The organism is Halomonas litopenaei (genome assembly GCF_003045775.1).
Classification (GTDB): domain Bacteria; phylum Pseudomonadota; class Gammaproteobacteria; order Pseudomonadales; family Halomonadaceae; genus Halomonas; species Halomonas litopenaei.
The window spans coordinates 401,874-517,216 of record NZ_PXNS01000005.1 but is presented as its reverse complement, the minus strand read 5'-3'; the positions used below and the strand labels follow the sequence as shown (position 1 = coordinate 517,216).

Genomic DNA, 115,343 nt, shown 5'->3' with positions numbered 1-115,343 from the left:
AGAGTCAGGAGGCCGACCGCGAACAGCGCGCCCAGGCGGACTTTCTGGCGGCCTGGAAGCCAGACGAGACGCTGCTGCGGGAGTGCACCGGACTCAAGGGCATCGTCAACCTGGGGGCCGGCGTCGACGCCCTGCTCGGCAACCCGGCCCTGCCTCGCGACGTTCCCATCGTCAAGTTGCGTGACGCCGGCATGGCCGAGCTGATCGCCGATTACGTGCGTTACGGTCTTTTCCACTTCCAGCGCGACTTCGACCGCTACGCTCGCCAGCAGCAGCAGTGCGAGTGGCGTGAGCACGAGGTGATCGACAAGCCGGACTGGCCGGTGGGCGTGCTCGGCCTCGGCGCCATCGGCGCCAAGGTGGCCCGGGCCATCGCCGCCGATGGCTTCCCGGTGCTCGGCTGGAGTCGCTCGCACAAGGACATCGACGGCATCGAATGTCTGAGCGGTGACGAAGGGCTCGACCGGCTCCTGTCGCGGGTGAAGACCCTGGTGCTGCTGCTGCCCGATACCTCCTCGACCCGCCACATCATCAACGCCGAGACACTCGGCAAGATGCGCGAGGGGGCCAGCCTGATCAACCCCGGGCGCGGCACCCTGATCGACGAGGACGCCCTGCTCGCAGCGCTGGGCGACAAGAACCAGCGCCAGGAAGGTCGCCTCCGGGGCGCGCTGCTCGATGCCTTCCCGACAGAGCCGCTGCCGGAATCCAGCCCGCTGTGGCGCCACCCGCGGGTCATCGTCACCCCTCACATGGCAGGACCGACACCCTTGAGCGAAGCGCTCGATCAGGTCGCCGCAAGCCTCGACGCCCTGGACAAGGGCGAGGACATCGAGACCGTCGACCCCGACGCGGGCTACTGACCCAGGAGCCGGAAAGTGCCAGCGAGGGCCGGTAAGGAACGAGGCGGCGATCGCCTCGCGCTCCTGGCCCGCCCCCGGATCAAGCCCCAGATTGATTCACAAAAAAAAGGCGCCTCCTCGGAGGCGCCCTTGTCGGTGCTGAAAGCGACGTTTGAATTTCAGTGGATCAAGCGTCGTCGCCGATCTTGTCTTGGGTACGCAGTTCGAAATCGCTGGCGTCGTGACGCTCGTGGAGCTGCTCTTCGGGCTCACCGAAGGTGCGGTTGACCATGCGTCCACGCTGTACCGCCGGGCGCGCATCGATGGCCTTGGCCCAGCGCTGGACGTGCTCGTACTCGTGCACGGACAGGAACTCCGCCGCGTCGTATAGACGCCCCAGGGCGAGCTGGCCGTACCAGGCGAAGGTCGCCATGTCGGCGATGCTGTACTCGTCACCGGCCAGGTACTCGTGCTCGGCCAAATGACGGTCGAGCACGTCGAGCTGGCGCTTGGTCTCCATGGTGAAGCGGTTGATCGGATACTCGTACTTTTCCGGCGCGTAGGCGTAGAAGTGGCCAAAACCACCGCCCAGGTAGGGAGCCGAGCCCATTTGCCAGAACAGCCAGCTCATCGCTTCGGTACGCGCCTTGTGCTCGGTCGGCAGGAAGGCGCCGAACTTCTCGGCCAGGTAGAGCAGGATCGAACCCGACTCGAAGACCCGGGTCGGCGGCGTGGTGGTGTGGTCCACCAGGGCCGGAATCTTGGAGTTGGGGTTGATCTCGACGAAGCCGCTGGAGAACTGGTCGCCCTCGCCGATACGGATCAGCCAGGCGTCATACTCGGCCTGATCGTGGCCCTGCGCCAGCAGTTCCTCGAGCAGGATATTGACCTTGACCCCGTTGGGCGTGGCCAGGGAGTAGAGCTGTAGCGGATGCTTGCCCACCGGCAGCGCCTTGTCGTGGGTCGCACCGGCGATGGGACGGTTGATGCTGGCGAAATGGCCGCCACTCTCACCTTCCCACTTCCAGACCTTCGGCGGCTGATACTCGGCATCGTTGCTCATGATGTTCCTTCTCGTTGAGTGGGGCACCACCCGGCACCGCCGGGTTCATTGATGCAGTACAGATACACAAGCCTAGCGAAAAATAGCGTCAGACGAAGCACCTTGGAGCGACCTGGCGTATTGCGCCGCGGCCGGACTGGCGTCTCCCTGGACGGCGACGCCAGTCGATCGCCAGTCCTTACAGCTCCTGGCGAGTGGGGCGCAGGATCAGTTCGTTGACGTCGACGTCCCCCGGCTGCTCTACCGCAAAAGCGATCGCCCGCGCCACTGCATCGGCATCGATGGCCAGTGTGTAGAGCTCGTTGACCCCCTCGGCGGTCTCATCATCGCTGATCGTCCGAGTCAATTCGGTGTCGATCGCGCCAGGAGAGATATTGGTCGCGCGAATCTCGCCATTGGATTCCTGACGCAGGCCCTCGGTCAGCGCCTTGACCGCGAACTTGGTCGCGCAATAGACCGACGCGGCGGGGAACACCACATGCCCGGCGACCGAAGACAGATTGATCACGTGGCCTTCGTGCTGTTCGCGCATGGTCGGCAGCACCGCGGCGATACCGTAGAGCACGCCCTTGATGTTGACGTCGACCATCTGCTCCCACTCGTCGACCTTGAGCTTGTCCAACGGCGAAAGCGGCATCAGCCCGGCATTGTTGACCAGCACGTCGATGCGCCCGAATTCGTCGCGGGCGAGCTTGGCCAGGGCCTCGACCTGCTCACGGCTGGTCACGTCGGTGACACGGTAGACTGCCTGTCCACCGTCAGCCTTGATGTCGTCGCACAGTGCCTTGAGGCGGTCCTCGCGACGCGCGCCAAGCACCAGGCGTGCGCCGCCCTTGGCCAGGCGCTTGGCGGTGGCCTCACCCAGCCCACTGCTGGCACCGGTGATGATCACGACCTTGTCCTTGATACCGTCGGTATTGAGGTTGTTCACGTCCATGCTGTCCTCCTGTCGGGCCGCCAAGGCCCCTTGAAATGTTCCAGATCGATGACGTTGGCAAGACGGCGAACCGCTTGGCGGTCATCGAGAAAAAGATGTCATCGCGCCAGCGATCTTCAAGCGCTAGCGATCTTCGAGAAACGGGTAGTCGGTATAGCCTTTTTCATCGCCGCCGTAGAAGGTGTCGTAGTCCGGCTCATTGAGCTCTGCTCCGCGACGAAAGCGCTCCGGCAGGTCCGGATTGGCGATGAAGGGACGACCGAAGGTCACAAGATCGGTCTTGCCGGCGGCGATGCGCTCACGTGCTTCCTCCGCGGTGTAGGCGCCATTGGCGATATAGACACCGCTGAAGCGCTCGCGGATGGCGCTGATGATCGACTCGGGGCGACCGTTCTCGTGGTTGCCCTGGAAGGAATCTTCCACGACCTCGAGGTAGGCGATGCCGATCTCGTCGAGCGCGGCGGCGAAGGCCGGGAAGGTCTCCTCGGGCTTCTGGTCGTGGACATCGTTGAAGCTGCCGGTGGGACTGATGCGCACCCCGACACGGCCCTTGCCCCAGACGTCGACCACCGCACGCACCACTTCGAGAGGCAGTCGCAGGCGGTTTTCCAGGCTGCCACCGTAGGCATCGGTGCGCGCGTTGCTGTCGGACTTGATGAACTGATCGAGCAGGTAGCCGTTGGCGGCGTGCACCTCGACGCCATCGAAACCGGCTTCGCGGGCGTTGATCGCCGCCTGGCGGTACTGCTCGACGATGCCTGGAAGCTCGTCGGTGTCGAGCGCACGCGGGGTCGGCACTTCGACCATGCCGGACTCGGCGCTGATGAAGGTCTTGGCGCCTTCAGGCTTGATCGCCGAGGGCGCCACCGGGTCGGCTCCACCGGGCTGCAGCTCCGGATGCGAGATTCTTCCCACGTGCCATAGCTGGGCGTGCATACGACCGCCGGCGTCATGCACGGCGTCGGTGACACGGCGCCAGCCAGCGATCTGCTCCTGGCTATGGATGCCCGGGGTAAAGGCGTAACCCTTGCCCTGGGGCGAGATCTGGGTGGCCTCGCTCAGGATCAGGCCCGCGCCGGCCCGCTGACGGTAGTACTCGACATTCATCGCCTGGGGCACGTCCCCCGGTTGGGCCGCGCGAGAACGGGTCAGCGGCGACATCAGCACTCGGTTTGGCAGGGTGATGTCACCGAGGACCTGCGGGGTAAAGAGGGGATCTTGCTCGCTCATGGAAATCTCCTGTCGTGAAGCTGATACCACGAGGCGCTGCGGCCTCAGCGAGGATGCACGGCTGAACGGTGGCTGGCGCTTCGTTGGCTCGTCGCCAACGGCTGCCCAAGGTGTTCGACTAACGTCTTAGCGAATGTTCAGCCCTTACCGTACAATTCATGCATCACATATCAAGCACTTTTGTACAAAAATAGAGGGTTTTATAGACCAGTCTATTATTACTTAGGGCCAAGAAAACGGCAGGGGAATAGAGGACCCACCCTGCCACGCCTTCACCTCGATGCGTTAGCGTTTGATACAGGCCAGTAACGTATTCTCGAATTCGGTCAGTGGCTCACAGGTTCTGGCCATCTTGGAGCGCAGCAGAGCCCCCTGCCAGCCCGCCAGAATAAAGGCCGCCATGGCCTGGGGCGTGATGTCGTCACGCACGCTGCCGTCGGCCTGGCCTTCCTTGAGGCAGCTGGTGAAGTAGCCTTCCCAGCGCTTGAAGATGGCGTCCAGGGCATCGCGCAGGCAATCGCTCTGGGATGACATTTCCTGGCCGAGGGTACCGATCAGGCAACCCCGGGTGTGGCCGCACTCGGCCATCGCCTGGCGCACGTCTTCAAAATAGTGGCGCAGGCGCGCAACGGGGGCGTCGTGGGAATTCACCAGCAGCGCCTGGAAGCGCTCGTCGTAGTCTTCGGCGAACACCTCGACCACGGCAAGGCCGAAGGCCTCCTTGCTGGAGAAGTAGTGGTAGAAGGAACCCTTGGGCACGCCAGCAGCCTTGAGCACCGTATTGATGCCCGTCGCCGTATAGCCGTGCTCGGCAAAGGTGTTCATGCCGACCTGTATCAACAGGTCACGTGTAGGAGCCTTGGTTGTCATGCCCCAGACACTAGACCAGTCGTCTAGTCGTCGTCAAGTGGCTTTCTGCCAAGAGCCCAGCGGCCAGGTTTCCAGGGGGACTGGACTCACTCCTGGCCTGGGCCTGTACCCAGGCCAGAAGGGGCCGGACTGGCGGGCCTACAGCAATTCGTTGAGCTGGCGCAGCCACTCCGGGTGCGCGGGCCAGGCCGGCGCGGTCACGAACTTGCCGCAGGTGATGGCGTCGGTCACTTCGATGTCGACGAATTCGCCACCCGCCAGGCGTACCTCGGGGGCGCAGGCGGGATAGGCCGAGATACGATGTCCAGACAGTGACACCGCCGCCGCCAGAAGCTGGGCGCCGTGGCAGACAGCGGCCACCGGCTTCTCGCTGTCGACGAAGTGGCGCACCACTTCCAGCACGCGCTCGTCCAGGCGCAGGTACTCCGGCGCTCGCCCACCGGGGATGACCAGGGCGTCGTAGTCGGCCAGGGTGATGTCGGCGAAGGTCTCGTTGAGCGCGAACAGATGCCCGGCCTTTTCGGTGTAGGTCTGGTCGCCCTCGAAGTCATGGATGGCGGTCTTGACCTTGTCGCCTTCCTTCTTGTCGGGGCACACCGCATCGACACGATGCCCCATGGCCTGCAGCGCCTGGAAGGGCACCATGATTTCGTAGTCCTCGACAAAATCTCCCGCGAGCAGCAGCAAACGTGCCATGTGGCAAACTCCTTGGTCATTGAGGGGCGGCGCAGGGTCATGATGGCGACCATGCTGTAATGCAGCGTAACCACTGGACCGTGCTTCTGCCAGCCCGCCGGGGAACCTTCAGGGCGCACCGGCCTCCCAAGGTGACAGCTCGTTTCCATATGCCACTCAAGCAGCGGACGCTACTATGCCCAGCAACTCCATCGCCTACCGCTCGCCGTCTCTTCGCCCGCGCCTCGCGGCGGGGCTGCTATGGCTACTGTTCTTGCTGCCGTTTGCGGCACAAGCCGCATCGATGGCCAGCTTCGATGCCCGCTACCACCTGTCGGTGGATGGCTGGCCCGATGCCACCGTGCATCATCGGGTGTACCGCGAAGGCGATCACTGGCGCAGCGACATGCGCGCCCAGGTGGCCATCGCCGAAGGTCAGGAAACCGCGCGCTTCGCCGAGAACGGCGACGGCTTGCGTGCGCTGGGCTATTCCAGTGGCTATCGTCTGCTGGGCATCGGCAAGAGCTACCGACTGGACAACCGTCAGCTTCAGCGTCACCCCGACCGTCAGACCGCACTGGTGGATCTGTCACGTAGCGTCCAGCGAGAGCGCTGCGCCAGCGGCTGCGAGATTCACTATCTCGATCACAAGGGCGACATCGAGACCCTGGTCGCAAGCCCTCTGCCCACCGCCGCCATCGACGTGAACGGGCGCATGGTGGACGCCCTGCGGGTCCGCCTGGTCGAGCCCGGCAAGGACGACCGCCACATGGTCGTGGCCTTCCACCCGGACCTGCCCGGCCTGCTGCTGGGAGTGGACTACATCAAACGCGGCGAGCGGGTCAGTCGGCTGAGCCTGACCTCCTTGGCCACTTCCAACAACTGAAGCTGCTCCGTCTCTCCCTTCCTCGGGCGCCTTTTTGCGCGCTTGGTCAGGCGCTCGTTCAGCCGCCCTGCCTCACCACCATCCGGCCTTCCGCCCCGCCGAGGCCGGCGGCTCGTTGCCAGGATGCCTTGTCGGCGTCCGGGGTAAGGCGCCGATCTTGCCGACCACTGACGCTTTGGTCGTCTTTTCTCCCTTGTGAAACTTGCATAGAGTATTGCGCTTTTGGTCGCGCCGTTGACCACCGATTTGTCCTGCTCATCCTCGACGGACGGGCTCACGAGCGCAGCAATTCATCGATGCGGTGCCTGACCGACACGCACCGCCTCCATCGAGCAAGGAAGTTCGTTCATGTTCACCGGTCTGTTGATCGTGCTGCTGCCGCTGGTGCTGGGCTATCTGGTACCGGTACGCCGCGCAAGCGTCATGGCCTGGATCAATCGCGGCGTCAGCGCATCGATCTACCTGATCCTGCTGTTGATGGGGGTGAGCCTGGCGGGCCTGCCCGACCTGGGCACGCAGCTGTCGCGCATGGGCGGTCAGGCGCTGTTGCTGTTCGTGGTCATCTCGGCCTTCAACCTGGCCGCCCTGTGGTGGCTGTCGCGTCGACTGCGCCTGGACCTTGGCGAAAAACGCGTGATCGACGGCGCCCCGACCAGCAAGCTGGCGGCCATGGCGGGTTCGTTGTCACTGGTCGGGGTGGTGATCGCCGGACTGGTCATCGGGCTGATGCTGGTGGGACGCTGGGGAACGACGCCCTTCGAGCTGGCGGAACACCTGGCAGAATGGGTGCTCTACGTACTGCTGGCGCTGATCGGCTGCCAGCTGCGCAACTCCGGCATGCCGCTCAAACAGATCCTGCTCAATCGTCATGGCCTGTTCATCGCCGTGACCCTGGCGGCAAGCTCGCTGGCCGGGGGGCTGGCCGCGGCGCCGATGCTCGGGCTCGCCTGGAACGAGGGCCTGGCCATGGCCTCGGGCTTCGGCTGGTATTCGCTGTCCGGCATTCTGATCGGCGAACACCTGGGGCCGGCCCTGGGCGGCGTCGCCTTCTTCAACGACCTGACCCGGGAACTGCTGGCCTTCGTGCTGATTCCGCTGGTCATGCGACGCTACGCACCCCTGGCGATCGGTTATGGCGGTGCCACCTCGATGGACTTCACCCTGCCGGTGATCCAGCAGCACGGTGGCGTGCGCTGCGTGCCCATCGCCGTGGTCAGCGGCTTTATCCTGTCGCTGCTGTCACCACCACTCATTTTGTTTCTGGTCGCCCTATGATGCCGGGTCGCAACAACCACTCATTCAGCACTTTATGGTCGCCCTATGATGCCGGATCACGACAACCACTCATTCAGCGCTTTATGGAAGCACTATGATGCCGGGTCGCAACAACCACTCATTCAGCACTTTATGGCGGCCCTATGATGCCGGATCACGACAACCACTCATTCAGCGCTTTATGGAAGCACTCTGATGCCGGTTCGCAACAACCACTCATTCAGCGCTTTGTGGTCGCCCTATGATGCCGGATCACGACAACCCCTCATTCAGCGCTTTTCGGTAGCGCTGTGATGCTGGAATAAGATGCCCGGTTGCGCTGCCAAGCCGTGACGCCCGGTGGCCCAGCGCTTTATGCTGTCGAGTGCACGCAGCAAGGAAGACAAGCCCGTGGTGAATCCTGAGGACCGCCCCATCACCCTGAAGAATCTGGCCCAGCGACTTGGGGTCTCTACGGCCACCGTCTCCAACGCCTTCAATCGCCCCGATCAGTTGTCTCGCGCCCTGCGCGAGCACATCCTCGAGGAGGCCCGACGCCTGGGCTACCGCGGCCCCGACGCCAGGGCCCGCAGCCTGCGTACCGGGCAGTCCCGCATCGTCGCGGTGGTGCTGGCAGAGACCCTGACCTACAGCCTCAACGACGCGGTTTCAAGCGAGCTTCTGACCGGCATCACCGAGGTGCTCGACGCCCACGGGCACACCCTGCTGCTGCTGTCGGGACGTCAGCCCGAATCTCCCCGTCACGCCGACGCACTCTGTCACCCGGGCTCCGCCAGCATGGCCGACGGCTTTGTCGTCTATGGTCTGATGCCCGGGGATCGGCTGATCAACGAGCTGCCGGCCCAGCGTCCACTGGTCGGGGTGGATTTCCATATCGATGCCCGCCCCACCGTCCATATCGACAACGAACCGGCCTGCCACGCCATCGCCTGCCACGCACTGAAAAAACGTCCACGGCGGGTCGGCATCCTCAGCCTGCGCTTGATCGATGAATCCTATAATGGCCCGGTGAGTGCCGAGCATCGCTGTCTCGATGCCCATCGCACCATCACCCGCTCGCGCCTGGACGGTTTCCACCGCGCCCTGGACGAACACGACATCGACCCCACCAGCGTCCCGGTGTGGAACATCGACGAGAACACCCACGCGGTCTGCGCCACGGTGATCGAGGAGATCCTCGACCTGCCTGCAGAACAGCGCCCGGATCTGCTTTTGTGCATGTCCGACCGCATCGCCCTGACCGTCCTGACCCTGGCCGAACAGCGTGGCATCCGCGTCCCCGAGGACCTGCGCCTGACCGGCTTCGACGGTATCGAAGAAGGCCAGTACCGAGCCCCACGACTGACCACCGTGCGCCAGGACAGCATCGAGAAGGGGCGCGTCGCCGCGCGCATGGTGCTGGGTCTGGAACCCGCCGAGAACCGCCTATTGGGAACGCGACTGCTGATCGGGGAAAGCTGTCCCTGACGGTATGACCGCTACGGACTGAGGTGAACGCTCGACTCATCCGTCGGCGAAGGCTGCACAAAGGTTTCACCGTTATTGGCGCCTTTTTGGCGCCGACGATGGCATGCTGTGTTCATCTTTTTCGCCATTTCGGTCAAGGAATCGTCGCATGTCCGCGAAACGCCTGTTTCGCCCGGCCTTCTCACGTCTGGGTCTGAAGCTCTTCGTCATCATCCTGGTGGTCAATGTGGCCATCGCCGGGCTGGTGTTCGTGGCGATTTCGCGCAGCCTCGACCAGGGCTTCATCGAGTACCTCGACCGCTCCCAGACCCAGCGCGCCGAGACCCTGGCGGAAGGCCTCGGCGAGGCCTGGGCGCGACGCCAGAACTGGCAGTGGCTGCGCCAGTCGCCGCGCGCCTGGCACCACCTGGTACGCCGCCAGCTTTGGCCCGGCGACAACCTGCCGCCGATGAGCATCGAAGGCGACCTGGGCGACCCCAGGGACTTCGTGCTCCATGACGAAAGCGGCCTGCCGGTGATCGGCCTGCCCCCGGACAAGGACGACATGGCCGCCGAACTGCGCTGGCTGCCGGTGATGAGCGCGGGCCGCCAGGTCGGCACCCTGGGCTATCGCCCGCCGGAGCAGTTGATGGCACGCATGGACCGACTGTTTCTGGCCCAGCAGCAACGCAACCTGACCATCATCGTCATCGCCCTGGCGCTGACCTCGCTGCTGCTGGCCGCCGCCCTGTCCTGGTGGATGGGCCGACGCGCCCGCGGCATGGCGCTGGCCACCCGCCGGCTGACCGAGGGCGACTACAGCATCCGCCTGCCGGAGCGCGGTCGCGACGAGCTATCCAGCCTGTCCCACGACTTCAATGTGCTGGCGGAAACCCTGGAAGCCAGCCGCGAGGCGCGTACTCGCTGGGTTTCCGACATCGCCCATGAGCTGCGTACCCCACTGGCGGTGCTGCGCGGCGAGATAGAAGCGATGCAGGACGGCATTCGCGCCCTCGACCAGGACAACCTGCGTTCGCTGTCCCAGGAGGTCGGCCAGCTAGAGCGCCTGGTCGCCGACCTGCGCCTGCTGTCCCAGAGCGACGCCGGCGCGCTGGAAGTCCAGCTCGCACCGCTGGACCTGGGCGAGCAACTGGCCACCCGGCTGGACGAAGCCGAGGGCTGGCTTGCCGATCATGGCCTGACCCTTGAGCACGATATTCAGGGCCCGGCGTGGATTCGCGGCGACCTGCAGCGTCTGCGCCAGCTATGGAACAACCTGATCGACAATACCTGCGCCTACACCCAGGCGCCGGGGCGCCTGAAGGTATCGCTGCGGCGTGAGGCCGACGACTGGGTGCTGCGCTGGGAAGACAGCGCCCCCGGGGTACCGGTCAACGAACTGCCTCGGCTGACCGAACGCCTCTACCGGGTGGAAGGCTCGCGCAACCGTTCAAGCGGCGGCAGCGGCCTGGGGCTGTCCATCGCCACCGCCCTGGCCCGCGCCCACGACACCGACATGCGCCCCTCCCCTTCCGAGCTTGGCGGGTTATGCTGGACCCTGCGTTTTCCGGCCCTGCCGGACCATCAGCAGCACGAGGACGATGAATGAACGACACCGACGCCAGTCTCGACGACATCCTGATCGTCGAGGACGAACCCAAGATCGCCCGTCTGGTGGCGGACTACCTGGAGGGCAGCGGCTACGCCACCCACCATATCGACCACGGCGACCAGGTGGTCGGCTACCTCAGCGAGGCCGAGTCGCGCCCCAGCCTGGTGCTGCTGGACCTGATGCTGCCTGGCACCGACGGCCTGACCCTGTGCCGCGAGATCCGTCAGCGCTGGCCCGATATCGCGGTGGTGATGCTGACCGCCCGAGTCGAGGAGGTCGACCGCCTGCTGGGCCTCGAACTGGGTGCCGACGACTACATCTGCAAGCCGTTCAGCCCGCGCGAGGTGGTCGCCCGGGTCAAGGCCGTGCTGCGCCGCAGCCAGGCACACCAGCAGGACAGCGAAGCCAACCACGACCTGGTGCTGGACGAAAGCGGCTGGCGCGCCCTGGCCGACGGTCAGGACCTGGGCCTCACCGCGGTGGAATTCCAGTTGCTCAAGGTGATGATGCACTCACCGGGGCGAATCTTCGCCCGTGAGCAGTTGATGGACCACATGTACCGCGACCACCGCATCGTCTCCGAGCGCACCGTGGACAGCCACATCAAGAAGCTGCGCAAGAAGATCGCCGATATCTGGCCCGAGCGGGAAATCATCCGCTCCGTCTACGGCGTCGGTTACAAGTACCAGCCGGAAGAGTGATCCCCGGGGCTGCCTGTCATGGCAACCGTCCCCCGGCGGCTGGACATCGTCCGGCCGCTCTGCCTTTCTCTTTTTCTGCTTGATGCCCCGCGTCTTATGCATCGAAAAGGAGACACTGCCCTGCAACGCCCTGCTGCAGGCAGGACAGTTGCTGTGGGCCGCATGATGTCACACTATGTAGTACACTACGAATGGCAAGGACACGGCCGGTAAGGATCTTCAAGAACGCCTGGTTTGAACGCTTCGCCAGAAAACAGAAACTTGACGCCGCCGCGCTGCGCGACGCTATCCAGCGAGCGGAACGGGGCTTGATCGATGCTGACCTGGGCGGAGGCGTGATCAAGCAGCGGGTGGCTCGTCCCGGGCAAGGCAAGTCAGACGGCTACCGCACGATCATCCTCTACCGCCAGGCACACCGAGCCTTCTTCGTTTACGGCTTCGCCAAGAGCCAACAGAGCAATATCAGCGACGAGGAAAAGGTTGCGTTCAAACGGGCCGCCCAACACATCCTCGAGCTGTCAGAAGAGCACCTGGTCGAGTTGATTCATAAGGGGCATTTTTTGGAGGTGGAAGACGATGGCGAAGAAATACCGTAGCGAAGCGATGGCGGCGATCCATGAAACCATGGAAGCTCTGCACGAGGTAGGCGCCGTCGACAAGCAAACGATGCGCGACTTCGATGAGAGCTGCCTCACCACGGTAGAAATGATTTCCCCCGACGCCATCAGAGCGCTGCGCGAGCGCGAAAATCTTTCTCAGTCTGTCTTCGCTCGCTACCTCAACGTCAGCAAGAACCTGGTCTCAGACTGGGAGCGCGGCGTGAAGCGTCCTGGAGGGCCCGCGCTGAGGCTACTGGCAGTCATCCAGAAAAAAGGCATTCAGGCCATCGCTTGCTGAGCGCGCCTCTCCATTCCTGCCGGTGGAAGGGCCACTTGCGTGGAGAGGCGAATCGAGCACCGTACTCAGGGGGCCGCCATATATCACGTTGTGCCCTCTGTCACGCTGCCATGGCCGTAATCGAGAGCCCCTTCTATCTGTTTCACGTCGACTGACGGTAGGCCCGAAGATTCAGTCGCCAGCACCAAGCAAGCCGGTCGGCTAAGTGTCTCGACCGACTCACCGATAACGCAAGAGGCCGCCCAAGGGCGGCCTCTTGCGTATGGCACTTGCGGCCTATCTAGAACAGCGCGGGAATCCCGTACTGCCCCTCGAACATGCCCACCGCCAGCATGGCGAACAGACACACCGCCAGCACCGAGGCGGGGATGATCAGGCGGTCGGCCAGCGACAGCCGAGTGGCGCGTTCGCGATCACCGATCCAGCCGTTGTTGTCGAGCAGCATGGTCACCGCCCAGGCCAGCACCGGGTTGGTGACCGCCGCGGCGAACAGGCAAACGCCGGCGGCCTGGGCGTCGCGGCTTTCCTTGATCATTTGCACGCCGGCCTCAAGCATCGGCAGGAAGACTCCGACCAAAAGCGCCACGCACATCACCGGCGGCCACACCGCCACGTCCATGGGGAAGCCGAGGATGGCGATGGCGATGGTCAACAGCCCCAGCAAAATGGCGCCGGCGGGAATCGGCCGCTTGGCGATGGCCGCCGGGATCATGTAGGTGCCCCAGGACGAGGTGATATTGCCACCGCCGAGGGCGGTGCCGACCACCTGACGCAGCGAGCACATCGTCATGGTGTCGTCGACGTCCATCAACACCCGGTCGGTACCCTTGGGATAGTTCATCTCCTGGAAGATGCGATGACCGAGAAAGTCCGGTGACCACATGGCAACCGCCAGGATCGCGAACGGCAGCGAGGCGATGAAGTGCTGCATGTTCGGCAGCCCCAGCATCCAGCCCTGGCCGGTGCTGCCCCACCAGTAGCTCGGGCTGAGCGGCGGCAGGCCGGTCTCGGTGGTGAACTCGAGATCGAAGCCCGCACCCAGCGCCAGCGCCACCACCAGGCCGGTGACCGCGCAGGCGGGAATCGCCAGCCAGCGCTTGCCCAGCCGCGCCAGCACGGCGTACAGCAGGATATTGACCGCCAGCACCACCAGGGCGACGTAACCCATCTGGCCCTCGAGCCCCATGCCCCACGCCTTGAGGCTACCGATCTGGCTCATGGCGCCGGAAAAACCGAGGAAGATCAGCAGGCCACCGGCGGTGCCCTGGGAGGTCAGGTTGACCAGGCGCGAGCCGCCCTTGACCCAGGAAAGGCCGAGGCCAAAGGCGCAGATCCACAGCGCCAGGGCCAGCGGGTGGGCACCGGCAAGGGCCATGCTGGCGATCAGCGGAATCATCGGGCCGTGATTGCCGGCCAGGTTGGCACGCGGATTGAAGATACCCGAGCCCAGCACGCAGAACAGCAGGACCGGCAGCAGCATCTCCAGTCGCGAGACGGCGATGGCGAACTCGCGCCCCAGGGTGACATCGGGCCAGGCGGCGGACAGGCCATTGGCCCAGGACATCATCACCGCCGAGTACATGGCGATGATGCCGATGGTGCCGGCAATCGCCGGTACCAGGTCTTCGAGTTCGAAGTGGAAGTCCCGGCCGATCAGATTAAGACCATAGCGCCGGGGACGCATGATCTTGAGTTCATGCTCGAGGTAGTCGGAACGGCTGGCAAATTCGCTGGCATCGCGGTGCATCTCGCGATAGCTGGGGGCCTCGCCGGCCTCCCGGGTGGACGTCACGGTGTCTGTCATGAGGATCTCGATGTCTGAGGTGACGCTGCTGTCCGACGCCGAGCCAAGTCCCCCTGACCGTTCGTCGAATTGACAGCGCGCCTTGAAAAAAGATGACAGACCTTAACAATGCCCCCCGCGGGCCTCGTTGACGGCTATCAGGCTTTGGCCTCGCCAAGGGTTGTGACGCCAAAAATGCCTGACAAACTCCCCTCTCCCTTGATCCAGCGCAGGCGTCTCTTGCCTGGCATCCCAGGATCGACGAGAGTGAAGACCTCGGCGCAGCCACGGCGTCTTGCCAGGAAGACCGTCATGCCCCCCAGGATCGCTGCCACCTTTTCCCGCTACCTGCGCGACCCGCGGATGCCCCAGGTCGAGGCGCGCCGAGTCAGGGGCGGGCACCGGCTAAGCCACGCGCCCCACAGCCACGACACCCACTCGCTGGGCGCGATCGTCCAGGGCCACTCGAGCTTCCTCAACCGCCACCGTACCCTCGAGGTACGCCAGGGAGACGTGGTGCTGATCAACCCCGGCGATGTCCACGCCTGCAACGCCTTGAGCGAGCGAGACTGGGGCTATGACATGCTCTACCTGGACAGCGCCTGGCTGACCGAGCGCTGCGGCCTCGACGGCGATGACGGCGCGGTGTTCTCGGCACTGACGACGCAAGACGCCCACCTTCACCAAGCCATCCGCGTCGCCACCGGCGCCCTTGCCGATGGGGATGCCAGCCTGCTTGAGCGCGAGACCGTGCTTGAGCGGCTCGCCGAGCGCCTGACAGGCCTGCTCGACCTGCCGGCGCAAGGCGAGGCAGAACACGGCGCGCCTCCCGAGCGACTGGTGCGCGCCTGGGAGCGGCTTCACGACGACTGGCAGCAAGAGCTGCGCCTGGACGATCTTTGCGCCGCCGCCGAGTGCCGCGCCACCAGCCTGATTTCGGGCTTTCGACGTCACTATGCCACCACCCCCCATGCGGCACTGATCGACCTGCGCGTGCGTCATGCCAGGCAACGACTGCGACGGGGCGATCCCATCGCTGCGGTCGCCAACGACTGCGGTTTCGCCGACCAGGCGCACCTGCAACGCACCTTCAAGAAGCTGCTGGCCACCACTCCGGGGCACTATATCCAGGGCCAGATGCTGGGTCATATGCAGGGTCAGATGCCAGGCCCGTTGAAAGGTCAGATGCCAGGCCCGTTGAAGGGTCAGATTCAGCACCTTGAGCAGCGCGCCTGACCGTCGGACCGGTGCCCGCAAGCTGCCTCACAGCAGCATCAGCGCGCCGCTGCAAATCAGCAAGGCCGCCAGCAGGCGCTGGAGGCCCCGCCGTCTTGCCTCGCACGACAGCCAGCCCCGGGCGTGTCCACCGAGCCATGCCCAGCCGATGGCGCTCGCCAGACAGACGCTGCCCCAGACCAGAGTGAACAGCGCGATATCGACGCTTTCCCGTCCCGCCGTGAACAGTCCCAACCCTGCCAACGAGGCGATCCAGGCCTTGGGGTTGAGCCACTGCATCAGCGCGCCGCTGGCGGGACCCGGCGGTTCGCGCCGCTGGTCCGTGCCCCAGTCGCCTGCGTCCGTCAACAGTCGCCAGGCCAGCCAGGCCACAAAGCTCAGGCCCGCCAGGCGCACCAGCCACTGAAGCCCGGGCAGCGCCAGCCAGACACTCCCGAGCCCCGCGGCGAGCAGGCCCAGCAGCAGGGTGAAACCGCCGCTGGCACCCACCACCAGGGGCATCGCTCGGCGCCAGCCGTGACCCACTCCGGTGGACAGGATCAGCAGGTTGACCGGGCCCGGCGATATCGAGGCCACCAGCGAGAAGGCGAAGATCGCCAGCAGTTCTTCCAGAGAAAACGTCATCACACATGCCTCACAGGATGGCGTTTCAGGCTGACGCGATGACGCCCTTCGGTATTGAAGAAAATTTCACCGGCGCCGATTCCTCGGCCGCGGTTGCACTGCCCCGCCGAAAATTCGAACCCTGCGTTGCACAAACTCGTCTGCGCTTGCCGCTTCTCTGCACATTGGCTGCATCAGCCTTGCACGAGCCAGGGTCAAGATGGATCACGTCAACAAGGGCATCGCCCGCCATAACGCCACGTCCTGTGACGAGGCATCAACGCTGAAGGAAGTCGACCCATGAAAATGACATTTGCCCGCAAGGCCCTGCTGTCCGCCGCTGTCTCTGCCGCCCTGCTGCCGGTCGCCATGACCGCGACGGCCTCGCCCGACCGCCCCGAAGGCCCGCGCCACGAAGGGGGCGAGATGCGCGCCGAGCTGTTCGACCGCGCCGGCATCGACGCCGAGACCCGCGAAGCCCTGAAGCAGGCCGCCATGGAGCACCGTCAGGAGGTCAAGGAACTCAACGACGATTTCCGCGAGCAGCGCATGGAGATCCTCGGTGAAGACGGTGTCGCCGCCCTCGAACGTGCCCGCCACGAGCTGCGCGAGGAGCGCATCAACGCCCTGGTCGACAAGTGGGAGCTGTCCGACGACGAGCGCGACGCCTTCAACGCCGCTCGCGAATCTTTCAAGGAAGGCGCCGAAGCGCTGAAGGCCCAGGACTTCGAGAACCCCGAAGCCCGTCATGACGCCTGGCGCGAACTGATGTCCTCCACCCGTGACCAGCTGGCCGAGATCCTCGACGAGCGCCAGCTGCGTGAACTGAAGCACACCATGATGCCGGGCCACGGCGACCACCCCCGCGGTGGTCCGGGTGAGCACCGCGCTCATGGTCACGACAAGCATCACGCCCCCGAGGCCTGATATTGACGCCACCGGTTCGGCCATAGGCGCTGCTCCGGGGGACCAGAAAGCCCTGTACCAACACGCCATGTCCGAGCCTCGGGCATGGCGTTTTCGTGCGCCCCCTGCCCGCCGTTTCTCCCCCTCGGGTTGAAAGATGCTCCCCATCTCTGTATTTTATTGAACGTTCAATCAATAAAATAACCGCGCGCCCCTGGCCGCGGTGGGTCACCCAGACCCTTCGCAAGAGCCGCCAACAGGTGCCGAGCCACGACTCGGCCACTCCGCCATCATCATTTTGTTAATTGGTCGGTCAATTAACAAAATGGCGTAACGCTCACGGAAGCAGCATCAGGATGCCAGGATGGCATCGTGGAGAACGGCGATAGCCTCGCCGGGCAGGCTCTGTCTCACTTCATCCTCGAGGGAGCACGTGCATGTCACATCACGAGAGCGCCTCCCGCGATCGCCTCAACCCCGTCGTCTTTCACGGCGCGGTAGCCGGCATCGTGGTCTTTCTGTTCTTCACCATGACCTTCACCGAACGGGCCGGTGCCCTGTTCGACAGCGGTCTTGCCTGGGTCAACGACACCTTCGGCTGGTACTACATGCTGGCCGCCGTGGCCTATCTGGTGTTCGTGCTGGTCATCAGCCTGTCCCGGGTCGGCAACATTCGCCTCGGCCCGGACCACTCGCGCCCGGAGTTCTCGCTGCTGTCATGGGCCTCGATGCTGTTCGCCGCAGGCATCGGCATCGACCTTCTGTTCTTCTGCGTGGCCGAGCCGCTGTCGCACTATCTGACGCCCCCGGACATGGCCCCGGAAAGCGCCGCCGCCCTTAGGCAGGCGGTGCCCCAGACCTTCCTCCACTGGGGCCTGACCGGCTGGGGCATGTACGTGCTGATGGGCATGGCCCTGGCCTACTTCAGCTATCGCCATCGCCTGCCGCTGGCCATCCGCAGCGCCCTCTATCCGCTGTTGGGCAAGCGCATCTACGGCCCCATAGGCAATGCCGTCGATATCACCGCGGTGATCTCCACCGTGTTCGGCATCGCCACCAGCCTCGGTATCGGCGTCATCCAGCTCAACTACGGCCTGAGCTTCATGTTCGGCGTACCCGAAAGCCTGTCGACCCAGGTGGTGTTGATCGTGCTGGTGGTGATCCTGGCGACCATCTCGGTGGTCACCGGCGTCGAGAAGGGCATTCGCCGGCTGTCCGAGTTCAATATGCTGCTGGCCGCCGCCCTGCTGCTGTTCGTGCTGTTCCAGGGTGACACCCTGGCGCTGCTCAACGCCCTGGTCCTCAACGTCGGCGACTATCTCAGTGGCTTCGTCGGCAAGAGCTTCGACACCTACGCCTTCGCCGGCAGCGACGCCCAGCAGTGGAAAGGCTGGTGGACCATCTTCTTCTGGGGCTGGTGGATCGCCTGGACGCCCTTCGTCGGGCTGTTTCTGGCGCGCATCTCGCGCGGGCGCACCATTCGTCAGTTCGCCCTTGGCGCCCTGCTGATTCCGCTGGGCTTCATGATGGCGTGGATGTCGATCTTCGGTAACGCCGGCATCGACATGGTCGCCAATGACGGCCTGGCGGTGCTCGGCGAGCAGGCGCTGGCCACTCCCCAGACCACCATCTACACCTTCCTCGAGCAGTACCCCTACATCGGCGTCACCGCCTCGGTGGTCACCCTGCTCGGAGTGGTGTTCTTCGTTACCTCGGCGGACTCCGGCGCCCTGGTGCTGGCCAACTTCACCTCGATTCTGCGCGACGTCAACCACGACGCGCCGATCCGCCTGCGCATCTTCTGGGCGGCGGTGATCGGCCTGATTACCATCGCCCTGCTGATGGCCGGCGGCCTCGACGCCCTGCAAAGCGCGGTGGTGATCACCGCCCTGCCGTTCTCGCTGGTGATGTTCGCCATCATGGTGGGACTGGCCCGGGCCCTGCGCACCGAGAAGGAAAAGGCCGACGCGCGCAAGCTGGTCGCGGCCAGCGGCGAAGGCGGCAACTGGAAGGAACGCCTGGATCGGGCGCTGGACACCTCCAACCGCGCCGGTGCCGAGTCGACCATGGAGCACGCCCTGCGCCCGGGCCTGAAACAGTTCGTCGAGGAGCTCGAGCGTCGCGGCCAGTCGGCCACCCTGAGCGAAGAGCAGATCGAGGGCGAACCGCTGCCGCGGCTGACCCTGCAGGTGGACTTCGAGGCGATGCAGAGCTTTGTCTACCAGGTCCGCCCCCATCGCATGCGCACGCCGAGCTTCCTGCCGGCGGACGATGACTACTACCTGCGCCTGGACGTGCATCTGGCCGAAGGCGGCGTGGGTCAGAACCTCAATGGCTACACCCGGGGTCAGGTCATCGATGACGTGCTCGGCGAGTACGAGCGCCACCTGCAGTTCCTGGCCATCGCCCGCCAGGGCACGCCGACGCCGGCCATGCCGGGCTTTATCGGCGAGCCACCCCAGGGCACGACCCAGGAACCCTGAGCGTGACCCGGCAAGGTCGTCACCGACGACGCCGGAGCAAGTGACAGCGGCGGCCCCAGGGCCGCCGCTTGGGTATGTAACGCTGGTGGGCAGGCGGGCGTGACACCGCGATTGCCATGCATCGCCAGGGACGCGATCCTTGTCGACGTCATCAGCAGAGCGCCCAGGAGAGTCCCATGCCCGACGTCGACCAGATTCGCTACTACCACGCCCACCTCTACTACGACGATGCCGAAGGGCTTGCCCAGGCCAGGACCCTGGCCGAGCAATGCCAGGCGCGCTTTGCCGTTCAGGTGGGGCGTTTTCATCAACAACCGGTGGGGCCGCATCCGCGCTGGAGCTGCCAGCTATCCTTCGCGGCCGAGGCCTTCGGCGAGATCGTGCCCTGGCTCGCCATCCACCGAGGCGAGCTGGACATCTTCGTGCATCTGGGTACCGACGACGACCTCTTCGACCATACCCAGGGCGTCATCTGGCTGGGACACAGCCACGCACTCGACCTGTCCGTTTTTTCCACGAGCTGACCTTCACGAGGCCTGGGGCCGCTCTCCCCTGGCGAGCCGAGCCGCGATCTGATCCAGCACACCGTCAAGCTCGGCGACGCTTGTGATCAGGTAATGGGGACGACAGGCGCTCAGTCGCTCGGCTACGTGGCGCCGGCGCCGCTCGAGCGCATCCGGCGCGGTCGCTTGGTAACCCTCGAGATCCAGTCCCATGGCGTTGCCGGTATCGGTCACCGCCACCGACCACATGCCGGCGGCGCGCCCCTCCTCGATGCCGGGAGCGGTATCATCGACCTTGACGCAAGCCGCCACATCACCGATACCGAGCGCCACCACATTGGCCAGCGCCTGGGCCGGCCCGGGTCGCCCGCGCACCACCTCGTCACCGGCGACGGCGTGGTCCACCTCGAGCCCCGCCTGGCGCGCCGCACGGCGCACCGGCGCCAGCACCTCGGCGGGATAGCCGGAGCAGGAACCGATCTTTAGCCCTCTTCCACGCAGCCCCGCGAGACATTCCAGGGCGCCAGGAATCGGCGCGGAATGCTCGGCCACCTTGGCCACCTGCAACGGCATGAACCGCCGATAGAGCACGTCGACGTCCTCGTCGCTCGGCGAGTGGCCACAGGCCCGACGAAAACGCTCGGCGATGTCGGGCAGATCGCACAGGGCGCGGATATGGTCCCACTTGCTCATGCCCATGGGGCCGCGGGCTTCGTCGAGGCTTACGGCCACACCGATCTCGGCGAACACCTCGACAAACACCTGGGTCGGGGCGAAGGAGCCAAAGTCGACCAGGGTCCCGGCCCAGTCGAAGATGACGGCCTCCAGGGCCAGAGGAACGTGATGGTCGGTACTCATGCGGTCGGCTCCTTGCGGGTTCGAGATGCCATGGATGGTGCCGCGACACCAGCGTAGGCAAGGATGACAAGGACATCACATGCATATGACAGGGCGGCGACACCCGGTGTCGCCGCCCTGCTGTATCGGTCGCCGCTGCTCAGTCAACCTAGCCCTGCATATCGAGCACGACTCGGCCCTCGATCTTGCCATCGATCATGCGGCCGAAGATGTCGTTGATATTGGCCAGACGGTCGGTGGAGACGGTGGCCTTGACCTTGCCTTCACCGGCAAAGTCCAGCGCCTCCTGAAGGTCCTGGCGGGTACCGACGATGGAGCCACGCACGGTGATGCCGTTGAGCACGGTATCGAAGATCGGAAGCGGAAAGTCTCCCGGCGGCAGGCCGTTCAAGGCGATGGTGCCACCGCGCCGGACCATGCCCTGGGCCTGCTCGAAGGCCTTCGGCGAGACCGCCGTGACCAGGGCCCCATGGGCGCCGCCGATGTCCCGCTTGATCGCCGCCACCGGGTCCTCCTTCAAGGCGTTGACGGTGACCGTGGCGCCGAGCCGTCGTGCCAGCTCCAGCTTGTCGTCGGCCACGTCCACCGCCGCCACGTTCAGGCCCATGGCCACGGCGTACTGCACCGCCATATGGCCAAGACCACCGATGCCAGAGATCACCACCCACTGCCCCGGGCGGGTATCGGTCATCTTCAGGCCCTTGTAGACGGTGACGCCGGCGCAAAGTACCGGGGCGATCTCGACGAAGCCGACGTTGCTCGGCAGATGGCCGACGAAGCCGGCGTCGGCGATGGCGTACTCGGCGAAGCCACCGTTGACCGAGTAGCCGGTGTTCTGCTGGGACTCGCACAGGGTCTCCCAACCGCCCAGGCAGTGCTCGCAGTGGCCGCAGGCGCTGTACAGCCAGGGAATCCCCACCCGATCGCCTTCCTTGACGTGGCTGACGCCTTCACCCACCGCGGCAATCTCGCCGACGCCTTCGTGTCCGGGAATAAATGGCGGGTTGGGCTTGACCGGCCAGTCGCCGTGGGCGGCGTGCAGGTCGGTATGGCAGACCCCGGAGGCGGCGATCTTGACCAGAACCTCGCCCCTGGCGGGACGCGGCACCTCGACCTCCTCGAGGGTCAAGGGCTGACCGAACTGACGAACGACGGCGGCTTCCATGGTGCTTTGCATTGTTGTGCTCCTTGCCCTGATCCGGGCAAAAAGGGTCTCTGTCCGCCCGCTATCAAGGAAGGACGGTACAGAGGAGAAAGGTGTCCGGGGACACCCGGTGAACGGTCGCGGCGCTGAGAGTCAAACGGCGTCAGGCCGCTGGGGTGAAGCTTCCCGGGCCCGGTGGTACCGGGCCCGGATCGACTCCCTTTAGAAGAAACCGAGGGGATTGGTGTCGTAGCTCACCAGCAGGTTCTTGGTCTGCTGGTAATGCTCGAGTGCCATCTTGTGGGTCTCGCGACCGACGCCGGACTTCTTGTAGCCGCCGAAGGCGGCGTGGGCGGGATACTGGTGGTAGCAGTTGGTCCATACGCGACCGGCCTGGATGCCACGCCCCATGCGGAAGGCCACGTTGATGTCACGACTCCAGACGCCGGCGCCAAGGCCGAATTCGGTGTCGTTGGCAATCGCCAGGGCTTCTTCCTCATCCTTGAAGGTGGTCACCGCCACCACCGGGCCGAAGATCTCTTCCTGGAAGACGCGCATCTTGTTGTTGCCCTTGAGCAGCGTCGGTTCGATGTAGTAGCCGGTGTTCAGATCGGCATTGAGCTTGGCCTGGTTGCCACCGGTCAGGAACTCGGCGCCTTCCTCCCGGGCCACGTCCATGTAGGACATGATCTTGTCGAACTGCTCCTTGGAGGCCTGGGCGCCGACCTGGACCTCGGTGTCCAGTGGGTTGCCACGCTTGATGGTGGTGACCCGCTCCATCACCTTGGCCATGAACGGCTCGTAGATGCTCTCCTGGATCAGCGCCCGCGACGGGCAGGTGCATACCTCACCCTGGTTGAAGAAGGCCAGCACCAGCCCCTCGGCGGCCTTGTCGATGAACTCCGGCTCGGCGTTCATGATGTCGGCGAAGTAGATGTTGGGCGACTTGCCGCCAAGCTCCACGGTAGAAGGAATGATGTTGTCGGCAGCGCACTTGAGGATGTGCGAGCCCACCGGGGTGGAACCGGTAAAGGCGATCTTGGCGATGCGCTTGCTGGTGGCCAGGGCCTCCCCCGCCTCGGCGCCGAAGCCGTTGACCACGTTGACCACGCCGGGAGGCAGCAGGTCACCGATCACCTCCATCAGCTTGAGGATCGAGGCCGGGGTCTGCTCGGCGGGCTTGAGCACCACGCAGTTGCCGGCGGCCAGCGCCGGGGCCAGCTTCCAGGTGGCCATCAGCAGCGGAAAGTTCCAGGGGATGATCTGGCCGACCACGCCCAGCGGCTCGTGGAAGTGATAGGCCACGGTGTTGGCGTCGATATCGGCGGCGGTGCCTTCCTGGGCACGAATGCAGCCGGCGAAGTAGCGGAAGTGGTCCACCGCCAGCGGAATATCGGCGTTCAGGGTCTCGCGCACCGCCTTGCCGTTGTCCCAGCACTCGGCCACCGCCAGCGCCTCCAGGTTGGCCTCGATGCGCTCGGCGATCTTCAACAGGATATTGCTGCGCTCGCCAGCGGAGGTGCGCCCCCAGGCCGGCGCTGCCCCATGGGCGGCGTCCAGTGCCTTGTCGATATCCTCGGCGCTGGAGCGGGGGATCTGGCAGAACACCTGGCCGTTGACCGGGCTTACGTTGTCGAAGTACTGGCCCTTGACCGGGGCGACGAACTCGCCGCCGATATAGTTGCCGTAGCGCTCGTCGAAGCTGACCACGGCGTCGGGTTGTCCGGGGTTGGCGTAGATCATGGCGTGTCTCCTTGGAAAGGATGTTGTAGTTGTCTGCCACTCCAGTCTTGGTCAGGAACCTGGCTTGCGACATACTGCCCTGGCAGGAGAGCGCCTCCTCCTTCGGTAGGAGACCGACCAAGGACACAGACAACCGGGACGCCAGACATGCACAGCCTGATGGTGGCTGACGATCACCCGCTCTTTCGCGACGCCATTGCCGCGGTCATTCAATCGGGCCTGCCCGGCACCGAGCTGCGCGAGGCGGACTGTTTCGCCGCGTTGACCAGCGCCCTCGACGCCGACGACGACGTCGACCTGGTACTGCTGGACTTGAATCTGCCCGACGCCTCGGCCCTGGACGGACTGCGCGAACTGCGCCGGGCCTTTCCGGCGGTGCCGGTGGCGGTGCTGTCGGCCGAAAGCGAGCGCGCCACGGTGCTCGGCGCCCTGGATCTGGGCGCCATCGGCTACCTGCCGAAGTCCACGCCACGCCCGGACCTGCTGGCGGCGATCAAGCAGATCCTCGACGGCCAGATCTATCTGCCCGCCGAGATCATGCGCCGCCCGGCCGAGGCCTCGAGTGCCCCGCCTGTGACGCAGGGGGCGACACAGGGGATGACGGGTCCAGCCGATGCAGGCGCACTCGAGCAACTGACGGTCAAGCAGCTCGAGGTGCTGTCCCTGCTGATTCGCGGCGCCTCCAACAAGGTCATCGCCCGCGAGCTCGATATCGCAGAGACCACGGTCAAGACCCACGTCTCGGCGATCCTCAAGAAGCTTGGCGTCGGCAGCCGCGTCCAGGCGATCCTGGCAGCCGACGAGCCCACCCTGCTGGCCTGCCTGGCCAGGCGGCGGGCGCGCTAGAAGGCAGAACGTCTCGCTGACCAAGGCAAGACGGCTCAACCGGCGTCGAGCAGGTGTATCAGTGCCTGACGCAGGCGCAGGGGCTTCAGCGGCTTCAGTAGACAGGGGAAGCCAAGCTCACGACAACGCCGCTTGATCTCGGCGTCGTGGTTGGCAGTGATCAGTATCGGGGCCAGGTCTACATGAGAGCCGGCCAGGCGCTGCGCCAGCGCCAGGCCATCTTCTTCGTCGCTGGACAGGTGGTAGTCGATCATCACCACCGTTGGCGACGGCCTATCCATGCCCTGTGTCTCGTGGCGCTCGGCCAGGCTCTGTTCCAGTTCAACCACTCGCGACGCCAGGCGCGCCCGACATCCCCAGCCACCCAGCAGCGCGCTCATGCCCTCGAGGATGGCGGGATCGTTGTCCAGCACCCATACCTCGGTACTCTGCAGTTGACGCGTGCCGGCCTGCTGCAGGGTCGAGGCCGACGGGGCCACCGCACGCGCCGGGCGAGCGCAGGGCACGCTTACCGAGAACTGGGCGCCCTGGCCGGGTCGGCTATTGAGGGTAATGGGATGATCGAGCAGGCGGGCGATGCGATCGACGATGGCAAGCCCCAGTCCCAGCCCGCGCTCCTGCCCCGGGGCTGCGGCGTTGCCGCGGCGAAACTCCAGAAATATCTCGTCACGGCGAGCCTCGTCGATGCCCGGACCGGTATCCCCCACCAGGATCTCGAGCCAGTACTGCTGGCCTACCCGCCGCCTGCGACAGCCGAGCAGCACCCGCCCCGACTCGGTGTAGCGCACGGCGTTGGACATCAGGTTGCGAATCACCCGGGCCAGCAGCGCCAGGTCGGACTCGACCCAGGCAGAACTCGGCACATAGCGAAACGCCAGCCCGCGGGCGCCGGCCATCTGACGAAATTCCTCGGCGAGCGCATCCAGCAACTGCGAGACGGCGAAGGGGGCCACATCCGGGGTCAGCACTCCGGCATCCAGTCGCGAGATGTCGACCAGGGTCCCCAGCAGCAATTCCACGTCGCTGAGCGAGCGATCGATACGCTGCACCAGGCGGCCGGATTCTTCCGGCAGCTTTCGCTCTTCCAGGGCGCTGGCAAACAGCCGCGCGGCATTGAGCGGCTGCAGCAGGTCGTGGCTGACCGCCGCCAGGAAGCGGGTCTTGGAGGCATTGGCGGCCTCGGCGTCGCGCCGGGCTTCCTCCAGACGGGCATTGGTTTCGGCCAGTTCATCCAGGGTTCGGTGCAGGGTCTCGGTGCGCTCGCGCACCTGCTCGGCGAGCAGCACCGCGTGCTCGAAGGCACCATAGGGTGCCCCGCCCGCCCCGGCGGACTCGACCCGCTCGATCAGCGCCTGGCAGATCCGGCGTAACCGATGGTTTTCCTCCAGCAGTTCCTGTTCCAGTGCACTGCTGGCGCGATCCTGCCTTGGCTCACCGACCAGATCCAATCGCCACCCCCGTGAAGGTCTGGTTGATATGCATGCCGTGGTGCTGCTCACCGTAGGTGTTGAAGCCCACCACCGAGGCCTTGGAAAGTCGTTCGGAGGCGTCGCCGATCTGCGCGAGCGCCTCGAACTCCAGACGCCTGAGAAAGCAGTCACAGCCGATGATCAACTGCGGTTTCCCCAGCCGGCGCTGAAGGCCCCCCAGGGTATCGTCGAGGGCCTCGAGAATCGGCGTGCCGGCCATGGCGGTCAGCACGATGCCGGTCTCCACCGCGCAGTAGAAGCTGAGGCTACCGTCGGCGTTGGCACGCTGGATCGAGCGGACGTAGTAGGCATCGCCCAGCTTGACCGCCAACGGGTGGCGGGCAAACACGCCCTCATCGAGTTCGCTTGGCAAGACACCGACCAGCCGGGCGTACTCGTCCACCGCGGGCAGGGCATTGAGCTCCAGCACACGCCGGCCCGCAGGATCGGCGCGGGTGACCACTAGCTTGTCACGGCGTGCCGCCAGGTGATGGGTCGAGAACACCTCGAAGGGATGGTGGGTGGTGATCAGCACCACCACCGCCGCCGCGCTGTGAAAGCGCCCACCGGCAAACACATGGGTATGCGCCAGTCGGTTGTCGTCCCCAGCCGAGCCACCGAAGCTCGGGATACCTCCCAGGGCGGCGTCCAGAGTGGTCAGCACCTGCTCTTCGCTGGCCGACAGCCCATCGAGCAGGGTCAGCGCGAAGGCCTCGCCATCCAGATGCCCCCTGGCGGTGGCAAGAAGCGACTCCACCCGACGCTGGGCGTCGATCAGGGAGACGCTCTCGAGGTCCTCGAGCAGGGTGGTGGCCACGCCAAAATGACGGCGATCGAACCCGATGGCGACGATGGTCCCGCGCTCGTACCCCAGCGGGGTGATCTCACCCGCCGTGGTGCAACCCGCCAGCGGCAGCCCACCGAAGGTCGACTCCAGGGCCTGGGCCAGGGGGTCCAGCGCGTATTCGGCGCTGACGAAGAACAGCACGAAACCCAGGTCGGGATGATAGAGCTCGTGATGCAGCTCACGAGCCGCCTGTTCGGCCTTGGGGTGGCGGCTGGCCGCCACCTTGAGTCCCAGCGACGCAAGCTCTTGTTGTTCTGGTGTAGGGCGCTCCCGCGCGGTGATGTCGCCTTCCACGCGGGGCGCCGTGCTCGCACTGCCCATGGGCTGTCCTCAAGATCCGCGGCAACGCCGCATGACCTGAGTGTAGGCGCGAGCAGTGGCCAGACTCAATGCGAGCCGGGAGGGCCGCCTGTCAGCCTCAGCTGCGGCGCAGACGCAGGCTCAGGCGAGCGCCACGTCCGGGCGGCGCCTGAAGCCAGGGCGCCAGCAGGCGGGTAGACAGGGGGATGAAAAGGAACACCATCACCGGGGTCAGCATCAGGGTGCTGGCGAGTAACCGAGGAACCAGCGGCAAGGTCGCCAGGGTATCGCCCAGCAGCCACTGGAACATCAGCGACACCGGGAAGAACGCCAGCCAGATGGCGATCGCCTGCTTCCAGCGCGGCGGCACCCTGGGGCCGGGGCTGGTGAACCAGCTGTCGAGTCCCAGGGCACGCCGCTCCTGGGGGGCCTCGAACAGGCCGGCACCACGCTCGAGCCAGGCACGGCGCGAGGCGGAATGCTCCCAGCGTGCGAGGGTATCGGTGTCCTGAAAGCGAAAGATGATCTGATACTCGTCGTCGCCGGGGGGCGGCGCCAGGATGCCGGAGCCGAGATAGCCGGGAAAGTCCGCCGCCAGCTCGCGGCCTTCATCGAGCCACAGGGTGAAGTCGCGGTAGCGTCCACGCGCCACGCGGCGGGCCACCATGAGAGTCACGGGTTCGCTTGACATGGGATCTCCTCATCAATCGGACGTACCGCCTCGTGCCTGCTCACGCCAGCTAGCGCCGACTTTCGCCGGCCTTCACAAGAAAACGGTCGTCCTTGTCAGGCCCCGGGTGGGGGCCGCCTGGGCCCGGTAAGGCCCTGTCCCGGCTGAGGTGGGGTCGCCACCTGCTCCGGGTCCTGCCTAGCATGAGGCAAGAAGCGCGCCATTATGCCATGAGCTCGGAATTTTTCCGTCTTTTTACTGAGAATCCAGCAAAATACCAGTCGATCATTTCGCCAAAGGGTCAAGAACACAAAAAAATGGCCCGGCCTTATAGGCCGGGCCATTGAGCAACACCCTTCATCGTGCACCAGTGAGAGGCACCCAGGGCGCCACCTGCACCTTGCTGGCCGTCAACCGCCGGTGAGTGCCGAGCCCCCCATATCAGGCCCCCTCGCCCACCGGCATGGCGGCGGCCTCGCCGCGCTTGATGGCGGCGTAACCGAGCCCGGTCACCAGCGAGCCCGCGACGATCGCCAGCAGGTACCACAACACTGGAGTAATCGCATTTGGAATCAACAGCACGAATACGCCGCCGTGGGGGGCCATCAGCTTGGCACCCACCAGCATCGAGATGGCTCCGGTGATGGCGCCGCCCAGCATGCTGATGGGAATTACCCGCAGCGGGTCCTTGGCGGCGAAGGGAATCGCGCCCTCGCTGATGAAGCACAGCCCCAGCACGAAGGAGGCCTTGCCGGCCTCGCGCTCGGGGTCGGCAAACTTGCGCCCGGCGACGAAGGTGGCGATGCCCATGCCGATCGCCGGCACCATGCCGGCGGCCATGATCGCCGCCATGGGGGCGTAGGTCTCGGAGGCGAGCAGGCCCACCCCGAAGGTGTAGGCCGCCTTGTTGACCGGTCCCCCCAGGTCGAAGCACATCATCGCCCCAAGCAGAATCCCCAGCAGCACCGCATTGGTGGAGCCCATGCTCTCGAGGAAGGCGGTCAGTGCCTCGAGCACCCCGGCCACCGGCTCACCGACCACATAGATCATCACCAGACCGGTGACCAGACTCGCGACCAGCGGGATGATCAGGATCGGCTTGAGTGACTCGACGCTGGAAGGCAGCTTGACGTAGCGGGTCACCGCCTTGGCCACGTAGCCGGCCAGAAAGCCCGCCAGGATACCTCCGATAAAGCCGGCACCGATGTTCGACGCCAGCATGCCGCCGATCATGCCCGGGGCGATGCCGGGCCGATCGGCGATGGAATAGGCGATATAGCCAGCCAGCACCGGCACCATCAGGGCGAAGGCGGTGCCCCCACCGATCTCCATCAAGGCGGCAGGCAGGGTGCCCTCCTCCTTGAAGGCCTCGATGCCGAAGACGAAGGACAGCGCGATCAAGAGGCCCCCGGCCACCACCATGGGCAGCATGAAGGACACTCCGGTCAGCAGGTGCTTGTAGACGCCCTTCTCCTTGAAGCTCTTGGCGGACTCGGCCCTGGCACCGCCATCCGCGCTTTCCACCTGGGCCTCGACCAGCGCTGCCTCGATGGTCTGGCGCGACTTCTTCAAGGCGTTGCCGGTGGACGTGCGGTAGATCCGCTTGCCGGCAAAGCGGGTGGGATCGACCTCGATATCGCAGGCCAGGATGACCAGATCCGCCTGGGCGATCTCGTCGTCGGTCAACTGGTCCTGAGCGCCCACCGAGCCCTGGGTCTCGACGCGTACCTGATGGCCGAGCCCACGCCCGGCCTCGGCCAGTGCCTCGGCGGCCATGAAGGTGTGGGCGACCCCGGTGGGACAGGCGGTCACCGCGACGATGCGCGCCTCGTCGCTGACGTCTGCAGCCACGGGGCCATTCCCTGAAGCGCTGGCCGCCTCATCGTTGAGGGGGGTAAACACCTGGGCGTCGCGTGCCGCCCGCTCGAGAAAGTCCGACGGGTCGCTCAGGGCATCTTCCAGGCTGCCACGATACAGGCGCTTGCCGCTGAAGCGGTGGGCCCCGGCGATGGGTTCGCCCACCGCGATCACCAGCTCGGCCGCGGCCAGGGTCTGGTGGGACAGGGTCTCGACCGGTGCCAGGCTCGAGTGCACCTCGGTGGAGAGCTGCCAGCCCTTGGCCTCGGCGGCAGGGGTCAGGCGCTGGGCGGCCAGGTAGCTCGTGACGCTGCCGCCGGGGCAGGTCGTCAACAGGATCACGTTCATGCAAGTACTCCCCGGGCTTCGACGTCATTGAGGCGCCGCACCCTGGTGTCGGAAAGAAGGTCGGAGAAATCGGAGGCGTCGGCCCGGCCCACGCCGGTGTGGCGCACCGCCTCGGCGGACAGCGCCGTGGCAAACCTCAGCGCCTGTTCCACAGGCGCCTCGCACAGCACGCCGTGCAGCATGGCGGCAAACAGGGTGTCACCGGCACATACGGTATTGGCCACCCTGACCGCAGGAGGCAGCGACTGCCACAGGCCATGCGGACCCAGCCAGGTCACGCCGTCGGCACCGGCGGAAATCAGCACGTCGCCGACGCCGGCGGCGTAAAGCTCAAGGGCTGCACGCTGAACGTCGGCGTCTGTTGCAATGTCACGATCCGCCCATTCGGCCAGCTCCTCCAGGTTGGGCTTCACCGCGTCGGCCCCCGCCTTGACCGCGGCCTTGAGCGCCTCGCCGCTGGTGTCCACCCACACGGGTACGCCGTTGGCCTTGATCCGCGTGATCAGTTCGGCCAGCGCCGAAGCGCCGACTCCCGGTGGCTGGCTGCCGCCGATCATTACCGCGGCGGGGCGCAGCGCAGGCGTCGTCAGGCGCGCCTCGATGGTGGCGATCAGGCGCTGCCAGGCGTCGGCATCGACGCTGAGCCCCGGCGCATTGATATCGCTGACGCGACCGTCGGCCTCGCTCAGCTTGGTGTTGATGCGGGTGGCGCCGGGCAATCGCACAAAGGCGTCCTCGACCCCCATCTCGGCGAAGGCATCGATGAAGGGCGAGTCGTTGTCACTGCCCAGAAATCCGGTGACACAGACCGGGTGGCCCAGGGCGGAGAGCACCCGCGCCATGTTGACGCCCTTGCCGGCGGCGGTCAGCTCGACTGACTCGGCGCGGTGCAGCGCACCTGGCGTCAGCCGGTCCACGGCGACAGACAGGTCCAGCGCCGGGTTGGCCGAAACGGTCAGCACCGGTGGCTTGACGGCGTTGCCGGATATCTCGCTCATTGGCTCGCCTCCAGCTCTCTGCGCACGTCCCGGGCGGTGGGCGCGGCCAATGCCAGGGCGGCGAGTTCCCGGGCCCGGGTGGTGGAGACCGACGCCAGGCGTGCCTTGACCATGGGTACCTGGCGGGCGCTCACCGACAGCTCGTCGATGCCGAGGCCAACCAGCACAGGGATCGCCTGGCGGTCGCTGGCCAGCTCACCGCACACGCCGACCCACTTGCCATGGGCATGGGCCGCCTGGACGGTCATCTGGATCAGCCGCAGCACGGCCGGGTGCAGGCCGTCGGACTCCCCGGAAAGCTCAGGATGACCACGGTCGATGGCCAGGGTGTACTGGGTCAGGTCGTTGGTGCCGATGGAGAAGAAGTCGACCTCGGGCGCCAGGCTCGGCGCCAGCAGCGCGCAGGACGGCACCTCGATCATCACGCCCAGCTGCAGGCGGTCCCCGTCTCGGCTGACGCCGAGTTCGCGCAGCACCTCATCGAAGATCGCACGGGCGGCGCGGAACTCATCCAGGTCCTTGACCATGGGCAGCATGATGCGCAGCGGCCGGCCGTCGGCGGCCTTCACCAGGGCGCTGAACTGATCGCGCAGCACCTGGGGACGCCTGAGGGCCAGACGAATGCCACGCAGGCCGAGGAAGGGGTTGTCCTCCTGGGGCAGTGGCCAGTAAGCCAGCGGCTTGTCGCCACCCACGTCCAGGGTCCGCGCCACCAGCGGGCGGCCGTCCAGAGCATCCAGGGCTTCGCGATATTCGCGCTCCTGGGTCTCCACGTCCGGCAGCGAGGCGTGGGCCATGAACAAAAACTCGGTACGCAGCAGCCCCACCCCCTCGGCGCCGCGCGATACGGCGTCGCGGGCGTGGGCGGTATTGCCCAGGTTGGCGACCACCTCCACGCGGGTACCATCCTCGGTCCGGGCGTCCTCGAAGCGAGCGTCCCAGGCACGTGCCTTGAGCGCCTCCAGCGCTTCCATGCGCGCCTCGAAGCGCTCGCGACGCGCTTGCGAGGGTGCCGGCACGACCCAGCCTTCGTCACCGTCGAGCAGCATCTCAGTGCCATTTTCGAGCGCCAGCACGCCGGCACCGGCACCGACTACCGCCGGTATCCCTAGTGCCCGGGCGAGTATCGCGCTGTGGGCGGTGGCGCCGCCCCGGGCGGTGAGGATGCCGCGAACCCGCTCGGTGTCCAGGCGGGCGACATCGGACGGACCGATATCGTCGGTCACCAGCAGGTAAGGCACGGCCGGCGGCTCGGGCAGCTCGACGTCGCACAGGATACCCAGCACACGACGGCCGACGTCACGCAGATCCGCGGCTCGTTCGGCCAGCAGGCGATCGGCCAGCTGTTCCTGGGCGCGGGCGGCGACGTCGATTGCCTGCCACCAGGCGGCCTCGGCGGAAAGCCCCTCGTCGATGCCCTCTCGCGCGGCCTGGGCCAGTTCCGGGTCTTCGAGCATTTCCTCATGCATCGACAGAATGGCGGCGACCTCGCCTCCGGCGGTCCGGGCGATCAGGGCCTTGAGCTGCTCGCCGCCCTGGGCGATGGCCCGCTCGAGGCGCTGTCGCTCCAAGGCGGGGTCCGCCGCCTCGCGGGGATAGTCGAAGTCCGGGGTCTTGATCACGAAAAGCGGCGCCACCGCGAGTCCCGGCGATGCGGCCACCGCTTCCAGCGGCTGGTCGGCGGACGGCATGCTTGCCGCCACCGGCTCCGCGACCGCCTGCTCGGCCCCGGCCTGCGACACAGCCGAAGACGCCAGTGGCGTCACCTGCTCCCCCAGACCATCGTTGATCGCTTCGACCAGCGATGTCAGCGCCTGTTCGGCACCCTCGCCCCGTGCCGACAGGATCAGCTCCTGTCCTCGTCTGGCACCAAGACCGATCACCTTGGTCAGCGACGCCGCCGACACCGGGCGTCCGCTGCCCTCGGCCAGGCGCACCTGCACGGCGACCCCGCTTTCGCGTGCCTTCTGGACCAGCACCTTGGCCGGACGCGCGTGAAGCCCATGGGCGTTGAGCAGGCGTACGCGACGACTCTGGGCCGAGCCACCTTCGCCAGCCAGCAGCGCCAGCCAGTCGTCAGCGTCCCGCTCGCGCAGATGGGCGGCGTCGGACTCATCCAGTGACGCCACCAGCGACACGATGGCGTCGGCCAGCGGGCGTCCAGCCTCGCCATGGGAGGCCAGGCACAACACCGCCTCGACGTCGCTGCCCTGATGCTGGACGGGCTTGGCCGGCGTCACCGCAGCGAGTGCCGGCGTGGACACGCCGGCTTCGCTGGACGCAAGCCACAGCCCCCGTCCCAGGTGCGTCGGCATGGAGGTGACCATCTCGGCAAGATAGGCGGTATCGACCAATGCCAGCTGGCGCAGCCGCTGAGCCCCGGCCAGCGCCAGATCGAGCAGGTCGTCGGCGCGATGGCCCAGCACCAGGGTGTCCTGGTCCAGTCGCGGGCGAACCACCGGCCGAGCCAGCAGCTCGGTGATCTCCTCGGCGCTGCTCGCCTGGGCCAGGCGTTCGGAGACACCGTCCCGGTCGAGCACGTGGGTCAGGCTTCTGAGGATATCCAGGTGCTCGTCACTCTGGGCGGCGATGGTCACCAATACATGAACGAGGTTGCCGTCGTGCCAGCGCACGCCCTCGGGGAACTGCAGCACCCGCACCCCGGTGCGACGCACCGCGCCTCGACTCTCGGGGGTGCCGTGGGGGATGGCGATGCCATTGCCAAGCCAGGTAGAGGACTGGGACTCCCGATCGACCAGGCCCTGGCGGTAGCCGTCATCGACCAGGCTGGCCGCCTTCAGGGTGTCAAAGGCGGCGTCGAGGGCGTGGCGCCAGCTCTCGGCACGACAATCCAGCAGGATGTCGTCGGCGTTCAGCGTCAGCATGAAGGGCTCTCCTGGGTGAGGTGCAGCGTTTCCTCACCGGTATCGGTTGAACGGTGTCGGCGAGGAGGTCCAGCGCCCCGGCACTGCCGGGATGCAACAGATACAGCGCACGCCGGATGCTGGGATCACCTGGCTTCGGCAAATGCAAAATGCTCGAAAGCTGAATCGTGTCACCTCACCATGTCACAATGCTGGTACGATTCAGCGCACATGGCAAGTCGCAAAAGCTACGACTTTGGCAGGGGGACACTGCTGCCATGCCAGGTAGACTAGAGGGAATTGACACCTTGTCGCCGTGACCACGCCCGACGCCTTCAATGGAGACACCCGCATGACCTTGGCCGAAATTGCCCGCCTGGCCGGCGTTTCCCGCACCACCGCCAGCTACATCGTCAATGGCAAGGCCAGGGAGCGCCGTATTCGTCAGGACACCGTGGACCGAGTGATGGCGGTGGTGGCGGAGCATGGCTACCGTGTCGATGCCCAGGCGGCGGCCCTGCGGCGCGGCAGCAGCCGCATCCTGGGGCTGATCGTGCCGGACCTGGAAAACTCGAGCTACGCCCGCCTGGCCAAGCACCTGGAGCGCGGAGCGCGGGCCCAGGGCTACCAGCTGCTGATCGTCGGCTCCGACGACCAGCCCGACAGCGAGCGGGACCTGGCCCTGTCACTGCGCGCCCAACGCTGCGAGGCGCTGATCGTGGCAAGCTGTCTGGCGCAGCCGGCGTCCTTCTATACCGAATTGATGAATGAGGGTCTGCCGATCATCGCCATCGACCGGGGCCTGCCCGAAGCGAGCTTCGCCAGCGTCGTCAGCAACGACCGCGAGGCCGCCGAACAGCTCACACGCTCGCTGATGACGCCGGCAGTCAAGAGCGTGCTATGGCTCGATGCGGTGCCGCACCTTTCGATCACCGAAGAGCGCCGTGCCGGCTTCCGCGCAGGCGTGGAGGGACGCGAGCTCGAGTGCACCCTGGAAAGCGGCGATCACTATGCCCGCGAGGAAGGCGCCAGGCTGCTGGCTGACTACATCGACAAGAAGGGACTGCCCGACGCCCTGGTAACCGCGTCCTACATTCTGCTGGAAGGCGCCCTGGACGAACTGATTGCACGCGGCGGCCTGCCCCCGCGTCTGGCCATGGCGAGTTTCGGCGACAACCGCCTGCTGGACTTCCTGCCGCTGGCGGTCAACTCCGCCGTCCAGGATCATCGGGGCATCGCCGAGCAGGCCCTGGCGCTGGCGATGGATGCGGTGCGGGGTGAATACCGGGCACAACGGGTGGTGGTGCCACGACATCCGCGCTGGCGGCGTCCCCGTCCCCAAGGCAACTGAGCCACTGAACCGTCCACCTGCACCAGCAACACAGCGGGACGCCGAAGCCGACCTCAGGTCTGGGAGGCGCGCCTCTCGCTGCGGGCAATGGCCGCCAGGGTGCGTTCAAGCAGCTCAGGCAGCGCATCGATGACGCCTCTGGCATCCTCGATGCAGCCATCCAGGGCACAACGCTCCAGCGCTCGCGCCGCCTCGGCCAGAGCCATGGCACCGACGCCGGCGGCCTCGCCCCTGAGCTGATGGGCAAGCTGTGCCAGCGGCTCCTCCTCGCCTCGCCGGTAGGCGCTCTGGATCTCCGGCAAGCGTTCGCGCGCCTGTCGCCCGAACAGGTCCACCAGAGCATCCCGGCGCTCGCCCCCAAGCCCTTCGTCCAGGGCATCGAGCGTATCGGCATTGATCAGTGAGGTGCTACCCCTCGGAGTCGTCGAGGTCTCGGACTCTCCCAGCAGGTGGCGCTTGAGCACCATCAGCAGCGTGCCCATCAACAGCGGCTTGGTCAGATAGTCGTTCATGCCGGCGGCCATGCAGTCCGACTCATCGTGACTGGCGCCACCAGCGGTCATCGCCACCACGGGAACCTCACTACGCCAGTCGGAAAAGCTGCGAAGGCGCCGGGTGACCTCGCGACCATCCAGATCAGGCATCTGGACATCCATCAATATCAGGTCGAAACGCCGCTGTGAGCAGAGAGCCAGCGCTTCCTTGCCGCAGGAAGCCAGGGTAGCCGAACAGCCGAGGCGTTCCAGCATCGCGATCGCCACTTCCTGGTTGACCAGATTGTCTTCCACCACCAGCAGATCCGCCTCGGCGAGCTGCTTGGGATGGGCGCGCGCCCTGGCCACCGTCAGCGGTTGACGGCGGGGTTCGTCACAGGGCACCAGCGGCAATCGGAACCAGAAGCGACTGCCCTTGCCTCGGCGGCTGTCGACCCCTATCTCGCCCCCCATGGCCACTACCAGGCGCTTGGAAATCGCAAGACCCAGACCGGTGCCGCCATAGCGCCGGGCGACGGAGGCATCGCCCTGGCGGAAGGGCTCGAACAACTGAGGCAGCAGGGACGCCTCGACGCCCTGACCGGTATCCACCACGTCGAACTGCACCCAGCCTTCGTCCACCGGCGCTACCGACAGCCTCACCATGCCGCGATCGGTAAACTTGATGGCGTTGGCCAGCAGGTTGAGCAGCACCTGTCGAAGCCGGCCCGGGTCCCCCTGGAGTCGTGCCGGCAGCGTCTCGTCCACGTGGCCAAGCAAGCGCAACCGCTTGTCGAGTGCGCGCGGACGAAACAGCTCCAGCGCATCTTCGATCAAGGCATCGAGTGCCACCGGCTGAACATCCAGCTCCATGCGTCCTGCCTCGATCTTGGAGAAGTCGAGGATGTCATCGATCATGCCCATCAGCTGGCGGGCGCTGTCATGAATGGTGTGCGAGTAGCGGCTGGCGGGCTCCGACAGTTCGAGATCACGCAGCAGTTCGCTCATGCCGATGACGCCGTTGAGCGGCGTGCGGATCTCGTGGCTCACCGTGGCCAGAAAGTCGGACTTGGCCTGACTGGCGGACTGAGCGCGCCGGGCACTGATTTCCAGTTCGCCGCTCAGCGTCTCCAGTGCCTTGCGCGAGGCCTCGTTATCACGGGCTTCCTTGAAAAGCACGGCAAGCATGACCCCTCCGGCCAGGCTCATACCGAGGATCATCACCAGCAGCAACAGGTACAGTCGCTGCAGACGAACACGCTCTGCGGTATTGATCTCGGCCAGATGGCCGTTGACGGCCATGATCAACCTTTCGGTCTCGGTGGATAGCGCGGCAAGATGCTGGTCAAGAACGGCCTCTGCCTCGCTATCGAGGGACGCCAGGGCACTGACCTCGGCATCCAGGTCCTGCATCAGGCTGATGATGATCGACAGTTGGCGACGCGCGGCCGGAGCGTCCTCGACCAGATCGTGAATGTCACTGTGGCGAAACAGGTTCAGTCGACTGAACAACAGGTCGAACTCGAGCCTGAAGCCGGCCAGCTGTTCGGGTCCATGCTCCCCGAACAACAGGTGATTGCGCAGCAACACCACGTCTCGGTCCAGCTTGTAGGAATGCCAGGTGATATCCTCCACCACCTGGTGGGAAAGATTGTCATGGCGCCAGGCGACCAGACCGATCACCACCATGGCGGCGGCAAAGAAGGTCAGTGCCGCCACGGCACTGAATACCAGTCTCAGAGGATAGCGTCGCATACGGAACGGATGCGCCGAGCACCCTCCTCCTTGGGTCGGGAATCTGCTGGCAGAATGTTCGGGTCGACACCAGCCGATACACCGGGATCACTCACTATGGTATTGGGGCGCTGCACTCCCTGCCTTGCCTCCTGATGGCCTTCGACCGATCTCCCGGTGACATTGATCACGGGACCTCGATGGCATCTACCTGCCACACCGAGCGAAACTGGACCGACTCGTTAAGTAGTTCTGGATGATCATCGAAAGGGTACAACACGAACAGCGGGCCGAAGTTTCGCACCGACATCGCTTCGCCGTCCTGCTTCATGGCCAGGATGACGTCATAGCGATAGGCATCGGAGACCGGGATATCGGCCACGAAGCCGTTCAAGGCGTGCACGCGAATGCTGTCGGCGGTGACACCGGCGGATTCCAGCACGCTGCGGAGCAGCGGCCCCTCGAAACGGCTGGCCTGGCTATGCCACGGGGTATCGGTCACCAGCGCACGACTCTCCAGATCGTCGAGCATGGCACGATCCAGCAGAAGCTGTGCATCCACATTGGTGTTCTGGATATTGCCCGATACTTTAAGCAGCACAGGCCCCTCCGGAGCTGGCAGAGGCTGGGAATGGGCCTGGCCGATTCCCCCTGCTACCAACAGCCCCAGGAGGACACCCACCTGGCAAAGGAAAGCTGGCACCCGCATGACGTCTCCTGACTCTTTCTGCAGGAGTAGATTACGTGATCGAGCGCCAAAGGTCAGTCTGCGGGCCCCTCGAGCTTTGCTGGTTCAGGAAAACGCCCCCTATCGGGGCGTCTTCGCGGACCAGGTTGCCGCCCTCAGGCGCCGGGGTCGTCCAGCCGTTCGCACACCACCAGGTCTTCGTAGGCGTGCCAGCTCGCGTGCCCCAGTACCGGCAGAATCAAGGCAAGCCCGATATAGAAGGTGGCCATCCCCACCAGTACGCAGCCGGTGAGAATCGCTGCCCACAGCAGCATCGGTCGGAAATTGCGTGCCACCGAACGAATACTGGCCTCGATGCCCTCCATGAACGTCAGGTCCTGATCCATCAGGGTTGGAATCGCGACCACGCTGATGGAAAAGGCGCCAAACGCCAGCACACAGCCAAAGGCCAGCCCCACCACCAGCATGCCGAGGCCTTCCGGCGTGGTCAGAAGTGACGCATAGACCGTGGACGGATCCGGCGACTGGAGACCGAAGAACAGGGCAAACAGCAAGGTGGCCAGGCGAATCCAGGCGAGAAAGAAGATCATCATCATCACGCCCATCATGGCCAGTTGCCCGGTGTGGCCGCGCCAGGCGCCAAAGGCATCCCCCAGGGTCGGGGAGCGGCCTTCTTCCAGCGCCCTGCTGATCCCGTAGGAGCCCACCGCCACCAACGGCCCGATGAACATGAAGCCGGCCACCAGCGGCAACAGCCAATGCCACAGTCCCAGCGTCAGCGCCCCTGCCGTGACGGCGATGCTGAGCCCGACCCAGAACATGCCATAGGAAAGGCTGACCGCAGTGGCGGCCCGAAAGTCCTCGAATCCCGAAGATAACCACACCCTGGGCCGCCCCATACTGACGTTCTTGATGGAGATCTTTACCCTGGCCCCGCTCGACTCCTTGTCGTGTCGTGATGCTGCTGCACTCATCATCTACTCCCCCTTGTACCCACGGATGACGGTTGCCACCGCCCACCTGTCACGGGAGTCAAGGGGCAAGATGCGAGGTTCCTTCACGCCATCGCCGGCGCCCATCGACTCTAATTTGACTGTAGTTGATGGGCCCTGGATTCGCCTTCAACCTACGCAAGCTTACGAAAACGCCCCCTCATGTGAGGGGGCGTCGATGGCGCTAGCGCTTGTCGTCTGGGTCAACGCACGATCATCACCGAACACTTGCTGTGATGGACGACGTGCTCGGCGTTGGGGCCGATCACGTAGTCGGCGAACTTGCGCTTGGTATGCGAGGCCATGACGATCAGGTCGGCATCGATCTTCTTGCCGACCTTGATGATGGCTTCCCAGGGGGAGCCATCGGCGATGATCGCCTGAGCCGTCAGGTCCTCCGGCACGTGCTCGACGATGAAGTCATGCTGCGCCTTCTGTACCGCTTCATGGGCCTTCTTGGCGAAGTCCTTGGGGAAGTAGGACCCCACCAGCGGCATGCGGTAGTCCGGCAACACCGTCACCAGGTGCAGGCTGGCACCAAAGTTGCGGCACAGCGAGAGCGCCACCGGCAGTGCCCTCTCCCACGACGATGGCTCATTGAGATCGACCGGTAACAGGATCTTCTGGTACATGACGGACCTCCTCAGGCCGTGGCCTCAGTGGTTTCAGGGGGCCGGCGACGGCGTTGTGCCAACACGATCAGGGCGAACAGCAGAAGCGCCGGAATCCACATCAGCTCTTTCGGCCAGCGATCCACCGGTGCCTGAATCTCGACGATCTCCTGATCGAAGTCGAAGCCGAGATCCGCAGCCTGACTGCCATAGGTCACCATGTCGACGATGGCGCGACCGTCCTCGACGATCAGCTCCAGACCGAGATTGAGCAGGCGATCCTCACCGGTCTCGCCCTCTGCCACCGGCAGCGTCATGTAGGTCGTCAGCGGATCGCCGAAGGCGTCCTCGCCCTTGACCTGCAGACGCAGGGTGCTGTCCTCGTCCACGTTGCCGTAGGCCTCGACGAACTCGGACGGCGGCACACTGCGATAAGGATCATGGATGATGTCCATCCAGAAGCCCGGGCGGAACAGGGTGAAGGCCACCAGCAGCAGCAGGATGCTCTCGTACCAGCGATTGCGGGTGATCATGTAGCCCTGGGTCGCCGCGGCGAAGATCAGCATGGCGATGGTCGCCACCACGAAGATCAATACGCCCTGCAAGGGCGCCACATCGATCAGCAGCAGGTCGGTGTTGAAGATGAACAGGAACGGCAACGCGGCGGTACGCAGGCTGTAGTAGAACGCCTGGAAGCCGGTGCGGATCGGATCCCCTCCAGAAACCGCCGCGGCGGCAAAGGAGGCAAGGCCCACCGGCGGCGTGACGTCGGCCATGATGCCAAAGTAGAACACGAACAGGTGCACCGCGATCAGCGGTACCAGCAGACCATTCTGCTCACCCAGTTGCACGATCACCGGAGCCAGCAGCGCCGACACCACGATGTAGTTGGCGGTGGTCGGCAGCCCCATGCCCAGGATCAGGCTGAGAATGGCGGTGAAGAACAGAATCAGCATCAGGTTGCCCATGGACAGGATCTCGACCACGTCCGCGAGCACCAGGCCGACACCGGTCTGGGAGACCGCACCCACGATGATGCCGGCGGTGGCGGTGGCGATACCGATACCGATCATGTTGCGCGCGCCGGTCACCAGCCCCGTCCACAGGTCCAGACAGCCTTCGCGCAGATCCTTGCCAAGATCACCCCGCCCACGGAAGGCGTGCATGATCGGGCGCTGGGTCAGCATGATGAAGATCATGAACACCGTCGCCCAGAAGGCGGACAGTCCCGGTGACAGGCGCTCCACCATCAGACACCAGATCAGCACGATCACCGGCAGGATGTACTGCAGGCCTACCAGCACCGTGGGTCGGGTCTGGGGCAGCTTGTAGATAGGCTCGTTGGGATCATCGAGCTCGAGCTCGGGATAGTTTGCACCCAGCTTCAACAGCGCCACGTAGACCACCGAGAGCGCCACGGCCACCACCCAGGGAGTCGCATCACCCAGTACCGGCTTGAGCCAGCCCAGGCCGTAGTAGACACCCAGCGCCACCACCATCATCAGCAGCAGACCACCGAGGAAGCCGATCACCTTGCGTACCAGCGGCTTGGGCGGGTTGGAGCTTTCCAGCCCCTCCATGTTGGCCTTGAGCGCCTCGAGGTGAACGATGTAGATCAACGCGATATAGGAAATCAGCGCCGGCAGGAAGGCGTGCTTGATCACCTCCACGTAGGAAATGCCGACGTACTCCACCATCAGGAAGGCGGCGGCGCCCATCACCGGCGGCATGATCTGGCCATTGACCGAGGAGGACACCTCCACCGCACCGGCCTTCTCCGAGGAGAAGCCGACACGCTTCATCATCGGAATGGTGAAGGTACCGGTAGTCACGGTATTGGCGATGGACGAGCCGGAGATCAGGCCGGTCATGCCGGAGGCCACCACGGCGGCCTTGGCGGGCCCGCCCTTGTAGTGGCCCAGCAACGAGAAGGCGACCTTGATGAAGTAGTTGCCGGCACCTGCCTTGTCGAGCAGCGCGCCGAACAGCACAAACAGGAAGACGAAACTGGTCGAAACGCCCAAGGCGATACCAAACACACCCTGGGTGGTCAGCCACTGGTGATTGACCAGGCCGTAAAGGCTGACGCCACGGTGAGCGAGGATACCCGGCATCCAGGGCCCCGCCAGCGAATAGAAGATAAAGAGCGAGGCGATGATCATCAGCGGCGGCCCGAGCGCCCGCCGTGTTGCCTCGAGCAGCAGAATCAGGCCGGTCACACCGACGATGACGTCCTGCAGGATGGGTGCGCCAGGACGGTCAGCCAGCTGTTCGTAGAACACGAACATGTAAGCCCCGGCGGAAGCGGCCAGAATCGCCAGCACCCAATCCTGAAGAGGAATGCGGTCCCGCGGCGAGCGCTTGGTCGCGGGGTAGGCCATGAAGGCCAGAAACAATGCAAAGGCCAGGTGAATAGAGCGCGCTTCGGTGGCGTTGAAGACGCCGACGCCGGCCATGAACGGCAACGGCGAAGCAATCCATAGCTGGAACAGCGACCATGCCGCCGCAACGCCTACCAGCAGCTTGCCGGGCGCACCCAAGGGGTTGCGCGAACCGGAGTCGCTGGAGGCGACCATGTCCTCGAGATCCACTTCGGACTGCGTGGATCTCTTGTTGTCCTCAGTCATAAGCGTGCCCTGCCTGGAAGAGGAATCGTCATGATGGAGGGCTTCGCCTCCATCCCCGAATGCCCGCTTTCGCGAGCCAGTCGTGCTGGGCTGTCTGGTCTCTACCGAACGTCCGGTGTCGATCCATCGACGGGCCACAACGCACTGCGCGGCCGCCCAACGGCCGACCGCGCAGAGATTAGCTGGCTATTCCCCCGAGAGGGGAAGAACCCTTACTCGATCCAGCCCTGCTCGCGATAGTAACGAGCGGCACCTTCATGCAGCGGTGCGGACAGACCGTTGGATACCATGTCCTGCGGATCCAGGTTTTCGAAGGCCGGGTGCAGACGCTTGAAGCGATCGAAGTTGTCGAACACTGCCTTGACGGTCTGGTAGACCAGCTCGTCGTCGGCCTCGGCGCTGGTCACGAAGGTCGCGGCGACACCGAAGGTCTCGACGTCATCCGGGTTGCCCTTGTACAGACCGCCAGGAATGGTGGACATGGAGTAGTACGGATACTCCTCGACCAGGCCCTTGATGGCGTCGTCGTTGAGCGGCACCAGCTTGGCGTCGACTGTGGTGGTGGCTTCCTGGATGGAACCATTGGGGTGGCCGACGACGTAGGCCATGGCGTCGATGTTGTTGTCCGACAGGGCAGATGCCATCTCGGCTGCGTCGAGCTGCGAGGCCAGCGAGAAGGTGTCTTCGGTCCAGCCCTTGGCGTCCATCACCACTTCCATGGTGTTGCGCTGGCCGGAACCCGGGTTACCGATGTTGACGCGCTTGCCGGCCAGGTCATCGAGGCTCTCGATGTCGGCATCGGCACGGGCCAGGATGGTCAGCGGCTCGCCATGCACCTTGAACACGGCGCGCAGGTCTTCGTAGGCTTCGCCCTCGAAGTTGCCGGTACCGTTGTAGGCCTGATACTGCACATCAGACTGGGCGACACCCATGGTCAGCTCGCCACTGCGAATACCATTGACGTTGGCCACGGAGCCACCGGTGGACGGCGCGTTACAGCGGATGCCGGTCTCTTCGCTGTTGCGATTCACAAAGCGGCAGACAGACTGGCCAACGACGTAATACACGCCGGTCTGACCCCCGGTGCCGATGGTGATGAACTGTTCTTCGTCCTGGGCCATGGCCGGGGACGTGAACATGGCGGCTCCGAGAATGGCGCTGGACAGTGCAGCGGCGGAGAAAGCATGGCGCTTCATGGTCACACCTCTTTTGGTATTGTCGACGTTGACGGCATGGACTCGTGCCTTGCCCCTCCTGGGCCGGCAAAAGATCCACCAGTCATTCCTTTTGCGATAAATTCACCTGGAGAGACCAGGCCGAATCATTGTAAAACGAGAGTTTAGCTACCGCTAACGTTTAGTGGGCGTTAATTTTTTCTGCACGCTCCTCAGGGCGTGGAGAAATATCCCTTCCCTCCCCCGTCGGCCTGCAACGATGGCCAGGTACACAACGAGGACCCAAGGCTCTCGACCGCTGACACTCGCGGAGCGGAAATCGAGCGTCGACGGTCTACCGTGAGCATAGCCCTTGGCACCGCTGACGCAATCGACTGCCGCCCATGTCGTCGCGCTGTCGATTCGGGTTACCCTGCCTCTTTCGCCAACTGCGAGGAATCCATGCGCCTGCTGGCTTGCCAGACCACAATCCCGGCGACCCGCAATCGGCTCGACCAGCGCGACCACCTGGACGCCCTGGCCGGGCGCCTGCGCACTGCCGCGTCGCAGCAACGCCCACAGCTGATCGTGCTGCCGGAGCTGTCGTCCCAGGAGTACGGCGAGCAGGCTTTCGAGGCGATGGATGAACTCGATGACGACCTGCAAGGGCCTGTGACAGCACACTATTGCGCGCTGGCCCAGGAACTCAGATGCCCGATCGCCTTCGGCGTGGCGCGCAGATCACGCCGGGCCGACGGCTCCCTCCAGCGCCATATCAGCCAGGTGGTCGTCGACGCCGAGGGGCAACTGGCGGGAGCCTACGACAAGCTGCACTGCGCCCAGTTCGGCGCCAGCGCCGAGGCGGCCCACTTCAGCCCGGGCGAGCGCCTGGTGACGCTGGATATCGCCGGCTGGCGCGTCGGCTTCATGATCTGCTACGACCTCAGGTTCGGTGAGCTGGCCGCCCGCTACCGCCAGTTGGGCGTCGACCTGATGGTCCACCCGGTGGCCTTCACTCGGGACTTCTCCTTCACCAGCTGGCACAGCTTCGTCATCACCCGGGCGATGGAAAACCAGTGCTACTGGCTAAGCCTCAACCGGGCCGGTAACGGCTGGGGGCACTCGCTGCTGTGTCCGCCGCTGGTCACCCCCGAGGCGTCGCCAGAGGTTCTGGGCGAAGAGGAAGCGCTGGTCAGCTGGCAGCTCGAGCGCGACACCCTGGAGCGTGCCAGGAAGCGGCTTCCACTGGCGGGCGACCGCCGTCAGGACATCGACCGGCTGGCCACAGGGCCGCTACCGTCACCGACGGTTACCACCGCAAGCCAATGACAGGAGTCTCCATGGACTATCCCTTGATCGAATGCATTACCGGTGACATCGCCCGCCAGGCCGACGTCGAGGCGGTGGTCAACGCAGCCAACGCCCAGCTGGAAAGCGGCGGCGGTGTGGCCGGCGCCCTTCACCGTGCCGCCGGCCCGGAGCTGGCCCAGGCCGGGCGGCCGCTGGCACCGATTCGCCCCGGCCAGGCGGTCATCACCGAAGGCTTTGCGCTGCCCAACGCCTGGGTGATCCACTGCCTCGGCCCGGTCTACGGCGTCGACGAACCGAGCGCCGAACTGCTCGCCGGCTGCTACCGAGAGGCGCTGGGCCTGGCCCAGCAGCAAGGCATCCGTCGAGTGGCGTTCCCGGCACTGTCCACCGGCGTATTCGGCTACCCGCTGAACGAGGCGGCGGAAATTGCCGTGTCCACGGTCCTGACCACCCTGCCCGCCTGCCCCGATATCGAACTGGTACGCTTCGTGCTGTTCGACGAGGCCAGCCGAGGCGTCCATCAACGCTGGCTCGAGACGCTGACCGACAACGACTGAAGACCATGAACACAACAAGGCGCGAGCCATGCTCGCGCCTTGTGCCCCCTCTGCCCAGGGTACTGCCCCAGGCGGCCTAGACGTTGTAACCCAGCACCCGAGGCAGCCACAGCGCGATCTCAGGGAAGATCACCACCAATGCCAGCGCCGAGGCCATCGCCGCCACGAACACCATGGCCCAGCCCACAGTTTGCTCCAGCCTGACCTTGGCGACCTCGGTGGTCACCATCAGGTTGACCGCCACCGGCGGAGTAAACTGGCCGATGGCGATATTCATGGCCAGCAGGATGCCGAACCACACCGGATTCCAGCCGAAGTGCTGCATCACCGGGATCAGGATCGGCATCATGATCAGGTAGATCGAGATGGCGTCCAGCAGCATGCCCGCGGCCAGCACCGCCAGCATGATCAACAGCAGCAGCAAGGTGCCGTTATCGGATAGCCCGATGACCCACTCTGCCAGGTGACGGAAGGTGCCGAGCATGGTCCCGGACCAGGCGAAGATGCCCGCCAGGGCGATGATCAGCATGACCACCCCGGACACCACCGCCGCCTCGCCCATCAGCCCCCACAGGTCCTTGAGCGACAGCTCACGGGTCAGCACCAGGCCGACCAGGATGCCGTAGGCCACGGCGACCACCGCCGCCTCGGTGGGCGTGAACAGGCCACTGCGCAGACCGCCGAGTATGATCACCGGCGCGAACAGCGCCGGCAGCGCCTCGCGGAAGCTCTTGCCGATGGGTGGGCGCTCCATCTCGGCAGGGTCTTCCCAACCATAGCGCCGGGACAGCCACAACGCCGGAATCAGCAGCGAAGCACCGGCCAGCACCCCGGGAAAGAGTCCGGCGGCGAACAGCGCCCGCAGATCCACCCCCGGCACCACGATGGAGTACAGGATCAAGGCCACCGAAGGCGGGATCAGGATGGCGGTAGACGCCGAGGAAGCGATCAGGGTCGCCGAGAAGGGCCGCGGATAGCCCGCGCGGGTCATGCTCGGCAGCATCACCATCGCCACCGCAGCGGCGTCGGCGGGGCCGGAGCCGCTCATGCCCCCCATGATCATGCACACCACCACCGCGACCACCGCGAGGCCACCATGGCGAGGCCCGATCAGCGCCTGGGCGAAGCGCACCAGGCGTGCCGCGACCCCCGCCCGCTCGAAGATCAGCCCGGTCAGGATAAATAGCGGAATGGCGATCAGCGGATACTTGGCCACGCTGTTGTAGGTATTGGTGCCAAGGGTCGCCAGCATCGCCGGCGACAGCCCGGTGACGATGCCCACGGCGCCGGACAGGCCCAGCGAAAAGGCCACCGGCACGCCGGCGATCAGCAGCACCAGAAAGGCGATCAGCATCCATACATCAGGCGTCATCGTGAGCACCTCCGCGCAGTCGCTCCAGGCTCGCCTGGCACTGGCGGAGGAACATCAGCCCCGACAATAGCGGCAGCCAGATCAGGTACCACCACTGGGGCAGCCCAAGTCCGGGCGACAACGACTGCCACTGGTACTCCTGCCAGGTCATGAGCGCACCGAACCAGGTGATCAGGCCCAGCACCAGCAGCCCGCACAAGCCCTGGAAGATCACCAGCAGGCGATAGCCAAGCGGCGGCAGCGCCCGCTCCAGCAGGCCGATACGGATATGGCGATGGCTTCGCAGAGCCACCGAGGCACCGGCGAAGGTCAACATGACCAGCAGAAAGACAGAAAACTCTTCGGTGAACGCAAAGGAACCACCGGTGATGTAGCGCACCACCACATTGACCAGGCTGATCGCACCGATGATCAGGATCGCCAGGGTGGCCAGGGTGCGCTCGATTCGTGCATCAGGACGTTTCATCGAGAAAGGGCGTCGGTAGGGAGTCAATCAACGCCGACCCTCGATCATGAGGGTCGGCACAAGGTTTACCGCCGCGTCAGAGCGGTTGCTCAGCGCGCGTCGATGGCGCTTCGGGCGGCCTCGACCAGGTCCTCGCCGATGCGCGGTACCCACTTCTCGTAAACCCCTTCGGTCGCCGCGACGAACGCCTCGTGCTGCTCCTCGTTCAAGTCGGTGACGGTCACACCACGCTCCTGAATGGCCGCCAGGCGCTCGCTCTCCTGCTCGCGGGTCATGGCGATCTCCCAGGCGCCGGCTTCGACCGCGGTCTCACGCAGCAACGCCTTCTCGTCATCGGACAGGGTGCTCCAGACCTGCTGGTTGGCGGCGAAGATCAGCGGATCGTTCATGTAGTTCCACAGCGTTACGTGCTCCTGGCCGACCTGGTCGATACGCGCCACGTCGAACACCGACAGCGGGTTCTCCTGGCCATCCACCGCGCCGGTGGTCAGCGCCGGCTTGGCGTCGGCCCAGCTCATCTGGGTCGGGTTGGCGCCCAGTGCGCTGAAGGTGTCTTGGAACAGCGGCGACCCCACCACCCGGATCTTCAGGCCTTCCAGGTCCGCCGGCTCGTCGATCACGCCCTGGGAATTGGACAGCTGGCGGAAGCCGTTCTCGCCCCAGGCCAGCGGCACCACGCCCCGCGACTCGATCGCCTGGAACACCAGCTCGCCGGCCTCACCTTCGGTGATCGCGTCCACCGCGCTCTCGTCCGGCATCAGGAAGGGCAAGGAGAACAGATTGAGTTCCGGCACCTGGGGCGACCAGTTGATGGTCGAGCCCACCGCCAGGTCGATCAGCCCCGAGCGCATCGCCGAGAACTCCCGGGTCTGGTCACCGCTGACCAGCTGGGAATTGGGAAAGACCCTGAGCGTCAGCTCGCCGTCGGAACGCTCCTCGACCAGGTCAGCCCACTTCTGAGCGGCCTGGCCCCAGGGGAAGGCATCGGAAAGCACCGTGGAGACCTTGAGTTCCCGCGCTGCGACGTCCGCCGAGGCGGCCAGCGAGCCAAGGGCGATGGCCGCACCGACCAGGGTGAGAGAGAAACGAGACGGCGAGCGCGAGCCGAACAGAGATGTCATGACGTGTCCTTGCATTGATGCCCCCTTGGCCAGGCCAACGCTGACCGGCACCTGACACAAGCGCTGCATCAGAAGCCGGATCTAGCCTGGCGAAGGCTGGGGGTCGAGTGTGGTGATTAAGGGAGAAACGTATTGATCTTGTCGACTTTTCAATATGCCTGCAAACGGTAATCCGCGACAAGTGCCGCGCGATGCGCGAAAGGCCCGTTGGCCTTCGGACAAGCGCGCTCAGATGTCCTCGCCATGTCGTTCGTGCGAGGGCTGCACGGCTGGAGCTTGTGAGAGCGTGGACACCAAACGTCTGCGAAGGGGGTGCTAGCATGACGCGGTGAACAAGGCAGTCGAACGAAGGCGCCCCTCGGACCGGCCCAGGGGCTCTGCTATGCTGCTCGTTTTACCCATCAAGGACGACCGGTGCCCCTACGCGACCTCCTTCTCGGCCTCCTGGTCATCGTCATCTGGGCGTTGAACATCATCGTCATCAAGCTTGGCGTGTCAGACATGCCGCCCTTGCTCCTGACCACCCTGCGCCTGGCATTGGTGGCCGCGCTGCTGGTGCCCTTTCATCCGGTGGCGCGCCATCAGCTGCCCTTCCTGGCACTGCTGTCGGTGACCTTCGGGGTGATGAACTTCGCCCTGCTGATCATCGGGCTCGGCCAGGCCGAGGCGGGTACCGGTGCCTTGCTGGTGCAGATGGGTACGCCCTTCGCCACCCTGCTGGCGGTGATCTTTCTCAGGGAGCGGCTCGGCGCAAAACGCCTGGTGGGACTGTTGCTGTCGTTCGGCGGCATTGGCGTGCTGGCCGGCGGGCCGACCCTGCCGGCGCCGCTGCCTACCGCACTGCTGCTGGCCAGCGCACTGGGCTGGGCGGTATCCCAGCTATTGATCAAGCTCGGACCCAAGGTCTCGCCGATGGCGATGGCCGGCTGGATCGCGCTGTTCGCCACTCCCCAACTGGCGCTGGCCTCCTGGTGGTTCGAGGACAACCACTGGCAGGCCATGCTCGACGCCGGCCTTGCGGGATGGGGGGCGGTGCTCTACACCGCCCTGATGTCCTCGATCCTGGCCTACGGCATCTGGTTTGGCTTGATCCGGCGCCACGACGTCAACCGGGTGGTACCGCTGACGCTGCTGGTGCCGGTGCTGGCGGTGATCCTCGGCATCGTGCTGCTGGGTGACAGCGTCAACGCCTACAAGCTGGGCGGTGGTGGCATGGTGGTCGCAGGGGTGGCGCTGATCGTCATCCGCTTCGGGCCTCGTCGTGCTCCCGCCACCCCGCCGGTACCCAACGCCGCCAGCAAGGACCCCTAGCCGCTGCAGCTCTCGCTGCTGCCCGGCCAGCTGACACAGTCGCCGGGACCGACGCCCAGCGCCTCGAACGTCCCGGCCTTGACCTCCAGGGCAGCGTGGTAGCGCGACGCCGGGCGGGTGGTCGGACATTCCTGGGCCTCGCCCTGGCAGGGCTCCATGCGACGAATCTCCTGGATGCGTCCGTCGGCACCGATAAAGGCGATATCCAGCGCCAGCAGGGTCTGATACATCCAGAAGCCATTATGTACCCCCTGGGGACTGGCGTAGAGAAAAAGCATGCCGGCGTCATCGGCCAGTCGCTCGCGCCCCATCAGCCCACGGTTGCGCTCCGCCGCCTCGTCGGCCACCTCGACCGTCAGACGACTCGGCCCCTGGGATCCATGGACCACCAGGGTCACCTCTTCCCTGTCGGCGGCGGCAAAGGCCGACGTCGCCAGAAAGGGCGTAGAGAACGCCACCGGCGCGAGCGCCAGGGAGCTGAGGAATCGACGGCGAGTCAGGGTCATGGAGGCCTCTCAGTCAGGATGGTCATCGGCAGGCAAGGCAGGCAGCTTATCCGCTTGCATCAGGTGGATGCCAGCGGCCAGCAACGAGACATTGACCCAGGCACCCTGCGCAAGCCCATTGCGCCTGGCGGCGTGGGTCGAGATATCAAAGCGCAGGGGCTGGCTTTCGTGGGGCACCCTCAGGGTCACGGAACTCTGTCCGCCCAGCACCAGCAGCTCGTCTACCCGCGCGGTGACCAGGTTTTCCCGCACACCACGGGAGGGCCGGTCGCGGCGCTGCAGCACGATATCGGATTCCGGCAGGTACCAGGTCACCCTGGCTCCCTCGCCAAGCCCCTCGAGGCCTGCGGCCACCTCAAGACACCACTCGCCCCAGCCAAGGCGCAGTCCCTGGGCGGTATCGACCACTCGCCCGCTGAAGATGTTCGGCCGGTCCAGCAGGCGCGCCACCTCGGGACTGTCAGGGCGCCGGAACAGTTCACTCGGGGTGCCCTGCTGCAGGGTCCGGCCGCCATGCAGCACGCACAGGCGATCGGCCAGGGCGCTGGCCTCGTTGAGGTCGTGGGTGACCAGCACGATGGGGATATTGAGGCGTTCGCGCAACTGCACCAGCTCACGCTGAAGCCGCCGGCGCGTCACCTGGTCCACCGCCGAGAAGGGTTCGTCTAGCAGCAGCACCTGTGGCTCCCTGGCCAGCGCCCTGGCCAAGGCCACCCGCTGACGCTGGCCGCCGGACAGCTCTCGCGGCAGGCGCCGCTCCAGCCCTTCGAGGTTGACTCGCTCTAGCCAGTGCGCGGCTCGCAGGCGACGTTCACGCCGCGGGAGGTGGCCCAGGGCGGTGGCGATATTGTCGGCGGCGTCGAGATGAGGAAACAGCGCATAGTCCTGAAACACCAGCCCCACCCTGCGCCGCTGCGGCGACCACACCACCCCCTGTTCGGCGTCAAACCACCGCTCACCGCCACAGCGCACCGTCCCCGAGGCAGGAGCATAGAGCCCCGCGATGGCTCGCAGCAGAGTCGACTTGCCGCTGCCCGAAGGACCGACCAGCGCCAGCAACTCCCCGGGACGGCAGGCGAACCGTGCCTCGAGCGGAATCGGCCCGGGCTGGGCCAGGTCGACGTCGAGACCCGTATGGACATCCTGGTGATGGTGCATGCTCAACGCCCCCGCCAGCGGCGGCGCGCCGCCAGCCCGTAGACCACGGCAATGGTCACGAAGGAGACCACCAGCAGCAGCGCTGACATCACCCCGGCGGCCCCCTCGTCGAAGGCCTGGACGTGGTCGTAGATGGAAATCGCCAGGGTGCGGGTCTCGCCATCGATGGCCCCTCCCACCATCAGGATGACGCCGAACTCCCCCAGGGTGTGGGCAAAGGTCAACGCCAGCGCCGAGATGACACCAGGCATCACCAGCGGCAATTCGATGGTCATAAAAGTGCGCCAGGTCGATAGCCCACTGCACCAGGCGGCCTCACGCAGGTGGTCCGGCAAGGCCTCGAAGGCACGCTGGATCGGCTGTACCGCGAAGGGAATGTTGACCACCAGCGAGGCCAGCAGGATGCCGCTGAAGGAGAAATTCAGGCTGGTGCCGGTCAGCGCCTGCCAGGCGCCGCCCAGCGGGGCGTCGGCACTGAAGGCGAGCATCAGGTAGAAGCCCATGACGGTGGGCGGCATCACCAGCGGCAGTGCCACCAGGGATTCCGCCAGCGGCCGCCAGCGTGACCGGCTGTGGGCTAGGCGCCGCCCCAGCCAGATACCCGGTGCCAGCAACAAGAGACTGGTCAGCAAGGCCAGCTTGAGCGAGACGACCAGCGCCAGAGCGTCCATAAAGCGGCTACTCGCCGGTCACGGGCGCAGTAAAGCCATAATCCCGCAGGATCTCCTGCGCCTCGGGCGTCTGCAAGAAGTCAAAGAAGGCCTCGGCGCCGGCGCCCGCCCCTTCGAGCAGCACCATGCGCTGTACCAGGGGTCGATGCCAGTCTGCGGGGATCAGCCGCCAGGCAGCGCGCTCGGCCAGGAGTGGCGCCTTGACCAGGGAATAGGCGACCAGGCCACCGGAGGCCTCGGCGGACAGCGCGAACTGGGCGGCCTGGGCGACGTTTTCACCCAACAGTTGCAGGGGTTCACTTGCCTGCCACAGGCCTTGGCGTTCGAGTACCTCGTGGGCGGCCATGCCATAAGGGGCGTGGCGCGGGTTGGCCAGGGCGATACGCCGCGCAGGGCCGCCCTGCTCAAGCCCTGCGACCGCCTCGCGCAGCGCCTCAAGCGGTGCGCCCTGCGGCGGCAGCGGTCGGTCGTCACGCTGCAGCCAGACCAGCCGGCCCTGGGCATAGTCGACGCCCTCGCCCTGGGTCAGCCCGGCCTGCTCGAGGTCCCGGGCGCGGCGCTCGTCCGCCGACAGAAACAACGCGAAGGGCGCCCCCTGTTCGATCTGGCGCTGAAGATTGCCCGAGGCGCCGAAGGTGACGCTGAGGTCGATGTCGCCATCCTTGCTGACACCGCTGTCGCTCGTCTTGAAGCGCTCGATCAGGGAGGGCATCGCGAACTGCAGCGAAGACGCCGCCGCGACGTGAACCCGGTCGGCCACGGCGGACATCGGTGCAAGTCCGAGAGACAGGCCAAGGAGAAGGATCGACAGGGGAAAACGCATGATCAACACGGCTCGCGGCGGCAATCAGGAAGAAAGGAGTCTCGCCTCAACCCTCGCCGCCCAGGATCGACTTGAGGTCGATACGGCTGTCCCGTGGTCCCAGGTCGAGAAGGCCCATCAGGCTGTCGAGGTGATGCTCGATGTCGTTGCGACTGGCTGCGGCGTCGCCACTGCGCAGGTGCTCGAGCAGACGGTGGTGATCGCCCTCGAGATAGCAGCTACCGAGCCCCTGACGCTTGTACAGCGCGATGACGATCGAAGTGCGCAGGATCAGGTCAGTGAGCATGGTGCCCAGCACCCGGTTGGGAGAATGCTCCGCCAGCAGGTGGTGGATCGCCAGGGAATGTTCGATGCGCGAAGGCTCATCATTGGCGAGAAAGGCCTGACGCTCACGGTCGGCACGATCCTCGATCTGCAGCAGTACCGTCGATGGCAGCGTGCCGGCGGTCAGCGCCGCCAGCTCACCTTCCACCAGACGCCGGGCGGCAAAGGTCTGGCGGGTTTCGTCGACGTCCGGTGAGCGCACCCGCGCCACCTGATTGGGGCGCTGGTCGACCACGTACTCGGAGGCCAGACGGGTCAGCGCCTTGCGCACCACCGAACGACTCACGCCGAACACCTCGCCCAGCGTCACCTCGGGCAGTCGGGTGCCCGGTGGCAGCCGCTGGGCCAACACGGCTCGGCGAACCTGGCGTACGATATCCCCATCGCTGATGCGTCCCCCGGCCTTGATCTCGGCCAGCACCTCTTGCTGCCAGGCGTTGCTCATTGCTGCCTACCCATCATCTTGGAAAGCTTGACCTTCTCACGTTTTCTGCCATTGCACCACATTCGGCGCATCATATGTATACACCAGTGGTGGCACCCCACAACGACCGCGCCCGATCCAATGGATCGGGCGCGGAACCTGTGCATCGGGCTGAGTGAAGGTTCAGCCAGCGACGTGACCGTCGTTGACGTCCAGGATCTTCAGGGTATTGGTGCCGCCGTGGGCGTTCATGTGGTCGCCGCGGGTCAGGATGACGTGGTCCCCCGGCACGGCCACGCCGTGGTTGACCAGACGCTCCAGGGCGCGGTCGTTGAGCTCGGAGGCGGACATTTCGCTGGTGTCGAAGGGCAGCGAGATGACCCCGCGATACAGCGCCATGCGACGCTGGGCGATGGGGTTGTGGGCCAGCCCTACGATCGGCAGGCCCGAGCGGATGCGCGAGGCGATCAGCGGGGTGTAACCGGTGGAGGTCATGCAGGCGATGGCGGCCACTCCCTCCAGGTGATTGGCGGCGTACATCGCCGACAGCGCGATGGTCTCGTCGATGCGCTCGAAGCCTTCGTGGATGCGGTGCCCGGACTCCTGGGCGATGCGCTCGCGCTCGGCGCCCAGACAGACGCGATCCATCGCTTCGATGGTCTCCACCGGGTAGTCGCCGGCGGCGGTCTCGGCCGACAGCATCACCGCGTCGGTGGCGTCCAGCACCGCGTTGGCCACATCGAACACCTCGGCCCGGGTGGGCAGCGGCGACTCGATCATCGACTCCATCATCTGGGTAGCGGTGATCACCGCGCGGTTGTGGCTGCGGGCATGCTTGATGATGCGCTTCTGGGTACCGATCAGCTTCTCGTCACCGATCTCGACGCCCAGGTCACCACGCGCCACCATCACCGCCTCACTGGCCTCGATGATGCCATCCAGGGTCTCATCGGAGGCCACCGCCTCGGCGCGCTCGAGCTTGGCGACCAGGCCGATCTCGGCACCGGCCTCGCCCAGCAGGCGACGCGCCTCCAGCATGTCCTCGGCGGTACGCGGAAAGGACACGGCCAGATAGTCGACGCCGATATCGATGGCGGTCTTGAGGTCTTCCTTGTCCTTGTCGGTCAGTGCCGGCGCCGACAGGCCACCGCCCTGCTTGTTGATGCCCTTGTTGTTGGACAGCTTGCCGCCGACCACCACACGGGTATGGATCTGGCTGCCGTCGACGCGGTCCACGTCCAGCACCACGCGGCCGTCGTCCAGCAACAGACGGTCGCCACCGGCCACGTCGTCGGCCAGTTCCTTGTAGTCGCAGCCGACCCGAGTGGCGTCGCCGGCCTGGGAATCCATCGACACATCGATGACGAAGTCAGCGCCTTCTTCCAGATTGACCGCCCCCTCGGCGAAGCGGGCGATGCGGATCTTGGGTCCCTGAAGATCCCCCAGCGCGGCCACACTGCGACCGAGTCGATCGGCGATGGTCCGGACCTCGTTCAGGCGGCGGCGATGGTCGTCGGCGCTGCCATGGGAAAAATTGAGGCGAACCACGTCGACGCCGGCACGCAGCATCTCCTCCAGGACCCCTTCACGATCACTGGCGGGCCCGAGGGTGGCAACGATCTTGGTACGACGTACGGGGGTATGCGGGAGTTGGCTCATGCTGTCCTCGACTGGTTCGAAAATGACGCAAGCAGGATAGGTGGAAGCCACTTCGATGGCATCCAGATCCGAATCCTGTAATTTTACTACAAAATGATCGCTGTAGCGACCACCACTAAAGGCCAAGATGCTGGTGCCGCCACCTATACAATGCGCCAAGGTTAGGCGCAACCTGATGATAGACAAGGATCATCACGGAATTCGAGCACGCCAATTCCAGCGCAGGAAAATTTGATCGCGGCCTGTAATTAAACTACAAAACTTTCGTGATAGCGGGGCTCGCCAGCAGTGATACCTGTTCAAGGCTGCCTTGCTCAAGAGGCTATCGCAATCCCTCTTTCCGTCGATACGACAGAGATGCCCAGGACGAAAGGCAGAGAGGGCTCAGGTCAGCATCGCCTGGCATCAAGCGTCGCCTGTCAGCAAAAAGAGCTCACCGATGGGAAAAATGGGGGGGGCCCATCGGCGAGCAAGGATCGCCTGCGCGATCCCGACGAGTGACGACCTCACACCCGCCGTTCAGGGAGCAGTCATCTCCCTGCCCGGCCCCCGGACCTTGCCGGCCCGAGGGCTCGAACCCGTCTACTGCCCGATTTCGTGATCGGCCAGGGCCTCGAGGGCACGCACGATACCGGCGTGATCCCAGTCGCTGCCACCCAGGGCGGCACAGGACTGAAACAGTTGCTGAGCGTTGGCGGTACCCGGCAGCGCCAGATTGAGCCCTCGTGCTCCTTCCAGTGCCAGATTGAGATCCTTCTGATGCAGGCGAATACGGAAGCCAGGATCGAAGGTCCTCTGGATCATCCGCTCGCCGTGCACGTCGAGGATCTTCGACTGGGCCAGACCACCCAGCAGCGACTCACGCACCTTGGCCACGTCGGCACCTGCCTTGGAGGCGAACAGCAATCCCTCGGACACCGCCTCGATGGTCAACGCCACCACGATCTGGTTGGCCACCTTGCAGGTCTGCCCGGCCCCGTGACCGCCGATATGCGTGATGGTCTTGCCCATCACCTCCAACAGCGGCAAGGCACGCTTGAAGCCTTCCTCGGTGGCGCCCACCATGATCGTCAGGGCGGCATTGATGGCGCCCCCCTCGCCGCCGGATACCGGCGCGTCGACGTACTCGCCTCCGGCCTCGTGAATACGACGGGCAAATTCCTGGGTCGCCAGGGGCGCGATCGAGCTCATGTCGATCACCAGAGTGCCGGGCTTGAGCCCTTCGATCACGCCGTCTTCGCCGAACAGCACGTCTTCGACATCCGGGGTGTCGGGGACCATGGTGATGATCACCTCGCTGGCCTCGGCCACGGCCCTGGGGCTTGCGACCTCACTGAGCCCCTTTTCCGCCAGGGTCGCGTCGAGCTTGCCGCGCTTGACGCTGACCAGCTCATGCCCGGCATCCAGCAGATGTCCCGCCATGGGACGCCCCATGATGCCCAATCCGATAAAACCGATCTTGCTCATTGTGATTCTCCTTGCCTGATATTTCAGGGGGTTACGAATATCGGGATCACGCCCTGGCCTGGTCGAACCAGCCCAGGCCTTCCTGGGTGGTCGTGGCCGGCTTGTACTCGCAGCCGATCCAGCCCTGATAGCCGATCCGGTCGAGGTGGGCGAACAGGAAGGGATAGTGGATCTCGCCACTGCCCGGCTCGTGACGTCCGGGGTTGTCCGCCAGCTGCACGTGGGCGATGCGTGCGAGATGACGCTCCATCGTCGGCGCCAGATCCCCTTCCATGATCTGCATGTGATAGATGTCGTACTGCAGCTTCAGATTGTCGCTGCCCACCTCATCGAACAGCGCCAGCGCCTGTTCGGTGCGATGGAGAAAGAAGCCCGGGATGTCACGGGTATTGATCGGCTCGGCCAACAGCACGATACCGGCGTCGGCCAGGCGTTTGGCGGCGTAGCGCAGGTTGTCGACCAGCGTACGGTGAGCCTCGTCCTGACTGACGCCCTGGGGCACGATGCCGGCCAGACAGTTGACCTGACCGCAGCCCAGGGTGGTGGCGTACTCAATCGCGGTGTCGACGCCGGCACGAAACTCTTCGACGCGATCCGGGTGGCAGGCGATACCGCGTTCTCCGGCGGCCCAGTCGCCGGCCGGCAGGTTGTGCAGCACCTGGGTCAGGCCATGGGCGTCGAGCCGCGCCTTGATCTCCTCGGCGGGATGGTCATAGGGAAAGAGGTACTCGACACCCTGGAAGCCGGCCTTGGCGGCGGCCTCGAAGCGATCGAGAAAGTCCACTTCGGTGAACAGCATGCTCAGGTTGGCGGCAAACTTGGCCATGAAAATCTCCTGTTGCGCGTAAGACACTTCGTCGATCGACGACCGCCAGACCACGGCGGCCGTCGCTCTCAGTTCGAGCTGAATCAGGTCAAGGCAGCGATGGAACTCGGTGCGTCCTCGAGGTTCTCGGCCAGCGCCTCGAACTCGTTGATACCGGTCAGGTCGGTGCCCATGGCGATATTGGTGACCCGCTCGAGGATGACCTCGACCACTACCGGCACGCGGTGCTGACGGGCCAACTCGCGGGCCTGCTCCAGCGCCGGCGCAATGTCATCGGGCCGACTGACCCTGAGCGCCTTGCAGCCCAGTCCCTCGACCACCGACACATGGTCGACGCCGTAGCCGTCGATCTCCTCGCAGTTGATGTTCTCGAAGGCGAGCTGCACGCAGTAGTCCATGTCGAAGCCGCGCTGGGCCTGGCGAATCAGGCCGAGATAGGCGTTGTTCACCAGCACGTGGACGTAGGGCAGCTTGAACTGCGCCCCAACCGCCAGCTCCTCGATCATGAACTGGAAGTCATAGTCCCCCGACAGCGCCACTACCTCGGCCTCGGGATCCGCCCGGCAGACACCGAGGGCGGCAGGAATGGTCCAGCCCAGGGGGCCAGCCTGACCGCAGTTGATCCAGTGGCGCGGTCGATAGACGTGCAGGAACTGGGCACTGGCGATCTGTGACAGGCCAATGGTGCTGATGTAGCGGGCGTTGCGACCGAAGACCTTGTTCATCTCCTCGTAGACCCGCTGGGGCTTCACCGGCACATCGTCGAAGTGGGTCTTGCGCAGCATGGTGCGCTTGCGCTCCTGGCAGGACTCGGCCCAGCCGCTGCGATCCTTGAGCCGCCCCTGTTCACGCCACTCGCGGGCCACCTCGACCATCATCTCGAGCGCCGCCTTGGCGTCGGAAACGATGCCGTAGTCGGGGCCGAAGATGCGCCCGATCTGGGTCGGCTCGATATCGACGTGCACGAAGGTGCGGCCTTCGGTGTAGGTCTCGAGATTGCCGGTGTGACGGTTGGCCCAGCGGTTGCCGATCCCCATCACGAAGTCCGACTCGAGCAGGGTCGCGTTGCCGTAGCGGTGGGAGGTCTGCAGCCCCACCATGCCCGCCATCAGCGGGTGATCGTCCGGCACCGCGCCCCAGCCCATCAGGGTCGGAATCACCGGCACTCCGAGCAGCTCGGCCAGGGTCTGAAGCTCGCCGGCGGCGTCGGCGTTGATGATGCCTCCTCCCGCCACCAGCAAGGGGCGCTCGGCCTCGTTGAGCATACCCAGGGCCTTTTCGCACTGGGCACGGCTGGCCCGCGGCTTGTAGGCCGCCAGGGGCTCATAGGCGTCTACATCGAACTCGATCTCGGTCAACTGGACGTCGATGGGCAGATCGATCAGCACCGGCCCCGGACGCGAGGAACGCATGATCTGGAAGGCCTGCTGGAAGGCGTGCGGCACCTGGGCCGCCTCCCGCACGGTGATCGCCCACTTGGTCACGGGCCCGGCGATGGCCTGGATATCCACCGCCTGGAAGTCTTCCTTGTGCAGCTTGCTGACCGGAGCCTGGCCGGTGATGCAGAGGATCGGTATGGAGTCGGCGCTGGCGGAGTAGAGCCCGGTGATCATGTCGGTTCCGGCAGGCCCGGAGGTGCCGATGCAGACCCCGATATTGCCGGCCTTCGTGCGGGTATAGCCTTCAGCCATGTGGGAGGCGCCCTCGACATGGCGCGCCAGCACATGGTCGATCCCGCCGACGCGTCGCATCGACGAATAGAAGGGGTTGATCGCGGCCCCGGGCACGCCGAAGGCCACCTCGATACCTTCCTTGATGAGTACGTGAACAGCGGCGTCGGCAGCAGTCATGCGAGTCATGATGCATCTCCTGAATCGTCTATTATTGTATACATTTTTGCAGCGCAACATCATACGAAACTGTTTTTTTGGAATCTCTTTCCATTATTTCTAGCAGCCAGACAAGCGGCCCGCAAACAATTTTGGAAATTTTTTCCATTAGCCCGTTGGCGTCAGCCAACTTGCGTAGGCAAGTCCCTGATACAACGAGTGATCGGCGAGATGTGCCGTAACGGGCGTCACCCATCAGAGCGAATCGCGCGACAACTGGCGGTCGCGCGGACAAGGAAAGGTTCGAAAGCACGGCGCCGTGCGGATGAACCAGAGGAAACGTCAAGAAGAGTGAGTGGAACAGGAACACTCACCCGAACAGCAACGGGCTATACTCGATAAACTGTGCGGTTCAAAGCACATAAGGGACAGGCCGCCGGATTGGCGGGCACCCGCCCCAATCGCCTCTGATGACCAGACGGGAAGGCAACCTTGCCCTGCGTTTCATGGTGCGCCAGCCAATGACGCTCTTGCTCTTGCTCTTGCTCTTGCTCTTGCTCTTGCTCTTGCTCTTGCTCTTGCTCTTGCCCCTGCCCCGCTCTCCTGCGCGCAAGCGTCACCGGGCGCTCGAGATCGACTGCCACGGTGATCGACACGATGGCCAACTTTCGCGATATCGATGAGCGCTTGTCCAGCCTGTCGGCGCATCGCACCCTGCTGGCCATTCGCAACGCCTATCTGTCGATCCTGCCCTACGTCATCGTGATGGCGGCGGTGACCGTGGCCGCCAATCTGTTTCACTTCGCTGGCATCGACACCGGCATCGCCGTCTATGTCAGCCACCTGGCCCGCTATCTCGGAGAGCTGTTTCCCGAAGTGATCCTGCTGTCGTTGAGCTGGTCACTGAACAGCCACAACCGCATCCGTGCACCGGCCGTCATGCTGGTGTCACTGCCGGTGTTCTGGATCCTGTGCGGCTGGGACCAGCTCTACTCCGAAGTGGGACAGCAGACCCGCAGTCTGGGGTCGACCATCGCCATCTACCCCGCCATCCTGCTGACCCACACCACCTTCAAACTGTTCGCTCGGGAAAGTACCCGGAGCCATCCCCAGCGAGTGGTCATGAGCCAGATGATCACCTTCAACCTGCGCTACGTGCTGCCTGGCGTCATGGCAGTCATGCTGGCCATCGTGCTGCGCTTTGCCTTCGTCGCCCTCGCCGATCGCTACGCCCAGGACATCTATGCGCTGCTGGTCGACCGTATTCCCTATCACCTGGAGGTCATCCTGTTCGTGATGTTTCTGCAGGTGCTGTCGCTGTTCGCCATCCACGGCTACGCCACCATGCTGGGGGTGTTCGAATACCTGCAGAACAAGAGTGACGTGCTGGGGCTGCCTTCGCCGGAGTTCTTCACCCTCTACGCCACCCCGGGCGGGGCGGGCTCGGTGTTGTGCCTGATGCTGGTGATGCTGGTGGTGAGTTCACGCCGGGAGTACAAGTCGCTGGCGCGCATCTCCGCCCCGCTGACCTTGTTCAACATCAGCGAGACCCTGGTCTTTGGCATACCGCTAGTGTTCAACCTGCGCATGGCCTGGGCCTTTATCTCGGTGCCGACGATCAATGCCAGCCTGGCCTACGCCGCCATGTCCATGGGCTGGGTAGCGCCGCCACCCAACAGCGTCCACTGGGCGGTGCCTTATCTGATCTCGAGCTACCTGGCTTTCGACGGCGTCTACCTGCCATCGATGCTGCTGCAACTGACCTGTATCGGCTGCGGGGTGCTGATATACAGCGTGGCGTGGCGCCGCTATGTTCACCGCGAGCGCTCCAGCAAGGACGAATACCCGGTCTTTCCCTCGCGCAATGCAAACGACTCGGCGTTTGGCGATGACGCCCTGGATATTGTGCTGATGGAAGAGAACGTCAGCCGCTGGAGTCGTATCAAGCAGGCAGACCGAACCCTGAAATGGCTGAACGAAGGCCAGCTCGAACTGGTCTTCCAGCCCATCGTCGACGTCAGCACTCACCGCATCAAGCACATCGAGGCCCTGCTGCGCTATCGCGATGCCCAGGGCCTGCTGCATCCCCCACAGTTTCTGGACGTGCTGCGCCACCACCCCGGCGTCATGGAAGGCATCGAATGCTGGGTGATAAGGACTGCCGCTCACCATGTGCGGCAGTGGAATGAGGCGGGGTTGTCCAAGCGTCTGTTCATCAACGTGACGCCGCTGTTCTTTTCCAGCGGCAACGTCCGGCGATGCTTCTTCAATGCGCTCAACGATTGCCCGGTCAACTCGCTGGGCATCGAGATCACCGAACAGGCCCTGCTCGAGGACCTTCCCCGAACGCTTTCCGATATCAAGCTGTTTCAATCCATGGACGTCCAGTTCGCACTGGATGACTTCGGCAGCGGATACTCCTCCTTCAACTACCTGAGCCAGCTTGGCGTGGACTTCATCAAGCTGGACAAGACGCTGATTGACAATATCCACCTGCCCCGCCAGGCCAGTGTCGTCGAATCGGTGTACCAGTTGTGCCGGCACTTGAGCCTGCAGGTCATCTGTGAGGGCGTGGACAAGGACGCCAAGGAGGCTCGCCTCGAGCGAATCGGCGTCACCCTGATGCAGGGCTTCCTGCTCTACCGCCCGATGGAGGCCCCCGCGCTGGAAACCCTGCTGCGTCAGGAGCAGCACGCAGCAGGTTCCTAGTAAAGGGCGTGAGGGGTCGGGGGCCTCGATCGAGCTCGCTTTCCGGGTCGAGGCCCTGGTCGGTCAGTCCAGCGTCGGCAGCTTCATGTGCCGATTGACGTCCTTGTACAGCAGATAGCGGAACGGACCGGGACCACCGGCGTAGCATGCCTGCGGGCAGAAGGCGCGCAGCCACATGTAGTCACCCGCTTCGACCTCGACCCATTGCTGGTTGAGGTGGTACACCGCCTTGCCCTCGAGCACGTAGAGGCCGTGCTCCATGACATGGGTCTCGTCGAAGGGAATCACTCCGCCGGGCTGGAAGGTCACCACCGTCACATGCATGTCGTGACGCATGTCGTCGGGATCGACAAAGCGGGTGGTCGCCCACACCTCGTTGCAATCCGGCATCACCGTCGGCGCGATATCGTTCTCGTTGGTGACGATGGGCTCGGGCAGATCGATACCGTCGACGCGTTCGTAGGCCTTGCGTATCCAGTGGAAACGCACGGCTTCCTTGCTGCGATTGTGCACTTGCCAGTCGCTGCCAGGGGGGATAAAGGCGTAGCCGCCGGGCACCATCACGTGCACCTGGCCCGCCAGGGTCAGCTCCAGCTCCCCCTCGACGACAAACAGCACGCCTTCCGCCTGAGGGTTGGGCTCCGGACGTTCACTGCCGCCCTCCGGGCCGACTTCCATGATGTACTGGGAGAAGGTTTCGGCGAACCCCGACAGCGGCCGTGACAGCACCCACAGCCGGGTGTTGTGCCAATGGGGCAGCTTGCTGGTGACGATGTCCCGATAGACGCCCTTGGGGATCACCGCGAAGGCTTCGGTGAACATCGCCCTGTCGGTGGTCATCACCTTCTGGTCCGGATGCCCACCGCGGGGCGCATAGTAGTGTCGTGTCGGTTGGGAAGCGCTCATTGAAAAATCCTTGTTGTTGGCCCGTATGCCATGCAGCTGTATCGCTCAGCCGTGTCTTTCGCCCGGTCGACGGGGCTCGTCACTCACCCAGGGTGACGCGAATCTCGAGGGGGTATTCGTCGCAATTGTTGCCGTCACCACCGCGATCGACGACGAGAAACTCGCCTTCACGCTCCAGCACGGACTGGATGGCGTGCCAGGTACCGGCGCGGTAGTTGACGCCCTGGCGGCCGTCGGTGACGAAGGCACGGACCTCGGCAGGGTCGATGCTATCGCCGGCCGGAGCCACCACGATGATGAAGCGTTCCTCATGCAGCGGCATGAAGGCCTGGCTGCCGAGAGGATGGCGCTCCAGAAAGGACAGCGTCAGCGGCAACTCGATGGGCTGGCTGACGAACAGGCTGATCATCGGCCGCGCGTTGTCGCCCAGGGTCTCGATCGGCACCAGATCATGGTGGCGCTGGGTGCGGCCAGCGTTGATCGGAAAGGAGGCGGAGCTGCGCGCGTCGATGACCTCGCCAAAGGGGGCGAAGGCCTCCGCCGTCAGGGGATGTGCGGTCAATTCGAGCATACACGTCTCTTCAGTTGTGGCTGATGCGATGCAATCCGTTAAAACCCCGTGATCAGGCCCCGAAAACACTGCACCAGATTTTCTTGTGGAATTAAATTTCATAATAATATTGACTGTCATGCTGGCGCAATTCTTGCGCCATGAGTCATGACAAAAAGCGCTCGCCATTTCCTACAAATACATCAACAAACGATGAGAACCACATGTCACAGACAACCCCCGATTCCAGCCCAGTGACACGTAGCAGTCCATTTCGCATGCCACACATTTACGTCATCCTTTTCATTTTCATCGGGTTGGCTGCACTGGCAACCCACTTCGTCCCGGCCGGTGAGTACGAACGTATTCCAGGTCCGAATGGGCGAATCACCATCGATGCAGAGTCCTTTCGATTCGTTGACCCTAGCCCCGTTGGCTTCACCGACTTCATGCTCGCCATCCCCAATGGATTGATGAGCGCCGGGCAGGTCGTGTTCTTTACCTTCATGATCGGCGGCATGTTTATGGTCCTGCGCCGTACCGGCATCATCGAAATCGGTGTAGACAAACTGAGTCGACGCTTCACCAACCGTCGTTTGATGATGATTCCCGTGTTGATGACCGTCTTTGCACTCGTCGCTACCATCATCGGCACACAAGAGCTATCTCTCGTCTACGTGCCGGTGATCCTTCCCCTCATGATCGCCCTGCGCTTCGACTCGATGACAGCAGCAGCCGTCGCGCTCTGTGCGACCACAGCAGGCTTTACCACCGGGGTCCTCAACCCCATTAACACCGGCCTCGCACAGCAGCTCTCCGGTCTGCCTCTGTATTCAGGTTTTTTGCTGCGCGCGCTGATCTTCGTAATCATTCTTGGTGCCGCCATCTTCTTTGTCATGCGCTATGCACGTCGCGTGGCTGACGACCCCGCCCTTAGCCTGATGGCAGAAGACCCCGCTGAGGCGGACAAACGCCTCGCCTATCAGCATGCCTCGGATGACGGTGAACTCAAGGCGTCTCACCGCCAACGCCTGGCGGCTCTTGCCACTTTTGCCTTCATGGCATTGCTGGTCTACGGCGTTCTTTCCCTCGGCTGGTTCATGATGGAAATGGCGGGACTCTTCATCATTATGGGTGTCGTCGTCGGCATGATCGCCGGTCTCTCTACCGAAGATATCTGCGAAGGCTTCAACCAGGGGTTTCGTGATGTGCTGGTCGGAGCCATGATCGCCGGTATCGCTCGCGGCGTCGCCGTGGTGCTCGAAGATGGACAGATCATGGATACCCTGGTCTTCGGACTCGGTAATCTTGTGGGCGAGCTTCCCTCACTGCTTTCTGCCGCCGGCATGTACTTCTCCCAATTGGCCTTCAACTTTGTGGTTCCATCAGGCAGCGGCCAGGCACTGGTTACCATGCCGATCATGGCACCGCTGGCGGACATTGTCGGCGTTACTCGTCAGACGGCTGTTCTCGCCTATCAACTGGGGGACGGAATCGGCAATATCCTTTACCCCACGTCAGGCTATTTTATGGCTACCCTGGCCTTGGCGGGTGTCCCATGGCAAAAGTGGGTCAGGTTTTTCTTGCCCCTGTTTTGCGTTTGGGTCGTGATTTCCCTCGCTTTCCTGCTGCTGGCTCAGGCCATCCAATGGGTTGGCTGACCGAGCCTCTCACCGAAACTGACGCCGGTCATCTTGACCGGCGTCTTTCCTTCTAGCCGATCGGCGCCGGCGTCGGCGCGGGAAACTGCTCCGCCCAGTGGCGTGCAATATCGATCCGCCGGGTGACCCAGACCCGATCGTGGGCCTCGATATGGTCGAGAAAGCGCTGCAAGGCGCGAAAACGTCCCGGACGGCCAATCAAGCGGCAGTGCAGGCCCACCGACAGCATCTTGGGAGAGTCCTCACCCTCGGCGTAGAGCACATCGAAGGCATCACGCAGATAGGTGAAGAAGTGATCGGCGGTGTTGAAGCCCTGGGGCGCGGCGAAGCGCATGTCATTGCTGTCCAGGGTATAGGGCACCACCAGATGCGGATGGTGCTGGCCCTGGCTGTCGGCCTCGCAGGTCCAGAACGGCAGGTCGTCGCCGTAGTAGTCGCTGTCGTAGAGGAAACCGCCTTCGTCGAGTATCAGCCGCCGCGTGTTGGGGCTGTCGCGGCCGGTGTACCAACCCTGAGGACGCTCGCCGTAGAGCCGCTCGAAGATCTCGATGGCCTTGCGCATGTGCTCCCGCTCGACCTTCTCCGAGACCTGCTGGTAGTGAATCCAGCGATAGCCATGACAGGCGATCTCGTGCCCCAGCTCCTTGAAGGCGTGGGCCAGTTCAGGGTGGCGTTCCAGCGCCATGGCGACTCCGAATACCGTCAACGGCAGCCCCCGCCGTTCGAATTCCCGCAGCACTCGCCAGACCCCGGCACGGGAGCCGTACTCGTAGATCGATTCCATGCTCAGATGGCGATCGGGATAGCTGTCGGCACCGATGATCTCGGACAGAAACTGCTCGGAGCCCGCGTCACCATGGAGCACACAGTTCTCGCCGCCCTCTTCGTAGTTGAGCACGAACTGCACGGCGATCCTGGCCTTGCCCGGCCAGTTGGCATGGGGAGGCGTGCGACCATAGCCGATCAGATCACGCGGATAGGATGTTGTTGTCATGGGTAGCTTCTCCTGAAAGTCGGGCGATGGCCGGGGCCACCACTGCCGTGCGAGCGTGCAAGTACATAGGCGACAGAGCAAGGTGGCGTGCCTGCGGCCCCCGGACGCCTGCGGTTGAATGGGCACCTGAAACACAGTTTCTGGAACCTGGGGCCCGGGTCGTGGTGGCAGGCACACGGGACCAGGCGCTTTTAAGGCTTGTCTGAAAAGTGCCTGCGCTCGGCAATACGGCGTTAAAAATCGGATCAAAATGCTCATTTACACCCTGTAAACTGCGCTTTCTCACCAATTTTTGCCTTGTCTAACCTTCGCTCGTCGACTTTTCGGACAGAGCCTAGCCAGACACATGAGCAACGACGCCTGGGGCTCCCTGAATAGCGCGCTTCAGCCGATCGTTTCAACGAGACACTTCAGCTGAACGCTACCCTCCGGGCGCAGCGTTTGCGCCTGCCTTCGCTCCTCCCTTGCGCCTGCCTTCGCGCGCCGTGCGTGACGTCACCGCACGCCATTATGTATACAAACTAAAAATAGACTGTACTCACTTTCTTGGCAACACCTTCATCGATCCCCTACCAGGGGAAAAAGGCACATCGTACTTCGCCGCAGAACTCGCCGCAGAACTCGCCGCGAGGCAACGACCACGCCCTCCCCTCACTGCCCATACCGTTCATGACGACAGGCCGCATGAAGTCCATACACGAAAACTGTATACAACAATAACCATTATATTGTACTGACTATATCGATAACCCAGTATTCACTTACAGTTCACACTCCTCATGATCGTGACCCTCGCACCACAAAAATACTCAATGCACTGTTTTTTAAGGCGTTTCCCCACCAACCGCGCTCGACCAATTCAGCCCTTGATGCGTATCCGATATCGATCTATTTTGTGTACAAAGATATTAATTCCTCGTCCATGAAGGAAGACAGGCATGCATCTCCACCTGATCAACCCCAACACCACCGCCGGCATGACCGAGACGATTCGCCTCGCCGGCAGTGCCATCGCCGCGCCAGGCACGCGCATCACCGCCTCCCAGCCGGTCAGTGGCCCGGTTTCCATCGAGGGCCATTTCGACGAGGCGATCAGCGCCGTGGGCGTGGTCGAGGAGGTCCTGCGCATGGACAGGGAAGCCCAGGTCGATGCCTACGTGGTGGCCTGCTTCGGCGACCCGGGCCTGTTGGCGGCGCGAGAAGCCACCCGTGCACCGGTGATCGGCATCGCCGAAGCGGCCTTCCATATGGCCAGCCTGATCAGCACGCGCTTCTCGGTGGTGACCACCCTGGGACGCACCGTGATCATCGCCGAGCACCTGCTCGACCAGTACGGTTTCCGTCACCAGTGTCGCCGGGTGCGTGCCGCCGAGATCCCGGTGCTAGACCTTGAAGACGATAGCGACTGCGCACTCGACAAGATCATCGAGGAGAGCCGTCGTGCCAGGGACGAGGACGGCATCGGCGCCATCGTGCTGGGCTGCGGCGGCATGGCCGACCTGACCGAGACCATCAGCCGCGAGGTGGGCCTGCCGGTGGTGGAAGGGGTGACGGCGGCGGTGAAGCTGAGCGAGGCACTGGTAGGGCTGGGCCTTGGCACCTGCAAGACCGGTGACCTCGCCTTTCCCCGACCCAAGGCCTTCAGCGGCACCTTCCAGCATCTGTCCCATCTGGATCTGGAGACCACCGGCCGCTGACCCCTTCCCTCTGCCCCCTCACCGCATGACAAGGCTTGACCCATAACAATCCACAACGAGCGAGGTCCAAGATGACCACTTCCACTTCCCGGCCAGGCGAGCCCCAGGGCGTCGCCGAGGCCACCACCAAGAGCGTCGGCGACGAATCGCTGGCCCCCCAGAAGACCCGTATCATGGGGCGCACCTCCTACCTGCTGGCCTGGTTCGGTGGCTGCGTCTCGATCGGCACCTTCACCATGGGCTCCAGCGTGGTCGGCACCCTCAACCTGATCCAGGCCACGGTGGCCATCGCCATCGGCTGTTTCGTCATCGGCATCGCCCTGGCCATCAATGGCGCCGCGGGCTACAAGTACGGCATTCCTTTCATGGTCCAGGCGCGCAGCGCCTTCGGTTTCCAGGGCACTCGTCTGCCAGGACTGGTCAGGGCGGTGCCGGCCATCGTCTGGTACGGCTTTCAGAGCTGGATCGGAGCGGGCGCCCTGAACCTGGTGTCGGCCACCCTGTTCGGCTACGACAACCTGATCGTGTTCTTCATCGGCTTTCAGTTTCTGCAGATCGGCCTGTCGGTGCTCGGCTTCCAGGGCATCAAGTGGCTGGAGAACGTGGGTAGCGCCTTCATCCTGGCCTCGCTGGTCTACATGTTCTATAGCACCGTGGTCCGCTACGGCGATGCCCTCTCGGCCAACCTGTTGACCATGGAAGGCTCCTGGGGGCTGCCTTTCTGGGGTGCCACCATGCTGTTTCTGGGCATCTACTCGACCATGATGCTCAATGTCAGCGACTACTCCCGCGAGCACGTCAAGGGCACCGGGCCGGGTCTGTTGACCACCATCTACGCCATGTCGATCCTGCCGTGCACGCTGTTCATGGGGTTGATCGGCTACATGGTGTCCGAGGCCACCGGCGTGGCCGACCCGATCAAGGTCTTCGCCAACGCCGTCGACAACACGCCGCTGCTGATGACGACCCTGCTGTTCATCGCCTTCGCCCAGGTCACCACCAACGTGCTCAATAACGTGGTGCCGCCCACCTATGTGCTGATGGACACCTTCAAGATGAGCTTCCGCAAGGCAACGGTGGTCGTCGGCCTGCTGGCCTTCGCGACCTTTCCCTGGGAGCTGGTCAAGGACGAGTCCGCCGCCGGCCTGCAGGTGTTCGTGCAGACCTACTCCTCCTTCCTCGGCCCGATCTTCGCGGTGCTGGTGGTGGACTACTACCTGATTCGCCGCCGTACCCTGGATCTGGACAAGCTGTACGACGAGAACGGCCCTTACCGAGGCGTCAATCTGGCCGCCTTCATCGCCACCGCGGTGGGCGTCGTCGCCGCCTTCAGCATGCCCACAGTGTCCTGGTACGCAAGCCTGATCCCTGCGGGCCTCACCTACCTGCTGCTGATGCGCTACTGGAAGGGCTGCCAGCGCTTTACTCAGTGAACAAGGCGAGGCCCCGACCCCAGGTGGTCGGGCGCCTCGCACTCGTCGAATTCCGAGGACAACAAGATGACACTCTCTCTTCCTTCCCTGCTCCAGGCTGTCGCCATTCCCGGGCTCGCCCTGATGATGGCCGTTGCGCCGATGGCCAGCGCCGAAAAACCAGCATCGGCCCCCCTGAGCACCATCGTGCTCATCAACCCCAACTCCAGCGATACCGCCACCCAAGCCATGGCAGCGCTGGCCGAGCGGGAAGCCCAGGGAAAGGCGCGGGTTGTCGGGGTCAGCAATACCTCGGCGCCTCGCCTCTTGACCACCCCCGAGGATATGGTCGCGGCGAGCCAAGGCGTAGTCGAACTGGGCCGCCAGGCCGCCGAGGACCCATCCACCGGCGCCATTATCGTTTCGGCCTTCAGCGATCCCGGACTTGATCAACTGCGCGAAGCCGTCGACATTCCTGTATTCGGCATCGGCGAAGAGGTCTTCCACGAGGCAGCGCGCGATGGCCGCCCCTTCGGTATCGCCACCATCACCCCTGACCCGGCACTGATCGAGTCCTTTGCCGCCAAGGCCGAGGCTCTGGGCTATCAGGATCAGTACAGAGGCACCCGCGTCACCCCCGGCGATCCGGTTGCTTTGCTCGACTCGCCGCAGGCACTCGATACCGCCCTGGCTGACGCCATCGAGGCCTCGGTCGGCGAAGACGGCGCCGAAGCCGTGATCATGGGCGGGGGGCCCTTGTCAGATGCCGCCATTCGCCTTCAGGACAGCACCGAAGTGCCCTTGGTGATAGCCGTCAGTGCGGCGGCCAGGGCGGCGGTCGCGGCCCTGGGCCGCGACTGAGCGCGTCCTTTGCATCAATAGTCACGACGGCTGAAACAACAACAGAAACAAGAAAGAGACACCTTTATGTCCCATGACGATCTAAGCCTCGATACCTCCCGGGTCGATCCGGGCCTGTACAACGAGGACCTGGCCCCGCTGCCCCACGCTCGGCGAAACTGGGGCGCCTTCGAGATCTTCAACGTCTGGTCCAATGACATCCAGAGCCTGTTCGGCTACACCCTGGCCGCCTCGCTGTTCTTGTCCTACAACCTGAGCGGCTGGGCGGTGATGGCGGCGATCATCCTGGCCGGGGTGATCGTGATGTTTCTAGTCAATCTGACCGGTGCCCCCAGCGTGCGCTACGGCATCCCCTTCCCGGTCATGGTGCGGGCGAGCCTGGGCGTGCGCGGCTCCAACCTGCCGGCGCTGTTGCGCGCCCTGGTCGGGATCTTCTGGTACGGCGTGCAGACCTACTTCGCCTCCACCGCCGTCACCCTGATGATCACCGCCCTGATCGGTACCGACGGCGGGGCCGGCATGCTCGGTCTGTCACCGGTCGCCTGGCTGTCCTTCGTGCTGGTGTGGCTGTTTCAGATCGCGATCTTCTGGTCGGGGATCGAGCGCATCAAGCACTTCCTCAACTGGGCGGGGCCGCTGGTCTACGTGGTCATGGTGGCGCTGATGGTGGTGGTCTGGTGGCAGGCCGGCAGCGAGCTGCTGCCGGCGGTGGGCACCATCTTCTCGGCCAGCGGGGAAGGCGGTGGTGGCATCGGCGCCTTCGCTGCCGTGGTCGGTACCATGGTGGCCTACTTCGCCGCCGTGGTGATCAACTTCGGCGACTTTACCCGCTTCGTCAGAACCGAACGTCAGATGAAGCTTGGCAACCTGCTGGGGCTTCCCCTCAACGTCGCCTTCTTCTCCTTTATCGCGCTGATCATCACCGCCGGTACCCTGGTGCTGTTCGGCGAGGCCCTGACCAACCCCACCGATATCGTCGAACGGGTCGACGCCTTGCCGTTGACGCTGCTGGCGGCGGTCACCTTCTTCGCCGCCACCGTCGGCATCAACCTGGTGGCCAACTTCATTCCCCCGGCCTACGACCTGGCCAACCTCTTTCCTCGGGTGATCAGCTTCAAGGTCGGCGGCCTGATCACCGCCTGCGTGGCGTTCTTCGTCAGCGCGTTGTGGGTCTCGGTGATCAGCCAGATCGGCGTGCCCGGCTTCGTCAACGCCGTGGGTGCCATCGTCGCTCCGTTCTACGGCATCATCGTGGTCGACTTCTACCTGATCAAGGGCCGCCGACTCGACGTCCAGGCGCTGTTCTCCTCTCGTGAAGGCGACGCCTACACCTACACCAACGGCTGGAACCTGCACGCCGTGGCGGCCTTTGCGCTGGCCGCGATCTTTTCGCTGGCGACGGTGGTGGTGCCTGCCCTGCAGGGGCTGGCCGGCTTCGGCTGGATGATGGGGGCAGCACTCGGTGGCGCCATCTACTACGCGCTGATGCGCAAGCACAAGCAGGCGGTGACGGCCCACTGAGGCCAGGCCCGACAGCCGAGCTTCCTCGAGCAGCAACTAGCAACTAGCAACAAGCAACGAGGCTCCCGGCGATCGCCGGGAGCCTTGTCGTTTCAGAGCCAGGATTTCTACAGACACGGTAAGCGTCAGGGCGCAAAGATATCGAACAGGTTGGGTGCCTCGTCCTCTTCCTCGACGATCGACAACGAGGCCTCGATGGCCTTGAGGTGGCGGCCCATGAAGGCGGCGGCGCGCTCGCCCTTGCCGTCTTCCAGGTACTGGATCAGATCCTGATGGTCGTGTGACTCGCAGCCCAGGTGCCCGGCGTTGCCATAGACGGCCAGAATCAGCGAACTGCGCGAACACAGGCGCTCGACGAAATCCGCCAGGGTGCGGTTGCCGGAGACCCGGGCCAGGTAGGTGTGGAAGTCGGCGGACAGGCGAATCGCGACGCTCTGCTCGCCACTGCGCAGCGCTTCCCGCTCGCGCTGGGCCATGTCCTTGAGGGTGACGATGTCGTCCTGGGTGATGCGCCTGGCGATATCCGACATCAGCCCGCACTCGACCATCTGGCGGGCGTCGAACACGTCCTTGGCTTCGTCAGCGGTAGGACGCGTCACGCTGGCGCCACGGCGTGGCGTCAGGGTGACGAGCTGCTCCAGCGCCAGGCGCTGAAGGATCTTGCGAATGCCGGTACGACTGACCCCGAACACCTCGGACAGGGCATCCTCGCGCAAACGTGCGCCCGGCTTGAGCCGGTGCTCGATGATGGCGTCGCTGATCGAGCGATGAATGGCCTCGTGACGCTCGGCGCCGTCACCGTTCTTGCCCTGTCTGGGGGCCGGTGAGGCGGGGGGCGAAGGCTTCACGCGCTGATTCATCGACACTGTCCTCGGATGCAATATATCCCCATTGTATACGAGATATACCGACAGGAAAGAACCGCAGTTCCCCGCGTCTCGCCGGGGCAACTGCGGCTCATCCTGGCCTCTATTCGCCCCAGTTGGCGACCAGAGCGCGCTCCTCGTCGGTCATCTGGGTCAGGTTGCCAAGCGGCATATAGCCGCTGGCGACCACCTGCTGGATCGCGGCCTTCTGCTGCTCGACCTGGGCCTCGGTTTCCAGCGCCACACCGGCGGGCGGAGCGGTGAATCCGGCGTGGGCGGGCTGGGCGGCGTGGCAGCTGACACAGCGCTCCTGCATGACAGCATGCACCTGGGCCAACGGCGAAGCGTCTGCTGCAACCGGTGCACTGCTGCCGCTGTTGGCGTTGTCGGCGGCCGGACTGGTCGTCAGGCTCGGAGCCCCCACCGCGAAGGCCACCAGAATCAGCGCCACCCCGGCGGCCGGGTAACTCGGCTTGTGCTGACCGCTGTGCATCAGCACGAAGTACTGGCGAATCAGGGCGCCGGCAAAGATCAAGAGCGCCATGATCACCCAGGCCCAGTCGCTGGTATAGGCGAAGGAATAGTGGTTGCTGATCATCAGCAGCACCACCGGCAGGGTGAAGTAGGTGTTGTGCACCGAGCGCTGCTTGCCGCGCTTGCCGTCCAGGGGGTTGGGCGTCTCGCCCGCCTTCATCGCCTTCACCATGCGGCGCTGACCCGGAATGATCCAGAAGAAGACGTTGGCGGACATGGCGGTGGCCATGACGGCACCGGTCAGCAGGAAGGCGGCACGTCCGGCGAAGATATGCACGCTGAGATAGGCCACCACCACCATCATGACGGCGACACCCAGGCTCAAGAGGCCATCGCGCTCCATGTTGGGGCTGACACGCTTGCACATCTCGTTGTAGACGACCCAGCCACCGAGCAGGAACAGCAGCGCCACCACATTGGCCTGCCAGCCGGACAGATTGGCGGCCCACTCCCAGGGACTCTGGGGGTTGACCAGGTAGAAACTGGGGTTGGCCATGTACAGAATCACGAACAGCGCAAAACCGGACAGCCAGGTGGTATAGGCCTTCCAGAAGGACCAGTGCAGATCGTCCGGCAGCTTGGCCGGCGCCGTGGCGTATTTCTGATTGTGGTAGAAGCCGCCCCCGTGGACCGCCCACATTTCGCCGAACACACCCTTGCCGCGGTCTTCTTCGTCCTTGGGGGTCTTCAACGAGTTGTCCAGCATGACAAAGTAGATCGACTCGCCTATCCAGGCGATGGCCGCGATGACATGCAGCCAGCGCAGCAGAAAATTGCTCACGTCCAACAGGTACGATGACATGGCCCTATCCCGACTTCAGTTGTTGTTGGAAGGCAGTCAGTATCGATGGCTGCCTGGTTGATCGTGCTCGATGACGCTCAGCTTCCGCGGTAGGTGGAGTAGCTATAAGGCGACAGCAAGAGCGGCACATGGTAGTGCTCACTGGCATCCGCCACGCCGAATCTCAGGGGAATCCGATCGAGGAAACGCGGCTCCGAGGCCTCGACACCCAGGGCGCGCAGATAGTCACCGGCGTGAAACAGCAGTTCGTACTCTCCTTCGACGAAGTCGTCGCCTTCGAGGATCGGGCTATCACAGCGCCCGTCATCGTTGGTCATCGTCTCCCCGAGGCGCTGACGTTCGTCGCCAAGGATGCGGAAGAGCTCAATACGAATCCCCTGGCCTGGGCGGCCAAGCGCGGTATCCAGTACATGGGTGGTCAGGCGTCCCATAAGTGTCCTCCCCTCTCGCGGGTCATCAGCGGGTCGATCAGCGGGTCAATGTATCCAGTCCTGGACTGGCTAAAGTGAATCACTGATATGGAGCATCATCGTCTCTCGTCACACCTGGCCAGAGGCTTTCGCCGGTCGTGGCTTGCAGCAACACGAAGGTGACTTCAGTGATGCCGGCATGGCGGAACCAGTGCATGGTGGTGTGGAACCATGACAACATACATCATTGACCAAATTAAGAGTACATTTCAAACTATTTTTTGTATACAGTTTGAGCATGCATAGCTGCCTGGTGTTTGCCGACAGCAACAGAGGCTCGACCGACCTCTTGCCGTCTGCGCCTACGCCCGCTGCCAACAAGGTGTGACCGACACCAACGAGTCATCAGAGCTATGCTCGTCCCCATCTACCTTGCCGTCATGACAGGAGCCACTCCCCATGCCTAGCCTCACCCAACGCCCCAGCCAGATGGACAAGACCCAATTCGTGACCACCTACGGAGACGTCTTCGAGCACTCACCCTGGGTGGCGGAGCGTGCCTTCGATCGTGGCCTGAACGAGCAGCATGACGACCCGGTACGTCTTGCCGAGCACATGGGCCAGGTCCTCAGCGACGCCTCCCCGGAGGAACAGCTGCAGGTCATCCGGGCGCACCCTGATCTTGCCGGCAAGGCTGCCGCCGCAGGCGATTTGACCAACGACTCCACCCGCGAGCAGGCCGGGGCCGGGCTGGACCAGTGCACCCCGGAGGAGCTGGAGCGCTTCACCCGCCTCAACGAAAGCTACAAGGCGCGTTTTGGTATTCCCTTCATCATGGCGGTCAAGGGCGGCAATCGGCACACCATCCTCGCCGCCTTCGAACAGCGCCTGAACAACTCAGCCGAGCAGGAAAGGCAGGAAGCCGTGGTGCAGATCAATCGGATCGCTCGGTTCCGACTGGAAGATCGCGCTAGCTGAAGTAGCAAGCACACAAAAACGGCCGGTCACCTGGTGACCGGCCGCCAAACCCTACGTCGATGACCAGAGGCCTTGGCGCTCTCGTCATCCTGAAATCGTCACGCTTTTCGCGTCCGGGCTGGTCGTGGATGAACGGCCCCATGTGGATGGCGGCCTACCAGACCCTTTCACGTGGTGCCCATCGGCCACGTTCAGCGAACCACCGAGTCATGCTCTGGACCCTGCCAGCTGCACGACAGTAGAGTTGCGCTACCTCACTTATGGGGCTCGTCGCTCTCGCTTGAGTTGCACTACCTCATCTCACGACCATGCTGAAACTGCACCCAAGGCGGGATCATTACGCTCGTGCCCACCTTTCCGCGACTTGCGCAGCGCCTGTCGCTCGGGGCCAGGCACCTTTTTTACTGCTTTATTTACTTCTGACTAATCTCTTTCTAGCTAATCTCTTTCTAGCTAAATTCTTTCTAGCCAATCTCTTGCTAGCTAAACGCTTGCTGGTGACGTTCCTGCTGGCTCCATTCTTCTTTTTTGATATCTCTGCTTGAGCCTGCCGGTGTCATCATCGACATGTCGACGTCGATATCTCCGGGCCATATCGCCGAGCCATGTATCCGGGCCGTGTCTCAGGGCCGTGTCTGCGGGCAATATTCCTCGACGATGACGCTAGCCGATGTCTCCAGCCGACGCCCCTGGCGTCCAGAACGGACCAGCTTCGCCGCTACTCCTTGGCCGAATCCAGCGCTTCCTTGGCCACTCCCTGACACTTTTCCTGGTACTCCTTGCTCAACTTGAGCAACGTCTCGCTCTCCTCGCGCAGGCTCTCTCCGATCACCGACAGGGTTTCCTGCTGGGACTGGCTGGCGTTCTTCAGACTTTCGGCATCGCGCACTTCGCACCAGGACCGGGCCTGTGCGATACCTGCCTTCATGGCGGAGTCCATGGTCTTGAAACGCACATCCAGCATCTTCTGGGAATACTCCAGCGTCAGCAGGCTCCCCTCACGCCACGGACTCAACAATTTGTCCATGGAGGGGATCATGTTTTCCATTGTCGGCATTGCCTTGTTCTCGCTCATGTTGGTACTCCCTATAGGTATGCCAGCACGCTCGGCCCACGGGCAGCCTGACCGCCGTAACAACGACGAGACGAGGCAGCCTGGCAGTATCTTGTGCTGCACCGGTTACATATCGTCTTCAAACGAGCACAGAATCGTCTCGCATGTGAAGACTAGAACGCACCTTGCTGCACCGCAACATCATATAAGGCATATACGAGCCACTAATTACACTAACGCGGGTATAGTCACCCAGCATTCTCAGTATCTACCCAGCGGCGCACCATTCGCACCATAGCAGTAGATGATTGACGCTCTGATGACAGCAGCGGCGCCAGCTCCAGAAGCACAACAAACACGCTTTTGTAAGAAATAACGACAAGAACAATCGCTAATAACGACAGTCGTCAATAGCGACAATCGACAGTTTCGTCATCAAACACAAGACCGCTGCTTCGCCATTTCCGACGGGCCACCGGAGCAACTTGCAAGCAGATTCACCAGCTCGGTACAGCTACCGCAGCGTTGTCCGATGGCCTTCCAAAAGATATCTGCAAGATTAGCCAAGACGAGGGCCCTTGCCGGCGATCCTCTAAAGCCATGATCGACATGCGGTAATAACCGAGGGGTCATGATCGCCGCAGACTAAAGGCGAAAGCTTACCGAAGGAAACTGAGGAGGGAAGCGCAACGAGGAGTCGAGAGTCGAGAGTCGCGAGCAGAGAGCAGAGAGCAGAGAGCAGAGAGCAGAGAGCAGAGAGCAGAGAGCAGAGAGCGGAGAGCAGAGAGCAGAGAGCAGAGAGCAGAGTGCGAGACAGAGCAGAGGGCAAAGAGCGAGACGACGATATCAGGGCGTCGCCTCGCTCGGCAGCAAGGGTCAGGCGCGATAGGCGCCTTCGATATCACAGATGCGCACCGCGTTGCGGCCGACACCGCCATTGGCATCAAGCATCCGCTCGATCCAGGCGTAGACCGGATCGGCATTGGACACCAGATCCGCGGTGGACACCGAACGCGCCCACATGAAGTTGGCAAACACCAGGTAGTCCGCCGCACCGGGCGCATCGCCATCGATGAAGTCGCTTCCCGACAGCTGGCCACGCAGGGGCTCCAGGGCGCTATCGAGCTGGCTGAGCCCCTTGGCCGGAGAATGGAACTGCTCCAGCGTCATGCCCAGGCGTTTTTCACGAGTGGTGCGGAAGTAGTCGCGGTCCTTGGGATGGATGGCGTTCATCAGGTCCATCACGATGGTGCGCAGGATCGGCAACTGCAGGGCGCGCTCGCTGTAGTGCTTGAAAAAGCGGGCGCGGGATTCGGCCAAGGGACCGCCAAGCAGCGTCGGGGCCTCAGGGTAGGCACGATCCAGGTAACGCAGGATCTCGAAACTGTCGGTGATCACTTCGTCGCCATCGATCAGCACCGGGACCTTGTCATGGTCCGTGAATTCGAGCTTTTCCTTTTCGGTAAAGCACCAGGGCCGCGCCTCCACCTCGAGCCCCTTGTGGGCGATGGCCAGCTTGGCTCGCCAGCAGAAGGGAGAAAAACGCAGTGATTCGTCGATGCCACACAGGTCGTACATCACCAGGGCCATGCCAGATACCTCTAGAGGGGGAATGTCTGCCGATAGTGCCATCAACCGCCCACCTCGCCAACGCCATGATTTCCTGAGGGATGGAGACAAACCTGTCCATTAGTCTAAGAAACTAGCCTCGTTCGCACCCGCCTCCAGCGGCTTTGTCGACTCTAACCTACTGTTAAACAATAAATTTGAAGAATGATCGGACGAGGAGTCGTCAGCACCGCATTGGTCTGACCAATATCCCAGTCTAGAACGATTTCGCTAGTCGGCTTATCGTGCCGCCTTGTCCGAGCCTTACCCCGGCGTGAGACCGCCAACTTCGACACAACGGATATTACAAACAAGGACACGACAAGAGACCCCAACACCATGACCGACACCACTCTAGCCTTGATAGCCTTTGTGCCGCTCATACTGGCCGGCATCCTGCTGATCGGCATGCGCATGGCCGCCAAGGTCGCCATGCCCATCGTCTTTCTGGTCACCGCGCTGATTGCCCTGGTGGCCTGGGACATGACCTTCACACGGGTCCTGGCCTCGACCCTGCAAGGGTTGATCCTGACCGTGGCGATCCTGTGGATCATCTTCGGCGCCATCCTGCTGCTCAACACCCTGAAGCACTCCGGCGGTATCGCCGCCATCCGCAATGGCTTCTCCGGCATCAGCCCGGACCGCCGCGTCCAGGCGATCATCGTGGCCTGGCTGTTCGGCTGCTTCATCGAGGGCGCCTCGGGCTTCGGCACGCCGGCGGCGGTGGCCGCCCCGCTGATGGTCGCGCTGGGCTTCCCGGCACTTGCCGCTGTGGTGGTGGGCATGATGATCCAGTCCACTCCGGTGTCCTTCGGCGCTGTCGGCACCCCCATCGTGGTCGGTGTCGCCGGTGGCCTGGACAGGGTCGGCATCACCGAGACGCTGGAAGCCGGTGGCTCCACCTGGATGGAGTACTTCCGCCTGATTGCCGGAGAAGTCGCGCTGGTGCATGCCGTGGTCGGTGTGCTGATGCCGCTGATCATGGTCAGCGTCATGGTGCGCTTCTTCGGTGCCAACCGCTCCTGGAAGGAAGGCCTGGCGATTGCTCCCTTCGCGATCTTCGCAGGCGTCGCCTTCGTGGTGCCCTACGCCCTGGCCGGAGTCTTCCTGGGCCCCGAATTCCCGTCGATGATCGGCGCCATGGTAGGCCTTGCCATCGTGGTCCCGGCCGCCCGTCGCGGTTTCCTGATTCCCGAAAAGAGCTGGGACTTCCCGGAAAGTGACAGCTGGCCTGCCCACTGGATCGGCAAGCTCAGCATCAAGGCCGACGAGGTCGTGGGCCGCGCACCGATGAGCACCTTCATGGGCTGGCTGCCCTACGTGCTGCTGGCGGTACTGCTGGTGGCGTCACGTACCATCGAGCCGTTCAAGCAGGCACTGACCTCGGTAAGCCTGGGCTTCAGCGACATCCTGGGTGAGGCCGGTATCTCCGGCAGCCTGCAGCCACTCTACCTGCCCGGCGGAATCCTGCTGATGGTGGTGCTGATCACCGCTCTGATGCATCGCATGAACGGCAATCAGCTCAAGGCGGCCTTCAGTGAATCCAGCCGTACCCTGCTGGGCGCCGGCTTCGTGCTGGTGTTCACCATCCCCATGGTGCGCATTCTGATCAACTCCGGCGTCAACGGCGCGGATCTGGCCTCCATGCCGGTGGCCATGGCCACCGCGGTGGCCAACGGTGTCGGCGACATCTATCCGCTGTTCGCTCCTGCCGTCGGCGCGCTGGGTGCCTTCATCGCCGGCTCCAACACCGTGTCCAACCTGATGCTGGCAGACTTCCAGTTCAACGTGGCCCAGCAACTCGGTGTGTCCACCGCGCTGATGGTGGCGCTTCAGGCCGTCGGCGCCGCCGCCGGCAACATGATCGCCATCCACAACGTGGTAGCCGCCTCGGCCACCGTGGGCCTGCTGGGACGCGAGGGCATCACCATTCGCAAGACCATCCTGCCGACCATCTACTATGTGCTCGCGGCTGGGCTGATCGGGCTGGTGGCGATGCAGGTCGTCGGTATCTCCGACCCGCTGATGGGGCTGTTGCAGTAGGCACTGCGCCAAGCCAGGCGCCACCTGGCTGACCGACAAGGGGGTGTCATCGACGATGACACCCCCTTCTTGTTGGCGACAGGCGCCACCTTTGCTCGAGAACTGCGCCACTCTAAGCACAGTTCGACTACCTCTGTGCCGATATGGCGACCCTTATACCCTGCGCCTAGAGTTAATTCAGTGTAGTACGCACGTGCAGCATTCTTGCTTTCAGGTTCACCGGCAAGGCGCGTCGCCTGCGTGCTGACCAGGGGATGGCTCTTCGTGAGCGCCCACGGACGCATGGCCTCGACAAGGGCCACGACTCTCGACCAGGGGAAATTCAGATGTCCTATCTGCTGCTTGCCATGATCACCGTGATCGCCGTCGTGGTGATTACCAACGGCGCGAGATCCTCGGAATCCATGCTGTTGCTGAGGCACAAGGCTCCCGGTCCACACAGGGTCAAGCGGCACAGAAGGCCGACCCGACGACATCTCTAGGCCGGGGACGCTGCTCCCTCCAGGGTGATGACGAGTTGCCCGCAGACCACAGACAGCGCGGCGAAGTGTCCGTGGCCTCTTGCGAAGGGGGGCCAGGCGCTGTCCGAAACGTCGAAGAGCGCAGGCTCTGATGACCTAGCCGATGCGAGCCAGCCGGGTACGATGTAGCCGCGCCTTGGTCACGTAGCCCTCGGCATTGGTCTTGAGTGCGGCGATGGCCTTGTCGTCCAGTTGCCGGATCACCTTGCCCGGCGAGCCGACGACAAGGCTGTTGTCGGGGATCTCGGCGCCTTCCTTGACCAGCGCCCCTGCCCCGATCAGGCAGTTCTTGCCGATCACGGCGCCGTTGAGCACCACCGCCTGAATGCCGATCAACGAGCCCTCGCCCACGGTGCAGCCATGCAACATCGCCTGGTGCCCCACCGTGACGCCCGGTCCTACCGACAGCGGGTAGCCGGGATCTGCGTGCAGCACGGCGCCATCCTGGATATTACTGCCTTCACGCACTTCAAGTGATTCGGTGTCGCCCCTGAGTACCGCCTGGTACCAGATGCTGGCGTCTTCATGGATTTTCACCTGGCCGATGACCTCGGCGCTCTCGGCGACGAAGACGGTGCGATGAATATGGGGGGAATGGTTACCCAGACGATAGATGGCCATGGCCCGCTCCTGACGAGGTTATCCTTGTGGATGGGGGGCGCTGGGCGCCCACCCTGCCTATATAGTGGACGCTGTTTCCAAACTCTGCCTACTCCGTTGTCGGTTCCTGTGCGAGAGAGGCAAAGTACGCTGCGATCTCCGTCGCCACTCGACGTACATCCGACTCGCTGACCCCCAGATGGGTCACCAGGCGGGTGCGCGGCCTCACCGCGATCAAGATGCCACGCTCGGCAAGAAAGCCCTCCAGTGCGGCGCAGTGAGGAGCCGGCACGTCGAGAAAGACCATGTTGGTGGCCTGACCTGCCACCCCGATGCCTTCAATACCACCCAGCCACTCGGCGAGCTGGCGGGCATGACGGTGGTCGTCGGCCAGTCGCTCCACATGGTGATGCAGGGCATACCGACAGGCCGCCGCCAGCAGCCCCGACTGGCGCATACCGCCTCCCAGCGTCTTGCGCCAGCGACGGGCCGCGGCGATAAAGCGCTCGCCGCCGACCAGCAACGAGCCCACCGGCGCGCCCAGCCCCTTGGAAAAGCACAGCGATACAGAATCGAAACCGGCACACAGCTCCGCCAGCGACTTTCCTGTGGCGACGCTGGCGTTGAACAGGCGGGCGCCATCGAGGTGACAGGCCAGGCCTCGCTCGGCGGCAAGGCCGGTCACCTCCTGCACATAGTCCTGGGGCAATACCCGGCCCTGAAAGGTATTTTCCAGTGCGATCAGTCGGGTTCGCGCATGATGGATATCGTCTCCCTTGATGGCCTCGGCGATATCCTCCAGCGCCATGCGTCCATCTGCCTGCTGGGCCAGGGGCTGGGGCTGGATGCCGCCAAGGACTGCAGCACCGCCGCCTTCATCGCGATAGATGTGCGAGCGTTGCCCGGCGATCACTTCGTCGCCACGCGCGCAGTGGACCAGCATGGCGGTCAGATTGCTCTGGGTGCCGGAGGGAAAGAAGGCCGCCGCGGCGAAGCCCGCGCGATCGGCCACCTCAGCCTCGAAGGCGGCGACGCTGGGGTCATCACCCCAGACGTCATCGCCCACCGGTGCGATGGCCATGGCATCACGCATGGCCTCGGTCGGTTGGGTCACGGTATCGCTGCGTAGGTCGATCATGGCGCTCTCCTTGTTCGCGCTGCCCTTTCCCCGAGTATGCCAGTTCGGATTTCGTCTGAGGACTGCCCCCACGCGCATTGGCCCCCTGCCCTCCCGACGATTCAGGCCAGCGCCTCGGCCAGCACCCTGGCGACATGACGCGCCTCACGTGCGGCACCGTCACGAATCTGGTGACGACAGCTGGTGCCGTCGGCCACGATCAACGCATCCTCGGCGTCGCGCACCGCCGGCAGCAACGAGAGTTCCGCCATCTGCATGGAGGCCTCATAGTGCTCACGCTCGTAGCCGAAGCTGCCGGCCATGCCACAGCACGACGACTGGATGGTCTCCACCTCGAGTTCGGGAATCCAGGACAGCACCTGCTGCACCGGCGTCAGGGCATCGAACGCCTTCTGGTGACAGTGACCATGGAGCAGCGCCCGCGACACCGGCAGCGCCTCGAGCGACAGCTCGAGCCTGCCGGCATCCTTCTCGCGCACCAGAAATTCCTCGAACAACAGGCTCGCCTCGGCCAGTCGCTTGGCGGGTTCGCCCAGGCCGAAGCCCAGGAACTCGTCGCGCAGGGTCAGCAGGCAGGATGGCTCGAGCCCGACCACGGCAAGCCCTTTCTCCACGTGGGGCGTCAGCGCCGCCAGGGTCCGCTCGGCCTCCGCCCGGGCCCGATCGACCTGACCGCTGGCCAGGTAGGTACGCCCGCAGCACAGCGGACGACGATCCGCAGCGCTCGCCAGGATCACCTGGTAACCCGCGGCTTGAAGCACGCGCATGGCGGCCTCGGCGTTGTCGGCTTCCATATAGTTGTTGAAGGTGTCGACGAACAGCACCACCTCCTTCACCGCCTGGTCGCCAACGGCCGGTCGCTCGCCCTGTCGGGCCCGCCCCAGGTAGTCGTCGGTGACGCGTGGCAGCGCGCGCTCCTCGGCCAGCCCCAGCGCCCGCTTCAGCGGTGAGGCCAGCCAGGGCATGCCGTCGATGGCCTTCACCAAGGGTGACAGGCGTCGCAGCACCGGCGCGCGCCTTGGCAGGTCACCGATCAGGCGCTCGCGCACTGACACCCCTTCCTTGGCGACCCGTGCCGCCCGGGCCTCGATCTTGATCCGCGCCATATCGACGCCGGTGGGACAGTCACGTTTGCAGCCCTTGCAGGAAACGCACAGATCGAGCGCCTCCTTGACCTCGTCGCTGGCCAGGCCGTCGCGACCGAGCTGGCCGGACAACACCAGGCGTAGGGTATTGGCGCGGCCGCGGGTCAGGTGCTTCTCGTCGCGGGTAATGCGATAGCTAGGACACATGGTGCCGGCGTCGAACTTGCGGCAGTGGCCGTTGTTGTTGCACATCTCCACTGCGCTGGCGAGGCCGCCGGTGACATCGCGGCCGCTACCCGGTGGGGTCTGCTCGCCGTTCAAGGGATCTCGCTCGACGTTCCAGGGCGACCAGTCCAGCGCCGGCGTCAGTTCGATGCGCTGGTACTCCCCGGGAAAGCGGAAAAGCCGCGAGTCGTCCATCTTCGGGGTGTCGACGATCTTGCCGGGGTTGAGCAGGTTGTCCGGGTCGAACAGCCCCTTGACCTCGCGGAAGGCGTCGTTGAGTGTCTCGCCAAACTGCCAGGCCACCCACTCGCCGCGACAGATGCCGTCGCCGTGCTCACCGGAGTAGGCCCCCTTGTAGGCCTTGACCAGTGCCGAGGCCTCCTCGGCGATGGCGCGCATCTTCTCGGCGCCGTCCCGGCGCATGTCGAGAATCGGGCGCACGTGCAGGGTGCCGACGCTGGCGTGGGCGTACCAGGTGCCCTCGGTGCCGTGACGATGGAACACCTCGGTGAGCTTGTCGGTGTACTCGGCCAGATGCTCGAGCGGCACCGCACAGTCCTCGATGAAGGACACCGGCTTGCCGTCGCCCTTCATGCTCATCATGATGTTGAGTCCCGCCTTGCGCACGTCCCACAGCGCCTTCTGGGCCTTGGGTTCGGGCATGTCGACGACACAGTCCGGAAGCCCCAGGTCTGCCATCAGCTCGTTCAACCGAGCCAGGCTCGCCAGCAGCTCGTCTCGGTTCTCGCCGGCGAATTCCACCAGCAGCACCGCCTCGGGCTTGCCGATCAGGGCCTTCTCGATCACCGGACGGAAGGACGGATTCTCCAGCGACAGCGCGATCATGGTCTGATCGACCAGCTCCACCGCCGTCGGTGACAGGGTCACGATGTGCTGGGTCAGGTCCATGGCCTGATAGAAGGTGGGGAAGTTCACCACCCCCAGCACCTTGTGCTGCGGCAGAGGTGACAGCTTCAGGGTCAACTGGCGGGTCAGCGCCAGGGTGCCCTCGGACCCCACCAGCAGATGGGCCAGGTTGGCGCGACCGTCGGCCTCATAGGGCAGCGGGTTCTGACAGTCGAACAGATCGAGGTTGTAGCCCGCCACCCGCCTGAGCACCTTGGGATAATGCTCGCGGATGCGCTCGCCTTCGCGCCGGGCGATGGCCTCGACCTGCTCGGCCAGCCGCGCCGCCCGGGAACCGGCGGCCAGCTCGTCGACCAGACCGAGGTGCACCTTCTCGCCGTCGGCCAGCAGTACGTCCAGCGCCTGGACGTTATGCACCATGTTGCCGTAGTGGATCGAGCGCGAGCCGCAGGAGTTGTTGCCGGCCATGCCGCCCAGGGTGCACTGGGCGCTGGTGGAAACATCCACCGGGAACCACAGGCCATGGGGCTTGAGCCAGGCGTTGAGGTGATCGAGCACGATGCCGGGCTCGACCACCACCGTGCGCGCCTCCTTGTCGAAGGACACCACACCGTTCAGATGGCGGCTGGCGTCGATCACCAGCGCCTCTCCCACCGTCTGTCCGCACTGACTGGTGCCGCCGCCGCGAGGCAGCACCGGAATGCCTTCCCCACGAGCGATCTCCAGGGCCGTGGCCAGATCATCCTGATGGCGCGGGATCACCACGCCCACCGGGGTGATCTGATAGATCGAGGCGTCGGTGGAATAACGGCCGCGACTGGCGGCGTCGAACAGCACCTCGCCCTGGATTTCCCTGGCCAGGCGCGCGGCAAAGTCCGGCAGCGGCTGGATCCGTGCATCCCGCCCCTTGGCGGCAGACGTCAACGAGTTCATCACCCTCTCCTTGATAACCCTGGGTAGACCGTCGGCGACAGCACCGCCGACGGGCGGGCGGTGGTTCAATCGCGAGCAGGGCGGGCCACGTGGGGCGCCGGGTTCTCGGAGAAGTACGCCATGGCAGCCTCGACGCCGCTGCCGGCAAGGCTCACCCCGGAGAGTTTCAGCCCCATCTCGCAGCCGGCCAGGGTCGCCATCAGCGTCAGGTCGTTGCAGTCGCCCAGGTGGCCGATACGGAACATGCGTCCCTTGGCCTTGCCAAGCCCGGTGCCGAGCGACAGGTCGAAGCGCTCGTAGATCAGCTTGCGCACGGCATCGGCGTCGACGCCCTCCGGCATCACCACGCCGGTCAGCACCGGCGAGTAGACCTCGGGGTCCTGGCACTGGATCTCGAGTCCCCAGGCGTTCACCGCCGCGCGCACGCCCGCCGCCCAGCGCTGATGACGGGCCAGGACGTTATCCATCCCCTCGTCCAGCAGCATGTCGATGGCCTCGTTGAGGCCGTAGAGCAGATTGGTATTGGGGGTATAGGGCCAGTAGCCGCCCTGGTTGGCCTCGAGGATCTCGTCCCAGGCCCAGAAGCTCTTGGGCAGCCGCGACTCGCGACTGGCGGCCAGGGCCTTGTCGGAGATCGCGTTGAAGCTGATCCCCGGCGGCAGCATCAGTCCCTTCTGGGAGCCGGAAATAGTGACGTCGACACCCCACTCGTCGTGGCGATAGTCGGCGCTGGCAAGCCCCGAGATGGTATCGACCAGCAACAGCGCCGGATGACCGGCGGCGTCGATCGCGCGGCGCACCGCGGCGATGTCGCTGGTAACACCGGTGGAGGTCTCGTTGTGGACCACGCACACCGCCTTGATCCGCTGTTCGGTGTCTTGCTTGAGGCGTGCCTCGATCATGTCGGCCTGGACACCGTGGCGCCAGCCCTCGGCCCCCGGCAGGCCCAGAAACTCGGGCTCGAGTCCAAGACGCAGGGCCAGACGATGCCACAGCGAGGCGAAGTGGCCGGTCTCGAACATCAGCACCTGTTCCCCCGGCGACAGGGTATTGGCCAGGGCGGCCTCCCAGGCCCCGGTACCGGAAGCCGGATAGATGATCACCGGCTTGTCGGTCTTGAAGATCTTGCCGACCTTGCCGAGCAATTCACGTCCGAGGGCGCCGAACTCCGGGCCACGGTGATCGATGGTCGGCAGGCTCATGGCCCGCAGGATACGATCCGGCACCGGCGAGGGGCCGGGGATCTGGAGGAAGTGACGTCCGGTGGGATGAAAGTCGAGATTCAGCATGTAAGGCCTCCTGGCCAGGCGTCGCACTGGGCGACGCCTGGATAGCTGTTCGGGCGCCAAGCGCTGCCGCGCCCCTCTTGTAATAATCTGTAATAATGAATGCAATTTTTATGGTGGCACCGCCCCACCGATTCGGCGACATGCCAGACGCTAGCTGCCGATCACGGTGGTGCCGGTGTCAGCGCACGGCACCCTGCTGACGCAGCGCGTCGATCTCGTCCGCTGCCAGCCCGATCTCCCCAAGCACCTCGTCGGTGTGCTGGGCGAACAGCGGCGCCGGCTGGCGAATCGCCAACGGGGTCGCCGAGAACTTGCTGGGAAAGCCCAGGGTCTTCATCCGCCCCATGGTCGGATGATCGACCTCCAGCACCATCTCGCGGGCCAGGTAGTGTTCATCGTGCATGGCCTGGTCGAAGTCGTTGATCGGCCCTGCCGGCACCCCGGCGGCGTCACAGCGATCGAGCCAGTAGGCGCGATCCTGTTGCCCGAGGATGTCCTCGAGGATCGCCTCCAGCGCCTCGACGTTGGCCCCGCGGTCGAGGTTGGTCTTGAAGCGCTCGTCGACCATCAGCTCGGGGCGCTCGATGACGTCCTCGCAGAAGCGCTCCCAGGTACGCTGGTTGGCGCAGCCGAGCATCATGTAACCGTCGCGTACCCGCATCGCCTGGTAGGGCGCGGACACCCGATGGCGCCAGCCGGTGGCCTCGGGCACTCGGCCTTCGGAGAAGTAGGCGCCCGCCTCCCAGGTGAACCAGGGCAGGCCACACTCGGCGATGGCGATGTCCAGGTGCTGGCCTTCGCCACTACGCTGACGGTGGATATAGGCCGCCAGGATCGAGTAGATGGCGGTCAGCCCGGCGCCGATATCGTAGACGGCGACCCCGGTCTTGAGCGGACGCCGGCCCGGCTCGCCGGTCATCGACATCAGCCCGCTCATGCCCTGGGCCACCAGGTCGAAGCCGCCCTTGTGACGCGACGGGCCGGTCTGGCCGTAGCCCGAGATCGAGCAGTAGATCAACCCCGGGTTGATCGCCTTGAGGCTGTCGTAGTCGATCTTCAGCGACTGGGTGACGCCGGGTCGATAGTTCTCGACCACCACGTCGGCTTCCCTGGCGAGGCGATAGAACACCTCGCGGCCCTTCTCTTCTTTCAGGTTGAGCGAAATGCTCTTCTTGTTGCGGTTGATCTGGGCGAAACAGGTCGATTCGTCCTCGACGTAGGGGCCCATCTGGCGGCTGTCGTCGCCGCCGTTGGCCTTCTCGACCTTGATCACCTCGGCGCCCATGTCTCCCAGCACCATGGTGCAGTAGGGGCCGGCCATGATCTGCGAAACGTCGAGTACCTTGATCCCATCGAGTGGCAGCATTGTGGTTCTCCTTGCCTCAGGGCCTTTATCGGCCCTGCCAGCGGAAGGGTGTCTTGTTGACGAACTTGTCCACCGCGGCCTTGAAGTCGCGGCTGGTGTAGCAGGTGGCGATCCAGTCGTCGCTGGCGTCGAAGGCCGGGCGGCGCTGTTCGATGACCCGCTGGATCACCTCCTTGGCCGCCCGCACGGTCAAGGGGGCACGCTCCTTGAACGCCTGCGCCCGCTCGGCCACCGTCGCCTCGATGGCCTCGGCGTCGACGATCTCGCCGACCAGCCCCAGGGCCAGGGCCTCCTCGGCACGTACCAGTTCGCCCGCCATCAGTACCTGCTTGGCCCGGGCGATACCGGCGTGCTCGACCAGCCGCGAGACGTTGGTGATCGACAGGCAGTTGCCCAGCGTCCTGGCGATGGGGATACCGAACTTGAGACTCGGTGTCGCCAGGCGGAAGTCGCAGGCCAGAGCGATGGCCGCGCCACCGCCGACACAGAAGCCTTCCAGCAGCGCCAGCGTCGGCAGCGGCAGGGTCTCCACCCGCCCGACCACCCGGTCGATGCGACGCTCGTAGGCGATGGCGTCTTCGCCCTTGTCGAAGGCAGCGAACTGCTTGATGTCAGTGCCGGCGACGAAGGCTTCTCCGCCGGCGCCACGCATGACTACCGCGACCAGCTCCGGGTCGTTCTCGATGGTCTCGCAGTGGGCCTCGAGCTGGTCGTACATCTGCCAGGTCATGGCGTTGCGGCTGGCGGTGCGATCGAAGGTCAGCCAGGCGACGCCATCTTCGCTGTGGTAGTGCACCTGGCCCTGATCGTTGTCGCTCATGTCGTTGTTCTCCTTGTGGTGGTCGCGATCACACGCCGTAGATCAGGTTGACCAGCGCCAGGGCCACGGCGGGCACGTAGGTGTTGATCAGCAGGATCACGAACAGCACCGCCAGGAACCAAAGATTGGTGCGCGTGGTGGCCCAGATGTCGGCCTTGGCGATGGAGCAGGAAGCGATCAGTACGCTGGCCACCGGCGGGGTCTGCTGGCCGATGGCCAGGTTCAGCGTCACGATCAGACCGAAGTGCAGCGGATCGATGCCCACCGCGGTCACCAGCGGCAGCACGATGGGCACCACCAGGATGATCGCCGCCGCCGAGTGCAGGAAGATGCCCAGCACCAGGAAGATGACGTTCAGAAGCGCCAGTACCACGTACTTGTTGTCGGTCATCTCGGCGATCGAGTTGGCCAGCTGCTGGGGAATCTGGGTCTCGGTCAGATACAGACCGACCACTGCAGAGGAAGCCACCAGCAGCATCACCACCGCCGTCTGCACGCCAGCATCGAGACAGGCCTTGTAGAAGATCTTGAGGCTGAACTCGCGATAGATCACCGCGCTGATGAAGATCGCCACGACCACCGCCAGCGCCGCGCCCTCGGTGGCGGTGACGATGCCGCCGAAGATGCCGCCGAGGATGATCACCGGAATCAGCAGCGCCCAGATGGCGCCCTTGAAGGCCTCCCACAGACGCGAGGCCTGGAAGCTCTGCTCCGCCGGCAGGTTGTGACGACGCGCCAGGAAGTAGCACATGGCCGCCAGCCCCAGGGCGCCGAGCAGCCCTGGGAAGATGCCGGCGACGAACATCTTGACCACCGATTCGCCGGACATGACCGCGTAGAGGATCATCGGGATCGACGGCGGCAGGATGATCGCCAGGCTCGCCGCCGAGGACGAGATGGCTGCGGCGAACTCCTTGGAGTAGCCCTTCTTGCGCATGGCCGGAATCAGGATCGAGCCGATCGCCGAGACACCGGCGACGGCGGAGCCAGAGATCTCGGCAAAGAAGATCGAGGCGCCGATGGTCACCATGGCGAGACCGCCCTTGATGAAGCCGACCATGGCCGAGGCCAGATCGATCAGACGGCGCGAGATGCTCGAGGCGTTCATGATGGCGCCGGCCAGGATGAACAGCGGTATCGCGATCAGCGGGAACTTGGTAGCACCGTCGAACATCACCATGCCGACATTGGGCAGGGCCAGGGTGCCGTAGCTGGCCACGGTGGCCAGGGCGCCGACGAGGCCGAGGGCGATGGCCACCGGCACGTTGATCAGTATCAGCCCGATCAGGCCGAAGAACATGGAAGCAATGATCATGGGGTTCTCCTCGTCAGCTGGCGCGCTGCGGACCGGTGGGTGAATCGTCGGTACGCACGTCGTCGGCCAGCACACCGGCCTCTTCGAGCTCGTGATCGACGAAGCCGGCTCCCTTGGCCGCCCGGATGACCTCGGGGAGCCTGAGCAGCTGGGCGAGAATGAACATCGCGGCACCGATCGGAATCACCGACTGGGTGAACTGCACCGAGATGCTGGGCAGGCTCACCAGGGTGGAGCCTTCAAGAATCTGCACCACCTGAAAACCAGTGACGCCGAGCAGCACGAAGAAGCCGATGGTGATCGCCTCGGCGAGCAGCGCGATGGGCAGGCGAATGGACGGCGAAACCATGTTGATCACGCTGGGACAGGCGATATGGGCGCCCTTGAGGGCGGCCAGGGCGGCGCCGTAGTAGGTCAGCCAGGCCAGTCCGATCGAGGCGACCTCGTCGTACCAGCTGAAAGGAGAGCCCAACAGGCGTGACGCGAACCCGATGGTCACCACCAGGGTCAGCGCCAGCACATTGAGAAAGACGATGACCTCCAGAATCTTCTGGTAGGCCGCGGAAATGGTGGTAAGCACAGAGCATCCTCCGAAGGTGGATGCGGCCTCACCGAAAGTGGAGAGGCCGCAGTGGACAGGCGTTATTCGCGCAGTGCTTCCACCCGCGACAACAGTTCCTCACCACCTTCCACCTCGGCGGCGAACTTCTCGTAGATCCCGCGGGAACCCTCGACGAAGGCGTCGGTGTCGACCTCGTTCACCTCCATGCCTTCCTCTTCCATGGTGCTGACCAGGCTTTCGTCAAGCGAGGCGCCCTGCTCCAGTGCGAAGGCCTCGACCTCTTCGGCGGTCTCGATCAGCACCTCGCGGACGTGCTCGGGCAGGCGGGTCCAACTGGCACCTGCCAGCACATAGGCCGGGGAATAGACGTGATTGGACAGCGACAGGTAGTCCTGAACCTCCTGGAAGCGCTGGGAATAGATCTGTACCAGCGGGTTTTCCTGACCGTCCATGGCGCCGGTCTGCAGCGCGACGAACGCCTCGGACAGCGCCATGGGCGCCGGCGATGCGCCGTAGCTCTTGAACATCTCGACCCGCCACACACCGTTGGGGGTACGCAGCTTGATGCCGTCCAGATCCTCAGGGACCACGATCGGGCGGACGTTGTTGGTGATCTGGCGGAAGCCGTTCTCCCAGATGCCGATGATGCGGTAGCGCTTGTCTTCGGCGACCGGATACAGGACATCGCGCAGTACCTCGTCGCGGACTCGGGCGAGGTGCTCCCGGTCCTCGATCAGGTAGGGCATCTCGAACAGCGAGAATTCCGGCGCCACGCTGCTCATGATCGACGACGGCAGCGACAGATCGATGGTGCCGAGCTTGAGCTTGTTGAGCATCTGCTCGTCGGAACCCAGCTGGCTGGAGCCATAGGTCACCACCTCGGCCTCGCCTTCCAGGCGCTCGTTGGCCAGACGGGCGAACTCGTTGGCGGTCTTCTCGAACAGCGATCCCGGGCCACCGACGTGGCCGAACTTGATCTGCACCTCGTCGGCCTGAGCGGCACCGACGCCAAGCGCCAGTACGGATGCGGCCAGTACGGTCTTCAGCAGTTTCATAACCCTCACTCCGATTGTTGTTGTCCATCGTGGTCTGGCGGTGGGCGCCGACTGGCACCCTGGAGGAAGCCTCAACGGGAGCTGGCGTGCTCTTCACGTAACGGTTCCGTCAGTCGCGGATTCCGTCACTTGAGCTTTCCGTTTCCAGGGCGTTCAGGGCCTGGGGACAGGAGTCGCTTCCCGCTGGGTCAGGGTCAATATGGATACATAATTCAAAATTAGGTATTATACTTTTGTCTTTCGCAAACTCGCCTTAGAGAATATTTATTTCTTAACTTTCAGTGTCTTATATCGAAACAACGAGCTATCCAAGCCACTCGCTCCCTTGCTGCATCCCTGGAGACATGCACGAAAAAAGCGAGCTCGAAGGCTCGCTCTGTCGCTTGCTGGTCGGTCCAGCACCCGTCCCTTTTGCCAGACAGTTGCCAGACCGAAATCAGGGATCTGAGACCGTCTCGGGCTCCAGCCCGGCTTGCCAGCCTGCCGCCTCGATGCCAGCGATGGCGGCGGCCTGATCGTCGGCCGAGGAAGCGCCACTGATACCGACCGCGCCCAGGATGCGCTGATCGTCATCCAGGATCAGCACTCCCCCCGCCACCGGCACGAAGCGGCCCCCGGAGGCCTCGGCCACCGCCGCCAGGAAGGCGGGACGCTCGCGATTGCGCTCGCCGGTGGTACCACTGGACACCCCGATACCCAGCGCCGCGTAGGCCTTGCCGTTGGCCACCGGCCAGCGCAGTGGGCTGCAGCCGTCTTCACGCTCGGCCGCCACCGGATTGCCGCCGGCGTCCAGCACCACCGCGGTCAGAGGAGGCAGTTCGCCCTTGCGGGCAAAGGCGAAGGCGGCGTCGAGCAATTGCCGCGCCGACTGACGCGACAACTGTACCTGTGCAAGAAATACGTTTCCGGCCATAGCAACTCCAGCGCAAGATATGAGAGAAGACAGAAAAGGCAGGCAGCAAGACAGCGGCCGGAATCCGATCGATGCCATTCGGCCCCACCCTCCGCTGCCTCACAGGGTTACCCGAGTGCCTGGCCAAATACGCTCGCCAACACTCGCATAATTTGAATAATGAATTCATAATACGGAAAAGTTGAACCGTCAAGCGTTCGACCGTCAAACGATGATGAGCCCGGGAAATCCGCTATGGAAAAGATTCAGCCGCGTAGCCTGTACCTGGAAGTGGCCGACAGGATCCGCGACCTGATCGAGCAAGGCAGCCTGCTGCCCGGCGAGAAGATCGCCGAAAAGGCCCTGTGTGAAACCTTTGGTGTGTCACGCACCCCGCTCAGAGAAGCCCTCAAGGTGCTGACGTCCGAAGGGCTGGTCGAGAACCTGCCCAACCGAGGCTCCCGCGTGGTGCGATTGACCCGGCGTGGGGTCAAGAATACCTATGACGTCATGGGCGCCCTGGAAGGCCTGTCCGGTGAACTGGCCTGTCAGCACCTGACAGACGCCGACATCGAGGAGATCCGTCGTCTGCATCAGCTGATGCTGGGTCACTACCAGCGCCAGGAGCTGGCCCCCTACTTCGAGGTCAACCAGCAGATCCACGAACGCATCCTGGCCGCGTCGAACAACGACGTGCTGATCGAGATGTACAACAACCTGAGCCAAAGGGTGAAGCGCATTCGCTACAGCGTCGAGATGGGCTCGGCCAACTGGGCCAAGGCCGTCGCCGACCACGAGGCCATGCTGGAGGCGATCGAGGCCCGCGATGGCAAGCGCCTGGGCGACATCCTGCGCGCGCACCTCGGCCACAAGCTCGAGGTAGCCGCCGTCAGCGGCATCATCGACGAGGAATAGCAGGTCCCGGGACGGCGCGCAGAAGTCTCTGCCGTCGTTCCGGCACTTACCACTCTTCCAGGCGCATGGCCGAGCGCTCCAGACGCTGATCCTCGGCCTCGATCTCGCGCAGCATGTCACCGATGGTGGACAGGTGCTCCAGCGCCACCCGCCGCGCCAGTTGTGGCTTGCCCTCTACCACGGCTCGGTGCAGGCGGGCGTGCTGGCGGTTGATCATGTCCCTGGCGTCAGGGCGATGATAGAGGTGCTTGACCGAGGCGAACACCGAGCTCAGCAGCAGATCGGTCAGGCTCTGCAGCGTATGCGCCAGCACCGGGTTATGCGACGCCTGGCAGATCGCCAGGTGAAAGGCATGGTCGAGTCGCGCCAGACGCTCCACCTCGAGGGGGTCCGCCTTTTCCACGTAGTCCGCCATCTCGCGATAGCGTCGGGTGATCAGCACCCTGTCCGAGGCGGTGCCGCGGCTCGCGGCCAGGCTCGCCGACTCCCCTTCCAGCAGCGCACGCACCTCGAGCAGGTCGTACAGGGTGCGCGGGTGCTCGCGAAACAGGTGCATCAAGGGCGTGGCATGGGGCGCCTCCACCAGTGGCGCCACCTCGGAGCCACGCCCCTGGCGAGTCACGATCACGCCTTTGCTTCGCAGGCTGCCAAGCGCCTCGCGCAGCGAGGAACGCCCCACCCCCAGCCGCTCACACAGCCGCCGTTCCGAGGGCAACAGCTGGCCTGGGCGAAAGACACCGTCAAGGATCAGCGTCTCCAGCTTCGAGGCGATGGCCTGGGAGGTGCTGCTCGGTGCCAGTCGTTCTTCGTTGTCCCACATGTCCTACCTCCCGCAGCGTGCGCGGTTCGTCGTCCGTATTGATGCCCTGAACCGAGCACATCTGCCAATAACTGGTCAGACCAGCAAACCAAAATCTGGACACCGAGGTCAAGACAACGCAGATTGTAGTTCAGACAATAACCATCATTAGCCGCACGACCGTGCTAGCTCAACCGAGGAAGCGTCATGAACATCCTCTATGACGAACGCCTGGACGGCGCCTTGCCACGCCGCGACAAGAACGAGGTGCTCGCCGAACTCACCCGCGTGGTCCCCGACCTCACCCTGCTGCACCGCGAGGAAGACCTGCGCCCCTTCGAATGCGACGGCCTGTCGGCCTACCGCGTACTGCCCATGCTGGTGGCCCTGCCAGAGCGCCTGGACCAGGTCGAGGCGCTGCTCAAGCAGTGTCGTGAACTCGGCGTGCCGGTGGTCACCCGCGGCGCTGGCACCGGACTTTCCGGTGGGGCCCTGCCGCTGGAACAAGGCGTGCTGCTGGTCATGTCGCGCTTCAATCGGATTATCGACATCGACGCCGACGCCCGCATCGCCCGGGTCCAGCCAGGGGTGCGCAACCTGGCCATTTCCGAGGCGGCGTCGCCCTACGGGCTCTACTATGCGCCGGACCCCTCCTCCCAGATCGCCTGCTCGATCGGCGGCAACGTGGCCGAGAACGCCGGCGGCGTGCACTGCCTCAAGTACGGCCTCACCGTACACAACGTGCTGAGGCTCGAGGTGATGACCATCGAGGGCGAGCGCATGACCATCGGTTCCGAGGCGCTCGACAGCCCCGGTTTCGACCTGCTGGCGCTGATGATGGGCTCCGAGGGCATGCTCGGCGTGGTCACCGAGATCACCGTCAAACTGCTGCCCAAGCCCGAGACCGCCAAGGTGCTGATGGCCAGTTTCGATGACGTGGAAAAGGCCGGCGCCGCGGTCGGTGACATCATCGCCGCCGGTATCATCCCAGGTGGCCTCGAGATGATGGACAACCTGGCCATCCGCGCCGCCGAAGACTTCATCCGAGCCGGCTACCCGGTGGACGCCGAGGCGATCCTGCTGTGCGAGCTCGACGGCGTCGAGGCCGACGTGGACGACGATATCGAGACCGTGCGTGAGGTGCTGGCCAAGGCTGGCGCCAGCGACGTTCAGCTCGCCCGCGACGAGGCCGAACGCGCAAAGTTCTGGGCCGGTCGCAAGAACGCCTTCCCTGCGGTCGGCCGCATGTCGCCGGACTACTACTGCATGGACGGCACCATTCCTCGCCGCGAGCTGCCGAGGGTGCTCAAGGGCATCAGCGATCTGTCAGAGCAGTACGGGCTCAAGGTGGCCAACGTCTTCCACGCCGGCGACGGCAACATGCACCCCTTGATCCTGTTCGATGCCAACCGCGAAGGGGAGCTCGAAACCGCCGAGGCACTGGGCGGCAAGATTCTCGAGCTATGCGTGGAAGCCGGCGGTTCGATCACCGGTGAACACGGCGTCGGCCGCGAGAAGATCAACCAGATGTGTGCCCAGTTCGACAGCCTGGAGATCACCGCCTTCCACGCGGTCAAGGCCGCCTTCGACCCGGAGGGACTGCTCAACCCAGGCAAGAACATCCCGACGTTGGCCCGGTGCGCCGAGTTCGGCGCGATGCACGTGCACAACAACGAGCTGCCGCACCCGGAACTGCCAAGGTTCTAGCCATGACAGCCACGAGAGCGTCCCGACGCTGGCGCGCTGCGCGCGATCAAGGTTCAGTGCGATGCACGTGCACAACAACGAGCTGCCGCACCCGGAACCGCCAAGGTTCTAGCCATGACAGCCACGAGAGCGTCCCGACGCTGGCGCGCTGCGCGCGATCAAGGTTCAGTGCCATGCATGGTGCACAACAACGAGCTGCCGCACCCGGAACTGCCAAGGTTCTAGCCAGAGCCGCCGCGATTCCAGGCGCCGCAGGAAAGGGTCACGGTTCAGGCAGGAAGGCGGCAAGCCTCGTCTCCTGCCAACGACCGTGACGCCCTTGCAGCGCTGCCGTGCTCCGTGTGTCGCGCCTTGTCGACGTTTGTCCCTCTTTGTCGGAATTCAGGTACCACCATGTCCAACAATGACGTTTCCCCTTCCGCCTTCGACGGCCTGGCGGCTCTGTCCGAAGCGATCCAGTCGGCAAGTGCCGAACGTCCGCTTCGCATCGTCGGCGGCAACACCAAGGCCTTCTATGGCCGCCCGGTGGAAGGTACGCCGGTATCCACCCGCGATCACCGCGGTATCACCAGCTACGATCCGGTCGAGCTGATCGTCTCGGTGCGTGCCGGCACCCTTCTCTCCGAACTCGAGGAGGCGCTGGCCGACCAGGGCCAGATGCTGCCCTTCGAACCCCCACACTTTGGTGCCGAGGCCACCGTCGGCGGCACCATCGCCGCCGGACTGTCCGGCCCCCGCCGTCCCTGGGCCGGCTCGGTGCGAGACTTCGTGCTGGGCCTGCGGGTACTCGATCACCAGGGGCGTGAACAGCGCTTCGGCGGCGAAGTCATGAAGAACGTGGCAGGTTACGACCTGTCACGCTTGATGGTCGGCGCCCAGGGCACCCTGGGACTGATCACCGAAGTCACCCTCAAGGTGCTGCCGCTACCTACCGCCAGCGCCAGCCTGCGTCTGGAAATGTCCCAGTCAGAGGCTCTGAGTCGTCTGGCCGAATGGGGACGCAAGCCGCTCCCCTTGAGCGCAGCGGCCTGGCACAGTGGCGCCCTGCATCTGCGTCTCGAAGGCGGTGCAAGCTCGGTGGCCGCCACCCGCGAGGCGATCGGCGGGGACGCCCTCGAGGCCGACTTCTGGCGCGAGCTCCGAGAGCTGTCGCTGCCCTTCTTCAGCGACGCAAGCACGCCGCTGTGGCGGATCAGCCTGCCGACCAACACGCCGAGCCTGGACATCGCCGGCGTCGAGCCACATCAACTGCTGCTCGACTGGGCCGGCAATCAGCGCTGGCTCAAGGGGCAGGTCGACGCCGAGTCGCTGCGCGACGCCGTCGCCCAGGCAGGTGGCCACGCCACCTGCTTCACACCGGGCACCGCCGAGCCCTTCACGCCACTGCAGCCGGTGGTCGCCAAGTACCACCAGCGGGTGAAACGTAAGCTCGATCCCGACGGCATCTTCAATCCGCGCCGACTGTATCCGGACTGGTAGACCGGGCGCTGAACGATCACAGCCGCCCGGCGAAGGCGGCATGATCGGACAGCCATCGACAGACGACCTGATCCCACGTTTGGCCCCGGCGACGGTCCGGGCCTCGACCATGACTAGCGGATAACAACATGCAGACCCATTTCAGCGAAAAAGACCTCGAGAAGCCGCACATTCGCGAGGCCGACAGAGTCCTGAGAAGCTGCGTCCACTGCGGCTTCTGCAATGCCACCTGCCCGACGTACCAGTTGCTTGGCGATGAGCGCGACGGTCCGCGAGGCCGCATCTACCTGATGAAGGAGATGCTCGAAAGCCCTGAAGACGACGACCAGATCACCGAGGAAACCCGTCTTCACCTCGACCGCTGCCTTACTTGTCGCAACTGCGAGACGACCTGCCCCTCAGGCGTCGAGTACCACAAGCTTCTGGATATCGGCCGCGCCGAGATCGAGCGGCGTGTGCCGCGCAGCACCTCCGACAAGGCGCTTCGCTTCGGCCTGCGCAAGGCACTGGTCGAGCCCGGCCGGTTCAAGGCCCTGCTGGCGCTGGGCCAGACCTTCAAGCCGCTGGTCCCCGGGGCGCTCAAGAGCAAGATGCCCCCGGCCCCGGTCGACGCTGGCAAACGCCCCGACGGCAAGCGTCATCCGCGCCAGATGCTGATTCTCGAAGGCTGCGTGCAGCCCGGCCTGTCGCCCAACACCAATGCCGCCACTGCCCGCGTGCTGGACCGTCTGGGGGTCGGCCTGACGCCCGCCCCCGAGGTCGGCTGCTGCGGCGCCATCGACTTCCACCTGAACGCCCAGGAAGCCGGACGCGAGCGAGCCAGACGCAACATCGACGCCTGGCTGCCTCACCTGGACGCCGGTTGCGAGGCCATCATCCAGACCGCCAGCGGCTGCGGCGCCTTCGTCAAGGAGTATGTCGAAGTGCTGGCCGACGACCCCGACTATGCCGAGAAGGCGCGCCGGGTCAGCGAGGCCGCCAAGGACCTGGTCGAGGTGCTGGGGCAGGAAGACCTGACAACCCTCGACGTACGCGCCGACCAGCGCCTGGCCTTCCATTGCCCCTGCACCCTGCAGCACGCCCAGAAGCTCAACGGCGCGGTGGAAACGGTACTGACCAGGATGGGCTTCACCCTGACGCCGGTGCGAGATGGTCACCTTTGCTGTGGCTCCGCCGGCACCTACTCGATCACCCAGCCCGAACTGTCACGCCAGTTGCGTGACAACAAGATGGACGCGCTTGAGGAAGGCAAGCCGGAGGTGGTTGTCACCGCGAACATTGGCTGCCAGACCCATCTCGCCGCCACCAACCGCACCCCGGTGCGCCACTGGATCGAGATCGTCGATGAAGCGCTGGGCTAAGGACGGATGGTCACCGCGCCGCCATCTTCAGGTGCCAGACCCATCTCGCCGCCACCAACCGCACCCCGGTGCGCCACTGGATCGAGATCGTCGATGAAGCGCTGGGCTAAGGACGGATGGTCACCGCGCCGACATCTTCAGGTGCCAGACCCATCTCGCCGCCACCAACCGCACCCCGGTGCGCCACTGGATCGAGATCGTCGATGAAGCGCTGGGCTAAGGACGGATGGTCACCGCGCCGACATCTTCAGGTGCCAGACCCATCTCGCCGCGACCAACCGTACCCCGGTGCGCCACTGGATCGAAATCGTCGATGAGGCCCTTGGCTAAGGACGGATGGTCACCGCGCCGACATCTTCAGGTGCCAGACCCATCTCGCTGCGACTAACCGCACCCCGGTGCGCCACTGGATCGAGATCGTGGACGAGGCTCTGGTCAGACAGGCCCAGAGCGCCTAGACTAAAAACGAAAATATTTTCCATATTAACCACAACCCTCAATCACAAGGACTCCCCATGCCGACCAAGCCTTACCTCGACCAGTCCCAGGTCAACGCCATCCTCGACGCTGCCCAGAAGGAAGCCGAGGCCAATGGCTTCGCCGTGACCATCGTCGTCAGCGATGATGGCGGCTACCCGCTGGGCCTGCGCCGCCTCGACGGCGCTGCACCGTTCAGTGCCGACGTCGCGATGGCCAAGGCCCGCTCCGCCGCCATCGGTCGCAAGGAGACCCAGGTCTTCGAAGACATGATCAACGGCGGCCGCAACGCCTTCCTGTCGGCGCCCATGGAGGGCCTGATGTCCGGTGGCGTGCCGGTGATCATCGACGGCCAGGTGGCCGGTGCCGTTGGCATCTCCGGCGTCAAGCCGGACCAGGACATCCAGGTCGCCAAGGCCGGAGCCGCCGCTATCGGCTAAACGCCTGGGCAGGACACAGTGATACGTCACTCGAATCCTGTACAAGCCTGCTGTACAACTGGTATTGCGTTATCGACCGCCGCCTTGATAGGCGGCGGTGCCTTTTCCGCCAGACCTTCTCGATGACATGGACCCGTCCCGATGCCCCTCCTGCCCTTTCTGGCCCCCCTGGGCGCCGTCTTGATCTGGTCCGGCAACATGACCATCAACCAGCTGACCGTCGGCACCATCGCCCCCAGCAGCATCGCCTTCCTGCGCTGGTTACTGGCGGTGGCCGTGTTGACGCCCTTCGTCTGGCGCCAGAGCTGGCGCGAGCGACACGCCATCGCCACGCATTGGCCCAAGCTTGCGCTTCTGGGACTGCTGGGCATGGCCCTGTGGCAAGGATTGGCCTACGTCGCGGCGGCCTCTACCAGCGCCACCAACATGGGCATTCTGGCGGCCATGGTGCCGCTGTTGACGATTCTGCTCAGCGCCCTGGTGCTGCGTGAGCCACCTAGCTGGGGCGGCTGCCTGGGCGGCGTGATGGCTCTCGCGGGCGTGCTGTGGCTACTCGGCCGAGGTGACATCGCCGTCCTGGCCAACCTGGAAGTGGCCCCTGGCGATGCGCTGATGGTGGTGGCCGCGACCTGCTACGCCCTTTACGGGGTCATGCTCAAGCGTTGGCCGCTTGCCATATCGCCCTGGGTCATGCTCTACGTTCAAGCGGTGTTCGCCGTCCTGCTGTTGCTGCCGGCCTACCTGCTGGGCCCAATGACACCGATCGACACAAGCAACGCCGGCCTGATCCTGTACGCCGGCATCCCCGCCTCTATCATCACCACCTATCTGTGGATGTTCGCGATTCGCCACATCGGCGCCAGCCGCGCCAGCATCTTCATCAACCTGATGCCGCTGTTCAGCGCCCTGATCGCCATGCTCTGGCTCGGCGAACGGCTTGGCTGGTACCACCTCAGCGGCGGCGCTCTGGTGCTTGCCGGCGTGCTGACGGCCCAGACCTTCCGGCAGCCGATCCGCCGTCACGGCGAGGCCCGCTGACTTTCGTCCCGCGGCCCCGTCACAAGGGCCGAGGACGTCAAGATGTCGCTGAAACAGCTAACCATAATTAGACAAGAATAACGTCCGTATTTGCAAAACCACCATGCGTTGTATAGGTTTAGTACAACCGTTGAGCACAGGACGCCAACGGCCTCTGCAAATCCAGCGACGAGAGGTTCCGCATGAAACACATCGTCAAGGCCGCAGCACTCATGAGCACGATGGCACTGTTCTCCAGCATGGCCATGGCCGCTCACCATGAGGAAAACGAAGCCCAGGAAAGCGGCGTCGATACCTCAAACAATGTGACCGAACAGCAAGACTCTTCCAGCATGGCCGATGACAGCGCCATGGATGCCGACAAGCCCCTCGTCGAAGACGGTGGCGTCGACTCTTCCAACAGCGCCGAGCAAGCCGACGACAGCATGTCCGAGACCCAGCCGAAGGGTGAGCTGGCAGAGGATAGCGGCGTAGACTCCGCCAACGACACCGAATAATCGCCAGGCCACGGATGGTCACAGTGGCAGGGACTCGCCACGGCATGGCGGCCAGGATGGCCGCTGGTGGTTCCAGGAAGGAACCGCAGGGCAGGACGCCCACGACTGAGCGATGGACAGGCTCGCGCCCGATATCCCCATGGACGATCTCGGGGCCCACGGAAGGGCCCAGGCCTTGACCCGAACAGCCGCGTGGCAGTCATCGCCGCGTGATAGCGGCCAGGATGGCCGCAAGAGGTTCCAGGAAGGAACCGCTGGGCAGGAAGCCCAACAGAGCCAGCGGACCGGCTCAGTGCCCGACACCGACAGGGAAGAACACAGGGCCCACGGAAGGGCTCAGGCCACCCACTCGATGGCGTCACCAGGAAGGTGACGCAATATGTCGCGAGCAGGCCTGCTCACGACCCGCCCCACATCCCGCCCCCCCACCCTTCAGTCCCCGCATGAAGCGACGGACAATGAAAGGTCGACGACGGGAATGCCGTTGGGCCGTCATCAGAGCATCATCAACAGCTACAACCCGGAGGTACTACGATGAACACCTACCAGACCACACTGCTGAAGCGCCTCGCCCTGGCCGGCTTGATCGGCCTGTTCTCCAGCGCCGCCCTGGCCGATCACCACGCCGAGGGAGACGAAGAGATGAAGCAGGAGCAAGTCATGCCTGAAGATAGCGGCGTCGACTCCTCCAACGATTCAGCGAAGGCCGAGGGCGAAGATGGCGCCATTCCCGGAGGCGAGATCGTCAAGGATGGCGGTGTCGACTCCAACCACGCGCCCAGCGACGACGCTTCCGCCAGCGACAGCCAGTCGGCGCTGGACGAGGGCGACCTGGTGGAAGACAGCGGTGTCGATTCGGCCAACGAGCCGGAAAACGACGTCTAAGCCTCCAGATTGCAGGACGCCTGCGCTGCAGAGCTTGCACGCAGCATCCCAAGGCTCCGCTACGGCGGGGCCTTTGTCGTGGCAAGGCCCGCTGTTTGTTGGACGCGTTCTTTCCAGCGCTCTCTCCAGCGCTTCATGCTTCCCTTGATGTGCACTACTGCCCCCCGAGCTTTAGATGCATAACGCTTATGCTTTTGCGCTATGCTGCACACCTCGTTCCGCCTTGCCCTGGGCGGCATGTTAGACTATGCGGTCCATTTCCGGAGGAACGCTTCATGTCCCTCGATGATCTTCAGCTCAATCTCCGTAACCTCACCTGTGACGACTACCCTCAGCTCAAGGGGCTGATGGACAAGGTCTACCACGACATCGGCGGAGCCTGGCCCAGGATCACCATCGACAGGCTGGTGGCGGAGTTTCCTGACGGCCAGATCGTCATCGAGGACGACGGCCGGGTCATCGGCGTGGCGCTTACCGCCCTGGTCGACTACGAGGAGTTCTCCAACCCGCACAAGTACGACGACCTGATCGGCAAGCGCGAGACGATCCAGAACGCCAAGGACGGCGATGCCATGTACGGCATCGACGTGCTGATCGACCCCGACTACCGCGGCTATCGCCTTGGCCGTCGCCTCTACGAGGCGCGCAAGGAGGTCTGTCGCCAGCTCAACCTCAAGGCCATCCTGGCCGGCGGACGCATCCCCGAGTATCACCGGGTGGCCGACAGCATGTCGGCGAGCGAGTACATCGACAAGGTCTCGCGCAAGGAGCTGCATGACCCGATCCTGTCGTTCCAGTTGTCCAACGACTTCCAGGTCAAGCGCCTGCTGCGCAAGTATCTGCCGGAAGACGAGAAGTCCCAGGGCTACGCGACCCTGCTCGAGTGGAACAACATCCTGTTCGAGCCGGCCGAACGCATGCTGGAAAGTCGTCCGACCCAGGTTCGGGTCGGCGCCGTGCAGTGGCAGATGCGCGAGTTCGCCTCGGTGGAGGCGGTGCTGCAGCAGGTCGAGTACTTCGTCGATGCCTTGTCCGACTACCAGAGCGACTTTGCGGTCTTCCCGGAGCTGTTCAATGCACCGCTGATGGGCCTTCAGGACCGCGCCGCCCAGCAGGACCAGATGGCGGCCATCCGCTTTCTGGCCGGCTTCACCGAGCGCTTCAAGACCGAAATGTCACGCATGGCGGTGGCCTACAACATCAACATCATCGCCGGATCGATGATCGAGGAAGGTGACGACGGACGCCTCTACAACGTGGCCTACCTGTGCCACCGCGACGGCTCCATCGAGCGCCAGGCCAAGCTGCATATCACCCCCCAGGAGCGCCGCGACTGGGTGATCGAGGGCGGCGAGGATCTGTGCGTATTCCAGACGGATGCCGGGCGCATCGGTATCCTGATCTGCTATGACGTGGAGTTCCCGGAGCTGGGCCGACTGCTCGCCGATCAGGACATGGACCTGCTGTTCGTACCCTTCTGGACCGACACCAAGAACGGCTATCTGCGGGTTCGTCACTGCGCCCAGGCCCGAGCCATCGAGAACGAATGCTACGTGGTGCTGTGCGGTAGCGTCGGCAATGTGCCGTCCATCGAGAACCTGGACATCCAGTACGCCCAGTCCTCGGTGTTCTCGCCTTCCGACTTCGCCTTCCCCCACGATGCAGTGATGGCAGAGACCACCCCCAACACCGAGATGATCATGTTCTCCGACCTGGATCTGTCGCGGTTGACCGTGGTGCGTGCCGAGGGCTCGGTGACCAACCTCAAGGACCGCCGCAAGGACCTGTTCGACCTGCGCCTGCGCGACTGGTCGTGGAAGTCCGGGGGCAGGGACCAGGACGACAGCTAGTCGTGCTGTCGCGGCTCAAGCGCTGGCGGGCAGCGCGTTTCGATGCTCGCCATCCCTTCCCCGCCGCCACCTGGGCAGGCGCCCGAGCGCGCCTGCCCTTGCTGGCCCGCGTGCCCGAGGCTTCGGCCCAGCGCCTGGGCCAGCGTGCCTGGCGGTTTCTTCACGACAAGCGTCTGAGCCTGCACCCGGACCTGGACCCTGCGGCACTGGATAGCGAGGAACGCCTGGCCCTGGCGGCCCAGGCCTGTCTGCTGACGCTCGGCTGGAGCGAGCACGAGCACCAGGAAGCCTTTGCCAACGTGCACGAAGTACTGGTGTTGCCCGACGCCTTTCGTCGCCAGGTCGAAGAGATGGACGAGGCCGGGGTGATGCACGTCTACGAGGACGAGCGCGCCGGCGAGACCTTCTACCAGGGGCCGGTGGTGATCGCCTTTCCCGATCTGGTCGAGAGCGGTGGCCTGGATGGCTTCAACGTGGTCATCCATGAATTCGCCCACAAGCTCGACATGGGCAATTCCCAGGACGTCGACGGGTTTCCACCACTGCCGGTCGCCATCGCCTCCAGGGAGTGGCATCGCGAGTTCACGGCGGTCTGGCAGGACCTGCAAAAGCGCCTCGAAGCAGGCGACCCCACGCCCATCGACGACTACGCCGCGAGCCATCCCGGCGAGTGCTTTGCCGTCTGCTGCGAGACCTTCTTCAGCGCCCCCGACCGTCTGATGGAGGCCTACCCGGGACTCTACGATCTGCTCTGTCGCTACTTTCAGCAGCAGCCCCTCAAATGGGCGCTGACTGCCGATAACGACCATCCCGCACCCTCACCCGCCACTCAGGAATCCCCCCGATGACGAGGCGCTGGCTACTGCCGACCCTGGCCATCACCGTGCTGGCAGCGCTGGGACTGACCTGGCAGTGGCTGGCCATGCATGACCTGCTTACCGTCGACACCCTGATGAAGCTTTCCCAGGGTGGCACGGCGTGGCGCGACAGCCCCTGGGCCATCGTCGTGGTGGCTGCTGTCTATGCAGGGCTATCGCTTGTGATGTTTCCGCTGAGTCTGCTGGTGGCAGCGACCGGGCTGGTATTTGGCCCCTGGTGGGGCTTCGGCTACGCTCTGATCGGTACCCTGTCGGCCTCCTGCCTGACCTGGTGGGTCGGTCGCAAGCTTGGCCGCGATGCGTTGTTGCGCTACGGGGGAAAGCGCTTGAACGGCCTGTCACGCTACCTGTCGGGACGCGGCATCCGCACCATGACGCTGGTCAACCTGCTGCCGCTGGCCCCCTTTACCCTGACCAACATGATGGCCGGGGCCTTCCATCTGCGCTTTCGCGACTACCTGATCGGTTCCACCCTGGGCATCGCCCCGGGCCTGGCCGGGGTCACCCTGCTCGGCAGCCAGTTGGGCGAGTTGATCACCGCTGACAGTCGCAGCGAGATCTTCTATGCGCTGGGTGGCCTGGCGCTGGGTGTCGGCCTGCTGGTCGGACTCAAGCGCTGGGCCGACGGGAGAAAGGCCGATCGGGGATCATCCAGACAAGTGGAAAGCAAGTAGCCAACCGCCACGGCTGACCTTACTGCGTCACGTGCACGAACTCGACTCGGTTTCGACCATTGGTCTTGGCCTTGTACATCGCCTGATCGGCCTGGTTGACCAGGCTGTCGAGGTCGGTCCCATCGCTGTCGATCAGCAACGCACCGATGCTGGCGGTGACGCGTATCACGCTGTCGGCGACGGGTATCTCCAGCTCGGACAGGGCAAGGTTGAAACGCTCGAGGGCAGACATCAAGGCGGGCTTGTCGACGCCTGCCATGACCACGCAGAACTCCTCTCCCCCCATGCGGGCGATAAGGTCCGACTTGCGAAAGCTTGCGTCGAGCGCCTTGGCCACGGCGACCAGCACCCGGTCTCCGGATTCATGGCCGTAGGTATCGTTGATCGACTTGAAGTGATCGAGATCGACCAGCGCGACACCCAGCGCTCCCTTGCCGCGCTGCCAGCGCTTGGCCAGGGTGGCAAAACGGGTAGCAAAGGCGCGACGATTGCACACCCCGGTCAGGGGGTCGGTCTCGGACAGCACTTCCATCTCTTCGATCTGATGATGGATGCGTATGCTGGCGGCGACCCAGTGGGCCATGGCCTGTAGACGCTCACGATCTTCATCGGTGAAGGCATTCGGGCTTTCGTGGGCGATGTTCATGGTGCCCACGCAGCGACTGCCGCTGATCATCGGGACATCGAGACAGCACCCCAGCCCCTTGGCACTGAGCATCTGGCAGTCAAGATCGGGACTCCCGTCAAAACGCTCGGTGTACTCCGCCTGGCGAGTGCGATAGACACGTCCGACCATGGTGCCGTAGATCGGCACAGGCTGATCCATCGGGATGGCGTTGTTACCTTCCATGGCGATCAGGGTCAGCTCGGTCTCGGACTGCGCCAGAGTGATGGAAGCTCGGTTGGCGCCAAACACCGTACTTGACCAGCGTGCCACCGTATCCAGCACGTCCTGGAGCGATTCGGCCGCGGACAGCTCATGCACGAAGCGTATCGGTAACTCGATGGTCAGATCCGCGCGCAGGGACACGGCGTCGTCATCACGCTGCGCCGACGATGATCGCTTGCGGTCCTGCCGTGTCTGTTCCAACGTCATACCCTCACCGAGCGCTGGTCGCTCTATCCAACCGAAGAAACGAAGCCTTTGGAGATTCTATCGTGCTCTCCTGGTGAAGCCGAGTCACATGAGCATAAAATGAATGAACGCACTATTCGGAAAATCTTGTGCGTTTAAACCTAGGTGTCTTGAATCACCAAGCGGCGTCACCTCGACGGCAGTTCGGGTTCGTCTTCGTGTTGGCCGGGCCACCAGGATGGCCGCTCCTCACGCCACTCTTCACGCCACTCCTCCTGGACCAGGTGGCGTAGCACCCTCCCTCGGTAGCGTAGCATCTGCCACTCCGCGCCCAGCCGGCTGCGTACACGCTCCCAGCCGCCGTCATCGGCGTGGGTGAAGGGGCCGCCGCGGGCGATCGCCAGGCGGTAGACCCGCAGGCAGCGTTCGGCGCAGCGAGCCTCGTCGTAGGCCTGGGCCGTGCTCAGGGCGGCCTCGTGCAGGGCCGGCCAGTATCGTGCGTCGGTACATTCGGCCAGGGCCAGGGCGAAGGCCTGCTCATCCTCATGCGCCAGCAGCCGTCCATTCTCGCCATTTCGCACGACTTCGCGAACGCCAGGGGCATCGAGGGCCACCACCGGCAGCCCCGCCGCCATCGCCTCGGCCACCACCATGCCCTGCGTCTCGCTGTGTGATGCAAAGGCAAAGACGTCCATGGCGTGGTAGGCGTCGATCAGCGCCTGCCCGTGCAGGCAGCCGGTAAAACAGACACGCTCGCTCACACCATGACGATCGGCGGCCGCTTCCACCGCTTCTCGGGCATCACCGTCTCCTACCACCAGCCACCAGGCCTCGGCATCCTCGACCAGCGCCTGGCACACCGCGCCCGCCAGAAATGCCAGATTCTTCTCCTTGGCCAGCCGACCAAGATGCCCGATCACCCGGGCATCAGTGGGGATCGCGAAGTGATCCCGCCAGTGATCACGCTTGCCCGTCGCAAAGCGTGAAGTGTCCACTCCGCTGGGCACCACCGTCATGTCCGGGTTGCCGGCGCGCTGGACCAGCAGTTGCTTGACGCTCTCGCTGGGAGCAATCACCTCGTCGCACAGCCAGGTGTACTGGGTCGCCAGCGCCACCGCAAAGCGCTGCATCCGCGAGGAATCCCCCGGCACGTAGTGGGTGTAGTGCTCGTACAGCGTGTGGTGGGTGAACACCAGTGGCAGGCCGTAGGTTTCCGCCGCGCGCGCTGCGGTGTCGCCCAGCAGGAAGGGATGGTGGGAATGAACGATGTCCGGCTCGAAGGCCTCGATGGCGTCGAACAGTTGTCCGGGGATCGGCACCGGCAGCGAGAAGTCGCTGCCGTTGAAGTGCTGCACCGCGACGACACGCACCACGTCCGGCTCGTGTTCCGGCTGTCCCTCCAGCCGAGGCGCCACCACCAGGACACGATGCCCCGCCTGCTGCAACTGGTGCTTCGAGCGCTGCACGGACTCGCTGACACCACCGACGATCGGCGCATAGGTGTTGGTGAACATCAACACATTCACGGCGGCAGCAGTCTCCCGAAACAGATGATGGACCGCACCCCGGCGGCGACAATCCCAGGGTGCGGTGCAGGCGGGAGCCGGACGGCACCCTCATTCTCAATTCTATGCTCTTACGAGCGCCAGCGCCCGCCAGCGATAGCGCTCGATCAGCGGGCACGATCATACCGACTCGATCGGCTCAGCCCCAGTCCTCCTGGAGCAAAGTGCCGAGGCCTGACCTCTTGCCGACAAAGTTGTCACGATGGCCCTGGCGCCACCTCGCCCGCCAGCCAGCGCCATAGCCGTTCGCTTTCGATACTGCCCTGCGCACTGCGCGGGCGACACAACCAGAATCCTTCGCGGGTGGGCACCTCGATGTCAAACGGGGCAACCAGCCCCTGGGGATCTTCCAGCAGGCAGCGGTGCACCAGCGCCACCCCCGCCCCTTGCCGGGCCAGGGCCATCACCATGGACAGGTTGTCGCAGATCAGACTGTGACAGTGGCTCGACAGATCCTTGCGCCCGGCGTGCTCCAGCCAGGCCGGCCAGCCGGCCGCGAAGCCCGCCGCGTGGAGCAAGGTCTGCCCGGCCAGGGCATCCAGCGAGACGAGCTGCCCTGCCAGCGGCGGCGTACAGACCGGCAACAACGACGACGCCCCCAGAGAGATCGACTCCATGCCGCGCCACTCTCCCTGGCCGTAGCGCAGTTCGATATCGGCCCCTTCGGCACCGAAATCCGAACTCCAGACGGCGCTGACCACACGCACGGTCACCTCGGGGTGGGTAAGGTGAAATCGTGCCAGACGAGGCGCCAGCCATTGGCTCTGAAGCGCCGGCGTAGTGCGCAGCGTCACTGAACGATCCGGGGTCACGCCGAACACCTCCAGGGTGCCCTCATCGAGCCGCGCAAAGGCTTCCTGGACGCTCGGCAACCAGGCCTGGCCCGCCGGCGTCAGCGTCAGGCTGCGCGGGTGGCGCACGAACAGTGGCTGCCCCAGGCGGTCCTCCAGCAGCCTAATACGTTGACTGATGGCGGCCTGGGTTACCGACAGTTCCTGGCCCGCTGCGGTAAAGCTCAGGGTTCTTGCCGAGGCCTCGAAGGCCTGCAGCCAATGCAGAGGAGGAAGTCGGTGCATGTGGTTTCTGGCCCTGTGGTTTAGCGTCGATGAAAAAGACAGTCATAAGCCAGGCTTGGCCTAAGGCGTCATATTAGTCGTTTGTCGCCATCGCCTCGAGCCCCCACCATCGGCGTCAACACTCGTCACCTATTTCGTCAACACTCGTCACCTGGGAGCCATCCATGAGCACCACCTCGTTGACCTCGACCGCCGACGCCGGCCACATCGATATGCACGAACTGGCCCCCTGGCCCCAGCACCTGACGCTGACCGACGTGTTTGCTGAAGGCTTGCGTCTCTCGCTGGTCTGGAACAACGGCGACCGAGGACAATTTCCTCTGTTGTGGCTGCGCGATCACTGCGCCTGTGATCAGTGCCGCCACCCGCTGACCCGGGAACGCCTGGTCACACCGATGGCCGCCGTTCCAGGGCTCGACGAGGCCCGCATCGAGCACGGTCAGCTCCACCTTGATTGGCAGGACGGACACCACAGCCGCTTCGCCGCCGGCTGGCTGCACCAGCGTCGCCCCGGCGAGGCCGCCATCGACAGCCTGCCGCGGCCTGTCGCCTGGCAGACACCGTTTTCCCCCCAGCATGTGCGGCATGCCGATCTGGTAGCCGGTGGCAACGGCGAAAAAGCCTGGATCACGGCGTTGCTGCGCGACGGCCTGGTGCTGCTCGACGAGGGGCCGCTGGAACTCGAGGAGGTCAGTCGCCTGGCACGGCGCATTGGCCCGCTCAAGGCCACCAACTTCGGGGCTCGCTTCGACGTCATTTCGAAGCCCAACCCCAACAACGCGGCCTACACCTCGATTGCCCTGGCGCTGCACACGGACCTGCCAAACTGGCGCCAACCGCCGGACATGCAGTTGCTGTATTGCCTGAAGAACGATGCCGAAGGCGGCGGCTCGATCTTCGCCGACGGCATCCAGGTCGCCGAGGCGCTGCGCGCGGCCAACCCCGATCACTTTCAGCTTCTGGCCGAGACCGCCATCGACTTTCGCTTCCAGGACGAGGAACACGATATCGGCGTCCGCGAGCCGGTCATCGACGTCGGCACGGATGGTCGCATCCGCGAAATTCGCTTCAACAACTGGATTCGTGACACCCTGCACCTGTCTGCCGACCTGATCACCTCCTGGTACGAGGCCTACCACCACTTCTGGACCCTGCTGCATGCACCACAGCATCAGATTGCCCTCGACCTGCGTCCCGGGCAGATGGTGGCCTTCGACAACCGCCGGGTACTACATGGACGTGAGGCCTTCGATCCCACCACCGGGGAGCGTCACCTCCAGGGCACCTACCTGGACCGCGACATGCTGGAATCCCGGCTGCGAGTGCTGGCACGCAAGGGCTGACGGGGCCGGCAGTCGTTCAATCGAGTGACGGGATCCTGGCCGCCAGGCGCCGAGCGAGGAAGTCGACCAGCGCACGCAAGCGCGCGGGGACGTGCCGGCGCTGGGCGTAGACCGCGAAGAAATCGGCACGCACCCCCTGCCAGCCCGGCAGCAGGCTGACAAGGCGCCCCTCCTTCAGTTCATCATGAACGTCCCACCAGGAGCGCAGCATCACCCCGTGACCATCGAGCGCCAGTCGCTTGATGACCTCACCGTCATTGCTGGTAAGACGCCCGCCGACCTTGACCGACGTCTCGACACCGTCGGCGTCGACGAATCGCCACAGCGCAAAATCGCTGTCATTCTCCCGCAGTACCAGACAGGCGTGGCGCTGCAGCGCCTGGGGAGTCTCGGCCCGACCACAGCGCTCGATATAGTCGGGAGAGGCGCAGGCAACACGTCGGCTGGCCACCAGACGGCGGGCCACCAGGCGCGAGTCGGGGGGCTCGCCAATACGGATGCCCAGATCCACGCCCTCCACCAATGGTGCGGGAAAGTTGGAGAGTTCCAGTGACGCCTCGATGCCCGGATGCAAGGCACAGAACTCGGACAGCAAGGGCGCCACATGGCGGCGACCGAAACCAAACGTCGCGTTGAGCCGCAGCGGTCCCGCCAGCGCCTCGCGATCCTCGCCCAGGCTCTCTTCCAGTTCGGCCAACTCATCCAGTAGCGCGACTCCCCTTGCCAGGTAACGCTCACCTTCGGCGGTCAGGGTAAGCCGCCGGGTGGTACGCGTGGCGAGTTCCACCCCGAGCCGCGCCTCCAGCTGCTTCAGGCGCTTGCTGACCGCCGACAGCGACAGTCCCAACTCGCGTGCGGTGGCGGTCAGGTTGCCGGCCTGGGCCAGTTGACGAAAGAACGCCAGATCATCGAGCGATGCCACCCTTTTCTCCACTTGAGGTCAACAATGAATTGCCATCGAGCCCCATTATCGCCTCGCTGTAAAGAGCTAGACTAATCTCACCCGTTGCCCCCGCCGATTCCACGCCAAGCACCACCGTGGCCTGCGCGCGAGGCGCACACGACACGCCAGTAGACAAGATCAAGGAGCTTTCATGGCCCATCGCATCGCCATCATCGCCGGTGACGGTATCGGCACCGAAGTCATGCCCGAGGGCGTGCGCGCCCTCGAGGCTGCCGCCAAGCGCTTCGCTATCGACCTGGATACCCAGACCTTCGACTTCGCCTGCTGCGACTACTACCTCGAGCACGGCAAGATGCTGCCGGACGACTGGCGCGAGACGCTGATCGACTTCGATGCGATCTTCTACGGCGCCATCGGCTGGCCCGAAAAGGTACCGGATCACATCTCGCTGTGGGGCTCGCTGCTCAAGTTCCGCCGCGAGTTTGACCAGTACGTCAACCTGCGCCCCTGCCGCCTGCTGCCGGGTATCAAGAGCCCGCTGGCCGGTCGCGAGCCCGGCGACATCGACTTCTACGTGGTCCGCGAGAACACCGAAGGCGAATACTCGAGCGTCGGTGGCACCATGTTCGAGGGCACCGACCGGGAGGTGGTGATCCAGGAAACGGTGATGACCCGCCACGGCGTCGACCGGGTGCTCAAGTACGCCTTCGACCTGGCCCAGAGCCGCCCGCGCAAGAAGCTGACCTCGGCCACCAAGTCCAACGGCATCGCCATCACCATGCCCTGGTGGGACAGCCGTGTGGCCGAGATGGCCAAGCAGTACGGCGACGTCGAGGTGGACAAGTTCCACATCGATATCCTGACCGCCAACTTCGTCATGCATCCGGACTGGTTCGACGTGGTGGTGGCCTCCAACCTGTTCGGCGATATTCTTTCCGACCTGGGGCCCGCCTGTACCGGCACCATCGGCGTGGCGCCCTCGGCCAACATCAATCCCGAAGGCACCTTCCCGAGCCTGTTCGAGCCGGTTCACGGCAGCGCCCCGGATATCGCCGGCAAGGGCATCGCCAACCCCATCGGCCAGATCTGGTCCGGCGCCATGATGCTCGAACACCTGGGTCACAAGGACGCCGGCGACGCCATCCTGGCCGCCATCGAGGCGGTGCTGGAAGACGGCGACAGCGAGGTACTGACCCCGGATCTGGGCGGCAACGGCACCACCGAGCGTCTGGGCGCCGCGATCAGCGAGCGTATCGCCCAGGGCTGATCACCCTGCCGGCCCGGCATCCTCGAGCCGGGCCGGTCTTCAGAATCCCACGATCTGCTCTGGCAACCATGTCGCCAGACTCGGCACCAGTGCCACCGCCAGTAGTGTCACCAGCTGGATCGCGATGAAGGGCAGCACCCCTCGGCACATCTGTCCGTAGGTGATGTCATCCGGGGCGATGGACTTCAGATAGAAGATCGATGATGCCATCGGTGGGGTGAGATAGCTGGTCTGGATGGTCACCAGCACCAGGGTGGCGAACCAGACCGGATCGATGCCCAGTTGCTTGACCACCGGCGTGAAGATCGGAACGCAGATCAGCACGATGGAGGTCCAGTCGAGCACGAAGCCGAGCAGGAAGGTCACGCCGAGGAAGAACAGTATGACACCGGTGGGGCCGCCGAGCTGCTCAGCGATCTCGGCCACCATCTCGCCGCCGCCGTTGACCGCAAAGATCCCGGTAAACATGGTGCCCCCCGCCACGATCAGCAGAATCATGGCGGTGATGCGCACCGTCAGGGACAGCGACTCCCCTAGCGCCTGGACGCTGATACCGCCATTCATCACAGCCAGCAGCAAGGCGCCGCCCACGCCGACCGCCGCCGCCTCTGTCGGTGAGGCAATGCCCATCAGCAGCGAGCCCAGCACCGCAAACATCAACAACAGCGGGGGTACCAGGGCCTTGGCGGTGATCGCGAGCTTCTGGCCCAGCGGCAAGGGTGTCGCCTCCACGGCCGGAGGGCCGTCCTGGGGGCGCAGGGCGCAGCGCACCAGAATGTAGAGAGCAAACAGCGAGACCATCAATCCGCCTGGCAGAATGATGGCGGCAAAGAGTTCGCCGATGGAAAGCTGGGCAAGTGCCGCATACACCACCACGATCACGGTCGGCGGAATGATCGTGCCCAGGGAGCCCCCGGCGCAGATGGTCCCGCTCATCAGGCTATTGCGATAGCCATAGGCGCGCATCGCGGGTATCGCCATCAGACCGATCATGATCTCGACAGCACCGACCACTCCAGAGGCGGCGGCAAAGATGGCCGCCATGGCGATCGTCGTCAGCGCCAGCCCCCCAGGCAGTCGGCCGATCCAGAGCTGGATGGCATCGAACAGTTGACGCGCGATTCCCGACTTCTCGAGGATTCCTCCCATCAGCACAAACAGCGGGATGGAAGACAGCACATAGTGGGTGGCGGCGCTGTAGACGCTACCGTACAGCTGCTGAAAGATCATCGGTCCGAAGGCGTACCAGCCAGCGGCAACCGAGACCAACGTCAACGAATAGGCGATGGGGATGCCCAGGAAGATAAGCAGAAATAAGCCGGGAAACATCAGACCGGCAACGAGGGCATCCATCAGCGACTCTCCTCGGTGGTACGTGCTGTACAAAGCTGCCGCACTCCGTCCACCGCAAGCTGGCAGGCGAAGAGGGAAAGCCCGATGGCGATAAGGGCGTAGAGCGGCCACATCCTGGGTGCCCATACGCTGACCATTTCCACCTCATTGGTGTGCCAGGCCCGCAGGGTGCGCAGCCATCCGTGATGCGCCATCAGCGCCACCACCGGCATCATCAGCAGTAGATAGACGGCACCGTGCAGGCGCTGGACCAGACGCGGCGGAAGCAGGCGACTAAAGGCATCGACCCTGACGTGGCCATCCACCTTGGCGGTCCAGGCGATGCCGAGAACAAAGGCAGTTCCCGTGGCCATGTAGGACAGATCGAAGGCCCAGATGGTCGAGGCATTGAAGACATAGCGTGCAATGACTTCGTAGAGCATGGCGCCGGTCAGGGCGACAAGCGCCAGGCGACTGCCCCACGCCAGCAGCGTCGACGCCCTGTCGATGAGGTTCATCAGTGTATTCATGAATAGGCGTCACCCCGCAGGCCGAGGTGACGTTCCTCCAGGATCGGTTGAGGGGTCAGTCGCGGATCAGGTAGTCGTTCTGCTCGCTCCAGCGCTGCTGGTAGGTGCGGTAGTCTTCCAGCAGCGCCTGCATTGCAGGATCGTCTGACGCTTCAACCGTGGCCTCCATCCAGGCCCGACCGCTCTGGGCCAGATCCTCGACAAACTCGGGGTCCAGGCTCACCACTTCATTGCGGCCCGAACGGTAAGCCTCCATGGCCAGCATGTCCTGGTGATAGAACTGGCTCAGGCCTTCATAGGTCGTGAGCTTGGCGGCGGCTTCGATCAGCGGCTTGAGGTCGTCTGGGACGGCCGCCCAGGTGTCCTCGGTCACGACAACCTCCCAAAGGAAGGTGGGCTGATGCACGCCGGGAACCACGATGTACTTGGCGGCTTCATGGAACCCTTCTGGCTGGTTGCTCGATGGGGTTGCCCACTCCACCGCGTCGACACCCTTGCGCTGAAGCAGGGTGTAGGTGTCCCCCGGCGGCACCACGGTCGGCACTGCGCCGTAGTATTCACGCATCACCTCCGCCCAGGGGCCCGACGTACGATACTTCAAACCTTCGAGATCGTCGGCACCATCGATCC

98 protein-coding genes (2 of these 98 cut by a window edge) are annotated in these 115,343 nt (G+C 64.4%); 38 read left to right on the top strand and 60 right to left on the bottom strand.

The window, feature by feature from the left end:
• Positions 1–863, top strand: partial view of a 2-hydroxyacid dehydrogenase gene (locus tag C6W88_RS11085; RefSeq protein WP_045992032.1) — the 3' portion only. Its footprint begins 82 nt before the window's first position; only the last 863 of its 945 coding nucleotides appear in the window; its start codon lies beyond the left edge, outside the window; the stop codon is at positions 861–863.
• 166 nt (positions 864–1,029) lie between these two features.
• On the opposite strand, the gene yghU is transcribed toward C6W88_RS11085, so the two are convergent.
• The 5 genes from yghU to C6W88_RS11060 form a co-directional block, all read right to left on the bottom strand.
• Positions 1,030–1,905 carry a glutathione-dependent disulfide-bond oxidoreductase gene (gene yghU / locus C6W88_RS11080; protein ID WP_108132470.1) on the bottom strand — a complete coding sequence of 292 codons (876 nt, stop codon included), beginning with the start codon at positions 1,903–1,905 and terminating at the stop codon, positions 1,030–1,032.
• A 178-nt stretch (positions 1,906–2,083) separates the two neighbouring features.
• Complete coding sequence (locus C6W88_RS11075) at positions 2,084–2,842, bottom strand: SDR family oxidoreductase (protein WP_045992034.1); 759 nt, start codon at positions 2,840–2,842, stop codon at positions 2,084–2,086.
• Positions 2,843–2,965: 123 nt separating this feature from the next.
• Positions 2,966–4,072 (bottom strand): alkene reductase, encoded by a 1,107-nt coding sequence (locus C6W88_RS11070; RefSeq protein ID WP_045992035.1) that lies wholly within the window; start codon positions 4,070–4,072, stop codon positions 2,966–2,968.
• A 285-nt stretch (positions 4,073–4,357) separates the two neighbouring features.
• Positions 4,358–4,942: a TetR/AcrR family transcriptional regulator gene (locus C6W88_RS11065; RefSeq protein WP_108132469.1), complete on the bottom strand. Its 585-nt coding sequence runs from the start codon at positions 4,940–4,942 to the stop codon at positions 4,358–4,360.
• Between the two features lie 138 nt (positions 4,943–5,080).
• On the bottom strand, positions 5,081–5,638 hold the full coding sequence (locus C6W88_RS11060) for a DJ-1/PfpI family protein (RefSeq protein ID WP_045992037.1): 558 nt from the start codon (positions 5,636–5,638) through the stop codon (positions 5,081–5,083).
• Positions 5,639–5,813: 175 nt separating this feature from the next.
• On the opposite strand from C6W88_RS11060, the gene C6W88_RS11055 reads away from it, so the two are divergent.
• The 7 genes from C6W88_RS11055 to C6W88_RS11025 all read left to right on the top strand — a co-directional run bounded on the left by C6W88_RS11055 (position 5,814) and on the right by C6W88_RS11025 (position 12,434).
• On the top strand, positions 5,814–6,503 hold the full coding sequence (locus tag C6W88_RS11055) for a hypothetical protein (RefSeq protein WP_108132468.1): 690 nt from the start codon (positions 5,814–5,816) through the stop codon (positions 6,501–6,503).
• A 348-nt stretch (positions 6,504–6,851) separates the two neighbouring features.
• Positions 6,852–7,778, top strand: a complete 927-nt coding sequence (locus tag C6W88_RS11050; protein ID WP_108132467.1) for a LysO family transporter — start codon at positions 6,852–6,854, stop codon at positions 7,776–7,778.
• Between the two features lie 339 nt (positions 7,779–8,117).
• A complete protein-coding gene (locus C6W88_RS11045; RefSeq protein ID WP_231498612.1) occupies positions 8,118–9,245 on the top strand; it encodes a LacI family DNA-binding transcriptional regulator in 1,128 nt (375 codons plus the stop codon).
• A gap of 148 nt (positions 9,246–9,393) precedes the next feature.
• Positions 9,394–10,833, top strand: coding sequence for an ATP-binding protein (locus C6W88_RS11040; protein WP_045994065.1), 1,440 nt, complete (start codon positions 9,394–9,396; stop codon positions 10,831–10,833).
• Positions 10,830–11,537: a response regulator gene (locus C6W88_RS11035; protein WP_045994066.1), complete on the top strand. Its 708-nt coding sequence runs from the start codon at positions 10,830–10,832 to the stop codon at positions 11,535–11,537. Before C6W88_RS11040 ends, C6W88_RS11035 begins: the two co-directional genes overlap by 4 nt.
• 191 nt (positions 11,538–11,728) lie before the next feature.
• Positions 11,729–12,133, top strand: coding sequence for a type II toxin-antitoxin system RelE/ParE family toxin (locus C6W88_RS11030; RefSeq protein WP_108132466.1), 405 nt, complete (start codon positions 11,729–11,731; stop codon positions 12,131–12,133).
• Positions 12,114–12,434: a type II toxin-antitoxin system RelB family anti-toxin transcriptional regulator gene (locus C6W88_RS11025; RefSeq protein WP_108132465.1), complete on the top strand. Its 321-nt coding sequence runs from the start codon at positions 12,114–12,116 to the stop codon at positions 12,432–12,434. Before C6W88_RS11030 ends, C6W88_RS11025 begins: the two co-directional genes overlap by 20 nt.
• A 280-nt stretch (positions 12,435–12,714) precedes the next feature.
• Here C6W88_RS11025 and C6W88_RS11020 read toward each other — a convergent pair whose 3' ends face one another.
• Positions 12,715–14,238, bottom strand: a complete 1,524-nt coding sequence (locus C6W88_RS11020) for a DUF3360 family protein (protein WP_108132464.1) — start codon at positions 14,236–14,238, stop codon at positions 12,715–12,717.
• 291 nt (positions 14,239–14,529) lie between these two features.
• Between C6W88_RS11020 and C6W88_RS11015 the strand changes: the two genes are divergently transcribed.
• Positions 14,530–15,453, top strand: a complete 924-nt coding sequence (locus C6W88_RS11015) for a helix-turn-helix transcriptional regulator (RefSeq protein ID WP_181248602.1) — start codon at positions 14,530–14,532, stop codon at positions 15,451–15,453.
• A gap of 27 nt (positions 15,454–15,480) precedes the next feature.
• On the opposite strand, the gene C6W88_RS11010 is transcribed toward C6W88_RS11015, so the two are convergent.
• Positions 15,481–16,077: a LysE family translocator gene (locus tag C6W88_RS11010; protein ID WP_108132462.1), complete on the bottom strand. Its 597-nt coding sequence runs from the start codon at positions 16,075–16,077 to the stop codon at positions 15,481–15,483.
• Between the two features lie 279 nt (positions 16,078–16,356).
• On the opposite strand from C6W88_RS11010, the gene C6W88_RS11005 reads away from it, so the two are divergent.
• The 3 genes from C6W88_RS11005 (at position 16,357) to C6W88_RS10995 (ending at position 19,969) form a co-directional block, all read left to right on the top strand.
• Positions 16,357–16,983, top strand: a complete 627-nt coding sequence (locus C6W88_RS11005) for a hypothetical protein (RefSeq protein ID WP_108132461.1) — start codon at positions 16,357–16,359, stop codon at positions 16,981–16,983.
• Between the two features lie 416 nt (positions 16,984–17,399).
• Entirely contained in the window at positions 17,400–19,445 is a 2,046-nt protein-coding gene (betT, locus tag C6W88_RS11000; RefSeq protein ID WP_108132460.1) for a choline BCCT transporter BetT, read from the top strand.
• 176 nt (positions 19,446–19,621) lie between these two features.
• Entirely contained in the window at positions 19,622–19,969 is a 348-nt protein-coding gene (locus C6W88_RS10995; protein WP_181248601.1) for a DOPA 4,5-dioxygenase family protein, read from the top strand.
• A 3-nt stretch (positions 19,970–19,972) separates the two neighbouring features.
• On the opposite strand, the gene phnX is transcribed toward C6W88_RS10995, so the two are convergent.
• From phnX to exaC, 3 genes are all read right to left on the bottom strand, one after another.
• On the bottom strand, positions 19,973–20,806 hold the full coding sequence (phnX, locus tag C6W88_RS10990; RefSeq protein WP_108132458.1) for a phosphonoacetaldehyde hydrolase: 834 nt from the start codon (positions 20,804–20,806) through the stop codon (positions 19,973–19,975).
• A 148-nt stretch (positions 20,807–20,954) separates the two neighbouring features.
• Positions 20,955–21,983 carry an alcohol dehydrogenase AdhP gene (gene adhP, locus C6W88_RS10985; protein WP_108132457.1) on the bottom strand — a complete coding sequence of 343 codons (1,029 nt, stop codon included), beginning with the start codon at positions 21,981–21,983 and terminating at the stop codon, positions 20,955–20,957.
• A gap of 189 nt (positions 21,984–22,172) precedes the next feature.
• Positions 22,173–23,693, bottom strand: coding sequence for an acetaldehyde dehydrogenase ExaC (exaC, locus tag C6W88_RS10980; RefSeq protein ID WP_108132456.1), 1,521 nt, complete (start codon positions 23,691–23,693; stop codon positions 22,173–22,175).
• 147 nt (positions 23,694–23,840) lie between these two features.
• On the opposite strand from exaC, the gene C6W88_RS10975 reads away from it, so the two are divergent.
• Positions 23,841–24,539 (top strand): response regulator, encoded by a 699-nt coding sequence (locus tag C6W88_RS10975; RefSeq protein WP_108132455.1) that lies wholly within the window; start codon positions 23,841–23,843, stop codon positions 24,537–24,539.
• Positions 24,540–24,574: 35 nt separating this feature from the next.
• On the opposite strand, the gene C6W88_RS10970 is transcribed toward C6W88_RS10975, so the two are convergent.
• The 6 genes from C6W88_RS10970 to ptsP form a co-directional block, all read right to left on the bottom strand.
• Complete coding sequence (locus C6W88_RS10970; RefSeq protein WP_231498611.1) at positions 24,575–25,987, bottom strand: ATP-binding response regulator; 1,413 nt, start codon at positions 25,985–25,987, stop codon at positions 24,575–24,577.
• Positions 25,971–27,176 (bottom strand): nitric oxide-sensing protein NosP, encoded by a 1,206-nt coding sequence (gene nosP / locus C6W88_RS10965; RefSeq protein WP_108132454.1) that lies wholly within the window; start codon positions 27,174–27,176, stop codon positions 25,971–25,973. The genes C6W88_RS10970 and nosP overlap by 17 nt, the downstream gene beginning before the upstream one ends.
• A gap of 97 nt (positions 27,177–27,273) precedes the next feature.
• Positions 27,274–27,846, bottom strand: a complete 573-nt coding sequence (locus C6W88_RS10960; RefSeq protein ID WP_181248600.1) for a putative antibiotic biosynthesis monooxygenase — start codon at positions 27,844–27,846, stop codon at positions 27,274–27,276.
• A 420-nt stretch (positions 27,847–28,266) separates the two neighbouring features.
• Positions 28,267–30,030, bottom strand: coding sequence for a PTS fructose-like transporter subunit IIB (locus C6W88_RS10955; RefSeq protein ID WP_108132453.1), 1,764 nt, complete (start codon positions 30,028–30,030; stop codon positions 28,267–28,269).
• Positions 30,027–31,028 carry a 1-phosphofructokinase gene (pfkB, locus tag C6W88_RS10950; RefSeq protein ID WP_108132452.1) on the bottom strand — a complete coding sequence of 334 codons (1,002 nt, stop codon included), beginning with the start codon at positions 31,026–31,028 and terminating at the stop codon, positions 30,027–30,029. Before pfkB ends, C6W88_RS10955 begins: the two co-directional genes overlap by 4 nt.
• The gene (gene ptsP, locus C6W88_RS10945) at positions 31,025–33,913 is read right to left on the bottom strand and encodes a phosphoenolpyruvate--protein phosphotransferase (protein WP_108132451.1); all 2,889 of its coding nucleotides are present in this window, start codon (positions 33,911–33,913) and stop codon (positions 31,025–31,027) included. The genes pfkB and ptsP overlap by 4 nt, the downstream gene beginning before the upstream one ends.
• Before the next feature lie 331 nt (positions 33,914–34,244).
• On the opposite strand from ptsP, the gene cra reads away from it, so the two are divergent.
• Positions 34,245–35,243 carry a catabolite repressor/activator gene (cra, locus tag C6W88_RS10940; RefSeq protein ID WP_108132450.1) on the top strand — a complete coding sequence of 333 codons (999 nt, stop codon included), beginning with the start codon at positions 34,245–34,247 and terminating at the stop codon, positions 35,241–35,243.
• Between the two features lie 53 nt (positions 35,244–35,296).
• Here the strand turns inward: cra and C6W88_RS10935 are convergent, their stop codons facing one another.
• The 6 genes from C6W88_RS10935 to C6W88_RS10910 all read right to left on the bottom strand — a co-directional run bounded on the left by C6W88_RS10935 (position 35,297) and on the right by C6W88_RS10910 (position 43,564).
• On the bottom strand, positions 35,297–37,471 hold the full coding sequence (locus C6W88_RS10935) for an ATP-binding protein (protein WP_108132449.1): 2,175 nt from the start codon (positions 37,469–37,471) through the stop codon (positions 35,297–35,299).
• Between the two features lie 166 nt (positions 37,472–37,637).
• Positions 37,638–38,051, bottom strand: a complete 414-nt coding sequence (locus C6W88_RS10930) for a putative pterin-binding protein (protein ID WP_231498610.1) — start codon at positions 38,049–38,051, stop codon at positions 37,638–37,640.
• Positions 38,052–38,293: 242 nt separating this feature from the next.
• Positions 38,294–39,112: a DUF2189 domain-containing protein gene (locus C6W88_RS10925; RefSeq protein WP_108132448.1), complete on the bottom strand. Its 819-nt coding sequence runs from the start codon at positions 39,110–39,112 to the stop codon at positions 38,294–38,296.
• A 221-nt stretch (positions 39,113–39,333) separates the two neighbouring features.
• A complete protein-coding gene (locus C6W88_RS10920; protein ID WP_045994084.1) occupies positions 39,334–39,762 on the bottom strand; it encodes a universal stress protein in 429 nt (142 codons plus the stop codon).
• An 11-nt stretch (positions 39,763–39,773) separates the two neighbouring features.
• Complete coding sequence (locus C6W88_RS10915; RefSeq protein ID WP_108132447.1) at positions 39,774–42,368, bottom strand: TRAP transporter permease; 2,595 nt, start codon at positions 42,366–42,368, stop codon at positions 39,774–39,776.
• 212 nt (positions 42,369–42,580) lie between these two features.
• Positions 42,581–43,564, bottom strand: a complete 984-nt coding sequence (locus C6W88_RS10910) for a TAXI family TRAP transporter solute-binding subunit (protein ID WP_045994086.1) — start codon at positions 43,562–43,564, stop codon at positions 42,581–42,583.
• Between the two features lie 420 nt (positions 43,565–43,984).
• Between C6W88_RS10910 and C6W88_RS10905 the strand changes: the two genes are divergently transcribed.
• The gene (locus tag C6W88_RS10905) at positions 43,985–44,851 is read left to right on the top strand and encodes a carbon-nitrogen hydrolase family protein (protein ID WP_108132446.1); all 867 of its coding nucleotides are present in this window, start codon (positions 43,985–43,987) and stop codon (positions 44,849–44,851) included.
• 11 nt (positions 44,852–44,862) lie between these two features.
• Positions 44,863–45,390, top strand: a complete 528-nt coding sequence (locus C6W88_RS10900; RefSeq protein WP_197037104.1) for a macro domain-containing protein — start codon at positions 44,863–44,865, stop codon at positions 45,388–45,390.
• A 76-nt stretch (positions 45,391–45,466) separates the two neighbouring features.
• On the opposite strand, the gene C6W88_RS10895 is transcribed toward C6W88_RS10900, so the two are convergent.
• From C6W88_RS10895 to C6W88_RS10885, 3 genes are all read right to left on the bottom strand, one after another.
• Positions 45,467–46,762 (bottom strand): TRAP transporter large permease, encoded by a 1,296-nt coding sequence (locus C6W88_RS10895; protein ID WP_108132444.1) that lies wholly within the window; start codon positions 46,760–46,762, stop codon positions 45,467–45,469.
• Positions 46,752–47,228 carry a TRAP transporter small permease gene (locus C6W88_RS10890; protein WP_045994089.1) on the bottom strand — a complete coding sequence of 159 codons (477 nt, stop codon included), beginning with the start codon at positions 47,226–47,228 and terminating at the stop codon, positions 46,752–46,754. Before C6W88_RS10890 ends, C6W88_RS10895 begins: the two co-directional genes overlap by 11 nt.
• 89 nt (positions 47,229–47,317) lie before the next feature.
• Positions 47,318–48,349, bottom strand: a complete 1,032-nt coding sequence (locus C6W88_RS10885) for a DctP family TRAP transporter solute-binding subunit (protein WP_375037969.1) — start codon at positions 48,347–48,349, stop codon at positions 47,318–47,320.
• A gap of 414 nt (positions 48,350–48,763) precedes the next feature.
• On the opposite strand from C6W88_RS10885, the gene C6W88_RS10880 reads away from it, so the two are divergent.
• The gene (locus C6W88_RS10880; RefSeq protein WP_108132443.1) at positions 48,764–49,660 is read left to right on the top strand and encodes a DMT family transporter; all 897 of its coding nucleotides are present in this window, start codon (positions 48,764–48,766) and stop codon (positions 49,658–49,660) included.
• Here C6W88_RS10880 and C6W88_RS10875 read toward each other — a convergent pair.
• From C6W88_RS10875 to gcl, 9 genes are all read right to left on the bottom strand, one after another.
• Positions 49,657–50,166: a DUF192 domain-containing protein gene (locus tag C6W88_RS10875; protein WP_045994092.1), complete on the bottom strand. Its 510-nt coding sequence runs from the start codon at positions 50,164–50,166 to the stop codon at positions 49,657–49,659. The genes C6W88_RS10880 and C6W88_RS10875 overlap by 4 nt on opposite strands.
• A 9-nt stretch (positions 50,167–50,175) precedes the next feature.
• Complete coding sequence (locus tag C6W88_RS10870) at positions 50,176–51,324, bottom strand: ABC transporter ATP-binding protein (RefSeq protein ID WP_108132442.1); 1,149 nt, start codon at positions 51,322–51,324, stop codon at positions 50,176–50,178.
• 2 nt (positions 51,325–51,326) lie between these two features.
• The gene (gene modB / locus C6W88_RS10865) at positions 51,327–51,995 is read right to left on the bottom strand and encodes a molybdate ABC transporter permease subunit (protein WP_045994094.1); all 669 of its coding nucleotides are present in this window, start codon (positions 51,993–51,995) and stop codon (positions 51,327–51,329) included.
• Between the two features lie 7 nt (positions 51,996–52,002).
• Positions 52,003–52,818 carry a molybdate ABC transporter substrate-binding protein gene (modA, locus tag C6W88_RS10860; RefSeq protein ID WP_108132556.1) on the bottom strand — a complete coding sequence of 272 codons (816 nt, stop codon included), beginning with the start codon at positions 52,816–52,818 and terminating at the stop codon, positions 52,003–52,005.
• 46 nt (positions 52,819–52,864) lie between these two features.
• Positions 52,865–53,587 (bottom strand): GntR family transcriptional regulator, encoded by a 723-nt coding sequence (locus tag C6W88_RS10855; protein WP_045994095.1) that lies wholly within the window; start codon positions 53,585–53,587, stop codon positions 52,865–52,867.
• Positions 53,588–53,749: 162 nt separating this feature from the next.
• A complete protein-coding gene (gene pyk / locus C6W88_RS10850; protein WP_045994096.1) occupies positions 53,750–55,225 on the bottom strand; it encodes a pyruvate kinase in 1,476 nt (491 codons plus the stop codon).
• Between the two features lie 582 nt (positions 55,226–55,807).
• Positions 55,808–56,719: a 2-hydroxy-3-oxopropionate reductase gene (locus C6W88_RS10845; RefSeq protein WP_331281210.1), complete on the bottom strand. Its 912-nt coding sequence runs from the start codon at positions 56,717–56,719 to the stop codon at positions 55,808–55,810.
• 19 nt (positions 56,720–56,738) lie between these two features.
• A complete protein-coding gene (gene hyi / locus C6W88_RS10840) occupies positions 56,739–57,518 on the bottom strand; it encodes a hydroxypyruvate isomerase (RefSeq protein ID WP_108132441.1) in 780 nt (259 codons plus the stop codon).
• Between the two features lie 83 nt (positions 57,519–57,601).
• Positions 57,602–59,377, bottom strand: a complete 1,776-nt coding sequence (gene gcl / locus C6W88_RS10835; protein WP_108132440.1) for a glyoxylate carboligase — start codon at positions 59,375–59,377, stop codon at positions 57,602–57,604.
• 627 nt (positions 59,378–60,004) lie between these two features.
• Between gcl and C6W88_RS10825 the strand changes: the two genes are divergently transcribed.
• Positions 60,005–62,056 carry an EAL domain-containing protein gene (locus tag C6W88_RS10825; RefSeq protein ID WP_108195011.1) on the top strand — a complete coding sequence of 684 codons (2,052 nt, stop codon included), beginning with the start codon at positions 60,005–60,007 and terminating at the stop codon, positions 62,054–62,056.
• A gap of 63 nt (positions 62,057–62,119) precedes the next feature.
• Here the strand turns inward: C6W88_RS10825 and C6W88_RS10820 are convergent, their stop codons facing one another.
• Positions 62,120–62,962 carry a bifunctional allantoicase/(S)-ureidoglycine aminohydrolase gene (locus C6W88_RS10820; protein WP_045995186.1) on the bottom strand — a complete coding sequence of 281 codons (843 nt, stop codon included), beginning with the start codon at positions 62,960–62,962 and terminating at the stop codon, positions 62,120–62,122.
• Positions 62,963–63,041: 79 nt separating this feature from the next.
• Positions 63,042–63,533 (bottom strand): ureidoglycolate lyase, encoded by a 492-nt coding sequence (locus C6W88_RS10815; protein WP_108132437.1) that lies wholly within the window; start codon positions 63,531–63,533, stop codon positions 63,042–63,044.
• A 203-nt stretch (positions 63,534–63,736) separates the two neighbouring features.
• Between C6W88_RS10815 and C6W88_RS10810 the strand changes: the two genes are divergently transcribed.
• Positions 63,737–65,173 (top strand): YfcC family protein, encoded by a 1,437-nt coding sequence (locus C6W88_RS10810; protein WP_108132436.1) that lies wholly within the window; start codon positions 63,737–63,739, stop codon positions 65,171–65,173.
• A 52-nt stretch (positions 65,174–65,225) separates the two neighbouring features.
• Here the strand turns inward: C6W88_RS10810 and puuE are convergent, their stop codons facing one another.
• Positions 65,226–66,167, bottom strand: coding sequence for an allantoinase PuuE (gene puuE / locus C6W88_RS10805; RefSeq protein ID WP_045995184.1), 942 nt, complete (start codon positions 66,165–66,167; stop codon positions 65,226–65,228).
• Between the two features lie 938 nt (positions 66,168–67,105).
• Here puuE and C6W88_RS10795 point away from each other — a divergent pair.
• The 4 genes from C6W88_RS10795 (at position 67,106) to C6W88_RS10780 (ending at position 71,658) form a co-directional block, all read left to right on the top strand.
• A complete protein-coding gene (locus C6W88_RS10795) occupies positions 67,106–67,864 on the top strand; it encodes an aspartate/glutamate racemase family protein (RefSeq protein ID WP_108132434.1) in 759 nt (252 codons plus the stop codon).
• 71 nt (positions 67,865–67,935) lie between these two features.
• Positions 67,936–69,297 (top strand): NCS1 family transporter, encoded by a 1,362-nt coding sequence (locus C6W88_RS10790; RefSeq protein WP_108132433.1) that lies wholly within the window; start codon positions 67,936–67,938, stop codon positions 69,295–69,297.
• A gap of 66 nt (positions 69,298–69,363) precedes the next feature.
• On the top strand, positions 69,364–70,137 hold the full coding sequence (locus C6W88_RS10785) for an aspartate/glutamate racemase family protein (RefSeq protein WP_197037103.1): 774 nt from the start codon (positions 69,364–69,366) through the stop codon (positions 70,135–70,137).
• A gap of 66 nt (positions 70,138–70,203) precedes the next feature.
• Entirely contained in the window at positions 70,204–71,658 is a 1,455-nt protein-coding gene (locus C6W88_RS10780; protein ID WP_108132432.1) for an NCS1 family nucleobase:cation symporter-1, read from the top strand.
• Between the two features lie 125 nt (positions 71,659–71,783).
• Here C6W88_RS10780 and C6W88_RS10775 read toward each other — a convergent pair whose 3' ends face one another.
• The 3 genes from C6W88_RS10775 to uraH form a co-directional block, all read right to left on the bottom strand.
• Entirely contained in the window at positions 71,784–72,518 is a 735-nt protein-coding gene (locus tag C6W88_RS10775; RefSeq protein ID WP_083970245.1) for a GntR family transcriptional regulator, read from the bottom strand.
• 109 nt (positions 72,519–72,627) lie between these two features.
• A complete protein-coding gene (locus C6W88_RS10770; protein WP_108132431.1) occupies positions 72,628–73,860 on the bottom strand; it encodes a urate hydroxylase PuuD in 1,233 nt (410 codons plus the stop codon).
• 77 nt (positions 73,861–73,937) lie between these two features.
• Positions 73,938–74,291, bottom strand: coding sequence for a hydroxyisourate hydrolase (gene uraH, locus C6W88_RS10765; RefSeq protein WP_045991737.1), 354 nt, complete (start codon positions 74,289–74,291; stop codon positions 73,938–73,940).
• A 438-nt stretch (positions 74,292–74,729) separates the two neighbouring features.
• On the opposite strand from uraH, the gene uraD reads away from it, so the two are divergent.
• On the top strand, positions 74,730–75,248 hold the full coding sequence (gene uraD, locus C6W88_RS10760) for a 2-oxo-4-hydroxy-4-carboxy-5-ureidoimidazoline decarboxylase (protein WP_108132430.1): 519 nt from the start codon (positions 74,730–74,732) through the stop codon (positions 75,246–75,248).
• A gap of 718 nt (positions 75,249–75,966) precedes the next feature.
• Here the strand turns inward: uraD and C6W88_RS10755 are convergent.
• Positions 75,967–76,323, bottom strand: a complete 357-nt coding sequence (locus C6W88_RS10755; protein WP_045991735.1) for a hypothetical protein — start codon at positions 76,321–76,323, stop codon at positions 75,967–75,969.
• 855 nt (positions 76,324–77,178) lie between these two features.
• Complete coding sequence (locus tag C6W88_RS10750; protein ID WP_108132429.1) at positions 77,179–77,892, bottom strand: glutathione S-transferase N-terminal domain-containing protein; 714 nt, start codon at positions 77,890–77,892, stop codon at positions 77,179–77,181.
• Positions 77,893–78,249: 357 nt separating this feature from the next.
• On the opposite strand from C6W88_RS10750, the gene C6W88_RS10745 reads away from it, so the two are divergent.
• A complete protein-coding gene (locus C6W88_RS10745; protein ID WP_108132428.1) occupies positions 78,250–79,953 on the top strand; it encodes an L-lactate permease in 1,704 nt (567 codons plus the stop codon).
• Between the two features lie 617 nt (positions 79,954–80,570).
• On the opposite strand, the gene C6W88_RS10740 is transcribed toward C6W88_RS10745, so the two are convergent.
• The 10 genes from C6W88_RS10740 to C6W88_RS10695 form a co-directional block, all read right to left on the bottom strand.
• Positions 80,571–81,095 carry a gamma carbonic anhydrase family protein gene (locus tag C6W88_RS10740; RefSeq protein WP_045991732.1) on the bottom strand — a complete coding sequence of 175 codons (525 nt, stop codon included), beginning with the start codon at positions 81,093–81,095 and terminating at the stop codon, positions 80,571–80,573.
• 88 nt (positions 81,096–81,183) lie between these two features.
• A complete protein-coding gene (ltaE, locus tag C6W88_RS10735; protein WP_108132427.1) occupies positions 81,184–82,212 on the bottom strand; it encodes a low-specificity L-threonine aldolase in 1,029 nt (342 codons plus the stop codon).
• Positions 82,213–82,313: 101 nt separating this feature from the next.
• Positions 82,314–85,322 (bottom strand): FAD-binding and (Fe-S)-binding domain-containing protein, encoded by a 3,009-nt coding sequence (locus C6W88_RS10730; protein WP_108132426.1) that lies wholly within the window; start codon positions 85,320–85,322, stop codon positions 82,314–82,316.
• Between the two features lie 65 nt (positions 85,323–85,387).
• The gene (locus C6W88_RS10725; RefSeq protein ID WP_108132425.1) at positions 85,388–86,611 is read right to left on the bottom strand and encodes a pyridoxal-phosphate-dependent aminotransferase family protein; all 1,224 of its coding nucleotides are present in this window, start codon (positions 86,609–86,611) and stop codon (positions 85,388–85,390) included.
• Between the two features lie 178 nt (positions 86,612–86,789).
• Entirely contained in the window at positions 86,790–87,977 is a 1,188-nt protein-coding gene (locus tag C6W88_RS10720; RefSeq protein WP_108132424.1) for a CaiB/BaiF CoA transferase family protein, read from the bottom strand.
• Between the two features lie 25 nt (positions 87,978–88,002).
• Positions 88,003–88,797 carry an enoyl-CoA hydratase gene (locus C6W88_RS10715; RefSeq protein ID WP_108132423.1) on the bottom strand — a complete coding sequence of 265 codons (795 nt, stop codon included), beginning with the start codon at positions 88,795–88,797 and terminating at the stop codon, positions 88,003–88,005.
• Positions 88,798–88,825: 28 nt separating this feature from the next.
• A complete protein-coding gene (locus tag C6W88_RS10710; protein ID WP_045991726.1) occupies positions 88,826–90,112 on the bottom strand; it encodes a TRAP transporter large permease in 1,287 nt (428 codons plus the stop codon).
• Positions 90,113–90,125: 13 nt separating this feature from the next.
• Entirely contained in the window at positions 90,126–90,692 is a 567-nt protein-coding gene (locus tag C6W88_RS10705) for a TRAP transporter small permease (protein ID WP_071211091.1), read from the bottom strand.
• 62 nt (positions 90,693–90,754) lie between these two features.
• Positions 90,755–91,729, bottom strand: coding sequence for a TRAP transporter substrate-binding protein (locus tag C6W88_RS10700; protein WP_045991725.1), 975 nt, complete (start codon positions 91,727–91,729; stop codon positions 90,755–90,757).
• Positions 91,730–92,165: 436 nt separating this feature from the next.
• Positions 92,166–92,642 carry a GlcG/HbpS family heme-binding protein gene (locus tag C6W88_RS10695; protein WP_045991724.1) on the bottom strand — a complete coding sequence of 159 codons (477 nt, stop codon included), beginning with the start codon at positions 92,640–92,642 and terminating at the stop codon, positions 92,166–92,168.
• A 234-nt stretch (positions 92,643–92,876) separates the two neighbouring features.
• Here C6W88_RS10695 and C6W88_RS10690 point away from each other — a divergent pair, with 234 nt between their 5' ends.
• Positions 92,877–93,536, top strand: a complete 660-nt coding sequence (locus C6W88_RS10690; RefSeq protein ID WP_108132422.1) for a GntR family transcriptional regulator — start codon at positions 92,877–92,879, stop codon at positions 93,534–93,536.
• A 46-nt stretch (positions 93,537–93,582) separates the two neighbouring features.
• Here C6W88_RS10690 and glcC read toward each other — a convergent pair whose 3' ends face one another.
• Positions 93,583–94,356: a transcriptional regulator GlcC gene (gene glcC / locus C6W88_RS10685; RefSeq protein ID WP_108132421.1), complete on the bottom strand. Its 774-nt coding sequence runs from the start codon at positions 94,354–94,356 to the stop codon at positions 93,583–93,585.
• 186 nt (positions 94,357–94,542) lie between these two features.
• Between glcC and glcD the strand changes: the two genes are divergently transcribed.
• The 10 genes from glcD to C6W88_RS10630 all read left to right on the top strand — a co-directional run bounded on the left by glcD (position 94,543) and on the right by C6W88_RS10630 (position 105,621).
• On the top strand, positions 94,543–96,042 hold the full coding sequence (gene glcD / locus C6W88_RS10680; protein WP_108132420.1) for a glycolate oxidase subunit GlcD: 1,500 nt from the start codon (positions 94,543–94,545) through the stop codon (positions 96,040–96,042).
• Positions 96,043–96,435: 393 nt separating this feature from the next.
• Positions 96,436–97,521: a glycolate oxidase subunit GlcE gene (glcE, locus tag C6W88_RS10675; protein WP_108132419.1), complete on the top strand. Its 1,086-nt coding sequence runs from the start codon at positions 96,436–96,438 to the stop codon at positions 97,519–97,521.
• A gap of 128 nt (positions 97,522–97,649) precedes the next feature.
• Positions 97,650–98,882 (top strand): glycolate oxidase subunit GlcF, encoded by a 1,233-nt coding sequence (gene glcF / locus C6W88_RS10670; RefSeq protein WP_108132418.1) that lies wholly within the window; start codon positions 97,650–97,652, stop codon positions 98,880–98,882.
• A gap of 515 nt (positions 98,883–99,397) precedes the next feature.
• On the top strand, positions 99,398–99,799 hold the full coding sequence (locus C6W88_RS10665) for a GlcG/HbpS family heme-binding protein (protein ID WP_045991718.1): 402 nt from the start codon (positions 99,398–99,400) through the stop codon (positions 99,797–99,799).
• 141 nt (positions 99,800–99,940) lie between these two features.
• Entirely contained in the window at positions 99,941–100,837 is an 897-nt protein-coding gene (locus C6W88_RS10660) for a DMT family transporter (protein ID WP_045991717.1), read from the top strand.
• A 182-nt stretch (positions 100,838–101,019) separates the two neighbouring features.
• Positions 101,020–101,334 carry a hypothetical protein gene (locus C6W88_RS10655; RefSeq protein ID WP_108132417.1) on the top strand — a complete coding sequence of 105 codons (315 nt, stop codon included), beginning with the start codon at positions 101,020–101,022 and terminating at the stop codon, positions 101,332–101,334.
• 534 nt (positions 101,335–101,868) lie between these two features.
• Complete coding sequence (locus tag C6W88_RS10645; RefSeq protein ID WP_108132416.1) at positions 101,869–102,219, top strand: hypothetical protein; 351 nt, start codon at positions 101,869–101,871, stop codon at positions 102,217–102,219.
• Positions 102,220–102,494: 275 nt separating this feature from the next.
• A complete protein-coding gene (locus tag C6W88_RS10640; RefSeq protein WP_108132415.1) occupies positions 102,495–104,069 on the top strand; it encodes a bifunctional GNAT family N-acetyltransferase/carbon-nitrogen hydrolase family protein in 1,575 nt (524 codons plus the stop codon).
• 2 nt (positions 104,070–104,071) lie between these two features.
• Positions 104,072–104,917, top strand: a complete 846-nt coding sequence (locus tag C6W88_RS10635; RefSeq protein ID WP_108132414.1) for a M90 family metallopeptidase — start codon at positions 104,072–104,074, stop codon at positions 104,915–104,917.
• Positions 104,914–105,621: a TVP38/TMEM64 family protein gene (locus C6W88_RS10630; RefSeq protein ID WP_108132413.1), complete on the top strand. Its 708-nt coding sequence runs from the start codon at positions 104,914–104,916 to the stop codon at positions 105,619–105,621. Before C6W88_RS10635 ends, C6W88_RS10630 begins: the two co-directional genes overlap by 4 nt.
• Positions 105,622–105,640: 19 nt before the next feature.
• Here the strand turns inward: C6W88_RS10630 and C6W88_RS10625 are convergent, their stop codons facing one another.
• The 3 genes from C6W88_RS10625 to C6W88_RS10615 form a co-directional block, all read right to left on the bottom strand.
• Positions 105,641–106,717: a sensor domain-containing diguanylate cyclase gene (locus C6W88_RS10625; RefSeq protein ID WP_108132412.1), complete on the bottom strand. Its 1,077-nt coding sequence runs from the start codon at positions 106,715–106,717 to the stop codon at positions 105,641–105,643.
• 167 nt (positions 106,718–106,884) lie between these two features.
• On the bottom strand, positions 106,885–108,222 hold the full coding sequence (locus C6W88_RS10620; protein WP_108132411.1) for a glycosyltransferase: 1,338 nt from the start codon (positions 108,220–108,222) through the stop codon (positions 106,885–106,887).
• Between the two features lie 236 nt (positions 108,223–108,458).
• A complete protein-coding gene (locus C6W88_RS10615) occupies positions 108,459–109,337 on the bottom strand; it encodes a LysR substrate-binding domain-containing protein (RefSeq protein ID WP_045991711.1) in 879 nt (292 codons plus the stop codon).
• 164 nt (positions 109,338–109,501) lie between these two features.
• Between C6W88_RS10615 and C6W88_RS10610 the strand changes: the two genes are divergently transcribed.
• Positions 109,502–110,680 carry a TauD/TfdA family dioxygenase gene (locus tag C6W88_RS10610; protein ID WP_231498609.1) on the top strand — a complete coding sequence of 393 codons (1,179 nt, stop codon included), beginning with the start codon at positions 109,502–109,504 and terminating at the stop codon, positions 110,678–110,680.
• 16 nt (positions 110,681–110,696) lie between these two features.
• Here C6W88_RS10610 and C6W88_RS10605 read toward each other — a convergent pair whose 3' ends face one another.
• On the bottom strand, positions 110,697–111,602 hold the full coding sequence (locus C6W88_RS10605; RefSeq protein WP_108132410.1) for a LysR family transcriptional regulator: 906 nt from the start codon (positions 111,600–111,602) through the stop codon (positions 110,697–110,699).
• Between the two features lie 172 nt (positions 111,603–111,774).
• On the opposite strand from C6W88_RS10605, the gene C6W88_RS10600 reads away from it, so the two are divergent.
• Positions 111,775–112,851, top strand: coding sequence for a tartrate dehydrogenase (locus C6W88_RS10600; protein WP_045991709.1), 1,077 nt, complete (start codon positions 111,775–111,777; stop codon positions 112,849–112,851).
• Between the two features lie 39 nt (positions 112,852–112,890).
• Here C6W88_RS10600 and C6W88_RS10595 read toward each other — a convergent pair whose 3' ends face one another.
• From C6W88_RS10595 to dctP, 3 genes are all read right to left on the bottom strand, one after another.
• The gene (locus C6W88_RS10595; RefSeq protein WP_045991708.1) at positions 112,891–114,204 is read right to left on the bottom strand and encodes a TRAP transporter large permease; all 1,314 of its coding nucleotides are present in this window, start codon (positions 114,202–114,204) and stop codon (positions 112,891–112,893) included.
• Positions 114,204–114,701 carry a TRAP transporter small permease subunit gene (locus C6W88_RS10590; protein WP_108132409.1) on the bottom strand — a complete coding sequence of 166 codons (498 nt, stop codon included), beginning with the start codon at positions 114,699–114,701 and terminating at the stop codon, positions 114,204–114,206. The genes C6W88_RS10595 and C6W88_RS10590 overlap by 1 nt, the downstream gene beginning before the upstream one ends.
• Before the next feature lie 67 nt (positions 114,702–114,768).
• Positions 114,769–115,343, bottom strand: the 3' portion of a protein-coding gene (gene dctP / locus C6W88_RS10585; RefSeq protein ID WP_108132408.1) for a TRAP transporter substrate-binding protein DctP. 475 nt of this gene lie beyond the right edge of the window; only the last 575 of its 1,050 coding nucleotides appear in the window; the start codon falls outside the window, past its right edge; the stop codon is at positions 114,769–114,771.

Bases quoted from the DNA above. Each gene is read 5' to 3' on its own strand.
- yghU (WP_108132470.1), bottom strand. From the start codon at position 1,905: ATGAGCAACGATGCCGAGTATCAGCCGCCGAAGGTCTGGAAGTGGGAA.
- C6W88_RS11075 (WP_045992034.1), bottom strand. From the start codon at position 2,842: ATGGACGTGAACAACCTCAATACCGACGGTATCAAGGACAAGGTCGTG.
- C6W88_RS11070 (WP_045992035.1), bottom strand. From the start codon at position 4,072: ATGAGCGAGCAAGATCCCCTCTTTACCCCGCAGGTCCTCGGTGACATC.
- C6W88_RS11065 (WP_108132469.1), bottom strand. From the start codon at position 4,942: ATGACAACCAAGGCTCCTACACGTGACCTGTTGATACAGGTCGGCATG.
- C6W88_RS11060 (WP_045992037.1), bottom strand. From the start codon at position 5,638: ATGGCACGTTTGCTGCTGCTCGCGGGAGATTTTGTCGAGGACTACGAA.
- C6W88_RS11055 (WP_108132468.1), top strand. From the start codon at position 5,814: ATGCCCAGCAACTCCATCGCCTACCGCTCGCCGTCTCTTCGCCCGCGC.
- C6W88_RS11050 (WP_108132467.1), top strand. From the start codon at position 6,852: ATGTTCACCGGTCTGTTGATCGTGCTGCTGCCGCTGGTGCTGGGCTAT.
- C6W88_RS11040 (WP_045994065.1), top strand. From the start codon at position 9,394: ATGTCCGCGAAACGCCTGTTTCGCCCGGCCTTCTCACGTCTGGGTCTG.
- C6W88_RS11035 (WP_045994066.1), top strand. From the start codon at position 10,830: ATGAACGACACCGACGCCAGTCTCGACGACATCCTGATCGTCGAGGAC.
- C6W88_RS11030 (WP_108132466.1), top strand. From the start codon at position 11,729: ATGGCAAGGACACGGCCGGTAAGGATCTTCAAGAACGCCTGGTTTGAA.
- C6W88_RS11025 (WP_108132465.1), top strand. From the start codon at position 12,114: ATGGCGAAGAAATACCGTAGCGAAGCGATGGCGGCGATCCATGAAACC.
- C6W88_RS11020 (WP_108132464.1), bottom strand. From the start codon at position 14,238: ATGACAGACACCGTGACGTCCACCCGGGAGGCCGGCGAGGCCCCCAGC.
- C6W88_RS11015 (WP_181248602.1), top strand. From the start codon at position 14,530: ATGCCCCCCAGGATCGCTGCCACCTTTTCCCGCTACCTGCGCGACCCG.
- C6W88_RS11010 (WP_108132462.1), bottom strand. From the start codon at position 16,077: ATGACGTTTTCTCTGGAAGAACTGCTGGCGATCTTCGCCTTCTCGCTG.
- C6W88_RS11005 (WP_108132461.1), top strand. From the start codon at position 16,357: ATGAAAATGACATTTGCCCGCAAGGCCCTGCTGTCCGCCGCTGTCTCT.
- betT (WP_108132460.1), top strand. From the start codon at position 17,400: ATGTCACATCACGAGAGCGCCTCCCGCGATCGCCTCAACCCCGTCGTC.
- C6W88_RS10995 (WP_181248601.1), top strand. From the start codon at position 19,622: ATGCCCGACGTCGACCAGATTCGCTACTACCACGCCCACCTCTACTAC.
- phnX (WP_108132458.1), bottom strand. From the start codon at position 20,806: ATGAGTACCGACCATCACGTTCCTCTGGCCCTGGAGGCCGTCATCTTC.
- adhP (WP_108132457.1), bottom strand. From the start codon at position 21,983: ATGCAAAGCACCATGGAAGCCGCCGTCGTTCGTCAGTTCGGTCAGCCC.
- exaC (WP_108132456.1), bottom strand. From the start codon at position 23,693: ATGATCTACGCCAACCCCGGACAACCCGACGCCGTGGTCAGCTTCGAC.
- C6W88_RS10975 (WP_108132455.1), top strand. From the start codon at position 23,841: ATGCACAGCCTGATGGTGGCTGACGATCACCCGCTCTTTCGCGACGCC.
- nosP (WP_108132454.1), bottom strand. From the start codon at position 27,176: ATGGGCAGTGCGAGCACGGCGCCCCGCGTGGAAGGCGACATCACCGCG.
- C6W88_RS10960 (WP_181248600.1), bottom strand. From the start codon at position 27,846: ATGTCAAGCGAACCCGTGACTCTCATGGTGGCCCGCCGCGTGGCGCGT.
- C6W88_RS10955 (WP_108132453.1), bottom strand. From the start codon at position 30,030: ATGAACGTGATCCTGTTGACGACCTGCCCCGGCGGCAGCGTCACGAGC.
- pfkB (WP_108132452.1), bottom strand. From the start codon at position 31,028: ATGAGCGAGATATCCGGCAACGCCGTCAAGCCACCGGTGCTGACCGTT.
- ptsP (WP_108132451.1), bottom strand. From the start codon at position 33,913: ATGCTGACGCTGAACGCCGACGACATCCTGCTGGATTGTCGTGCCGAG.
- cra (WP_108132450.1), top strand. From the start codon at position 34,245: ATGACCTTGGCCGAAATTGCCCGCCTGGCCGGCGTTTCCCGCACCACC.
- C6W88_RS10935 (WP_108132449.1), bottom strand. From the start codon at position 37,471: ATGCGACGCTATCCTCTGAGACTGGTATTCAGTGCCGTGGCGGCACTG.
- C6W88_RS10925 (WP_108132448.1), bottom strand. From the start codon at position 39,112: ATGAGTGCAGCAGCATCACGACACGACAAGGAGTCGAGCGGGGCCAGG.
- C6W88_RS10920 (WP_045994084.1), bottom strand. From the start codon at position 39,762: ATGTACCAGAAGATCCTGTTACCGGTCGATCTCAATGAGCCATCGTCG.
- C6W88_RS10915 (WP_108132447.1), bottom strand. From the start codon at position 42,368: ATGACTGAGGACAACAAGAGATCCACGCAGTCCGAAGTGGATCTCGAG.
- C6W88_RS10910 (WP_045994086.1), bottom strand. From the start codon at position 43,564: ATGAAGCGCCATGCTTTCTCCGCCGCTGCACTGTCCAGCGCCATTCTC.
- C6W88_RS10905 (WP_108132446.1), top strand. From the start codon at position 43,985: ATGCGCCTGCTGGCTTGCCAGACCACAATCCCGGCGACCCGCAATCGG.
- C6W88_RS10900 (WP_197037104.1), top strand. From the start codon at position 44,863: ATGGACTATCCCTTGATCGAATGCATTACCGGTGACATCGCCCGCCAG.
- C6W88_RS10895 (WP_108132444.1), bottom strand. From the start codon at position 46,762: ATGACGCCTGATGTATGGATGCTGATCGCCTTTCTGGTGCTGCTGATC.
- C6W88_RS10890 (WP_045994089.1), bottom strand. From the start codon at position 47,228: ATGAAACGTCCTGATGCACGAATCGAGCGCACCCTGGCCACCCTGGCG.
- C6W88_RS10885 (WP_375037969.1), bottom strand. From the start codon at position 48,349: ATGACATCTCTGTTCGGCTCGCGCTCGCCGTCTCGTTTCTCTCTCACC.
- C6W88_RS10875 (WP_045994092.1), bottom strand. From the start codon at position 50,166: ATGACCCTGACTCGCCGTCGATTCCTCAGCTCCCTGGCGCTCGCGCCG.
- C6W88_RS10870 (WP_108132442.1), bottom strand. From the start codon at position 51,324: ATGCACCATCACCAGGATGTCCATACGGGTCTCGACGTCGACCTGGCC.
- modB (WP_045994094.1), bottom strand. From the start codon at position 51,995: ATGGACGCTCTGGCGCTGGTCGTCTCGCTCAAGCTGGCCTTGCTGACC.
- modA (WP_108132556.1), bottom strand. From the start codon at position 52,818: ATGCGTTTTCCCCTGTCGATCCTTCTCCTTGGCCTGTCTCTCGGACTT.
- C6W88_RS10855 (WP_045994095.1), bottom strand. From the start codon at position 53,587: ATGAGCAACGCCTGGCAGCAAGAGGTGCTGGCCGAGATCAAGGCCGGG.
- pyk (WP_045994096.1), bottom strand. From the start codon at position 55,225: ATGAGCCAACTCCCGCATACCCCCGTACGTCGTACCAAGATCGTTGCC.
- hyi (WP_108132441.1), bottom strand. From the start codon at position 57,518: ATGGCCAAGTTTGCCGCCAACCTGAGCATGCTGTTCACCGAAGTGGAC.
- gcl (WP_108132440.1), bottom strand. From the start codon at position 59,377: ATGACTCGCATGACTGCTGCCGACGCCGCTGTTCACGTACTCATCAAG.
- C6W88_RS10825 (WP_108195011.1), top strand. From the start codon at position 60,005: ATGGCCAACTTTCGCGATATCGATGAGCGCTTGTCCAGCCTGTCGGCG.
- C6W88_RS10820 (WP_045995186.1), bottom strand. From the start codon at position 62,962: ATGAGCGCTTCCCAACCGACACGACACTACTATGCGCCCCGCGGTGGG.
- C6W88_RS10815 (WP_108132437.1), bottom strand. From the start codon at position 63,533: ATGCTCGAATTGACCGCACATCCCCTGACGGCGGAGGCCTTCGCCCCC.
- C6W88_RS10810 (WP_108132436.1), top strand. From the start codon at position 63,737: ATGTCACAGACAACCCCCGATTCCAGCCCAGTGACACGTAGCAGTCCA.
- puuE (WP_045995184.1), bottom strand. From the start codon at position 66,167: ATGACAACAACATCCTATCCGCGTGATCTGATCGGCTATGGTCGCACG.
- C6W88_RS10795 (WP_108132434.1), top strand. From the start codon at position 67,106: ATGCATCTCCACCTGATCAACCCCAACACCACCGCCGGCATGACCGAG.
- C6W88_RS10790 (WP_108132433.1), top strand. From the start codon at position 67,936: ATGACCACTTCCACTTCCCGGCCAGGCGAGCCCCAGGGCGTCGCCGAG.
- C6W88_RS10785 (WP_197037103.1), top strand. From the start codon at position 69,364: ATGACACTCTCTCTTCCTTCCCTGCTCCAGGCTGTCGCCATTCCCGGG.
- C6W88_RS10780 (WP_108132432.1), top strand. From the start codon at position 70,204: ATGTCCCATGACGATCTAAGCCTCGATACCTCCCGGGTCGATCCGGGC.
- C6W88_RS10775 (WP_083970245.1), bottom strand. From the start codon at position 72,518: ATGAATCAGCGCGTGAAGCCTTCGCCCCCCGCCTCACCGGCCCCCAGA.
- C6W88_RS10770 (WP_108132431.1), bottom strand. From the start codon at position 73,860: ATGTCATCGTACCTGTTGGACGTGAGCAATTTTCTGCTGCGCTGGCTG.
- uraH (WP_045991737.1), bottom strand. From the start codon at position 74,291: ATGGGACGCCTGACCACCCATGTACTGGATACCGCGCTTGGCCGCCCA.
- uraD (WP_108132430.1), top strand. From the start codon at position 74,730: ATGCCTAGCCTCACCCAACGCCCCAGCCAGATGGACAAGACCCAATTC.
- C6W88_RS10755 (WP_045991735.1), bottom strand. From the start codon at position 76,323: ATGAGCGAGAACAAGGCAATGCCGACAATGGAAAACATGATCCCCTCC.
- C6W88_RS10750 (WP_108132429.1), bottom strand. From the start codon at position 77,892: ATGGCCCTGGTGATGTACGACCTGTGTGGCATCGACGAATCACTGCGT.
- C6W88_RS10745 (WP_108132428.1), top strand. From the start codon at position 78,250: ATGACCGACACCACTCTAGCCTTGATAGCCTTTGTGCCGCTCATACTG.
- C6W88_RS10740 (WP_045991732.1), bottom strand. From the start codon at position 81,095: ATGGCCATCTATCGTCTGGGTAACCATTCCCCCCATATTCATCGCACC.
- ltaE (WP_108132427.1), bottom strand. From the start codon at position 82,212: ATGATCGACCTACGCAGCGATACCGTGACCCAACCGACCGAGGCCATG.
- C6W88_RS10730 (WP_108132426.1), bottom strand. From the start codon at position 85,322: ATGAACTCGTTGACGTCTGCCGCCAAGGGGCGGGATGCACGGATCCAG.
- C6W88_RS10725 (WP_108132425.1), bottom strand. From the start codon at position 86,611: ATGCTGAATCTCGACTTTCATCCCACCGGACGTCACTTCCTCCAGATC.
- C6W88_RS10720 (WP_108132424.1), bottom strand. From the start codon at position 87,977: ATGCTGCCACTCGATGGGATCAAGGTACTCGACGTTTCGCAGATCATG.
- C6W88_RS10715 (WP_108132423.1), bottom strand. From the start codon at position 88,797: ATGAGCGACAACGATCAGGGCCAGGTGCACTACCACAGCGAAGATGGC.
- C6W88_RS10710 (WP_045991726.1), bottom strand. From the start codon at position 90,112: ATGATCATTGCTTCCATGTTCTTCGGCCTGATCGGGCTGATACTGATC.
- C6W88_RS10700 (WP_045991725.1), bottom strand. From the start codon at position 91,729: ATGAAACTGCTGAAGACCGTACTGGCCGCATCCGTACTGGCGCTTGGC.
- C6W88_RS10695 (WP_045991724.1), bottom strand. From the start codon at position 92,642: ATGGCCGGAAACGTATTTCTTGCACAGGTACAGTTGTCGCGTCAGTCG.
- C6W88_RS10690 (WP_108132422.1), top strand. From the start codon at position 92,877: ATGGAAAAGATTCAGCCGCGTAGCCTGTACCTGGAAGTGGCCGACAGG.
- glcC (WP_108132421.1), bottom strand. From the start codon at position 94,356: ATGTGGGACAACGAAGAACGACTGGCACCGAGCAGCACCTCCCAGGCC.
- glcD (WP_108132420.1), top strand. From the start codon at position 94,543: ATGAACATCCTCTATGACGAACGCCTGGACGGCGCCTTGCCACGCCGC.
- glcE (WP_108132419.1), top strand. From the start codon at position 96,436: ATGTCCAACAATGACGTTTCCCCTTCCGCCTTCGACGGCCTGGCGGCT.
- glcF (WP_108132418.1), top strand. From the start codon at position 97,650: ATGCAGACCCATTTCAGCGAAAAAGACCTCGAGAAGCCGCACATTCGC.
- C6W88_RS10665 (WP_045991718.1), top strand. From the start codon at position 99,398: ATGCCGACCAAGCCTTACCTCGACCAGTCCCAGGTCAACGCCATCCTC.
- C6W88_RS10660 (WP_045991717.1), top strand. From the start codon at position 99,941: ATGCCCCTCCTGCCCTTTCTGGCCCCCCTGGGCGCCGTCTTGATCTGG.
- C6W88_RS10655 (WP_108132417.1), top strand. From the start codon at position 101,020: ATGAAACACATCGTCAAGGCCGCAGCACTCATGAGCACGATGGCACTG.
- C6W88_RS10645 (WP_108132416.1), top strand. From the start codon at position 101,869: ATGAACACCTACCAGACCACACTGCTGAAGCGCCTCGCCCTGGCCGGC.
- C6W88_RS10640 (WP_108132415.1), top strand. From the start codon at position 102,495: ATGTCCCTCGATGATCTTCAGCTCAATCTCCGTAACCTCACCTGTGAC.
- C6W88_RS10630 (WP_108132413.1), top strand. From the start codon at position 104,914: ATGACGAGGCGCTGGCTACTGCCGACCCTGGCCATCACCGTGCTGGCA.
- C6W88_RS10625 (WP_108132412.1), bottom strand. From the start codon at position 106,717: ATGACGTTGGAACAGACACGGCAGGACCGCAAGCGATCATCGTCGGCG.
- C6W88_RS10615 (WP_045991711.1), bottom strand. From the start codon at position 109,337: ATGCACCGACTTCCTCCTCTGCATTGGCTGCAGGCCTTCGAGGCCTCG.
- C6W88_RS10610 (WP_231498609.1), top strand. From the start codon at position 109,502: ATGAGCACCACCTCGTTGACCTCGACCGCCGACGCCGGCCACATCGAT.
- C6W88_RS10600 (WP_045991709.1), top strand. From the start codon at position 111,775: ATGGCCCATCGCATCGCCATCATCGCCGGTGACGGTATCGGCACCGAA.
- C6W88_RS10595 (WP_045991708.1), bottom strand. From the start codon at position 114,204: ATGGATGCCCTCGTTGCCGGTCTGATGTTTCCCGGCTTATTTCTGCTT.
- C6W88_RS10590 (WP_108132409.1), bottom strand. From the start codon at position 114,701: ATGAACCTCATCGACAGGGCGTCGACGCTGCTGGCGTGGGGCAGTCGC.